Here is a 115,343-nt window from a genome sequence, read left to right on the forward strand (position 1 = left end):
TCCGGAACGAAATTCTGCCAATCAGCTCCCTCAGGTCGTCTATCAACGACACGCCGATCACGAAGGTTAATCTGTGTGAACCTACATAAGGCCGGAGAAAAAGTAATAATTAAATTTTAACAATAACATTCAAAAATACGATGAAACTAAAAATAGCCATACTTCCGGGAGACGGTATCGGTCCCGAAATTATAAAACAAGCTTTAAAGGTCATGGAAGCAATAGGAAACCGATTTGGACATACCTTCGATTATTCCTTTGGCCTTGTCGGAGCAGCAGCCATAACTACAAAAGGCGATCCGTATCCGGAAGAAACCCATCGGATGTGTATGGAAGCTGACGCCATACTTTTCGGTGCCATAGGAGATCCTCGCTTCGACAATGATCCGAAAGCCAAAATACGGCCGGAACAAGGACTTCTAAAAATGCGAAAAGAATTGGGCTTATACGCCAACATACGGCCTGTCGCAACTTTTCCGTCTCTTATCCACCGCTCCCCGCTACGACAGGAGTTAATAGAAGGCGTTGATTTTCTATGTATCCGGGAACTGACTGGCGGAATTTATTTCGGCCGTCCACAAGGTCGTTCGGAAGACGGACAAACGGCTTTCGACAGTTGCGTATATAACCGGGAAGAAATTCGAAGGATATGCAAACTGGGATTTGAATATGCCCATAAACGCCGTCAGCAACTGACGGTTGTCGATAAAGCGAATGTCCTGGCGACTTCCCGCTTGTGGCGGGAAACCGTACAGGAGATGTCGGTCGATTGGCCGGAAGTAAAAGTAGAATATATGTTTGTAGACAACGCCGCCATGCAACTCATACAACACCCCCCTCATTTCGACGTCATTGTTACCGAAAATATGTTTGGAGACATACTGACAGACGAAGCGAGCGTCATCACAGGCTCCTTAGGACTATTGCCTTCTGCCTCCATCGGAATACATACGTCTCTATTCGAACCGATCCACGGTTCTTATCCACAAGCTGCCGGAAAAAATATAGCAAACCCAGTAGCGACAATCTTATCGGCCGCCATGTTGTTTGAATATGCTTTCGGCTTACAGGCAGAAGGAACCGCTATCCGGGAAGCCGTCGCCCTTTCGCTTCAAAAAGGCATTATCACAGAAGACCTGACAGAACACAATCAAACCTACACTACAGAAGAAGTAGGAGATTACATCGCCCAAGTGATATACGCTTAAACAATTACAAAAACTTATGGATGAAAAGTTTTATTTTCCCGATCTCAAACTTATCAGGACGGCCGCCCCTATGCTAAACAAAATCCGGATTCCTACATCCCCTATGAAAAACCGTAATCTTTCGGACTGCCTGGAAGCTTATATATCTTTAAAGCGGTAAGGTTTGTAAATAGTAGATTTAATTTGCTTCCCCTTCTTCGGTTGTTTGCGTTTTTCAGTCGTGCTTCACTCGCTTTTCTGTAAGCTCAAGCTCCGTTAAAACACCAAAACTTCCTCCTTTTAGACAGGCTTTGCCTGCCTAAAGTCGGCGGACAAATGGTGTTTTTTACACTCCGCTTTCGCACAGAAAGACGCTCCTTCCCGCAATGACTGAAAAACACAAACAACCTCCGATACCCGCTAAACTCTCCCCTCGTCGCTTCTTTAAATGTTTTCTCAAAGTTCCTGTGTTTGAAGCCGGAGCCTTGTTTCGGGAAAGAGATATGACGGGAGAGAGCGTAATTTTGTCAGGAAGACGTACCGTTAAAAAACGCAGGGTTGTCCGCCGACGTTAGGCACACGAAGTGTGACTAAAAGGAGGAAGCATCTGCGTTTTAGGGGAGACTGACGATACAAAATAGCGAACGGAGTCTCCAGCTCTTTCCCGAAACAAGGCGGAGGAATACCTAAAAAAATGAACAAGCAAATTAAATCTACGTTTCTATCAAATCCAGGGTGCTTCCAATAAAATCAATACCCTAAATCGAATCCAAAAACTTTTCAGATAATTTCTGTATTTTTACAGCAGAAAAAATCAGCCTATGAAAATAAACAAGACCAATGCGGCCCGATTATTGGATAAAGCTAAAATTTCGTATGAACTGATCCCTTACGAAGTGGACGAAAATAACCTGGCAGCTACCCACGTCGCTGAACAACTGAGCGAAGATATTCAATGTGTCTTCAAGACGCTCGTATTAGAGGGGGATAAAACCGGATATTTTGTATGTGTCATTCCCGGAGATCGGGAAGTAGATTTGAAACGAGCTGCCAAAGCTTCTGCCAATAAAAAAGCCGATCTCATACCGATGAAAGAATTACTCTCTGTCACCGGCTACATCCGGGGAGGTTGTTCTCCCATTGGCATGAAGAAAAATTTTCCCACCTTCATTCACTCCAGTTGTTTGAAATTTCCCCACATCTATATCAGCGCCGGCATACGGGGCTTACAAATCAAGATCTCACCACAACACCTTATCCAATTCACTCGGGCAACTGTAACAGAACTAAGCTAAAGTTTTCTCTGCAAACAATAACAAATGAAAAATGTTAAATTAAAAATATAGGAGATCACAAGAGAATATAAATTATAAAAAATTTATCCCGTCCGAATACAGAAAAAGAAATACTCATCGAATTTAACCAAAAGGTTTCTCCCTTTTTTCGAGATACTTTTATTTATGGTATGAAATTTTTTTATTCAACAACAATTTATTTCCGGTCTTTTGCTTTTTACTTTTTTTCTCTACCTTTACGTTTTCCTTATAAGTAGGTTAACTTAATTTTACAATTACTATTTTAAGATCATGGAAAATAAATTGACGATATACAATACGATGTCGCGCCGGAAAGAGGAGTTTAAACCGCTAAATCCGCCTTTTGTAGGACTTTACGTCTGCGGACCGACTGTTTACGGAGATGCCCACCTGGGACATGCCCGCCCGGCCATTACCTTCGATGTCCTTTTCCGGTATTTGCAATACCTCGGCTATAAAGTCAGGTATATCCGGAATATTACAGATGTCGGTCACTTGACCAACGACAGTGATGACGGTGAAGATAAAATTGAAAAGAAAGCCAAACTGGATCAATTGGAACCGATGGAAATCGTCCAGTTTTACACCAACCGTTATCATAAAAACATGGAGCAGTTGAATACCTTACCGCCCAGTATAGAACCTCACGCTTCAGGACATATTTTGGAACAACAGGCACTGGTGAAAAAAATTTTGGAAAACGGATATGCTTACGAAAGCGATGGGAGTATTTATTTTGATGTAGAAGCTTACAACAAAAAATACCAATACGGAAAACTTTCCGGACGAAAAATAGAAGAACTTTTCGCCAATACCCGGCAATTGGACGGACAAAGCGAAAAACGGAATCCTTATGATTTTGCGCTGTGGAAAAAGGCTTCTCCGGAACACATTATGCGCTGGCCCTCGCCCTGGAGCGATGGTTTTCCGGGCTGGCATCTGGAATGTTCCTGTATGAGCCAAAAATACCTCGGAGATACCTTCGATATCCATGGAGGAGGACTGGATTTGCAGTTTCCCCATCACGAATGTGAGATCGCTCAAAGCACAGCTGCCTATGGGCATGAAGCCGTCCGCTACTGGATGCACAACAATATGATTACCATCAACGGACAAAAAATGGGAAAATCGCTGGGTAATTTTATCACCCTCGATCAATTATTTTCCGGACAAAATGATGTTCTGGAACAAGCTTATTCACCCATGACTGTCCGCTTTTTTATTCTGCAAGCCCACTACAGAAGCCCTCTGGATTTTTCGAATGAAGCCTTAAAAGCTGCAGAAAAAGGTTACGAACGTCTGATGTCCGCAATAGAAGTGCTCGACCGTCTGAAACCTTCAGACCACAACACAGTGTCTGTGGATGAATTGTATGTCAAATGCTTCGAAGCCATGGACGACGATCTGAATACTCCGATTCTTATCTCTCAGCTTTTCGAAGGAGTGCGCATGATCAATTCCATCGCCGCAGGAAAAGAGCAAATCGATACAGAACAGTTGGACAAACTGAAAAAATTGTATCACGACTTCGTATTTGATATTCTCGGATTAAAAACAGAAGGGGAAACCGTAGGAAAAGACCATGAAGTACTGGGTAAAGTACTCGACATGGTAATGTCTATCCGTACTGAAGCCAAACAGAAAAAAGACTGGGCGACTTCCGACAAAATACGGGATGAACTGAAAGCTGCCGGTGTGCAAGTAAAAGACACCAAAGAAGGTTACGAATGGAATATAGAATAAAAGAAAAGGATTTGTCAACAATGTACCTTCAGGAAAAGTACTTGGAAGCATTTCCTTTTTAATTCATTTTATTTTTTATATATGCCCTATTTATACCTAATCCTTATTCTCCTTTTCTGGTCGTGTAAAGGAGAAAAAAAAATAGAAAACAATATAGAGAAAAGTACCGCTACTTCTTCCAAAGAAGAAGTGAAATATGTCAACAGCATCCGTATTCTTTCTCCGGAAAAGAATGCTTTACTCTCTTATAACGATCTTATCGATATTGAATTCTCTGTCAAAGAAAAATTTTCGGTTGATTCTATCCAGATTTTTTGGGAAGGGAAAAAAATTGCCTCTCAAAAAGACTGTAAATCTTATTCCTTCCGGCTCCCTTCAGGAAAAACGGGAAAACAAACTCTTAAAGTCATCGCTTTCCATCCGGATAATAAAAAAGGAGTAGGCAGTGTAAGTATTGTGCTGAAGCCGGATTCCGCTCCTCAAAAATATAACTACGAAGTCGTAAAAACTTATTCTCACGATCCCAAAGCTTACACCCAAGGACTAGTATATCAAGACAACTTTATGTACGAAAGTACGGGACAATACGGCGAATCAGGCATCAGAAAATACGATATGAAAGATGGAAAAGTACTCTCTGTATTAAACATCGATAGTAAACTTTTCGGAGAAGGGATCACAATCTATAAAGACAAAATTTATCAGTTGACTTGGACTTCCGGACAAGGTTTTATATACGACTTAAAAACCTTCAGTCTGGAATCTACTTTTCGCTATAACACTCAGGGATGGGGAATTACAACCCAAGACGATCAGTTGATCATGAGCGACGGGAGTCATAAGTTATACCATATAGCTCCTTCTTCTTTCGGTATTATTCAAGAAACAGAAGTATATGATCACAACGGTCCCGTTAAAAATCTCAACGAATTGGAATATATTGATGGCTTGGTGTGGGCTAATGTCTGGATGAGCGACCGAATTGTCATGATAGACCCGGAAACAGGGGAAGTAAAAGGAGAAATCGACTTGACGAATTTACTACCTGCCTCCGATCAGCGGCAATTGGATGATAGCGATGATGTTTTAAATGGGATTGCCTGGAATCCGGAAAAAAGGACGGTTTATCTGACAGGAAAACGCTGGCCTAAACTCTTTGAAATAAAAATAAAATAATCGAATCGTTTTTTCCAAAACGACCGGAATTTTAAAATAGATGATTATGGCGGATGTAAAAATTGAAGAATCCTGGAAAGAATTATTGAAAGATGAGTTTGACAAACCGTATTTCGAACAACTCATTGCTTTCGTCAAAGATGAATACAAACATTTCCGGATTTACCCCCCGGGAAATTTGATATTCAATGCTTTTAACCATTGTCCCGTAGACAAAACGAAAGTAGTCATCTTAGGACAAGATCCTTATCACGGTCCCGGACAAGCCCACGGACTCTGTTTTTCTGTCCCGGAAGGGATCGAACAACCCCCTTCTCTACAAAATATCTTTAAAGAAATCCACGACGATTTAGGTACTCCCATTCCCAAATCCGGCAATCTGGAACGCTGGGCCGATCAAGGAGTATTATTACTCAACGCTACCCTTACAGTGAGGGCCCATTGTGCAGGCTCCCACCAAAACAAAGGCTGGGAAACATTTACTGATGCGGTCATACAGCGTCTGACAGAAAAGAAAAGTAATCTGGTATTTTTATTATGGGGAGCTTATGCCCAAAGGAAAGGAGCTTATATCGATACTCAAAAAAATCTGGTACTGAAAAGCGTACATCCCTCCCCCCTCTCTGCAAACCGGGGCGGTTGGTTCGGAAATCACCAATTCAGCAAAACAAACCAATATTTAAAAGAACAAGGAATGCAAGAGATCTCTTGGTAAAAAAGTATTAATAATTAACAACTTAACAATAGAAAAGTTCCTTTTAAGAGCATCTTTTTTATTTTTCTCTTTTTACTGTTATCTTTGATGCTCATTCTGTTAATCTTAAAATATATATTATGGTAAATTACAAAGATCTAGGGCTGGTAAACAGCCGTGAGATGTTCAAAAAAGCAATGGAAGGCAAATATGCAATTGCTGCATTCAATTTTAACAATATGGAGCAAATGCAAGCCATCATATCTGCTGCTGTTGAATGTAAATCACCGGTTATTCTTCAAGTATCCAGTGGTGCACGTAAATACGCCAACCAGACTATTCTTCGTTACATGGCCCAAGGAGCCGTGGAATATGCAAAAGAACTGGGACTAAATATTCCGATTGTACTTCATCTTGACCACGGAGACAGCTTTGAACTTTGCAAAAGTTGCATTGATATGGGCTTCTCTTCCGTTATGATTGACGGTTCGCATCTTTCTTACGATGAAAATGTAGCCTTAACTCGTAAAGTCGTGGACTATGCCCATCAATTTGACGTAACCGTAGAAGGCGAACTGGGAGTATTAGCTGGCGTAGAAGACGAAGTTTCCGCCGAACATCACACCTATACCCGCCCGGAAGAAGTAGAGGATTTCGTAAGCAAAACCGGAGTAGATTCTCTGGCTATTTCTATCGGAACTTCTCACGGAGCAAATAAATTTAAACCGGAACAGTGCACTCGCAATGCCGACGGGGTTTTAGTTCCTCCTCCCTTGCGTTTTGACATTCTGAAAGAAATTGAAAAACGGATTCCGGGTTTTCCGATCGTATTACACGGTTCTTCGTCCGTACCTCAGGACAAGGTAGCAATTATCAATAAATACGGAGGCGCTTTAAAAGACGCAATCGGTATTCCGGAAGACCAATTGCGCGAAGCAGCTAAATCTGCTGTATGTAAAATCAACATCGATTCAGACGGCCGTTTGGCTATGACAGCTGCCATTCGCGAAGTATTCGCTTTAAAACCGGCAGAATTCGATCCGAGAAAATACCTTGGCCCGGCCCGGGATTCTTTGAAAGAGCTATACAAACACAAGCTGGTTAATGTATTAGGCAGTGCCAATACCGTAAAATAAAACAAAAGACCGCCTCTTACCGGAAGCGGTCTTTTTTATCTTTACTTTTCCATAACACTTTCCCCCGTCTTCATTTTCCACTCCTCTTCAAGCAAAGGCCAATCCGGATTATACGTATGCGCTTCTTCCATCAGATTTTTGAGTTCTTTCACTTTTGACGGTTCTGAAGGGAATAGATTCTGCTGCTCCGCAGGGTCAACAGCCAGATTATACAACTCATATGTGGAAGCCCCTCCTTTAGAAGCATTCAGACGAATCAATTTCCAATCCCCTTTTCGTACCGCCTGTCGGCCCCCCAATTCCTGAAATTCAAAATAGAAATAATCGTGCTTTTTCTGTTCTCCTTTTCCCGTGAGTAAAGGCACTAAACTAATTCCATCCGTCGTTCCGGCTTCACTACCTGTCAAAGCTGCAAAAGTGGGCATCATATCCCAGAAAGAACACATAAAATCCGTTTCTCCCCCTTGCACAATTCCCGGCCATACAACAATAAACGGAACCCGAATTCCTCCTTCGTACACATCCCGTTTGTATCCCCGAAAACCTCCGTTACTATTAAAAAAATCCGGATCAGCTCCCCCTTCTTTATGCGGACCATTATCACTCGTGAAAACGAGAATCGTATTCTCATAAAGTCCCAATTCCTTTAACTTAGCTACCACTTGCCCAACATATACATCCAAACGATAAATCATAGCCGCAAAAGTAGCATGCGGTTCCGGCTGGGAACAATATCCACCCTTTCGGAACATTTTACACCCTGCATCACATCCCTTAAACGGTTTTTCCGGATAAAGTCCCCTGAACTTCTGTATGATACTATCTTCGGGCACAATTAATTCCGCATGAGGAATCACATAAGGCAAGAATAAAAAAAACGGCTTGTCTTTATTCTTTTCGATAAACTCTAATCCCTTTTTATGAATGGTATCTTGTGTATAGACGCCATATCCTCCGTTGTAATTCCCGGTCAACTCGATCCTCCGGTCGTTTTCCCACAAATGATCGGCATAATAATTATGAGCCAACAACTGACAATTATAGCCAAAAAAATCATCTATTCCCTGCTTATTCGGATCACCCTCCGAACCCGGAGAACCCAATCCCCATTTTCCAAATGCTCCTGTCACATAACCGGCATCCTTGAATACCTTGAAAATAGAAGCCATACCTTCCGGCAAAGCAGCTTGCCCCTCCGGCTCTACCTCCTTATTACCCCGGATGGGAGCATGTCCGGAATGTAAACCGGATATCAGACAAGCCCGCGAAGGAGCACTGACCGTCGTCCCGGAATAGCATTGGGTAAATCTCAAGCCCTCCTGTGCCAAACGATCGATATTAGGCGTATTAAACTTCTGCTGCCCATAACAACTGATATCCCCATACCCCAAATCATCAGCAATAATAAAAACGATATTAGGAGTCCGTTCGGAGGATGGTTCCGCAGCCGAAACCAAAGCCGAAACTCCGCAAACCCCGTAAGTCAAAGCAGGAAGAACAAAATTTTTATTCATAACTCAATTTTTATCCATAATATAAATGATCCTTAACAAGCGTCTTAACAGGCAAAAATCTACCTATTCTATGGTAACAATACTTCCAATCTGTCCAGTTGTTCTTTCATCCCGGAACGAATAGACATATCCCGCTCGGTGATATAAGCTGCCCGCAAATCTGGCAGAAAAATAATAGCGTCCAGATTTGCTATATACTTCGCAGCCCGTAAACGTACTAGTGGTGAAACATCATAGAGTAATCCCTGTACCCAACGTTTAGCATCCCAGGAATAATGAGACTCCAGCCAATCCAAAGCTGCAATTTTTTCATCGTCAGACCCGTATAATAAAACTTGAAAAAAAGCGGATTCCTGTTGTAAATCTTCAACACTCATTAACAATTCCTGCCGGTAGATTTCCGGTCGTACAACCTCCTTTTTATAAGCAACAAAAGGTTTATTTAACGTCCAACGCACCATACGAGGGATCATCCACATCATGCCTGGTGTAGCTTCAGGATGAGCAATCGAACTGAATACCCGCCCTTTTCCATATAAATTAGCGATAAAAAAAGGTTTGTTATTCGTCATATTCGCCGGAGCTCCCCCTTCTTCTTTGACATCACTCTGCATAAGGGCCAATACGGTATTTTGTAAGGTATCAAAAGGATTTTTCACAAAAACCGGTCCCTCATAATACATGACATAGCAAGTATCAAAGGAAGAAAGCTCCGGAAAAATGTCTTTTCCCTCCTCCAAAATCGTAAATTTAACCAAGCCGTGCCCCCGGTTGTCATGTTCTATATCGATTGCCTGTTCCCCGTTCAACCTCATACACGCATAAGCGGGAGTGTTAGAAAACAAATAAGCTCCGGCACAAATGCCAACAGCTCCTTTTCCCTCTGCCACAAATTTTTCGATCCGCAAGCGGTTTTCCGCTCCCAGATTTAAAAATTGCCGGCTTCCTCCTCCTCCGGGAATTACAATAGCCTCCAGAGAATCGAGTATGCCACAGGCAATATCGGACGAGGTAATTACCCGCACTTCCATCTGCGGATCGATCCGCAGCGCCGCAACAGTTTCCCAAATACACGTCTGAGCTCCTCCATGCCCCTCAAATACCCCTACCGCAATCTTTTCGGAAGCGGGAAAAACATTTTGACGATCAGCTGAAGGGGAACATCCCCAAATCCCCCAAAGACAGAAAAACAGTAAAAATTTGCGTTTCATGATCCTACACGGTTGTCATTCCAAAAATAGAAAACGTCCGCAAACCTAAACGCAAAGCGGAACGCCAATTTTAAATAATAAGATCCGTTAAGCTGATACGAAAATAGAAAACAGATCTATACTACTCTTTATTATGGAAGAATTGACAATAATTTAACCTTTTATGTAACAAATGTAATAAACTTTATGAAATCTTCCTATGTCTTAGTACTTTTAAGAATATAAATGAAAAGAGTAATATTATATTTCGTATGCCTATGAATTCTGCTAGAACAACAACATTTCTACCTCTTTCTCAAACCTTTGTGTGAATTAATTCCTCATTTACAAACTAAATTATTCTTTTTCTCCTGTTTTTATACTAACTTTGCGCCCTAATTTTATAATCACAAAATGCAGAATTTAAGGAACATTGCCATAATCGCACACGTCGACCACGGCAAAACAACCTTGGTGGACAAAATGATCCTTCAAGGTAAACTATTCAGAGAAAATGAAAAACAAGGAGGAGATCTTATCCTCGACAATAATGACCTCGAAAGGGAAAGAGGTATAACCATACTTTCTAAAAATGTATCCGTCCGGTATAAGGACTATAAGATAAATATCATAGATACCCCGGGTCACTCGGATTTTGGAGGAGAAGTAGAGCGCGTTTTAAATATGGCCGACGGAGTATTACTTTTAGTAGATGCCTTTGAAGGTACTATGCCCCAAACCCGTTTTGTATTACAAAAAGCATTGGGATTGGGCAAGAAAGCAATTGTCGTCATCAACAAAGTAGATAAACCGAATTGCCGTCCAGAGGAGGTACAGGAAGAAGTTTTTGACTTAATGTTTTCTTTGGGCGCCTCGGAAGAACAATTGGATTTCGTTACCATTTACGGAAGTGCTAAACAAGGCTGGATGTCGACAGACTGGAAAAAACCGACTACTGATATCACCGCTTTATTAGACGCAATTATTGCAAACATTCCGGCGCCTCAGGCTGCAACAGGAACTCCTCAGATGCTTATTACCTCGCTGGAATATTCTTCTTATGTCGGCCGTATTGCCATCGGAAAGTTAACACGCGGAACTTTAAAAGCAAGCCAGGCAGTCACACTCTGTAAAAGAGACGGCATAACACTCGAAAAAACGCGTATTAAGGACTTAATGCTCTTCGAAGGTTTGGAGAAAAAGAAGGTAGAAGAAGTAAATGCCGGTGAGATATGTGCCTTGGTAGGGATTGAAGGCTTTGAAATCGGAGACACCATAGCGGATTACGAGAATCCGGAAGCCCTTCCGCCCATCGCTATTGACGAACCGACCATGAGTATGCTCTTCACCATTAATAATTCTCCTTTTTTTGGGAAAGACGGGAAATATGTCACTTCCCGCCACATCAAAGAAAGACTGGATAAAGAACTGGAAAAAAATCTGGCATTAAAAGTACAACCGGGTCCCAGCGCCGATTCTTTCGTTGTATTTGGAAGAGGCGTACTGCATTTAAGCGTATTGATTGAAACCATGCGACGCGAAGGCTATGAGCTCCAGGTAGGGCAACCGAAAGTCATTATCAAAGAAATGGACGGTAAAAAATGTGAACCCGTAGAGCAACTTACCATCGATATTCCGGAAGAATTTTCCGGGAAAGCCATCGAAATGGTAACCAAACGTAAAGGAAGCCTCAATAATATGGAAACGCGGGGAGACCGGGTTCATCTGGATTTTGACATCCCTTCCAGAGGAATCATCGGCTTACGTAGTAACCTGCTTACCGCTTCGGCTGGTGAAGCAGTCATCGCCCATCGGTTAAAAGGATTTGAACCTTATAAAGGTGATATCGAAATGCGCATCAACGGTTCGTTGATCGCCATGGAAACAGGGGATACTTTTGCCTATGCCATAAACAAACTTCAGGACAGAGGTAAATTTTTCATTGAGCCCGGAGAAACGGTCTACGCCGGACAAGTAATCGGCGAAAGTACACGTCCGGATGATATCGTCATCAATGTGTGTAAATCGAAAAAACTGACCAATATGCGCGCCAGCGGATCGGATGACAAAGTAAATATTGCACCCCCCGTTAAATTCAGCCTGGAAGAAGCGCTCGAATACATACAGGAAGACGAATACGTAGAAGTAACTCCTCACTCTATGCGCCTCCGGAAAATATATTTGGACGAAACAGAACGGAAACGGCACGAGAAATCCAAATCAAATGACTAATATAAAAGAGAGGGTTGTCTGAAAAGGTAAAGCGACCCATAGCAGACACCCCTCCTCTTTATTTCTTTCCTACATTTTTGCTTTTTGAGTTTTCCTTTTTATCTTTGTTACATGTATTTGGTGTTCATCTCCGTAATTCCCGGATATGAATGAAAAGGGAACCGGGTGTAAATCCCGGACAGTACCCGCTGCTGTAAGCTTCCTCAAGGAAAAGCAAACTTAGCCACTGTTGAACCGACGGGAAGGCGCTTCACTCCGGAAGCAAGTCAGAAGACCTGCCAAATATCGATTTGCAGCTTTCGGGACAAAAGCATCAGGTCATATCAAGCCTGCACTTGTTATTTCCTAAATTTTCCCCCGAAAAAAATGCCCGGAGAAAGGATAAACTGTAACTGAATCTATCACTTTCCCGGGCTTTTTAATAAAGAACCCTATTTTCCCTTCCCTATCTTCCCTCTTTCCGGCTCAAAGAATCCCGTTGTAATTCCCCCGTATCCGTCCTTTCTTTTTTGTATTTCCGGATTAAAGCATGAATTTGTTCCACCTCTGCTTCTGTCAACTGACCCGCTTTAAAAAACTCTATCACACAATCTTTATTAATCCATAATACGACAAACTTATTGTTCACATTTCCTAACTTCCAGGCATGTTTTAAAGTATGATCGGGATCATTATAAACATAAGCCTGAGTTCCTGCAATTTCTTTCCGAATCATAAAACGAAGCAATGAATTAGCTAGTAAAGGAGCATCCTTTAAGTTAACAATCCCGTAAGATTCTATGTTTTCATCCGTAAAAGGATGTTTTTTAAAATAATTTCTAAATTCCCGGTTCTGGCTCGGATGATCCGGATCTACGTAAAAAATAAGCAAATGCTTCTCCCCTAAATAAGGCAACTGCAAAGGTTTATTATAGGCATCATAAATCGTTATGGGACAAACCTTCTGCCCTAACTGTGCCTTAACGGGCAAAGCAAAGAGAAGCAAAAATACAATTATGACAAATATATGCCCCATAAAAAATGATTTGAAAAAAATAAACATTGGCATCATTATTGCCGTAAAATTCTGCAAGCAATTTGCAACTGAATGCAAAATATATAGCAAAATGCGTGCTAAAAACATTAAATCAGATAAAAAGTATTTTTATGCTATCACGAATCCTTTATATAAATCTATTTTTATTCTTCTTTTCGATGAATAATTACGGACAGTATAAGGATGTAATCCGGGATACGCTCATCATTCAAAAACAGGATAGCATAAAAAAAAATAACATCTTTCGCCGTATTTATAAATATTTTCAGGAAGCAAATAAACCCAAAGAAGAAAAAAAATTCGATTTTAGTATTATCGGAGGTCCTCATTTTGCCAGTGATACCAAATTAGGACTAGGATTGGTCGCCTCCGGCTTATATCGGGTAGACCATACCGATAAATCCCTATCTCCTTCCAATGTCTCTTTTTACGGGGACGTGACCACTACTGGTTATTATCTGCTAGGGGTAAACGGCAATACTCTTTTCCCCAAGGAAAAATACCGATTGGATTTCGACCTCTATTTTTTCTCTTTTCCAAGTAAATATTGGGGGATAGGCTACAAAAACGGAAGCCAGGAAGCCCATTATACCACCTACGACCGGAAAGAAGTGCAATGGAAAATTAATTTCCTGACAAAAATTGCTCCCAACACTTTCGTCGGAATCACAGGATTATACCGACACGTAAACGGAAAACATTTTAAAGACATCGCCTTTTTAGAAGGAGAAAAAAGTAACATCTCTACTTTCGGAGGAGGAATTTTAATTTCTTACGACTCCAGGGATTTTATCCCAAACCCTTATACCGGCATTTATGCAAAAGTAGAACAGACTTTTTACCCTTCTTTTTTAGGGAATAAATATTCTTTCCGGAGGACAGATATCATATTAAGACATTATTCCCCCCTTTGGAAAGGGGCCATTCTGGCTTCCGATCTGGAAGGAATTTTAAACTACGGAGATACTCCCTGGAGTATGGTGGCCCAACTTGGAGGAGCTTATCAAATGAGAGGATATTATGAAGGTCAATACCGGGATGAAAATTTGATTCAAACCCAATTTGAGTTAAGGCAAAAAATATACAATCGTCATGGAATCGCTGTCTGGGTGGGAGCAGGAAATGTTTTTCCCAAATTCAGCCGGTTTAAATGGGACGAAACTCTACCCTCCTACGGCATAGGCTACCGATGGGAATTTAAAAAGAGAGTGAATATACGCCTGGATTACGGTTTTGGTAAAAAACAAAGTGCATTTTATTTCAATATAAACGAGGCCTTCTAAGAGGCCCCTCAAGACGAAAAGGTATTTTTCCAATTGTCTCTTATAAAAAGTGGAATTAGAGTAAATAAACACATCTATGTATAATAAATTAAAAGAAAAATTACATCATTTCCTGAATGCCCCACAGCAATTATTCTGGTTTTATATCGGCATGAATTTAATTCCTAGTATTTGTCTGACTTTTACAGAACCTTTCACTTTTATGGGAAAATTTTTATTGATTCTTTTCCCCTTAGGATTCTATTTTATACTGTTCTCTTCCATTAAAAATACAGGTCTCTTACAATTACTGCTGTTCCCCCTGTTATTTCTCCATGCCTTTCAACTGGTATTGTTTTATCTTTTCGGAGAAGCAGTCATCGCCGTAGATATGTTTCTGAATATTGCAACTACGAATGTAAGCGAAGCCTCTGAACTACTGGATAACATATGGCCAGCCGTCGTCCTAGTCTGTATTCTCTATATTCCTACCACCATTATTGCAGCAATCGCCTGCAAACACAAAGTACATACATCCCGAACTTTCCGGAGAAAAATGATTTTTGCCGGTATTCTACTCCTCTTGCTTACTTATGGACTAACTTTCTGTGCTCAAAATAAAAATACAGGCAAATTTACTTTTAAAGAAGACCTTTATCCCACGAATATATTTTATAATCTGGGATTTGCATTCAATAAATGGCATAAAAGTGAAAACTATCCCGAAACGTCAAAAGACTTTACTTTCGACGCACAAAAAGATATTCATCCGGGAAAAAGAGAAATTTATATTCTGGTAGTGGGGGAAGCCAGCCGGGCAGAAAACTGGAGCCTTAACGGTTATGAACGAACGACAACGCCTAAATTACAAAGTACCCAAGGTCTTATTTACTACCCGGATGCCATTACTCAATCGAATACGACTCACAAAAGCGTACCCCTTATCCTTTCTGCAGCTTCTGCCGAAAATTATGGAATCATCTACTCCCAAAAAAGTATACTGCAAGCGTTTAAGGAAGCCGGATTTACAACTTTATTTTTATCCAATCAGACGCCCAATCGCTCCTTTACGGATTTCTACGCCGCTCAAGCCAACATTCACCATAATCTCCGCACAGCAGACCATAGCGGATTGATCACAGCCAATAATTACGACGAAACACTCTTACCCCTGGTCCGGCAATATATAGATTCTTTACCGGGGGATTTGTTCTTCGTACTTCATACTTACGGTTCTCATTTTAATTATAAAGAACGCTATCCCAAAAGCTTCTCCCATTATACTCCGGATAATGCCACAGATGTAAAAGTCCAGAATAAATCCCAGCTGATAAATGCCTATGATAACAGTATTCTTTATACCGATATGTTTCTGAATAAATTAATCCAAACTTTAGCGGAACAAGATGCCTGTACGGCTTTATTTTATACTTCCGATCACGGAGAAGATTTATTGGATGACGACCGCAATCGCTTTTTACATTCTTCTCCTAATCCCACATTTTACCAACTCCATATCCCTATTTTCTTATGGCTTTCCGGTAATTACCAAACCGCTTATCCTCAGAAAACGGAAGCTGCTATCGAAAATCGCCTGAAACCGATAGCGACAAATTCAGCTTTCCACACCGTTCTGGATATGGCCGCTATCCGTACGAAATACTTACAGCCGGCTCTTTCTCTCGTAAACCCACAATTTGAGATTGCTCCCCGGATGTACCTTAACGACCACGACAAACCCATTCTTTTTTATAAAGCCGGTCTTAAAGAAGAGGATATGGAAATGATTAAAAAACGGAATTTATATATTTTTCAACAAGAGTAAAAAAATACGGAAAACCCACTTTTTCAGATCCGAAAGGAATTATTTTCCAACGAGAACAAAAGAACGCTCCGCTGACTAACGAACTTTTCTTTCGTGCATCACCGAAGCGTCAGATCGATATTCTCCAATACAAACTGCTATTCCCTCTGCAAAGGAATTTTCAGCCATCTGCATTCATTTCCGGTAACCAACCGGATTATTTAACAGAGGATACTGACTGTCTTTCAACTTCAACGATTTTCTCAATTCATTTTGGTCCATTGTCATGCGAGGAACGGTAGCCAATCCCATACCTGCACAAAAAAGAGCAATATTTTCAGAAACGATTCCGGCATCCAGCGCCCCTGTCAACATTTGATGCTGGGCATCCCCGCTGAATTTTGCAACATCCGAAACAAGAACCAAACAAAGAGGAGCTTCTTTCACCCAATCCTGACCCGCCGCCACAGCCGGTCTTAAATCTTTAGCGACCACTAACCGAAGCTGATGCTGATCGGCTTCATAAACATAAGCTCCTTCGGCCATACAAACATAAACATCTACGTCTTGACGATTCATGGCCGAGGGAGCCGTCCGCTTACCCGATTCCGGACGGTTAATTCCATTGGCAGCCCACAATAAATCCGATAAAGCCTGTAAATCCAATTTTTTTTCTGAAAATTCCCGGTCCGACTGCCTCTGCTCAAAAGCTTTCATTACAGACACACCCCCGTTTTTATCAGGAGCCTTCAATTTTATGGTTTCCGGCGTTTGAGCATAACCGCTCACGGAACACATACATCCTAAAAGAATACATAATCTCAAATGTTTCATAATCTTCTATTTTCAAATTTTACACCTATAAAATTACAAAAATTTTACTTCCCTTTTATCCTCTTTGTAAATCGGATTTTAAAAATAGGGGAAAATTATATAAGGAACCGTATTTGTCGAAAACCAAAACACATCTTTTTTTATACAAAATGTTTAAAATAAAACACCGTTTTTTCTATCTGAAAAATCTTCGTATTTCCTTTTCAACCCTCATGCTATTCATTAATTTTGTTTCCAGATAAATGAGTATAATAGCAGAGAAAAAATGAAAGTAGCAATAGTCGGTGTAAGCGGAGCTGTAGGACAAGAATTCTTACGAGTACTTGAGGAACGTAATTTTCCTTTAGATCAATTAATTTTATTTGGCTCTTCCCGAAGTGCCGGAAAAAAATATCTTTTTCGGGAAAGGGAGATAGAAGTAAAACTTTTACAACACAATGATGATTTTAAAGGAGTAGATATCGCCTTCACTTCTGCAGGAGGGGGAACAGCCGAGGAATATGCCGATACAATTACCCGTTATGGGACCCTTATGATTGATAACTCCAGCGCATTCCGTATGAAGGAAAATATTCCTTTGGTAGTTCCCGAAGTCAATGCCAAAGACGCAGAAAATCATCCGCTCAATATTATTGCTAATCCCAACTGCACGACCATTCAAATGGTAGTCGCCCTAAATGCTCTGGAACAAATCAGCCATATTCGTCGGGCATACGTTTCTACATATCAGGCTGCGAGCGGAGCGGGATCTGCTGCCATGGACGAACTATACAATCAATACAGGCAGACTTTAGCGAAAGAAAAAGTAAGTGTCGAAAAGTTTCCTTATCAATTGGCATTCAATCTTATTCCTCAAGTAGACGTATTTACAGAAAACGGTTACACCAAGGAGGAAATGAAAATGTATAACGAAACCCGAAAAATTATGCATTCAGATATCCAAGTAAGTGCCACTTGTGTACGGGTACCTGCTTTAAGAGCCCATTCCGAAAGCATTTGGATAGAAACAGAACGGCCCATATCTGTAGAGGAAGCCCGCGCAGCTTTTTCAAAAGCAAAAGGAATTGTCCTGCAAGATAACCCTGCACAAAAAGAATATCCGATGCCTCTCTTTGTTTCACAAAAAGACCCGGTTTATGTAGGCCGCATCCGGAAAGATCTGACAAATGAAAATGGACTGACATTCTGGGTGGTAGGAGATCAGATCAAAAAAGGAGCAGCTTTAAACGCTGTACAAATCGCAGAATATCTTCTGACAAAACGCTAGTAAAAATCTACACTAAACTAGAACGACCGAAAATCCTTTTTTACCGGATTTTCGGTCGTTCCAGCAAATGAAATTTCTATAAACGATACTGAAGTTCTGCCAAAGCGACTTTTCGTAACACAGGGATTTCTCGATTTCCGGAACAAATATAAGAAACATAAGAGGGATCAATTTTACACTCTGAAATCTTTACTTCTCTTTTTTCCATCCCTTGTCCTAACAATACAATGGCTTGTTCAAATTTTACCCTAAAAGCTGATAAGGAAGCTGATAAGCCCTCTCCCGTATATTTTAAAAAACTTTCTTTCACGCTCCATAACCGATAAAAAAGTTCCACCTGTTTTTCCTCCTCCCCGATATCCTCCAACTGCCGAATTTCTTCCGCATGAAAAAAACGACGGGCTACAGCTAATCGGAGTTTTCCTTTTTTTTCAATATCCACTCCTACAGGAGTGTCGGAAAAAGCACATAAAACATATTCTCCAGAATGTGATACATTGAAAAAGACATCTTTTCTCTCCTTTATATACGGTTTTCCATGAGCCCCCCGAATAAAAGTATAAGCTCCCGCATCTATTCCCCAATAAATCTTTAAGCCGTAATTTCTCAAAGCCTCTCCCCACAACCGAGCTGTACGGGATTTCAGATTTCGAATCGAACGAACTTCCTGAAAAGCATTCTCCCCTACCAAAGAAGCAAAATCGACTTCCTTGCATACCTCCTCCCCTCCTTCAGAGAGATTTATATATAAAACAGCCAACATTCTATTTTAATTTCAAAACCATTAGAAAACTTTTCAAACCTACAGTATACAAAATAACGAAGGAAATTATATCTTTGCAATAAAAGCAGGGAAAATATAAAAAGAGAAAATTAAGCCGATCTTCAGCCAGACGAGAGACAGCTGTTTAAACAATTAACACTTGAAAACATCTGATTTTAAGAATTTAACGTTTCATTTAAAAAAAACGTTTGAAATATTGGAAGTTTATATGAATTTCTTTACTTTTACCCGCTGTAAGTGAGATGTAATAAATACAAATTAAATTGATATCATGGAAGTAAAAAAGGCACCAAAAGCAGATCTTGAAGGCAAGAAAACGCTCTTTTTCGAGATCGGACTTGTGCTTGCTTTGGGAATCTTATTGTATGCTTTTACCTGGAAAACTGAAACAGCACAGACAAAGGAAATGGATACAAATACTCAAATGCAGGTAGAAGAAGAAGTTATCCCTATTACACAACAGAACACCCCTCCTCCTCCTCCTCCTCCTCCAGCTCCGAAATTGACGGACCTGATTGATATTGTAGAAAATGACCAGGATATCGATGATGAACTCGAAATTACTGATGCTGAGGACCAAACAGAGAATACAGTTGTTGACGTTACAGCATTCGAAGGTTACGGAGAAGAAGATACCGGTGAGCAGGAAATTTTCCAGGTGGTAGAAGAAATGCCCGCCTTTACAGCAGAAGGGGGAAATGTCAATAAATGGATCAGTAAGAATATAAAATATCCGATCCTGGCTCAAGAAAATGGTATTCAGGGAAAAGTTTATCTTCAGTTTGTGATTGAAAAAGACGGAAGTATCACGGACGTAAGAGTAGCGAGAGGAGTAGATGCATCTTTGGATAAAGAAGCCATCCGCGTTATTCAGAGTATGCCGAAGTGGAAACCGGGAAAACAGAGAGGTAAACCAGTAAGAGTTTCTTATACGTTGCCGATCAATTTCCAACTGAACTAACAGAAATAACCAATAGCAAAAGGGGGCTGTCATTTATGTCAGCCCCTTCTTGTCTCTATAAACTTTATCCCTTTTTATACGTTTATAAAACCGGATATATCATTAAAATTTATCGCAATACATCAAATTTATATGGGTGAATTCTATTATACAAAAAAAGAAGCAGAAAAAGCCATTTTAGTGGGAGTAGCTTTACAGGAAGAAGGAATAAATTATGAAAGAATGTGTGAATATTTGGACGAACTGGCATTTTTAGCAGAAACAGCAGGAGCAGAAACCATTAAAGTATTCACTCAAAATCTGGATAAACCCGTTAACAGCACGTTTATCGGCAAAGGGAAACTAGAAGAAATCCGCCAATATATTGAAGAAAACGAAACCGACTTGGTTATTTTTGACGATGAATTAAGTCCCACTCAACTTCGTAACATTGAAAACGAACTAAAAGGAGTAAAAGTCCTCGACCGCACCAATCTTATTCTCGATATCTTTGCAAACCGAGCCCGCACAGCCCACGCCAAAACACAGGTGGAACTGGCACAATACCAATATTTATTACCCCGTCTCGCTGGCATGTGGACTCACTTGGAAAGACAAAAAGGAGGGATCGGCCTAAGAGGTCCCGGAGAAACAGAAATAGAAACGGACCGACGCGTTATCCGGGATAAAATTACCCGCCTCAAAGAACAATTAACAAGGGTCGATAAACAAATGTCTACACAGCGTAAAAACAGGGGAAAACTTGTAAGAGTAGCTCTCGTAGGCTATACAAATGTCGGGAAATCCACCCTGATGAATTTGCTCAGTAAATCTGAAGTATTCGCCGAGAATAAACTATTCGCAACCCTCGATACAACCGTCCGGAAAATCACAATCAAAAATGTGCCTCTGCTTTTAGCAGATACAGTAGGATTTATCCGGAAATTACCCACACATCTGATCGAATCGTTCAAATCTACTTTAGACGAAGTAAGGGAAGCCGACGTAATTTTACATGTGGTAGATATTTCACATCCGCAATTCGAAGATCAGCTAAAGGTAGTCAATGAAACATTAGCTGAACTGATAAAAGAACCGAAACCCACGATCATCGTATTTAATAAAATCGACGCTTTTACTTATACACCTAAGGACGAAGACGATCTCACCCCTACAGAACGCTGCAATTACAGTCTGGAAGATTTAAAACAAATGTGGATGTCTAAACAAGGTTGCGAAACCGTATACATATCTGCTGCCAAAAAAGAAAATATCGAAGAACTGAAAGAAAAACTATATGCCATCGTAAAAGAAATCCATTCTGCCCGCTTTCCATACAACGATTTTCTTTACAATACGGAAGATGAACTGCCGGAGGAAATAAACTAATTTTCTTCCGGTTTACACCTTGCCTTTACTGGAAACCGAAAGCAATGACATTTATTATTCTTTATGCCTTTTATTGATCATCCAATAAAAAACCGAAATCGAAGATACGAAAAACAGGACGCTTTTCTCCGGAATAACGCTTGATATAAGGCAACATCAATATCATTTGAAAAGTACAAAAGAGCGGAATAACTTTTTCAGAAGGGATCATTATATTCTTGCGTTCACAATACTTTTGTAAAGCGTAAATAAAAATTTTATACTCGTACTTCTCTTCGTAAGAGTTCGCCAGATATTTATCTAAAGGAACAATTACATGCCAGCATTTTAATAACTCTTCTGGAACTTCATTCCAATATACATCGGGATTTTCATCTATAAACTGAAAACTGATCCGTAAAATATCTTCTTCGGTCATGACTTTGTCTTTTCGATTATCCAACCGTTCAGCTAAAGTCATATAAAAGGCGTGGACTTAACTTATTATCCAAGGAGGTTCTAGCATTACCTGGAAACTTAATAAGCAAGCCCACGCCATATTATTATTCCTATACAGCGCAGGCGTTGCACACTTCGTCTCTGTTTCCGTTAGTAACTGCTAGATTCCCTAGGAAAAGACTCTATGCGAACGTAAATTTATACATTTTCTTCACAAATCGGAACAAATGTAAAGAAAAAACATATACATCCCAAGAATTTATTTTACTATTATCAGATAATAATTCTTTTTTCCGCTTTGCGCTAAAATATATTTTTGGTCGATCAGGCAATTTTCATTAACAATCGTATCTTCTCCTACTTTTTCTTTATTAATGCTAATAGAATTCGCTTTCAGTGCTCGTCGAGCCTCTCCCTTAGAACTCATAATGCCCGTTTTCTCTGCCAAAAAATCTATAATCGGTATGCCTGCTGCCAATTCCTCTGCTTTCAATTCAAATTGAGGGACACCTTCAAATACAGATAAAAAAGTCGATTCATCGATTTTTCTCAATGTTTCCGAAGTAGCATTTCCGAACAATATTTGAGAAGCTTCCAAAGCTAAATGATAGGCTTCTTCCCCATGAATCAGACAAGTAATTTCTTTCGCCAATATTTTCTGAAGTTTACGAAGATGCGGCACTTGCCGATGTTCCTCGATCAAAGCATCAATCTCAGCAGGAGGCAAAAGCGTAAATATCTTGATATATTTTTCAGCGTCTTCATCTGCAGTATTCAACCAAAATTGATAAAACTGATAAGGAGAAGTCCGGGACGGATCCAACCATATATTACCGGATTCAGTTTTCCCAAATTTTTTACCATCGCTTTTTGTCATCAATGGCCAGGTTAGACCATAAGCTTCCAACCCTTCTTTTCGCCGGATCAATTCTCCTCCTGTAGTGATATTACCCCACTGGTCAGAACCGCCCATCTGTAACAGACAGTTGTAATTTCTACGCAAATATAAAAAATCATATCCCTGCACCAATTGATAGGTAAATTCTGTAAAAGACATCCCCTGAGCAGACTCACTACTCAGTCTTTTCTTGACAGAATCTTTGGCCATCATATAATTAACCGTAATATGTTTTCCAACCTCCCGGATAAAATCTAAAAAAGAAAAATCTTTCATCCAGTCGTAATTGTTCAACATAATGGCAGCATTAGAAGCTGAAGAATTAAAATCGATAAAACGCGAAAGTTGGGCTTTAATAGCCGTCATATTGCGATGAATCGTCTCTTCGTCCAACAAATTACGTTCCTGGGATTTCCCACTCGGATCCCCGATCATTCCCGTAGCTCCTCCAATAATAAAAATAGGTTTATGACCAGCCATTTGAAAATGCTTCATCATCATCACAGACACCAAATGCCCGATATGTAAGGAATCCGCTGTCGGATCAATACCTACATATGCCGTTGTTTCTCCTTTGGCTAACTGCTCTTCCGTACCGGGCATGATATCGTGAATCATACCCCTCCACTTTAATTCATCTACAAAATTCATCGTTATTTATTTTCTAGTTTATTTTATTCTCTTTATAAATCCGATATGCACCTCCTGGGTGCTCCTGTCAATAATACAACCTCCCCGTTGTTCTCCAGAATATTGCTTCCATTTTCTCTCAGAACTTGATCATATTATACATTCGCTGTGCAAAGGTAAGAAAAGCATTGTACAAAAGACTTTTCTCTTTCACTTCCTCATTTATAAAATGAAACTTCCCGTCTAAGGCTTCTATAATGAACAAAGCGATACAGAGAAAAACAAAATATTTAGCTATTCCTAATACTGTACCCAATAGCTTATTCACCATCCCTAAAGAAATAATATCGATAAGTTTCGTCAACATCTTTCCCAACAGAGAAATCGCAACAACCACAATCAGAAAAGTAACTCCTAAAGCAACATAAGAAAGAGATTCAGAAGAGAGATTCAAAAAATCCCGCAGAAAGTCCTCCGTATACCCTGAAAATTTGATAGCTATATACACACCCAAAAGAAGTCCCAACAAAGTGGCAACTTCAATGATCAACCCCCGGGAAAAACCCCTATAAGCTCCGTATAACAAAGGCAATAATAATATAATATCTATGTAATTCACCTTAACCTCTTTATTTCAGAAAACCAAAGATAAAGTGATTTATTTAAAGATAAAGAATTTTGTAAAAAAAACTTTCCTCCAATTTTTTATCCCCCCATGGGGACGGACCTTTTTGGAGGTTCTAAATATTGAAAAAACCGCTCTTTAATCTCAGGATTTATAGAAGATAATACCTCTTCAATTTAAAAACATTCAATTGTTTGATTATCAATAATATAAAACAACATTATCCCTTATTTACTTATATTCTCCCCTGAAGGCCTCTCCCAACAAGAACAAACTCCAAGTATTACTTTTTTCAACAGTAAAGAATTTACCCCACAGGGACGGACCTTTTTGGGGGGTTTTAAATATTAAAAACCACTCTCTTTGATCTCATTATTTATAGAGAATTATAATCCTCCACCTCAAAAACATGTATCAAACTGATTATCAAAACACAAAAACCAAATATTATTTATTTACTTGCATTGCCCCAGAGGGACGGACCTTTTGTGTTATTTTTTCCAATAGCGAACGTTATACCTACTTATTCCTGTCACTTTAGATAATTGACGTACACTAGCATGAGTTTTTTGTCGCAACTCCTGAATTAACAGGATACGATCTTCTTGGGATAATTCCATGATTCCTTTGTTACCTAATTTTTGGTTACAAATATCTTTAATTTCCTGATTATTCCATTTTTTCAATTGATCAATATCCATATATTGTCCCTCATCCACTATAGAAATGTAGTTTTCAAAATCCTTTTCTTTCTTAAAAAATGTATTCAAGAATTCAGTATAAATAAAAGAAGAGTAAGAAGAAAAATAATTACAATAACTACTCCAGGTATATAGAGAAGCTTTAGTACATATTCCGGCTTTTACCGGATTTTGTAAAATATAACGAAAACATTGTAGCAAATAAATTTCATCTTCAATAACCTCGCTTTTAAAACGATCCTGAAATAAATAACCACATCGCTTATACTTATGATTAAACCACATAGCATATCTGGTTGCAATACGATGCACCCCTCGGCTAAGTTCTTCGCTTTCCACAATAAGATGTATATGATTTGTCATAAGGCAATAACAATAGATTCTAAATTTTTCCGAAGCTTGTTGTTTCAATAAATGTAAAAAAAATTGCCAATCATCGTTTTCGCAAAAAATCATCATTCGATTTATACCACGCAATATAACATGGTATACATGGGTAACCGATCGTTGACGAGCATGTCTTGGCATAGGAATGAAATATAAAGACACCTTATCAAATTTACGAAAAAAATAGATGTTTCCCAAATAACCAAAAAGGTCCGTCCCCATGGAGGGAAAAAGGAGGAGAGAACACTTTTTTCGGTTTACAATTTTCAATTCCCTATTATTTTCGTATTTTCGCAAATTGGTAAAATGGGTATTATAGCTTTTAAGCTATTGAATAAACTGTTTTTTAGTAATATTATTCATTCAAAGCGATTCAATTGCCTTTATAAGGAAGTTTATAAAACGACAAAACGAATCAAAATTTAAATTCAGTCTAATGTATAGAACACACACATGCGGACAACTGAGAGTTGAAAATGTAAATGAAAGCGTTTGTTTAAGCGGATGGGTACAAAAAATCCGTAATCTCGGTGCTATGACGTTTATCGACCTCCGCGACAGATATGGAATTACTCAGCTAGTAATAGAAGAGTCTGCTTCAGAAGAAATAAAAAGACAAGTAGATAAACTGGGACGGGAGTTTGTTATTCAAGTAAAAGGTAAGGTGGTTGAAAGAGCCAGTAAAAACAGTAAAATACCTACAGGAGAAATTGAAATTCTTATTACAGATTTAACAATCCTCAGTCGTTCGGACATTCCTCCCTTTACAATCGAAGATAACACAGATGGTGGAGACGAAATCCGGATGAAATACCGTTATTTGGATTTACGCCGGAATATGGTGAGGAAGAATTTGGAATTACGTCACCGCATGGCTCATCTGGTACGTAATTATCTGGACGGGCAACATTTTATGGAAGTTGAAACGCCGGTATTAATTAAAAGTACACCTGAAGGAGCCCGCGACTTTGTGGTACCTTCCCGTATGAATCAAGGGCAATTTTATGCTCTTCCTCAGAGTCCTCAGACATTTAAGCAATTGCTTATGGTCGCTGGTTTCGACCGTTATTATCAAATCGTAAAATGTTTCCGGGATGAAGACTTACGTGCCGACCGACAGCCGGAATTTACCCAAATCGATTGCGAAATGTCGTTTGTAGAACGAAAGGATGTATTGGAAATTTTTGAAGGGATGATTCGCCATCTCTTTAAAGAAATCAAAGGAATAGATATTCCGGAACTCCCTCGTATGAGTTGGAACGACGCCATGGAATATTATGGCTGTGATAAACCGGACATCCGTTTTGGCATGCAATTTGTCAATTTGAGCGACATAGCAAAGAATAAAGATTTTGCCGTTTTCAATTCAGCAGAATACATCGGTGCTATCTGCGCTTCGGGATGTGCCTCTTATACCCGCAAACAGCTGGATGAATTAACAGAATTTGTAAAACGTCCCCAGATTGGAGCCAAAGGACTGGTATATGTCAAATACAATGAAGACGGAACACTAAAATCCTCTGTTGACAAGTTCTATAACGAAACAGATTTAAAACAATGGATCTCTGCTTGTAAAGCTGAACCAGGAGATTTGCTTCTCCTCCTTTGTGGTCCTAAAAACAAAACACTTCCCCAACTGTGTGAATTACGTCTGGAAATGGGAGAACGTCTCGGACTGCGGGATAAAAATGTATATAAACCGTTATGGGTAGTCGATTTTCCCTTATTGGAATGGGATGAAGAAACTCAACGTTTTTATGCTATGCATCACCCCTTCACTTCTCCTAATCTGGAAGACGTGGATATGATGGAAACCAATCCCGGTGCAGTTCGGGCTAATGCATACGATATGGTCATTAACGGTGTCGAAGTCGGCGGAGGTTCTATCCGAATTCACGATACCACCTTACAACAACGTATGTTTCATTGTTTAGGGTTCACGCCGGAACAAGCCAAAAAACAATTCGGCTTCCTATTGAACGCTTTCAAATACGGAGCACCTCCTCACGGAGGCATTGCTTTTGGTTTTGACCGACTGGTTTCTATGTTTGCCGGCCTTGACAGTATCCGGGACACGATTGCTTTTCCGAAAAACAATTCGGGTCGCGACGTGATGATCGATTCTCCATCAGAAATCAGCGAAGAGCAATTTAAAGAATTGGGAATCAAACTAAACTTATAATTAAAAATGATGATTTCGTAAACTCACGAAATCGTCATCTAAAACTTATAAAAGTGTTTAAAGACGTAATCGGACATAGCAATATTAAGCGGCAACTGATCACTACCCTTCAATCGGGACGTATCAGTCACGCCCAGCTTTTTGCCGGAAATACCGGTTACGGCTCTTTAGCTCTGGCCCTGGCTTTTGCACAATATGTCTTTTGCACGGGTAACAAAAAAGAAGATGCTTGCGGAGAATGTCCTTCCTGCAGGCAAATGCAGAAACTCATTCATCCGGATCTTCATTTTGTTTTTCCCGTTGTGCGCAAAACCAAAACACCCGTCAGCGACGAATATATCAGCGAATGGCGTAGTCTTTTATCCAAAACGGCTTACTTCCATCTCGAGGATTGGTATGCAGAAATGGGTATAGAAGACAATGCACAGGCAGCTATTTATACAGAAGAAAGTGGTAATATCCTCCGAAAGCTCCATTTAAAATCTTTCCAATCGGATTATAAAATCATGATCATCTGGCTGCCAGAAAAAATGAATTTGGAATGTTCCAATAAGCTTCTGAAAATCATTGAAGAACCTTATGATAAAACCCTCTTTCTCTTGGTTTCAGAACATCCGGAACAAATTATTAACACCATACAATCCCGCACGCAACGGATCAACATTCCACCTTTGACAAAAACAGAAATTAAACAGCAATTGATCCAAGATAAAGGTATACACGCAGAAAAAGCAGAAGAATATGCACATATCGCTGCCGGAAACTGGCACAGTGCCCTTTGTTTATTAAACGAATCAGAAGAGCAAATCTACAATCAGGAAAAATTTATTCAACTGATGCGTCTGTGTTGGGAACGGAAAATGTTACCTGTAAATACTTGGGTAAATGAAATGCACAGCTTAGGAAGAGAACGTCAAAAAAGCTTTTTAATACATAGCTTACGAATGCTACGGGAAAATTTCGTAAAAAATTTCAGAATAGGCGAATTAAATTATATGACAGAAAGAGAGTGCAATTTTTCCGTAAAATTTGCACCCTATATTCACGAAGGCAATATCATTCCTTTAACGGAAGAATTTGAGAAGGCTTATCACGACATCAGCCGCAACGGAAACGGAAAAATCATCTTCACCGATTTATGTATCAAGGTGATGCAAAATATACGACCATAAGAAGAAAAAAGATAAAAGAAAAATATATGAATAAAAATGATATAACCCCCAATTCACAAGAGAAGAAAGCAGAAAATTCTTCTTCTACTGAAGGGAAGCAGGATAAAGAGAATATTATTATAGAAGAAAAAGCTGAAATCGTCGAAATAAAAGAAACAATTGCTTCAGTAAACGATGTCGATTCAGCGGAACAGCCAGGAGAAGACGATGAACCGGAAATGCCTCAGGTAAAATGGGAAAAACAAGAAGATAAACCAGAAGAAGAACCGGAAAAACAAATCCGGAAACAATATAAACCTTCAATACCGATAATCGACCATCGGTTGCTAGCCGGGAAATTAGCTGTATACGACTGGTTAAGTGATGTCCCCAATAATAATTGTGCTCCTGAAATTGTAGAAGTACGTTTTAAAAACACCCGTAAAGGATTTTACAGCAATCCGGCTAAACTGGATCTAAAAGAAGGAGATATTGTGGCTGTTGAAGCCGCTTTGGGGCATGATATCGGCATTGTTTCTTTGTCTGGAGAACTTGTTAAGGAACAAATGCGTATGAAGAAAACGGATTTAAACCGAAATCCGTTAAAAAAAGTATATCGTAAAGCGAAACCCCACGATATTGAAAAATGGCAACAAGCTATTGCTTTAGAATACGAAACGATGATACAATCCCGTAAAATAGCTGCGGATTTAAATTTAAACATGAAAATCGGAGACGTTGAATATCAAGGAGATAAAACCAAAGCTATTTTTTATTACATTGCAGAAGACCGAGTAGATTTCAGAACTTTGATCAAAGTACTGGCAGAAACCTTCCGGATCCGGATTGAAATGAAGCAAATCGGAGCCCGCCAAGAAGCAGGGCGGATTGGTGGCATAGGACCTTGTGGATTGAAATTATGTTGTTCTACTTTTATTACAAATTTTGTTTCTGTATCTACATCGGCTGCCCGTTATCAGGACATTTCCCTGAATCCTCAAAAATTAGCCGGTCAATGCGGGAAATTGAAATGTTGTTTAAATTACGAAGTAGATGCCTATATCGACGCTCAGAAAAATTTTCCTTCTGCCAATGTAGCACTAAATACCGGAGAAGGGATGTTATATCATCAGAAAACTGATATTTTCGGAGGGGTAATGTATTATTCCTTTGATAAAGAAGGCAAAGGAAGTCTGATTAAGCTTCCGGTAAAAAGAATCAAAGAAATTATCACTTTAAACCGAAAAGGAATCATTCCGCCCAAAGCCAATAATATAACCGAAGAAGAACCAGAAAATATTAAATATACTGATGGAGTAGGAGAAGAAAGCTTGAATCGTTTTGATGAGAAAAAGCAGAAAAAACGTCGCTCTAAAAACAAAAACAACAATAACCGGAACAATAATAATCCGACCAACCGAAATAAAAACAACAATAAACCCGGAGGAAATAATACCCCTTCGAATAATGCGAAGCCCGTAGCCAAAGCAGGGGACAAAACTTCACAGGCCGGTTCTAAACCGGAACAATAAAATCGGAATAAAAACGGAAAACTTATGAACAATTATCGCCCGTACTCAGGAATAACACCGGCTGTAAAAATTTTGATTATTATCAATGTCATCATGTATCTATTAACCTTGATGTTTGATAAACGCACCGGTACTAACTTATCGAATACTCTCGGTTTACATTTGCCTCAGTCTGAATACTGGGCTCCCTATCAGTACATTACCCATATGTTCATGCATGGTAGTTTCACCCATCTTTTTTTCAACATGTTTGCTCTATTCATGTTCGGAAGGGTATTAGAGTCGGTATGGGGGACCAATCGTTTTTTAGTCTATTATTTTGTAACCGGCTTAGGAGCTGCTGCACTCAACAGTGCCGTAGGGTGGTGGGGATATCACAAAATGTATGAACAGTTTTTGGCTTTTCAGAATACACCGGAACCGGGACTGTTGGCAGAATTTATCCGCGCTCATATTTCCCATCCGGCTCCCTGGGTATGGGAACTTATCGATAACTGGACAAACAACCCGACTTCTATTCAATATACACAGGCGGGAGAAGAACTTTTCAGGAGAGTAATTACAGAAACCGTAAATATTCCTACCATCGGAGCTTCCGGAGCAATTTTCGGAATATTGCTTGCTTTTGGAATGCTCTTTCCTAATACAGAACTTTTTTTAATGTTTATTCCTATTCCCATAAAAGCCAAGTATTTCGTCATCGGTTACGGAGTTATTGAATTCTTTATGGGTATCCAAAATAGCGTAGGTGACAATGTAGCTCACTTCGCTCATTTAGGAGGAATGCTTTTCGGATTTATTTTATTGAAATTCTGGAGCAGAAACCGCCGGAAATTTTATTGACGACAGTAAACTTAAATTTAACATTCAGCGACAAACAAATATAAAAACATTTAGATTTCCGACGTTTTACTGGAACATTCTATTTTATTGCCGAAAAACGATTTAACCTGTCCGATTTGTATACATTCAGTCGGATCATTTTAAAACGAATATGTATTCTCAATACAAACAACCTTCCGCTACTATAGGCGACCGTTTAAAAAATTCCTTTATCAAAGGTAATGCCCTTACCCGGCTTATCTATATCAATATAGGAATCTTCTTACTAGTCAAAATAATCAACGTCCTTGTCATTCTTTCCGGACAAAAAGCCGGAGTTGGTAATTTTTTATTGGAAAATTTAGGGATTCCAGCCTATTTTGATTCCCTACTTACTCATCCTTGGACAGTATTTACTTACATGTTCACTCAATTCGATTTTTTCCATTTATTGTTCAACATGTTATGGCTGTATTGGTTCGGAAGTTTTTTTCTGAATCATTTTACTCAGAAAGAACTCACAGGCGTTTATCTTTTAGGAGGCTTATGCGGTGCATTTACGTACGTACTGGCTTATAATGTCCTTCCGGCTTTTGAGCTCTCCCGCTATTATTCCTGGGCTATCGGAGCCTCGGCCTCTGTAATGGCAGTTGTTTTTGCAGTTTGTCTTTACCTGCCTCAACAACGTATTTATATCTTTCTAATCGGTCCCGTAAAACTCATTTACTTGGCCCTCTTTACAGCAGCAATTGATATTCTGAGTATTCCCAGTTCTAATGCAGGAGGACATATCGCCCATCTGGGAGGAGCTTTTTTCGGTTATCTATTCGTTTTAAGTGTGAAGCACAACCGGAATATTGCCGGTGCGACGACCACATTTTTTGAAAAAATAGGTAAATTATTCATTGGCAGAAAAAAAATGCATGTCAGACAAAAAAAAAATGTAACAGAAATGAACGACCGGGAATACAATGCCTACAAAAAACAAAAAGATGACAGAATCAACAAAATCCTGGACAAAATTTCCCGGTCCGGTTATGAAAGTCTGACGAAAGAAGAAAAAGAAATCCTTTTCCGATCTGGAAAATAAATACAGATTATACGAAAAAGTATGTTCAAATTAGTGGATAAACTTATAGGAATAATCACGCTGGTAGCTATGCTCGGATTGGCAGGAAGTTATACAGCACGCTATATCGATCCCAATACCTTTATCTTTCCTTCTTTACTGGGTTTAGCCTATCCTTACCTTCTTATTGCAAATGTAATCCTCCTGCTCTATTGGATTGCCCGCTGGAAAAAAATGGCTTTTATAGAACTTCTTGTATTAGCAATAGGAATTCCTGTTTTCCGAACCTATTACGGCACTCATAAAGAAAAAAATGTCACGGAATCCTATGATTTACAAATACTATCCTACAATGTTCGTTATTTTGACAGATACGGCTGGAGTAAGCACAAAAATACATCAGAAAAACTGCTGGACTATCTGAATCACTTCCCGGGAGATATCATTTGCCTGCAAGAATTTCCAGAGAAGAGTGCCTCCATCAACCCGCAAGCTATTATTCGGGAATTATCATCCTACCCCTATCATCGAATAAAAAAAAACATGGCTATTTTTTCCCGTTCTCCCATTATTACCTGTAAAGAAATCACCTTTGACAAAAAATACACCAGCTCCTGCCTATATTGCGACATCGTAAAATCAGGAGACACGATCCGGATTTATAACATTCATTTAGAATCTTATAAGCTAGGACAAAAAGAACGCAAATTTGTAAAAGACATTTCAGAAGGGGTCGGAAACGATCTTTCCGAAGGCGTTAAAAATCTAACGTCGCGGATTACAGAAGCGAATAAAAGCCGGGCGAAACAAGCCCGGCAAATTAAAACAGTCCTGCAGCATTCCCCTTATCCGTTTATAGTCTGCGGGGATTTTAACGACACACCTCTTTCTTATACTTACCAAACGATAGAAAAAGGTTTACAGGACAGCTTTATCGAAAAAGGAAGAGGTTTAGGGAATACTTATATTGGGGAATTTCCTTCTTTCCGGATCGATTACATTTTACATTCCCCTCACTATCAAACAATAAGCTATTTCAGAGAAACGGTTACTCTGTCAGATCATTATCCGATACAAAGCAAATTGAAAAAAAGAAATAGAAAGAATTGAAAAATAGACAAAGGAAAGACAGGAAATGGAAATTTAAAAATTTGATTTTTCCAGTAAAAGGTCTATATTTGCAATCGTAAATTATTATTGGGGAATTAGCTCAGTTGGCTAGAGCGCTTGCATGGCATGCAAGAGGTCGTGGGTTCGACTCCCATATTCTCCACGAAACGGACAAGCGAAAACATTGTCCGTTTTCTTTTTTTTTGCTAACTTAGACCTCTGATTGAAATAAAAAATGCAATGGAAGGAGAACAGCAAATTCTAACCAAAAAAATCAGTCCGTATAAAATTATTTATCCGATTATAATAGGATTGGCTGTTGTATCGTACATGCTTTATAAAGAATTTGACATTAAAGCATTCGAAGAAATTACTTTTAGCTGGAACTCTGTAGCTTGGTTATTTGTAGCTATTTTATGTATGGGCATACGGGACCTGGGATATGTCATCCGCATCCGGGTTCTTTCCGGAGATCGTCTCAGCTGGTTGCAATCTTTACGTATTATCTTTCTGTGGGAATTCACGTCAGCTGTCACCCCATCCGCCATCGGTGGTACGAGTATAGCGATATTATTTGTCAACAAAGAAGGCATAAAAGTAGGCCGGAGTTCAGCCATCGTGATGGCTACTTCTTTTTTAGATGAACTGTACTTCATCCTGATGTTTCCCCTCATCCTTATTTTTGTCAATCACAACCAATTGTGGAATATTCCAGGGGCCAGTACGGCAGTTATCGACAGTCTTTTTTGGTTTGCTATAATAGGTTATTCCATTAAACTGCTCTATTTATTAATACTCAGTTACGGGCTTTTTAAAAACCCGCGCGGTTTAAAATACCTGATTATGAAATGTTTTAAGCTGCGTATATTAAGAAAATGGAGACAGAATGCCAATGAAGCAGGTTATGACATTATTCGCAACTCTCACGAATTAAAGCATATGCCATTTTCTTTTTGGCTGAAGACCTTTGGAGCGACCTTTTTTTCCTGGACAGCCCGTTATTGGGTGGTGAATGCGATTCTGATGGCCTTTTGGGCCGGCCGTTACGATTGGGCCCAACATTTCTTGATTTTTGCCCGGCAACTCGTGATGTGGATCATGATGTTGGTGAGTCCTACTCCAGGAGGAAGCGGCTTTGCGGAATATGTATTTTCCAAATACTTGGGTGAATTTTTACCCAGTGCAGGCGTTGCTGTAGCAATGGCTATCTTGTGGAGGCTCATCAGCTATTATCCCTATCTGTTCATAGGAGCTTTCCTGATTCCCAGATGGATAACAAAGCATTTTGGCGGAAGTATAAAAAAGGAGATAAAATAGCCCGATATTTGATCTTAAAAGACTATTTTTACTCAAAGAAAGCTCAGATCTGTCGGATCAATTAAAAAGATAAAAAGAACCATATAAAATAAATATATTATGTCCCGAATGTTTGAAAGACAGGACCGACGGACGTTTAATTTGAAACCCCGTTATTGGGATCCTGAAAAAGAAGAAAGAGAAGAACGTGAGAAAAGAATTAAAACAGAATTGGGCATTACCGAAGAAGATAAAGATACTTATATTCCCAATATAAGGGGACGCTTTACCGATATGTATGAAAAACGGAAAGCAAATCGCAGAGGGTATAATGGTAGATATGCAGTCCGTTTGTTTCTCATCTTGATTGCCGTATTCTTAATCATTCTTTATCTGGTTATGCGTTATTCTGAAGGAGGTTTGAAATTTTTAGGACTATAAATTCCGGATCGTTTTAACAGCTATTTCAAGATATGTCAGATATTATTCAGTTATTGCCTGATTCCGTAGCGAATCAGATTGCTGCCGGGGAAGTAGTACAACGACCGGCATCCGTGGTGAAAGAATTGATGGAAAATGCGATCGACGCAGGGGCTGATCACATACAAGTCGTACTGAAAAATGTAGGAAAAGCCTTTATCCAAGTCATCGATAACGGAAAAGGGATGTCGCCTCTCGATGCCCGTATGGCTTTCGAAAGACATGCGACTTCAAAAATAGCATCTGCACAGGATTTATTTAATATCCATACGTTGGGATTTCGGGGAGAAGCGCTTCCTTCCATCGCTTCTGTAGCAGAAATAGAATTGAAAACCCGTCGTTCGGAAGATGAACTGGGTAGTTATGTCCGCATAGCGGCTTCTGAATTAAAATCACAGGAATCTGTCAATACCCCTTTGGGCACCAATATTTGTGTAAAAAACCTTTTTTTCAATATACCAGCCCGCCGGAAATTTCTGAAATCTGACGCCACAGAATTACGCAATGTCATCAACGAATTTCTGAGATTAGCGCTGACTTATCCGGAGGTTACCCTTTCTTTGATAAATAACGGAAATGAAGTATATAACTTACCGGTCAGCGGACTCCGACAACGTATCGTCAACGTATTCGGAAAAAGTATTAATTCCCGCTTACTCAACATCAATTGCGATACAGAACTTATTTCGATAAAGGGATTTGTCTGTAGCCCGGAACATGCTAAAAAAACTTACGGAGAACAATACTTTTTTGTCAACAACCGTTTTATGAAGCACAACTTTTTTCACAAAGCGGTAATGGAAGCTTATTCCGGCCTGATCAGCGCAGATTGTATCCCTTCTTATTTTCTTTATTTTACCGTTCAACCCTCACAAATAGACGTCAATATTCATCCGACAAAAACCGAAATAAAATTCCAAAACGAATCTGATTTATTCCAGATATTATTGGCCGGTGTAAAAGAAGCCTTGGGAAAATTCAATGTCACTCCTCCTCTTGATTTTGACCGGGAAGGCGACATTGAATACAATCCTTCCACCCCTTCAACACCTCCTTATATTCCCAAAATCAACTATAAGCCCAATTACAATCCATTTAATTATAAATCGGGTATTAGTATAGAAGATTCGGATTTTGAAAAACCGGCTACTTTTTCTTCCGATACACATTCGAAAGAGAAAGTACCTACAAATTGGGAGGCTCTTTTTGAAAATCTGAAAGAGAAAGAAGAAAATCAGCAAATGACAATTACCGGTATGGAGATTCCGGAAGAAATAGCTCCTGCTCATCCTGCTTTCATCCAGATGAAAGGACGCTATATCGTAACGCCCGTCCATTCCGGCTTAATGTTTATCGATCAGAAACGGGCACACGAACGAATCCTTTTTGAACAGTACACACATCGTCTTTGTACAGAGAAAGTAGCCGGACAGAAAAACTTATTTCCCGAAACCTTAGAACTTTCAGCAGGGGACTTTGCCTTGATTCAGGAAATAAACGCTGATTTAGAATACCTGGGTTTTGAATTAAGCGAATTCGGAAAAAATTGTTATGCAATTTATGCGACACCGCCCGACCTTTCGTATTCCCGGGCAAAGGAAGTCCTGATCCAACTCATCGATTATTACAAAAATACAGAAGGAGAAATTAAACAAAAAATGAAAGAAAGAATCGCTTTAGCTCTAGCAAAAGCGACAGCCATTTCTTACAATACCCCTCTGACAACTTCCGAAATGAACGATATATTTGACAATTTATTTGCTTGCCAACATCATAATTATACAGCAGACGGAAAAAGTATTCTTCACATTCTTAATTTTGAGGAGGTAAACAGCTGGTTTAAATAGTTTTTGGAATACAATTTAAGAAGCAAATCTGATTTTTCTCCAAAAGTTCCAATAAAAGTAGGATATCGCCCAGAAAAGATATCCTATTCTTTTCTATTTTCATTTCACTCTTAATTTCATTCCGGCTCGGATTGTATCGAATTTCAAATCCAATAGGCTCCTCATTTCTCCGGCCATGCAGAAACCGCAACGGTCGCAAAGACCGGCTTCCTTCCCCTGACATTCTGCCAATTTTTGCCCCTCAGGTAAAATAAAATTGGAAACCCAACATTGTTTCCGAAAATGATTATGCCGCATCAACCGCAATCCCGACACAGAATTCATAATGGGATAACCGGCTTTTTTCAACCGGATGACCTCATCTATAATTTCCGCCCGAACGCCCCAATTTACCATTAAATTTTCTGTTCCCTCAAAAGGAGTATGAAAATTGACCGAGATCGACTGAATATGAGGATTACTCTTTACAAATTCTATCGTCTCCCTTACAGAAGGATGATTCAAGCGATTGACAACCATATTGACACTTAAAGCAGGATGCCCGCTTTCTTCAATATTTTTCATTAAACGGGCAAAAGTACCCTCCCCCCGGATCTGATCGTGATATTTCCCTAGTCCATCTAAACTGACCCATATTGAATCTGCTTCACATCCTTTAAAAGGAACCTGGGCATTGGTAGTGATTGTCACAGAAAAAAAACCGATTTGACGGGCCAACCTTACCAAATCATTGATATTCTTTTCCCCGTCTCTCCAAATCATAGGTTCCCCTCCCTCAAAATCTACAAACCGAGATCCCAAAGCAAAAGAATATTCCAATTCCTTCCGGACCTGCTCATAGGACTTAATATGTGGATGCTCTTTTCGATAAACACTACAATGCCGACAAGCCAAATTACACTGATCAGAAATAAATAAAACCGTCTGCAAAGGCCTTTTTACCTTTCCAAATTTAGCCCGGAAAAACCAGGAAAAAAGATACATCAATCGTCCCATACTCCTAAATCCTTTTTATTTAGCCGACAAAAGGCGACTAACCCTTCTTATAATCCGTTACCAGTGAAAACAAATCCGACTATAAATGTTTGCTGAAGCGCCTATACACTGTATATCACATTCAAAAGCAGAATAACCAAACAAAAGATAGAAAGCAAATTGCGGGCCAAATACCACCGAATCATGAACCATTCTATTCCCGTTCCTTTTATTTTTTCCCAATTATTCATCGGCCCCATCCAAAAATAGCGGTCAATTTCCTGCGTCGGATATTTTATATACTTTATCATAAAATAAAATAACCCCAAAGCCATAGGAAATACCCCCATTACCCACCAATAATAAGCCGGTAAACAAGCCGCCATAATTCCATAGCCAATCAATAAAAAAGGCAAAAATAAAAAAACTGTCAAAATCAGCAACATTGCTTTTTTATTATTCAATAATACAGCCAATGTCATTTTTCCGACCGACTTATCCGGCTCAAAATCCATTATGGAATGCGTATATAGGATATTTGCCACCAACAAGCCTACAGGTATAGACACTAAAATGACAGAAAGATCCAATTGTCCGCAAGCGGAATAATACACTCCGGCCATTAATAAAGGACCAAACATAAATCCCACTAGCAATTCTCCCAATCCTCTGTAACTCAATCGCAAAGGATTCCCAGAATAAGAAAGTCCCAAAAAACCGGTAATTAAACCGATATACAATATAAATATACCTCTGCTGAGAAATAGAATCAACCCTATTAACAACGCCAGCAAACAAAATACCAGACAAGCATTTCGTAATTGCCCGATTGTAGCTGCCCCGGAAGTAAGGTAACTGCATTTGGCAATACGGGCCCGAATGCCCGCCCGGGCCATTTTATCCCTATACGCCGTTTCTTTTCTCCGATAATCAAAATAATCATCCCATAAATTTAAACCCAGATGCCCTAAAACAACTCCCCCTATAGCTAAAATGGATAACGACATAGAAAAATCCGGCTGCCGAAAAGCCATAGCAACCGCCAAAAAAGCCGGTAATAAACTCTGCGGCAATGCATTAGAACGTGAATTCTGAATCCAAAAACGAACTGTATTCATTCTCTTTTTTTAAAGTTTACCTCTCCGTCTTCAACTGAATTTTAGGAATATTTTCTCCTCACTGTCCTTTCTAATTTTTCTGTAAAGGACGGCTTTTTTTAGCAATTAACAAAATTATTTCCCGAGGAGAAAACTTTCTTCCGGCGAAAGAAAATCTTACTACAATTTTCCCATAAGAAAATAAATTCAATCTGCCTTCGAATTATTTCTTTCCTGCTTCCACTTGTTCCAGCAAAGCAGTTGTAACGGGACCAGGCTTGCCCGCTTTTATAATTTTTCCTTCGGGATCAACTAAAACACAATAAGGCAGTTGATGGATTTGATAAAAATCGATTTGCTTTCTTATATCTTTTCCCCACAATTGAATCCCCGTCAATTCTTTGGAAGTAACAAATTTTTTCCAAGTTTTTTCCTCCTTATCGGTAGAAATACCGATAAAACAAATATTCTTATTTTTTCCTCTCCGTTCCATTTCTTTCAAAGCAAGCAGACTTTTAGCAGAAGAATGGCAAGCAGTATTCCAAAAACAGAGGTACACAAATTTTCCTTTGAAATCACTTAACCGAACAGAAGCAGAATCGATATTCACATAATTAAAATCCAAAGCAAGTGCTCCAGGAGCCTTATGCTGCCAGAGTTCACAGAGCTGCCTGAAACGATTTCTTTTCTCCTTGTTTTTTACTTTTGTTTCGTAATAAGGCAATATCCGCTCCAGGCTATCTATCCCATTAACATTAACATAATCCGTCACATAACGATCTGTTAGAAATTCTGCAAGAGAGGAAGGGGTGATATGACGGTCTATAAATTCCAGTTTTGCCAGAAGGACGCCCAAAGTTGTACTTTCAGAAAAATCTTGACGGCTACAAACCTCTACCCAACCCAACATCGCCTGCAGGTAGTCTTTATCTTTCAATCCTCCTTTTTCCTGTGTAATCAAAGCCTGAAGATAATTCGTATAAAATTCAGAAGGTTTATAGGCAGCTAAACGTAAAGTATCGGCATGTTTCCACGGATATTCTCCCAGATATCTAAAAATACTGTATTTTGATTTTTCTTTTACCCTTTCAGCAAAAAAGGAATCCAGATGCAAAGAATCGATTTTACGGTCGTATTTCTGTTTCACCGTTTCCAAAGAACGAATAAAAGCAATTTCATTCGATGTAAAATCAGGAATAAAATCTGCCTCCTGGAATTTACCGTTTAAAATCTCATTTTTCAAAGCTCCCTCCCCCCGGAATTCTGCTCCAAAAGAATCTGGGAAAAGATTGAGATAAATATCCAGATTTTTCTTCGGTTCCAAGTATAAAAGCAAACGGTATCTTCCATATTGCAACATTCCTTCTGCCGGTACAGAAAGCTGAGGGTAATTTATCTCAGCAAAGCCTGCCGAATCTATTAGAAAGGGATATGTATTTTCCCCTATTCGTAAAACCGGAGTAAGTTCTGCTTCTCCACCATCTATCTTTATCCGAAGGAAGGAAGAATCGGAAGAATGACAAGCATATAAAAAGAAAAAAATAAAAATACAGATCCCAAATTTAGACATACTTACTTTTTATAAAGACAAAACTATTATATTTCTTCTTTAAAACCATAAGGTTAACATTTATTTTGACGAAGAAATAAAAATTATTCTGATCAAATAGAGAAAAAATCCGTAAACATTTATAAACTTGTAAAATTATTTTGGATTGAAAAATGGACAAAAATGAAGCACTCCGGTACCATGCAGAGGGGCGTCCCGGAAAAATAGAAGTTATCCCCACCAAACCGCATAGTACCCAACACGATCTTTCTTTGGCTTATTCTCCGGGAGTAGCTGCACCCTGTCTGGAAATTCAAAAAAATCCGGCAGATGCATATCGCTATACAGCTAAAAGTAATCTGGTTGCAGTTATCTCCAACGGTACTGCGGTTTTAGGATTAGGGAACATCGGAGCGATTTCCGGAAAACCTGTCATGGAAGGAAAAGGCTTACTCTTTAAAATATTTGCAGACATCGACGTTTTTGATATCGAGCTGAATACTGAAGATGTCGACAAATTTATAGAAACGGTAAAACTCATATCCCCAACCTTCGGCGGGATTAATCTAGAAGATATCAAAGCCCCGGAATGTTTCGAAATTGAACGCCGATTGAAAGAAGAATTGCAAATTCCCGTTATGCACGACGACCAACATGGAACAGCCATCATTTCCGGAGCCGGTTTGTTGAATGCCCTGAAATTAAACGGAAAGGAAATAGACCGCATACGGGTAGTTGTCAATGGAGCCGGAGCTGCCGCCATTTCCTGCGCTCGTTTTTACTGTGCCCTAGGCGTTAAAAAAGAAAATATTATAATGTGTGACAGCAAAGGGGTCATCAATACCCGCCGAACGCATCTGAACAAGGAAAAGCAGGATTTCGTCGCAGATACGCCTTTCGATACGTTGGCCGAAGCTTTGACAAACGCAGATGTATTTTTAGGACTTTCGGTCGCCAATATACTAACTGAAGAAATGATCCGCACTATGGCTCCGGACCCGATTGTATTTGCCCTTGCCAATCCCGATCCGGAAATCACTTACGAAAAGGCAATGCATTCCCGTAAGGATATCATTTTTGCCACAGGCCGTTCTGATTACCCCAATCAAATCAATAATGTATTGGGATTTCCCTATATTTTCCGAGGAGCTTTAGATGTACAAGCCTGTGGAATCAATGAAGAGATGAAATTAGCTGCCGCATACGCCATAGCGGATTTGACCCAAGAAGCCGTACCCGAAAACGTAAAAATGGCCTATAATGAACCGACCTTAGCTTTTGGAAGAGATTATATTATCCCGAAACCTTTGGACAACCGTTTGATCAGCCGGGTAGCTCCGGCCGTAGCCAAAGCAGCCATACAATCAGGAATAGCCCGAAAGATCATCTACGACTGGGAAGCCTATGACAATGAACTTGAAAAACGGATGGGACACGACAATCGCTTGATGCGGATGATGATCAATAAAGCCCGTTCCAATCCGAAACGTATCGTATTCGCAGAAGGAGAGGATTTAAAAATTCTTTCGGCTATAGAAGAAATTACCGGAGAAGGGATTGCTCATCCCATTCTCATCGGAAACAAAGCTGTTATTCTCCGAAAAATAAAAGAAAATAAACTGAATATATCCACACCGGATATTTTTGATCCACAAGCGGAGCAAAATACATTGGAAAAATATACGGAACTTTATTATGCCCGCAGGCAAAGAGCCGGTATACTTCCGGATATTGCCCGCAAACATATGCAAAATCCTAACTACATCGGACTTATGATGGTAGAAAACGGAGATGCAGACGGGTTTATCAGTGGCACACAGACGCCTTACAGAACTCTACTGAAAATAGCAAAGGAAGTGGTCGGTTTACGGGCTTGTTGTCCCTATGCTGCAGGAATGCATATTGCAGTAACCAAAAAAGGAACTTTCTTCCTGGCCGACACTACTGTAAACAGTCATCCTTCGGCAGAAACTTTAGAATGTGTCACAGCTCTCACTTACGAATCCGTAAAACAATTTGATATAGAGCCTGTCATTGCCCTGACTTCTTATTCCGATTTCGGAGAATATAAATTGGGAAGTCCTGCCCAAATCCAAACAGCCATAGAGCAACTTCATCAGAAATATCCGGAAATGCTGGTAGATGGAGAAATGCATGCTTCGGTAGCTTTTAATAAAGAATTAAGACAGAATGCTTTCCCTTTTTCCACTTTAGGCGATAAAGAAGTCAATACGATTATCTTTCCCAACCTGAGTTCGGGAAGCATTGGACTAGGCATTCTGAAAGAATTAGGGAATCACGAAATCATCGGTCCGATACTCTTGGGCATGAAAAAACCGATCCATATTCTTCCTATGGATTGTCGTATCCGGGATATTGTATATCTTACAGCCGTAGCCGTATCGGATGCCCAAAAAAAGCAAGCAATTGATTTTTGTCCCATAGAAAACCGAAGATAATATAAAATTTAATTTCAGTTTCCGATAGCGATATAAATAAAAAGAGGGCGCCCAACAAGGGCACCCTCTTTTTTCCCGTATAAATGAAAATTTTAATGACAACGGAATTCGTTTATCCGCAATAGCCCTTTTTCAAGGGGATCTTTTCTATTCTCCGCTGATGTCGGCCTCCTTCAAATTCCGTAACTAAAAAGCGATCTACGATTTCCTGTGCTTCTTCATACGCTATAAAACGGGCCGGTAATCCACATACATTCGCATTATTATGCAAACGGGCCAACCAAGCGATTTCTATATTCCAGCATAGAGCACATCGAATTCCCTGGTGTTTATTGGCAGTCATAGAGGCCCCATTCCCACTTCCGCAAAGTACAATTCCTCTTTCGAATTCCCCGGCTTCTACTGCTTCCGCCAAAGGATGAACCGTATCGGGATAATCCATACTTTCCGGAGAATGAGTCCCGAAATCTTTGACTTCATGTCCGTTTTTCCGAAGATAATCTACCAGCTTTTCTTTGTATTCGAAACCGGCATGATCACAAGCTATTGCAATTTTCATAGTTTAAAACATATTATATGTCCGGTTACAACAGTAGCGACAGGAAACTGTGCACCCCACCCATACAGAATCGCCGGAACAGTCTTTGTTATACATTTCAATGATACAAAGTTAAAGGATTATCTTTTAGATAAGCAAAAAAAATAGGTATTCTTGCGAATACCTATCAAAATATTTATTACTATATCAAAGGATCAGCTTATACCCTTTTCCGTGTACATTGATAATTTCTACGGAAGGATCTTTTTTCAAATGTTTCCGCAATTTTGTAATATACACATCCATACTGCGGGCATTAAAATAATTATCATCCGCCCAAATGTTCTTTAAAGCATAATTTCTTTCCAATACTTTATTTACATTCAAGCACAATAATTTCAACAATTCCGATTCTTTCGTCGTCAGTTTCTGCTCTTCTTCTCCATCAAACAAAGTCTGCTTTTTAGAATTAAAGGTCAATTTCCCGATCTTGAAAACTTCTTGTTCATCTTCCGGCTTCAAACCGGTAGAACGCCGCAAAACAGCTTCGATTCTCAGTAATAACTCTTCCATGCTGAAAGGTTTACTCATGTAGTCGTCTGCACCAATTTTAAAACCTTCCAATACATCTTCCTTCATATTTTTCGCGGTAAGGAAAATAATAGGAATTTCACTATTTATCTGACGCACGTCTTTTGCTAAAGTAAAGCCATCTCTTTTTGGCATCATCACATCAAATATGCATAAATCAAAAGGCTGATTCAAAAAAGCCTCGTATGCAGCATCCCCATCTTCGCATAAAATTGTATCGAATCCTTTTGCTCTTAAATATTCCTTTAACAGCATCCCCAGATTCGTATCATCCTCGGCCAATAAAATTTTAATTTTCTCATCCATAACTATATAGTTTTAAATAATTTCTCTGAAAAATATACGTTTTTAAAAAAATAAAGTTCTCTTTACTTTTTGTTTTTTAGACGTCAAAGGTAAAATAATATCGAAACGACTTCCTTTGTCCAAAGCACTCTCTACCTCTATTCTTCCCCCATGGGCTTCTACAATTTTTTTGACATAGGAAAGCCCCAATCCAAATCCTTTTACATTGTGCAAATTACCCGTCGATACTCTGTAAAAGCGTTCAAAAATCAACTTCTGCTCTTTCGTAGCAATTCCTATGCCATTGTCTATCACACTGATAATTATTTCATCTCCCTTATTGCGAGTGTATACACTAATCTCCGGAGCTTTTACACAATATTTGATAGCATTGTCAAGCAAATTAGAAACTACATTCGTAATATGCACTTCATCCGCTAACACTTCATCCCGGTCTGCATCCAAATGACCGAATAATTGTCCGCCTTTGTCTTCTACTCTCAGGCTAAACTTCGTTAACAAGCCTTCCACCACTTCATTCAAGTTCACATTTTTCAATTTCAATTTCATCCGGGTTTCTGTAAATAAAGCCGTTTGTAATACTTTTTCAACCTGATAGGTCAACCGCTTACTTTCATCCCGGATAATGCCTGCAATGTGATCGATAGATTCAGGGGTTTGTTGCACAGCTCCGTCCTTCATCATCTGAGCCGCCAAAGAAATCGTCGCGATCGGCGTTTTAAACTCATGAGTCATATTGTTGATAAAATCATTTTTAATCGCGGACAATTTCTTTTGCCTGACAATCACGAAGATACAGAAACCGAAACAAAGCACTAACAAGATTGTAATAATCAAGCTAGGCAATAACAAAAATATTGATGACAACCGATCGTGTATCTGGTCAGGAAATATTAAATAAAGACTAGCCTGACTTTTATTCCCACCCAAAAATATCTGTTTACTATATGTATAATCAGAATAGCGGTTAAAAAAATGTTGTGACATCACAATAAATCGGTCTTTCTCCTTCACGGCAAACTCGAAATCGGATTTCACACCGTTATTCCGCAGCCTTTCTCCCAACACCGTCTGCAGATTTACACCTTTAATCCGTTCTTCTACGGTACGTTCGGGCTCACTAAATTTCTTTTTCAACACTAATTCATAATCAGTTCCCAAACGATCTTTTACAGCTTGTCTGTATTTTTGAAGAGAAGACAACAGACCCGTATTTTTCTGTCCTAAAAAATCGTTTACATTTTGAGTTTCTTCATCGCAATCGATCAGGTTCAAAGGTTGTCCCAAGCCCATCTCATTCTTTAAAGAAATATTTTCCCGTCCTTCTCTATATCTGTTTTCCGGTTCCTGTAATTTTTCCGTTCCTTTTTTTATTTCATTCAGCTTATCCCTTTCTTCCACATAAGCGATTGCCTCGTCCAGGGAACGATTGACCGCATAATCAAACTGTGCTTTTTTTAACTTAAAAGCCGTTTGAAAATATTTTGCCTGCATATAGATTAACCCTAACAGCGAGCAACCCAGCACCACACTCAAAACAATAATTTGTTTCTTTCTCATACACGCCTATTTATCAATTCAAAACCACATTTACTCTCCCCCACAATCCGGCTTTTCTTTTCTCAGAACAAAGTAGGTTGTTCGTCTATCCGTCTGTCATTTTTACCCAGATGTTTAAAAGCCAACTCTGTCACCTCTCTTCCCCGGGGGGTCCGCTTCAAAAAACCTTCTTTAATCAAAAAGGGTTCGTATACTTCCTCCAATGTCCCCGCATCTTCCCCTACTGCTGTAGCAATAGTAGTCAATCCTACCGGACCTCCCTTGAATTTCTCGATAATGGTCAATAAAATCTTATTATCCATTTCATCTAAACCGTACTTATCGATATTCAAAGCCTCCAGCGCATAACGGGTTATATCCCAATCAATTTCTCCCGTTCCCTTTACCATGGCAAAATCCCTGACCCTTCGTAACAAAGCATTGGCGATACGGGGAGTACCACGGCTCCGGGAAGCGATCTCGATGGCGGCCTGACTGGTTATTTTCACTTTTAAAATAGAAGCCGATCTCCAGATAATAGCCGATAACACATCCGTATCGTAATACTCTAAATGGAAATTAATACCGAAACGAGCCCGCAAAGGCGCGGTCAATAATCCACTCCGCGTAGTTGCTCCCACCAAAGTAAAAGGATTGAGCTGAATTTGTACCGACCGGGCTGCTGGTCCCTTATCGATCATTATATCAATCCGGTAATCCTCCATAGCAGAATACAAATACTCCTCTACAATCGGACTCAAACGGTGAATTTCATCTATAAAAAGAACGTCATTCTCTTCCAAATTTGTCAATAATCCAGCCAAATCTCCCGGTTTATCCAACACCGGTCCGGAAGTGATCTTTATGCCTACTCCCAACTCGTTGGCAATGATAGTAGAAAGCGTCGTTTTCCCCAAACCTGGCGGACCGTGTAAAATGACATGATCCAATGCCTCTCCCCGCATCTTTGCAGCACTGACAAATATCTTCAGATTCTCTACCACCTTCTTCTGTCCCTGAAAATCCTCAAAAGTCAAGGGACGTAATGCCCGCTCAAACTCCCTGTCCGTCTCTTTTACCCTATTGTCTCTTATATCAAAATCACCCATTGCCGTATATACATCTGACATCAAAAGTATAAAAACAATATATCAACTCAAAGTGTTAAAATCGAAAAGTGTTAATTTCAGGAAGAAATTAAAAGAAGATTAACATTTAGAATTAGTTTTTAATGATAAATACCTCCTAGACAATTCTCTAAGAATTTCTATGATCTACAGACATTGCTTTTTTCGTTCCTTGCCGGGGTACGGAATCTTCTGCTTTTCCCAGAAGTTCTCCAATATCCTCCTCCAATTTTTGAATAGCTGTATAGGCACCATAATGGATGTTTTGGCGAAGTTCTATATCCACACTGTTACGATCCCGATACAATGCTGCAATTGCCTCCCGGCTATGATGTCCGCGTCTGGCTTTTTTCAACAAGACCTTACATACTTCCTTACTGATACAGCTAATCATATCGTAAACATTATGGCCCCGGATAAACAAGTAAGTCGTATCCGGAGTCAACCCCAGAGCTTTGTATTTTTCCCGGATAAATTCCAAATCGGCCAGCGGATATGCCCGTCTGAAATAATCTGTTTTTTTCTCTATCTTATGCTTCAGTTCCCCCAAAGCCCTTCTGGCATTATCTGTAATATCCGGATTTTTGTGTTTACTCAGATTGATCAACTGATTGAATTCATATTTAGTGAACCGGGTAGGATCGGATCCGAGAAAATAAAGATGCCAGATAAAAAGATCGTATACAATAGAGGAATAGTCCGACAGAAACCTACTAAAATTAAATAACTGATTGGGGACATGAGTTACCCGACTGCACACATCGTCCAAACCTTCTGCAAAACAATGGTGGTTCTCAAAAGAATAGGTATAGGTTTGCAACACATAATGTTTCACATCTATCCCTTTTTCATGCAACAGATAACGATAATCGCTGTCTATGCAAATAAAAAAATCATGACTCAGGTAATCAAAATATTTCAGACACTGGGTCACTCCACTGGTTTCATGACCGAATTCATTCCGGGAGCCTGCTATAAAATGGAAACGGTCGTTCGGTCGGAAATGCTTCAGAATGGTACTCCAAAAGACGATATCATCTTTATTTTCTACATGAATGGCTGCCCGACAGCGAAACATCTTTGCATCCAAAGCAAAACGTCTTGCTGAATTGGCAAAAAATATACCCTTATTCTCTATACCCGCACCTATCCCAAACATATAAAAATTCAAATCTGTAAAGCAACCTATATCCTTTCACGCACTGACTTTCCGTTTTTCCCCGAAAACCGACAAAATAATTTTCTCTATTCCTTTTCCCTTCCCGTTCAAAGCTTTCTTTTTCTCTAGCTAATCACCCTTACCATATCCTCTATGTAAAACAACTTATCGCCCCAACCATCTCCAAAAAGACTAGGCGAATGAGTGGAAGTAATAATCTGACAATTGGGATTTAAATTCCGGATCTCTTCAAATAAACGATATTGCCATTCGATATGAAGGGAGATCTCGGGCTCATCCATCAATAAAATATAAGGTTGTTCTTCCATCAGAAAAACCCTCAATAAAATAATCAGCAACTGCTTTTCACCAGAAGAAAGTTTATATAAAGGGATCACCTCCCCCTGATCGATAAAAATCAAATGATTGGTATGAGGATCAATTTCAATGGTTTTCTCGGTCTTGGCAAAAAGACGGTTTACCGTATCGTAAAACGCATGAATCCGCTCATTGATTTTTGCAGCCTGATCCGGAAAGTTGGTAGCTTTCAAGCGATAATCCGAAAAAGAAGGACGATCCCCTCCGATATTGTAAACAATATCGTGCAATTCATTATACAGCTGGCTGTATTCTTTCCCGGCTTTAGGCCGATCTTTCATCGGTACGTCAAAAGTACTGATTTTCTGATAGCGAATTCCCGACAAAGCGTTTTTAAGCTCACTGACGGGGGTTTTAGGATTATAATTTACAATAAAATCATTTACTTCTACAGTGACAGATACTCCGTATAATTTCAAGCGTTTTACATCAGCGGTAAAAATAGCATCCAGTATATTAAAAAATGTCGTTTTACCACTTCCGTTTATTCCTATCAGAATATTGACATCCGCATTCAAATCTTTCCAGATCAAATCATATTTCCGCCATAAATTCCGGATCTCTATACAATGTATCAAGTTAGCTTCCATAGTAGACTCTTTCTACAAAGATATAAAACTAAAAATGAAAAAGAGAACGATAAAAAATATATTTTTGCAGGGTTTTTCAAAACCTTAGTGTAAAAAAAGGAATTCGTACTTTAAATTCAGTCTTATGCGCGGATTATCAACTATTGGTCTCCTTATTTTGTCTAACATATTTATGACATTCGCCTGGTACGGTCATTTAAAACTTCAGGAAGCTAAAATCATTACCCATTGGCCCCTCATTGGCGTTATCTTATTTTCCTGGAGTATTGCCCTGTTTGAATATTGCGCTCAGGTGCCAGCCAATCGTCTGGGATTTGCAGGGAATGGGGGACCGTTTACCTTGATGCAATTAAAAATTATCCAGGAAGTCATCACATTAGTCGTATTTATTATTTTTTCCCTTTTATGTTTTAAAGGAGAAGCCTTACATTGGAATCATATTGCAGCCTGTGTGTGCTTAGTTATGGCAGTCTATTTTGTATTTATGAAATAACAAGTTTTATAAAGAAATGTTTGTCTGAACTAAAACACTAAAAGATTACCGCTAACCGATAATTTTGTCTTAATTTTGTGAGAAAGCCGGTTTTTCCGGAATTTTTCATAAGCATTTATCGGTTAACAAATGACACCTCATACAGAACTGAAATATAAAATCCGGCAATACTATCAAAAGTTTCAGTCGTTTGTCAAACTATCAACCGACATTATTGCTTTCCTGACTTCTTTTATAACACTTTGCCTCCTCATTTATGAAATCGGTTTTCACGAAGATGGTAAAATTCATTTGTTTCTATTAGAAACTTATAAAGTAATTCTCCGGATTTTTCTATACACCGGCCTGGCAAGAGTTCTCTCAGACCCGCAAGGGGTGAAAAAAGAAAGAGGATTCTGGTTTGAAGTCGTACTTTTGATCGCCTTGGTATTCATCATTATTTTAGAAGCCTGGCCTGCTTTTAAGGACGCCTTAGTTTCCAAACACTTTATAGAGGTAGCTACTTATCTATTGCTCTCTACAATCAGTGTCATTGAATTTTCGAAACAAATTGTCACCACTCTCCAAAGATATGTAAAACCGGAAATGATGTTTGTCTACAGTTTTCTTTTCATTATTTTAGTCGGTACTTTTCTTTTACTGCTTCCCAACGCCCACACTTATCATCTGGATTTTATAGATGCCTTCTTTACCTCCACCAGTGCTGTCTGTATTACCGGACTTACTGTGGTAGACACCTCTACAGCCTTTACTTTTACAGGTTTGATTATTCTGGTTTCACTCATTCAGATCGGAGGTATCGGAGTCATGACTTTTACCAGTTTTTTCGCGATGTCTTTTTTCAGTCAGGTTTCTTTCCGGGACCAACTCAGCCTAAAGAATATCCTCAACGAAAACTCCTTAAGCAATATTTTCCGCACTCTCTTTTATATCATCCTCACTACTTTTCTTATCGAAGGTTTCGGAGCTTACGTCATTTACAATCAAATCCAGGATATTCCACAACACATCCTGCCGGATAAATTGTTTTTTTCTATTTTTCATGCTGTATCTTCATTTTGCAATGCCGGATTTTCTACCCTTCCCGGGAATTTATACAATCCTGCCGTACGAAATTTATACGGATTTCAGAGTTGGATAGCTTGTCTGGTTATTTTGGGAGGAATCGGATTTCCGATTTTATTCAATTTTGGGAAATTATTTATACATTATTTCCACAATGCTCTTTCCCGTCTGAAAGGGAATCCGATCGCCCATTACGGGCAGTTTCATATCATCAGTTTAACGACCCGGATTGTACTGCCAATTACCCTCATTTTAATTATAGGAGGAACTTTTGCTTTTTTATTCTTGGAAAATCACCATATCCTCCAAGATGTTCCCCTGTCCGGAAAAATAGCTCTCGCTTTTATGAATGCCGTCACCCCCCGCACTGCCGGATTCAATAATGTAGAGATGACTTCACTCCTTCCCTCCACTCTCTTTTTAATACTCCTCTTGATGTGGATCGGGGCCTCCCCCATGTCCACAGGAGGAGGCATTAAAACCACTACGTTTGTCGTCGCTTTTAAAAACATAGTGAGTATTATACGGGAGAAAAAAACAGTGGAAATTGCTCGGCGTACTATCTCCCCCACCAGTATCCGACGAGCAAACGCGATCATCCTCTTGTCGCTACTATGGATAGGAGGTGCTACTCTATTACTGCTGATCACCAATCCGCAGGCTCCCTTTCTTCAGGCATTGTTCGAAGTAGTGTCCGCCCTCAGTACTGTCGGATTGAGCCTGGGCCTAACTCCGGAATTAAATATCAGCGGGAAGATCATTATCAGTATTACAATGTTTGCAGGAAGAGTCGGCATACTGACTTTGTTGATCGGCATGATCCGGCAACAACCGACACAACCCTATCAATATCCGGAAGAAAATGTAATTTTATAAAGAAAGAGAAAAAATATGAATTGTATTATCATGGGCTTAAGTCATTTCGGAGTAGCACTCGCCCAAAGATTAACTGCGATGGGGCATGAAGTGCTCGGTATAGATATGGATCTCCATAAAATAAATGAATACAAAGATTCTATCAAAAATACCATTTGCCTAAATATTAACAACCAGCAAGCCATCCAAACCTTACCATTAAAAGATGCCGATATTATTTTTGTAACCATCCGTAAAGATATAGGAGCTTCCATACAGGCCGTCGCTCTTTTGAAGCAGTATAAAGCCCGGCGTATCATTGCCTGCTCCATATCCGATATTCATACCACCATATTAAAGGCAATGGGCATTACTGAAATTATCCGTCCGGAACTGGAATATGCAGATCTTTTCACTACCCGTATCGAATGGGCAAATTCTATTTTTACATATAAAATTAGCAGTAATTATTTTATACAGGAACTAAAACTCCCCGATTCTTTCATCGGTCGCCGCCTAAGCGATGTACAATTCGAAAAAGAATTTAATCTGCAGCTTATTGCAATTAAACACCCGGTGACGGAAGAAAAAACTTCCCGAGTAAAGATCAGCTTATTGGATCAACCGGAAGACAATTTTATCATCGGGGAAAATGATGTGTTTATTTTGGCAGGTAATCCCAAAGCCTTCCGGAAACTAACCTCTTAATTCCTCCTCGGTAGAAGTAGATCAGCCTCCCGGCTCAACACAATGCCGATTGGCATCTTCTTCCGCATCTGATTGACAGAACTTCGTTCGGAATACGACCTGAATATTGCCAGTCGACAGCAAATTTCGGTCGGACCGAAGGTTCGCTCCTCAGCACTGCAAATGCACTGATCAACGAAATACTCCTCAAAGAATGCTTATCGTTTTCTGAAAAAACCAGATAAGCGAGAAGAGTACCCGACTAAAAATGCAAACGACCGGAGGGGGAAAGAGTGTATATTAAATCTACTTTCAAAATGAATTTAGCCCGGCAATACCGGGCTAAACCTTCTATTTAAACTTCTTTATTCTTCCCGTATTGCTTCAATTCCCGGTAATTTCTTACCTTCTATATATTCTAAAAGAGCTCCGCCTCCCGTGGAAACATAGCTGACCTTATCGGCCAGGCCGAATTGATTGATTGCAGCTACAGAGTCACCGCCACCGATAAGGGAAAAAGCGCCTTTTTCTGTCGCTTTTACGATTGCTTCTGCAATTGCTTTAGTCCCCTCGGCAAATTTAGGCATTTCAAAAACGCCCACCGGACCATTCCAAAGAATCGTCTTGGAGTTCTCTATGACTTTAGCAAATTTTTCCCGGGTCTCCGGACCGATATCCAAACCTTCCCATCCATCCGGAATGTCCATCGGATTGGCCAGTTTCGTATTGGCATCATTACTGAAACTATCTGCGATAACGGCTTGGTCAGAAAGTACTAAATTCACCCCTGCCTCTTTAGCCTTTTGCATAATCTCACGAGCTAAATCCAACTTATCATCCTCGCAAATAGAAGCCCCTATATGTCCACCCAAAGCTTTTTTAAAAGTAAAAGTCATTCCGCCTCCTAAGATCAGATTATCGACTTTACCCAACAGATTCATAATGATATCGATCTTAGAAGAAACTTTAGATCCCCCCATAATCGCCGTAAAAGGACGTTCCGGATTTTTCATTACTTTATCCACACTGTCTAATTCTCCCTTCATTACATATCCGAACAACTTATCGTTGGGGAAAAATTTAGCGATAACAGCCGTAGAAGCATGGGCCCGATGTGCCGTTCCAAAAGCATCGTTGATCCAGACATCCCCTAACTTTGATAGCTGACGGGCAAATTCTTCGTCTCCCTTTTCTTCTTCTTTGTGAAAACGCAAATTTTCCAGTAAAAGTATTTCTCCCGGTTTCAAATCCGCAGCTGCTTTCTCTGCGACCTCGCCAACACAATCTTCGGCAAATTTTACAGGTACTCCCGTCAGTTCTTCCAAATGTTTTTGAATATGTTTCAGGGAAAATTTATCTTCTGGTCCATTCTTAGGACGTCCCAAATGCGACATCAAAATAACAGAACCGCCTCCTGCCAATACTTTTTTTATAGTCGGGATAGCAGCTCTCATACGGGTATCATCAGTAATTTCAAGTTTTTCATTCAAAGGCACATTAAAATCCACCCGAATCAATGCCTTTTTGCCTCTGAAATCATAAGTATCAATAGTCTGCATAACTGAAATTGTTTATAATTATTTAATTTAGAATAGCTTCTTCTCTGTATCCTCTTTTCTTTCTGCCGCTAAAATTAACAATAAATCAAATGCATCCCAAATATTTTCAGTTTATAACGCTAACAAAAAACTCAAACGATTGTATTTATTCTTTAATTTCAGAAGTCCTGAATTACCAGATTCATTTCTTTCTTCTTACTTTTGTTTTTTCTTTCTTTCATAAAAGAAACAGCCACTATGTCTCATGAACTATTTATGCGTAAAGCATTGGAAGAAGCCGCTTTTGCAGCAGAAGAAGGAGAAATACCCGTAGGCGTTCTGATCACATGCAAAGGTAAAATCATCGCACGTGCCCACAACCAAACAGAACGTTTACAGGATGTGACAGCGCATGCGGAAATGATTGCTATCACAATGGCAACAGCCGCTTTAGGAGGGAAATACCTGAATGAATGTACTTTATATGTTACATTAGAACCCTGTACAATGTGCGCGGGGGCAATAGCTTGGGCCCAGCTAGGAGAATTGGTCTATGGTGCTTCCGATCCACAGAGAGGCTATAAACGATTATCTCCTCCCGTCCTCCATCCCCGTACGAAAGTTACCGGAGGGATCCTGGAAACAGAATGCAGTCAACTGGTAAAAAAGTTCTTTCAGGAAAAAAGATAAAGGCAATCTTTTATATCCTTTCCAGCCGAACTATAACAAAATGGCAATTACCTGAATAAAGACAATCAGGAAAACCATAGCTATCGGATAAACCGTGGCATAGGCAACACTCGGTGCATCACTATCGGTCATCGAACCGGCAGCAGCCAATCCTGGCGTACTGGTCATCCCTCCCGTAATGGTTCCCATCAGATCAAACAAATTAATCTTAAAAACGAAATAACCGACTGCAACAGCTACAATCATGGGCACTAAAGTAATGGCTACTCCCGCCCCAAAAAGGGCCCATCCACTTTCCCGAAACGTCTCCACTAAATTCGCTCCGGCAGAAGTTCCCACTTCAGCTAAAAATAACAATAGCCCCAATTGCCGCAAAAGAAGATTGGCAGCTCCAGACATCGACCAAAGGATAGGACCCGTCTTCCCAACAGAACTTAAAACCAAAGCTGTTAACAATATACCTCCTGTCAAACCGGGAGAAAAACTAAAACTATCGGAAAAAGAAATATTGATCTTGCCTACTAATACGCCTAATACGATTCCCATCGCAATGGGGAAAAAATCAGTGTCAGAAAGACGCTTTTCATCGTTCCCTAACAGTTTAGCCAATTCCTTTAAACTATCCTGATGGCCGACAACCAAAAGCTTATCTCCGAACTTTAATGTCAATCCGGGCTCCGGCGAAAGGTCAATACCACTCCGCCGGATACGGGTCACCGTACAACCAAAATTCTGCTGCAGATTTAAACTCCCCAACGTCTTTCCAATTACTTCTTTTTTAGTCAATAACAGAGATTGCAATTCATAAGAAGTGGCTAAAGGCAAATCCTCCTGCAACCGCTCGCCTACCAATACGCCCAATTGAGCCAAGGCATATTCACTCCCCACAGCTTTTACCAGATCCCCCTGATATAACATCGTCTTAGCAGAAGGCACCTCTGTCTTGTCGCCATGCTTCACCCGGGATATCACAGCCCCTGTCATCGTACGGATTTGCAGTTGTATCAAACTCTTATTAAAAATATTTTCATTGGTCACCCGAAACGTTCCGGTATAAATTTCAGGATATTTGTCTCTCTGTTGCATCTCCAAACGTTTTTCCTCTTTCTTTATATCCAATCTCAATAAGCCGGGTAGCAATTTAATAAACAAAATGACCCCTATCACTCCAAAAGGATAAGCAATACCATAAGCGATGGAGGCAGCAGAAGATTGAGTGCTGTCTATGGCTGCCGCCAATCCGGGAGTACTTGTCAACGAGCCAGCTATTAAACCGACCGTTTCGGCCATATCTATATGCAATAAATACTTAAACAAAACCCCTGTCATACAAGCCGAACCGATAATTAATAAAGTAATCAAGATCAAGACCTTCCCTTTGGAACGGAAAGAATCAAAAAAACCAGGTCCCGCTTGTATCCCAATCGTAAAGATAAACAATACCAAACCGAAATTTCCCAACTCTTTCGGAATAATCACGCCAAAATGCCCGAATAATAAAGCAATAAAAATCACGGCTGATACGTCCAAAGAAATACCTTTAAAATTTATCCGTCCCAATACAAATCCGAGAGCGACAATTAAAAACAGAGCGAAATACGAAGATTGTAATAAACCGACCAACATATTGTTTTATTTAATTTTTTTATACCGATAACCGACTCTTATTTCACCTCCTCTATTTCCAACCCCAGCTTTTGCAGTTCCTTCCAATAATCCGCAAACGATTTACTGACTACTTCCTTATCAACGATAACCATCCCGGGATGTTTCAAAGCAGCTGGAGCAAATGCCATAGCCATCCGATGATCGTGATAAGTCTCTATACAAATATTTTTTTCGGGCAGCGCGAGCGTCCCCTCCCATTTCAACACCCCTTCCCCCTCTGTGCTCAGCTCATAGCCTAATTTCCTCAATTCCGTTATCAAAGCAGTAATCCGGTCCGTCTCTTTGATACGCAGGGTTTCTACTCCCGAGAAAGAAAAAGGGATTCCGTTCATACAGCAGGCAACGGCAAAAGATTGCACCAAATCCGGCATTTCGACAAAGTTAAATTCCAGAAAACGGATTTCCACTTCTTTTTTTCTCAACATTAATTTATCTCCCTGCCAAGAACTCTTTACGCCCAATTTTTCCCATACATACACCTGCCCGGCATCCCCCTGCAAACTTTCCTTTTCTAAACCGGTCAATGTTATTTCTCCTCCTTCAGCTATCGCCAGTAACTCATAAAAATAAGAAGCTGCACTCCAGTCCGATTCCACCCGAAAAGGCACCGGCGTATAGGGAAGAGGCGCTATTTTTATAAAATCGCCGTTCGTCTCAATTTCTGCTCCGAAAAAACGCATCAAAGCCACTGTCATATCGATGTATTTCCGGGAAACCACTTTACCAGTCAGGCGCAATCGCAAACCTTCGGCCATATAAGGGGCAATCATCATCAATGCCGAAATATACTGACTGCTCACCGAAGCAGGAATGGATATTTCACCTCCCCGCAAATAAGAACCATAAATCCGGAGTGGAGGAAAACCGACCTGTTCCCGATACTCAATGTGTGCGCCCAACCGATTTAAAGCATCCACTAAAACACCTATCGGTCGCTGTTTCATCCGCTCAGAACCCGTCAAGTCCCAAATACCGACAATCCTCGACAAAAAAGCTGTTAGGAAACGCATAGCTGTCCCCGCATGTCCTATATCAAAATAATTTACGTCCGACTGCAATACCTGCAACATACTTTTCGTATCATCACAATCGGAAAGGTTTTCGATTTCCAAAGGACTATCCGCCAATGCATTTAATATCAAAATCCGGTTGGATATGCTTTTAGAAGCAGGCAAACTAACTATTCCTTTTATTTTATCGTTAAAACAGACGGCTATATTCATTTCTTTAAGCGGATTTTAATCATTGAGAAGAAAGGACCTGTAAAGCTTTCATTATTTCCTCCCGACTACAATAATTATCGATTGAGAATTCCCCGGGCTGACGCAAAAGAGTGAAGTTCACTCCTTTCTGTTCATTTTTCTTATCGTGTAACATCAATTTATATAAATCTTCTTCAGGCACCAAAGGCATATAAGGAGGATAGATCTGCCGGATGTGCTGGCTGATTTTTTCATATAAGCCGGAATCAAAGCCCATTTTTTCTGTAGAAAGGTACAATTCGACCAACATGCCGTAAGCTACAGCATCGCCGTGATAAAGTTCCACTCCTTGCTCGATAGCTACGCTTTCAATAGCATGCCCTACGGTATGACCGAAATTAAGGGCTTTCCGGATACCGGTCTCCTGTGGATCCGCTTCCACAACGGCATATTTCACTTTCACCGATTCTTCAATCATGCCGATCCATCGACTCTCCTCTATTTGTTCCGGTACAATCGAAAACACCGCCTCAAAATGTTCTCCTCCTGCCAGTAAAGCGTGCTTCAGCATCTCAGCAAATCCGGACAAAATCTGGCGCGGAGATAAGGTTTTTAAAAATGAAACATCTATAATTACTTTTTCAGGCATAGAAAACGTCCCGATTTCATTCTTTAAACCATTAAAATTCATCCCGGTCTTTCCTCCCACAGAAGCGTCCACCTGAGAAAGCAAAGTTGTCGGGATATTGATACATTTTATTCCCCGCTTAAAACAAGAAGCGGCAAAACCTCCGATATCCGTTACCAAACCTCCTCCAATGTTTACCAAAACAGCATTTCGCTTCGCTCCTCTATCGGATAGAATTTTCCAAATATATAATACACTTTCTGGCGACTTATGCGTTTCCCCTTCTCCAATGACAATCTTATTTTCTACCTTTATTTTTTCCAGATTCACAAGAGGCAGGCAATATTTATTGCTACCGGTATCAGCTAAAATAAAAATATTTTCCGGTATAAAATTTTCCAATGCCTGCTCCAAAACGCCCTTTACATTCCGGGTAAAGATAATATTCTCCATCATCGTTTAAACAACCCTAATTTATTGCTATTTCCTCAAGGTTTTAAAATTAAAATGCTCCACAATCTCCTTTCCACAACCTTAAAACGCAACAAAGATAAACCAAAACTTAAAAACTTCCCACCGAAATCCGCTTTTCCCTTCTTTAAAAAACAAACCCGAACAAACCGCGTATAACTGAAATAGAGTATTTTTTATTTCGAAGCGAAATATTGTTGCAACATTGCAACACCTCCTTTGAATAACTGCAATATTTTATTAAATTTGCAAATTTACAATATCTATTTATCTATAGTGTAGGTTGTTTTATCCGGGAAGCATATTCCGGATTTCCGGAAATATGATTCGTCCGCCAGCCGGATAAATACAGCCTGCACTTTCCGATTTAAATTGGAAAGTGAGGCCTATTTTTATTTTCAGCTTTTTTTCGTAAATTTGTTTATATCCCTTATCTTATTTATCATGGAAACGAATAGTTGCCTGAAAATGCAGGTTGCATTGACATTGCTTCCTAAATTCAATACACAAAAATACCTGACATTTATAGAACGATGTGGAGGTATTGAAGGTTTTTTCCACGAAAAAACCCGTGCTTTTTCGACTCTTTTAAAAGAATATCAGCTTTCTTTTTCCGACGAAAGGAAATCTGCCCTTAAAAGTGCAGAAGAAGAATTAAAAAATCTCGACCTGTACGATATACGGCTTTGTTCTGTCGAACATTCTAATTATCCTTTTCTACTAAGGCAATGCGAAGACACTCCTTTAGTCTTTTACTACAAAGGACAATTGGTTACCGAGTCTCTGCCTTATCTAGCCATTGTAGGTACCCGTCACGCTTCTGAGCGTTGCAAAATACGGGTTCGGACGATACTGAAAGAATTAGCCGAAAGGGGGCACCGGCTCGTTATTGTAAGCGGCTTAGCTTACGGTATCGATATTACCGCTCATTTGTCGAGTCTTACTCAACATTTTCCCACCTATGCGGTACTGGGACACGGGTTGAATCTCATTTATCCGGCACCTCATAAAAATATTGCTGAAAATATCCTCCGTCAAGGAGGAGCTCTCCTCTCAGAATATCCCTGCTCTTCGCCCTTTATTCCCCAACACTTTCTGCAACGAAACAGGATCATTGCCGGTTTAAGTCAGGCAACTTTTGTTGCGGAATCAGCTTTAAAAGGGGGAGCAATGGCTACCGCCCACATAGCAGCTTCATACGGACGCGACGTTATGGCGCTTCCGGGTAGGCCGGAAGACATATTTTCCAAAGGTTGCAATGAGCTGATCAAACAAAACATTGCCGCATTGGTAGAAGACAGTTCTGATATCGCCTGCTTACTTCATTTAAAAGACAAAAAGAGTCCTCCTCAACAAACAAGCTTCAACTTTTTCGACACCGGCGATCAAGAGAAACAGGTTTTAAAAATACTGACTCAACAGGGATGTACTCCGATAGACGAATTAAGCAAAAATACCCATATTGCAATGAACGAACTCATCGCTCTTTTATTAAAATTAGAATTAGAAGGCAAAATAATATCCCTTCCCGGAAAAAATTACATCATTTCTTAAAATTCAGAGGAAAAAGAAGTATAAAATTTCATTTTTTATAAATAATAGCGGATTTTAATAACAATTTAAATGTCACCTTTAAATTCCAGTAATAAATTGTAATAAAAAAAGGTTTACTTATCAAATAAAAATACGCTTAAAAATTTTGGAATATTAAATAAATAGGTAATTTTGAATCCTGAAAACGTTTGAGAAAATCAAATGTTTAAAAAGTGTCATATACAATCAAATACATTTATTAAAATCCTCTTGGGATTTTAAACGACTTAAAAATTATACACATGAGAGCAGAAATTAAAGAATTCATGGATGCCTTAAAGGCAAAAACTGTCGGTGAAAACGAATTCCATCAGGCAGTGGAAGAAGTTATTGAAACGGTTTGGGATACCTATCAGGCAAACCCCAAATACAAAGCCAATAAGATTCTGGAAAAAATGGTTGAGCCCGAAAGAGTTATCATGTTCAGAGTTCCATGGATTGATGATAAAGGTGAAGTACAAATCAACCGCGGTTACCGGGTACAATTCAACAGTGCTATCGGACCGTACAAAGGAGGTTTGCGTTTTCATCCGTCCGTAACCTTAGGAGGTTTAAAATTCTTAGGTTTTGAACAAACTTTCAAAAATTCCTTGACAACCCTTCCGATGGGTGGTGGTAAAGGAGGTTCTGATTTCAATCCGAAAGGAAAATCAGACAATGAAGTAATGCGTTTCTGCCAAAGCTTTATGACAGAACTTTGCAAATATATTGGTGCTGATACAGACGTACCTGCTGGAGATATCGGTGTAGGAGCTCGGGAAATTGGTTATCTGTTTGGACAATATAAGAGAATCCGCAATGAATTCGTAGGTGTATTGACAGGTAAACCGCGTGAATTTGGAGGTTCAAGAGTTCGTCCGGAAGCTACCGGTTACGGTACGGTTTATTTTGCTCAACATATGTTGAAAGAAAAAGGCCAGGATATTAAAGGTAAAACCGTTGCTATTTCCGGTTTCGGTAACGTAGCATGGGGTGCCGCTCAGAAATTAGTTCAATTAGGAGCTAAATTAGTTACCATTTCTGGTCCTGACGGATATATCTATGACGAAAAAGGTATTACTCAGGAAGGTGTAGACTATATGTTGGAACTTCGTGCCAGCAACAACGATGTAGTTGAACCGTATGCAGCTAAATTCGGCGCTAAATTCTTCGCTAAGAAAAAACCGTGGGAAGTTAAATGCGATATTGCATTCCCGTGTGCTATTCAAAATGAATTGAACGAAGAAGATGCAAAACAATTGGTTGCCAACGGCTGTCAAATGGTTGTTGAAACATCTAATATGGGTTGTACAGCTGAAGCCGTTAAATTCTTGAACGCTAATATTACATTTGCTCCGGGTAAGGCCGCTAATGCTGGTGGTGTAGCTGTTTCAGGTTTGGAAATGAGCCAGAACTCTATGCGTTACAGCTGGACTGCAGAAGAAGTAGATCAAAAATTATCTCAGATCATGAAAGATATTCACGATACTTGCGTGAAATTCGGTAAAGAAGGAGATAAGATTGACTACGTAAAAGGTGCAAATGTCGGTGGCTTTATCAAAGTTGCTGAAGCAATGTGTGCTCAAGGACATGTATAAAAAGAAAAAATAATTTCTTTTTTCAATAAAAAGAAGCCGGCTGGAAATTAATTTCAGCCGGCTTTTTGCTTCTCTTTCTGTAAAAGTATTGCACTTGTAGTAGTTATTATACATTTCAGAAAAGATTAAATAAACCCATTGTACCCTTCAACGCTATCGCATATAACCACTAGTAAGAAACGACATATAGTTTAACATATTCTTTTCTACAATTTTTTTGTATTTCCGATTAATCATTACCTTTACTCTACCAAATACAGATACCTATGTATATTGATACACATTCTCATTTATATGGAGAAGAATTTGCCGCAGACCGGGAGGAAGTGATTCAAAGAGCTAAGGAAGCCCGGGTAGAAAAAATTATTTTACCCGATATCGATAGCCAAACCCGTTCGCAAATGCTGGAACTTTGCGACATTTATCCGGATTTATTATTTCCTTTAATCGGTCTACACCCGACATCTGTCCAGGCGGAATATAAAACAGAACTTCGGAAGCTAGAAGCTCAGCTCGGAGCAAGAAAATATTACGGAATAGGAGAATGCGGCATAGACCTTTACTGGGACAAAACTTATCTGAAAGAACAGGTAAAAGTTTTCGAGTATCAATTGGGAATTGCCCGGGAACTCAATCTACCTGTCATTATACATGCCCGGGAATCTTTAGAGGTAATTTTTACCTCTTTGAAAAAGTATCCTTATCTCAAAGGTATATTTCATTGTTTTTCGGGAGACATCAACCAGGCAGAGCAGGCAATTGACAGGGGATTTTTGCTCGGTATCGGAGGTGTAGTAACGTTTAAAAACACCCAGCTGGATAAAGTCCTTTTAAAAACCGGACTTTTCTCCCTCGTTTTAGAAACAGATTCCCCCTATCTGGCCCCCGTACCTTATCGGGGAAAAAGAAATGAAAGCAGTTACATTCCCCTCATTGCCCAAAAAATTGCGGATATCTTACAGGAAGATATAAAAAAAATAGAAAAAATTACGACGCAAAATGCAATGAATTTATTTACTTTGCACCCAGAAAACGCATCAAACCGTCAATATGAATAAATCCGTTTTAATCATCTATACCGGAGGTACCATCGGGATGATTAACAATCCTGAAACGGGAGCACTGTGTCCGTTCAATTTCGAACAAATTGTAAACGAAGTGCCTGAAATAAAAGAATTCGGATTTGATATTGACAGCTATACTTTGCCAGAACTAATTGACTCTTCCGATGTAAAACCCCAGGTATGGGCTCAATTGTGTCAGATTATTCTGGACAATTACGAGAAATACTGCGGTTTTGTGGTTTTACACGGTACGGATACGATGGCTTATTCTGCTTCTGCGCTGAGTTTTATGTTATCGAATCTCACGAAACCGGTTGTATTCACAGGTTCCCAGCTTCCTATCGGTACCATTCGTACAGATGGACGGGAGAACCTGATCGCTGCCCTGGAAATCGCTGCAGCTTATATAGAAGATAAAGCAATTGTACCGGAAGTATGCATTTTATTCGGAGCAAAACTATTCCGGGGGAATCGGACGACAAAAATTAATGCTGAAAGTTTCGATGCCTTTCAGTCCTTTAATTATCCGCCTTTAGCAGAAATCGGGATTCACATTCATTATAACTATGGAGCAATCGATTATTCTCCCCGTACCGAGAAAGTTTCCGCTTCTACTGAAATGAATACTCATATTGCCATATTAAAAATATTTCCGGGTATTCGTCCCGAGTTACTGGAATCCGTCATCCAAACGCCAGGCTTAAAAGGATTGATTCTGGAAACCTATGGTTCGGGAAATGCTCCTACAGATGCTATTTTCCTAAATAAAATCCAGCAAGCTTGTGAAAAAGGAATCATTATTTACAATGTCACCCAATGTCAGGGCGGAACAGTGGAAATGGGACGCTATGAAACCAGCACAGCACTTATAAATGCTGGAGTTACAAGTGGATATGATATTACAACTGAAGCTGCAGTATGCAAGATGATGTATGTATTGGGACAACAGAAAGACGCTAACGAAACAAAAAAAAGTTTAAATTCGGCCTTAAAAGGAGAAATAACTGTAAATCGTATTGGATTTTAACATTTTTTTTGTACCTTGGCCCGTCGTTTGGAGTGCAGTTGTAGGATACAAAGGTTTGCAATAAATATAGAAATATATAGAGTTAAATTTTAATTATTTATAAACTAAAAATCAGTTAAAGAGATCATGAGAAAATTATTTGCACTAATAGCAGTTTTAGGAATGCTTACTATTGGAGCATCAACAATGCTAATGGCTCAGGAATCAACAGAACCTGAAACACAAACAGAAGAAACAACCACTACTCCTCAGACCACAACATTGGATGAAGACGTTGTAGAAAGTACGTCAATGCATGCCGCTATCAAACAGAAATTCATCGAAGGTGGTGCTGGATTTATGGCTGCTGTTGTACTTTGTTTAATTTTCGGTTTGGCAGTTGCTATTGAGAGAGTTATTTATTTGAATCTTTCTGATACGAATACCAAGAAATTGGTGAACGGAGTAGAAGAAGCTTTGAATAACGGAGGTGTTGAAGCAGCTAAAGAATATTGCCGCAACGCTCGTGGACCGGTTGCCAGCATTTTCTATCAAGGATTGATGCGTTATGACCAGGGAGTAGACATGGTTGAAAAATCAGTTGTATCTTATGGATCTGTACAAATGGGTCTTTTGGAAAAAGGTCTTACATGGATTTCATTATTTATCGCTATCGCCCCGATGTTAGGGTTCTTGGGAACAGTAATCGGTATGATCGAGGCCTTCGATAACATTCAGGCAGCAGGGGACATGAGTCCGGCTCTGGTTGCAGGAGGTATTAAAGTGGCTTTGATTACGACCGTTGGTGGTTTGATCGTAGCTATGATCCTCCAGGTATTCTTCAACTACTGTAACTCAAAAATCGAAGGCATTGTAAACAACATGGAAGATGCTTCAGTTAGTTTGTTGGATATCTTAGTAAAATACAATCAAAAAAATAAATAATCAACCATGACCGAGAAGATATTAAAAATTATCACTATTGTAATGTTCGCCATTACCCTTGTGATATTGGGTATGTTTATGTTCGGGGGAGAAGTACCCGATCAGCTCTACTCAACACCAATACATACGGGAGCATTACTTAACTGGGCCTATATACTGTTTATTATTGCAATAATAGCAGCAATTATATTCCCTATCGTAAGGTTATTCACCAGACCGAAACAAGCGATGAAGAGCTTTATAGGTTTGGTAGCCCTTGCAGTAGTTATACTCTTTGCTTATTTGCTGGCTGATGGTACTCCGATGCAAATCGTAGGATACTCAGGCCCGGACAATGTTCCGTCACGTCTGATTTTCTCAGATACCATCATCTATACAATGTATTTCTTGTTCGCAGGAGCTATAATTGCTATTTTAGCAACTGAACTTCTGAGAAAATTCAGATAATCATTTCCCCATAGGGAATTAGATAAAAACGAAAAATATGGCAAAAAAAACACCAGAAATTAATGCTACTTCAACTGCCGATATTGCATTCTTGTTGCTTGTATTCTTCTTGGCTACAACGACGATGAATGTGGATTCCGGTATGTTCCGGAGATTACCGCCATATCAGCCTGACAATACCGAAGCACCTAAAATTGCAAAAAGAAACATCTTGCAAATATTGGTAAACCGGAACAATCAGCTGGCTATCAACGGTGAATTAGCTGATGTTTCTACGCTAAAAGAGAGAACGGTTGAATTCATACTGAACCCGACAAACGACGAAAATTTACCGGAAAAAATAGTAAAAGATGTCGATTTGTTAGGAAATGTAGAAGTATCCAAAGGGATCGTTTCTCTGCAAAGTGATAAAGGAACATCCTATGAAATGTATATTGCTGTCCAAGATCAATTAGCAGCAGCATACAATGACGTAAGAGACCGGAAAGCCGTGAGCAAATGGGGTAAAAAATATTCAGCTTTGACATCTGAACAACAGGATGCCATCAAAAACTGGGTGCCCATGTCAATATCAGAAGCAGAACCTAAAAACATAGGAGGTAAAAAATAATGGCAAAATTTAAAAAAGACGGCAAAAAAGAAACGCCGGCAATTTCAACAGCGTCATTACCTGATATTGTGTTCATGTTGTTGTTCTTCTTTATGGTTAGTACGACCATGCGTGAAGTAACACTTATGATTCAGAATAATCTGCCTCAGGCAACACAAATTGCTAAACTGGAAAAGAAATCGTTGGTAAGTAATATTTATGTAGGAAAACCGACATTACAATACCAGAAAGCATACGGTACGGAACCCCGTATCCAACTGAATGATAAATTCGCAACACTGGAAGACGTAGGCGCCTTCGTAGCTGCTGAACGGGAAGCCCGGAAAGAGGAAGACCGGAACAGCATTACCAATAACCTAAAAATCCAGTCTGAGACCACGATGGGTATTGTCACTGATATCAAACAAGAATTACGTAAAGCTAATTCTTTGAGAATCAACTATGGTGCTAGACAAAAGGTCACCAAGCACTAATAACTAAAAAAAAGGGGATCTAAAATCCCCTTTTTTCTTGCAAAATTATTATTTTTGCAAACGCAATTGGTTCCGTAGTTCAATGGATAGAATGAAGGATTCCGGTTCCTTTGATTGGGGTTCGAGTCCCCACGGGATCACAGAGCCAAAAACCCAAAACGCTTAAATCAGTGTTTTGGGTTTTCTTTTTATGTTTTGTAATTCCTGCGACTTTGTCGCAGGAATTGATAAGACGGTTGAGGATAATTGTAGATTGAATTCGTCCGACAGTGTCGGACGAATTGTATTTAACTGATTTACAATCATATCCTTTATTTGCGGATAGATTATATAAAATTGACGGGATAATTTAAAAAGAGTTTCGGTAAGCCCGCGGGTGTTTACTTGTTTTTCGAGTGTTTTCAGGAGATTGGTCCCGTATTGGGCACGGTCTTCCCCTCGCTGCTCAAATTCGATGATGTAGAAACCTATGAGCCAGTTGCGAAGAGTGAGGTTTCGGTTGATAGCTTTGAGTGCACTGGACTGCAATGCAATGTGGGTCTGACAAATAGCGGAGGAAAGGTCAGGTAATTTCATGATGTAGTGAATTTTGTTACAAATATACGCTTTTTATAAGTCACCTGACAATTTTATATACTCCACAGGATCACAGAACCCAAACAGAAAGTCTGTATTGGAGTTTATTTTTACACATTAGGGACGTGCCCTAATGTGTAATTTTTATACTATATTCGCAGAAAGAAAAGAAAAAGATGAAAAAACCGTCCCGTCATACGAAACTAAAAGTAGTGAGTGGTTACATTTTACTTTTTATTCTGACAATTGCAGCCATTACTTTTATATACAAACAGATATCCCGTTTTACGGACAACGATCAGCTGGTCAGTACAGCCAATCAAAAACTGTTTATCATCGGCAATACCATTACGGGTCTTTACGAAGCAGAATCCTTAAGTAGTTCCTTTATACAAACCGGTTCTCCCAGTTCCTTCCGGAAATACATTCAGATTATAAAACAAGTAGAGCTAAACATCGATTCTTTAAAAAACATGACCGACCAACCGGAACAAATTGCCCGTATCGACACTATACATACCTTGCTCAATAGTAAAATTAAAAACCTCAAAGAACTGATCCGGGCTAAAAAGTCTCAAAACCCGGAAGATTATTACAATCAGGCCATAGCTTTAATCGAATCGAACCGGGATACCTCACCAGATATTCCTCAAATTCAGAAACGGGTCATCACCACAAGAGACAGTTCCTATATCAAAAGCACAAAAAAGAAAAAAGGTTTTTTAGGTATCTTTTCTTCCCGCCAGCCAGATTCCTCTTTACAAATTACGGTTACAAACCAAGAAGTATGGGATACACTCTATCAGCCAACCCCTGCAACAAACGCTGACAGTATCATGAATATATTGAAATCGGCCTGGGAAAACTTTCAAGCAGAAACCGAAAACCTAAACCGGCAAATTACCCAGAAAGAATACAATATCGTGCTCCAAAGCGTCAGGATCACGGAACAACTAAAAAAAGTTTTATACGACTATGAAAACGAGGAAATCAACACCTCCATCAGTCGTATGAAACAGCGGGAAGAAGTCATGAATTCTGCGGCTGCCATGATTGCCAAAATTGCCATTATCGCCGTTTTATTCATAGCCTTTTTCTGTACACTCATTTTAAAAGATATCACACGTAATCAACGCTACCGACAAGAATTAGAAAAAGCGAAAACTTATACGGATCAATTACTAAAAAGTCGGGAACAACTCATGCTATCGGTAACTCACGATATTAAATCCCCTCTGAGTTCTGTTCTAGGTTATATCGAACTATTGAATACAACCCATACCGATGAACGGCAACGCTATTTTTTGAAAAACATGCAAAGTTCTTCCGAGCACATACAAAAACTGGTAATGAACCTACTGGATTTTTCAAAATTAGAAAACAACAAAGTAAAACCGGAAAATGTCAGTTTTAATCCAGCCCGTCTATTTCAGGAAATAAATGACAGTTTTATCCCTTTGGCGAAAACCAAAAACCTGGTACTTAATTTCCATATCGATGATAAACTAGATAAAGAATATACAGGAGATGCCCTCCGAATACGTCAGATCATTGTCAATCTGATGTCCAATGCAATCAAATATACAGAAAAAGGAAGTGTAGCCCTCATTGTCACGACAAATATACCTGGTGATAAACTGATTATCCAAGTAAAAGACACCGGTCCGGGGCTCTCGAAAGAAGAACAAACCTTGATTTTTCAGGAATTTACCCGTTTAACTTCTTCTGTACCTGCAGAAGGAACGGGACTAGGATTAACAATTACTCAAAAACTCGTCCACCTATTAAAGGGACAGATTTTGTTGGACAGCAAACCTGGCAAAGGAAGTTGTTTCACCATCGAATTACCGTTAAAAAAGTCTGCAGCCCATCCTTCTACCTCAGAAGCAGATACTCCTTCTCCTTCAGTCCCAGCGAAAACAGCCGACCTCTCCCGGTTAAAGATATTATTGGTAGACGACGATCCGCTTCAGTTGGAAATGGCAGCTGGCTTATTGAAAAATCAAGGAATCCAGTCTTTCATTACGACCCATCCTCAAGAAATCATAAATAAGCTACAGACCGAACATTATGACCTGGTATTTTCAGATATACAAATGCCGGAAATGAATGGATTCGAGCTTGTAAAACAAATCCGGAAGCAATATCCATCCTTGCCGGTGGTAGCCTTATCTGCTGATTCCGATAAAAAAGAAGAAGACTACTTGCAAGCCGGTTTTACAACCTATCTGAGTAAACCTTTCAGTTCCCGTCAACTCATGCAATTGATTCTCCGTCTAACCGGCCAGGAATCATCTACTTTAAACCTTTCCTCTTCTCCGGAAGAAAAAAATCTTCTCGACGAAGAAAACCGGGGCTATACGCTGAAAAATATTCTCCAATTCACAGACAATGATCCGAAAGCCTTACAAAAAATATTAATATCATTCACGAGCAGTACCCAAGAACATATCGAATTACTAAAAAAATACTTACAAGAAAAACAATGGAAAGCAATTGGGCTTCTAGCTCATAAAATGTTGCCATTATTTCGCCAACTGGAAGTAAAAGAAGTCATCACCTCTTTACAACAATTAGAGCATTCCGATAAAAATCCGTTATCAGAAAAACAGAGCGAAGAGAGGGTCCGCCAAGTTATTGATCTCTCAGAGAAATTAATACGAACCTTGCAGAATCAAATGGACAACAACCTATAGGCTAAAAGTTCACAAGACATAAGCGTCCTCTCCCTTTTTCGGATAAAAATTGTAAAGGCTAAGTAATTAAAATTTTTGATACTTGTCTTAAACCAGAGACAAAGGTTTACCACATAGCGAGTGGGAAGAGAAATCTGAAACAAACAAGAAATACTTTTCGATCTTTACAGTCGGACTGTTCTTTACTTTTAAGCCTTGAACATTTGCATACTCAAACATTTCTGAATTTCCGGATTTTTTCTATTTTTGTATAACTCAAACAGATAGAGAAATGAAATATATTCTGATCATTTTTTGGTGTAGTATTGTGTGTCAGAGTTGGGGGCGAGAGGTTATTTCCCTGAATCGTTCCTGGAAATTCACTCCAGGCTATGAAACGGCTAAAAATACTTATACGGAAGTAAACCTTCCGCACACCTGGAATCAGGACGCTTTAGCGGCCAAAGTCAATTATGAACGGGGACTTGGAAATTATGAAAAGGACATCGATATACCAGCCGCCTGGCAAGGGAAGCGCCTTTATTTACGTTTCAAAGGAGCCAATACAATAACAAATGTATTTATAAACAGCAAACATGCAGGAGAACACCGGGGAGGTTATACAGCTTTCGCAATGGATATAACGCCTTATATTCATTGGGGAACAAAGAACAACATTTGGGTAAGGGTCAATAATTCTCCTCAGCTAGATATTATGCCACTGCTAGGAGATTTTAATATGTATGGGGGTATCTATCGCGATGTAGAACTCATTATTACCGATCCCTTTCATATCAGTCTTTCTGATTACGGTTCTTATGGCCTATATTTTACACAGACGGATGTCTCCCGGGAAAAAGCCAGAATATTGGCAAAAATTCTAGTAAAGGGTGAAACAGGCTGTTCCTCAGTGATCCGTGTAAAAATAGAAGATCCACAAGGCAAAAACATCGTCAGTGCAGAACAAGAAATCACTTTTGATGAACAGGGAGAAGCCGTAGGAGAACTTATATTAAATATCTCCAAACCGCATCTTTGGAACGGGCGTAAAGACCCTTTTCTATACAAAACAATTACCGAGCTCCTTCGCAAAGGACAAATTACGGACCGGGTAGAGGAAAAAATCGGCATCCGGTATTTCCGGGTAGATCCCGATAAAGGTTTCTTTCTAAACGATGAACCTTTACAACTCAGAGGAGTATGCCGTCATCAGGACCGGGCAGAAATCGGAAACGCCCTTTTCCCCTCCCATCATCGGGAAGATATGGAAATCATGAAAGAAATGGGGGTAAATGCTATCAGATTAGCCCACTATCCTCAAGACCGTTATGTATACGACCTCTGTGATGAATACGGATTCATTGTATGGGCAGAAATTCCCTTCGTAGGTCCAGGAGGCTATCGGGACAAAGGTTTTGTCGACCAGCTGTCTTTTCGGGAAAATGGTAAAATCCAGCTGAAAGAACTGATTCGCCAGAATTACAATCATCCTTCCATTTGCTTCTGGGGATTATTCAATGAACTAAAACAAAGCGGAGACGATCCGCTGAATTATGTGGAAGAACTAAATACTTTAGCTCATGAGGAAGACCCCTACCGCCTCACAACGGCAGCCAGTAATCAAAACGGAGCCTTGAACGAAGTGACCGACCTGATTGCCTGGAATCAATATTATGGTTGGTATGGCGGAGAACCTGCAGGAATAGGTAAATGGGCTGATGCAGTACATAAAAAATATCCGGAAAAACCTGTTGGGATCAGCGAATACGGAGCCGGAGCCAGTATCCTCCACCAACAGGAAGAACTAAAAAAACCGGTAGCAAACAGCTACTGGCACCCGGAAAACTGGCAGGCTTTCTTCCACGAAGAGCACTGGAAAGCAATAGACCAACGGCCTTATTTATGGGGTACCTTTGTATGGAATATGTTTGATTTTGGCGCGGCTCATCGCCAAGAAGGTGAAATGGCCGGAAAAAATGATAAAGGTTTAGTAACTTTCGACCGGAAAATAAAAAAAGATGCTTTTTATTTTTATAAAGCCAACTGGAATTTAGAGGAACCTTTCGTATACATAACAGGAAAGCGATTTGAAAAAAGATCCGAAATGTCCCAGCAAATAAAAATCTATTCCAACCAGCCGGAAGTAGAATTAATATTAAACGGGAAATCTCTAGGGGTCAAAAAAGGAGTTTACGGCATTTTCACCTGGACGGAAATCCAATGGAAAAAAGGAGAAAATATCCTGACAGCCCGTTCGAAAAACGGTATAACAGATGAGGTAAAAATTCTTTTTTAGAAATATAATCCTCACTTATCATCCGCACTTACGAACAATTTTTTAAATTTATAGCAAAAGAGGAGATATGACAAAAATATTATTAGTAGACGATGATACGACATTTTGTTTAATGTTAAAGACTTGGTTATCAAAACGAAATTTTGAAGTCGATGAGGTATTCTCCTGCGAAGCCGCTTTAAAATCACTGACGGCACATCAATACGATGTTGTCCTGACAGATTTACGTTTACCGGATAAAGACGGAATTTTTCTTTTAAAAAATATAAAAGCGACTCATCCGGCCACCCAGGTGATTTTAATGACGGGATATGCAGACATACAAACAGCAGTAGAGTCCATAAAAGCAGGGGCTTTCGATTATGTTTCCAAGCCCGTCATTCCCGAAGAAATCCTCAAAAAGATAGAAGATGCTGTAGCGAAAAAAAATCCGGCTATACAGCAAAAGACGGAGACAAAAGAAGACATTTCTTATATAAAAGGAACCAGTGAGCAGGCCGATAAACTCTACGAATACATCCAATTGGTTGCTCCTACCCAGATGACCGTACTGATTACAGGCGAAAGCGGATCGGGTAAAGAATACATTGCCCGTTTAATCCATGAGCGCAGTAAACGAAAAAACGGACCTTTTGTTGCCGTAGATTGCGGTGCTATACCGAAAGAATTAGCGGCCAGTGAATTCTTCGGACATATAAAAGGGGCCTTTACAGGAGCGGTCAGCGACAAAACAGGTTATTTTGTATCAGCCTCCGGAGGAACGATTTTCCTGGATGAAATCGGGAATCTGAGTTACGAAATTCAAGTACAGCTATTGAGAGCTTTAGAAGAGAGAAAAGTAAAACCCGTAGGAAGTAACAAAGAAATTGATTTTGACGTCCGGATTATTTCGGCTACAAATGAAAACCTGACAAAAGCTGTAGCAGAAGGAAAATTCAGGGAAGATTTATATCATCGCCTGAATGAATTCTCGCTAAAAGCATTGAGTTTACGGGAGCGCCCTGAAGATATTATTGTATTTGCCAATCACTTCCTCTCTAAATCAAATGAAGAATTAGATAAAAACGTAATCGGCTTTGAAGATAAAGTTATCCGTATTTTTAAAAAATACGCCTGGCCCGGCAATTTGCGGGAAATGAGAAACGTGGTAAAAAGGGCGACTTTATTATGCAAAACTGCTTTTATCACAGAAAACGATATCCCTGCAGAATTGCTAGCTACCTCTGAAAATACCGCGGATGATTTTTCTTCCCGGAGAGAAAAAAATGAATTAGAACTCATTAAAGAAGCGCTGGCGAAATGCAATAATAATAAAAGTGAAGCTGCCCGTCTTTTGAAAATAGACCGGAAAACACTTTACAATCGTTTAAAACATTATTCACTGGAATAAAAATTAGCCGCAAAAACCCTACAACTGCTATCAGCATTCCCGGCATACGAAAAAGCTGCCTCCGAAAAGGCAGCTCTCTTTCGCATTAAATAATAAAACATCAAATACCCTGTATGAAAACACAGGTTTCTTTCCGCAGGAATTCCCCATTCCCACTATAATAAACCGTTAATTTAGTCCCTCTTTTCTTTAATACCAATTTATAAAAACTGTTTCCATCAGCAAAGGCTTCATCGATCACATAAGCAGAATACCGGGCTGCAATGGCAGATTTTACCACAGAAGGTACATCACCGACAGTTACTTGCTGAAAATCTATCCCTTCTGCCGGTAGTTTAGCAGAATAAGTTATTTCTTCCTTTAGAGTCTCTTCTTCATATACATCAGGATTCGGAGAATCACAAGCTGAAACAGACAAAAAAACTCCGCATCCCAACAATATTCCGGTAATTCCTGCTAAACGTTTCATAGTTTTTTCCTTTAGATCGTAAGCTTTTCTATTTATTATATAGAAAAAGACATGCCAAAAAAGAAAAACAACTTTGAATACGGATACAAAAACATCTGTATCAACACATTACACATCGGCAACAACTTCCCCAAAAATCTTAAACTGAGGAAAATGGGGAAAAAGGAAAAAAAGTGTAGGGGAAAATTTCCCCAACTTCCCTTAAAATTCAGGATTGCATCAACGTCTTCTCGGCCTTCAATACGGAAGAATAATCCCAGAGATGACGCGCAAATTTAGTCCGGATTTGTTCCAGGCAAAGATTCCCGATACTTCCTTCGTGTGTATGATGAAGCGGACGCTGTGTATTACTATCGTACTCTCCGGCCTGCACTTTCAGTCCAACCAGGCGATAGGCTTCCCGAAAAGGCATTCCGGCACTGACCATATCGTTGACGTCTTCCACCGTAAACAAATAATTATAACGTTTATCTTCCAGAATATTTTTATTCAGCTGCATTTCCTTCAAAACAGTTCCGGCCATACACAAGCAATCATTCAATTCCTCAAAAGCCGGAAAAAAGATCTCTTTCGTCAGTTGCATATCCCGGAAATAGCCAGAATTTAGATTCGCGCATAATAAAGCCATTTGAGACGGTAAAGATTGTAGCCGGTTGCATTTAGCCCGGATTAATTCGAATATATCGGGATTTTTCTTATGCGGCATAATACTGGAACCGGTTGTAAACTTATCCGGTAATTTGATAAATCCGAAATTTCCGCAGGAAAACAGGCAAATATCCGCCGCCATTTTCCCTAAAGTTGTTGCCACAGCAGACAAAGCAAACAATACATTTTTCTCCATTTTTCCCCTTTGCATTTGGGCATAGACAGAATTATAAGCCAGATCGTCAAATCCCAACAAGGTAGTCGTCAAGGTACGGTTAAGCGGTACGGAAGAACCATAGCCGGCGCCTGATCCGAGGGGATTCGTATTGACCATGTCGTAAGCAGCTTTTAAAAACAGCAAATCATCGGCCAGAGACTCAGCATAAGCACTAAACCACATCCCGAAAGAAGAAGGCATTGCTATTTGCAAATGAGTATAACCCGGCAATAAAACTTCCTTATTTTCTTCGGCTTTCGCCATCAAAATTTCAAAAAATTCCCGGACCTGTACCAGGACATCGATTAAAGCCGAACGGGTAAATAACTTAATATCTGTCAGCACCTGATCATTGCGGGAACGACCTGTATGAATCTTCTTCCCGGCTTCCCCACATTTTTGAGTTAATAAATACTCAATCTGAGAATGTATATCTTCTATCCCCTCTTCTATTCTAAATTCTCCCCGATCAATCTCCTGTCCGATTTCTTTTAAAGCTCTCTCCAAATCCGTTAATTCGCTATCATTCACCAATCCGATGGAATACAACATTTTCAAATGAGCCATATTTCCCAGCACGTCAGCTTTTGCTAACATGACATCCAGTTCTCTGTCTTTCCCAACGGTAAATTTTTCTGTAAAACCATCGATATCGTATCCTTTATCCCAAAGCTTCATTGTCTTTATGTTTAAATGTGCAAATATATGAGGGTGCAAATGTTTAAATGTTTAATTGAAAATTATCCAACAGCCGGACAAACAATTCGATTCCTTCTTCTATCTCCTTCAGGTATATATATTCATCTGCAGTATGACTGCGGGCACTATCGCCCGGACCGATTTTCAAAGAAGTCCAGGGGATGACAGCCTGATCGGAAGTAGTAGGGGAACCATAAGTAGCTAGTCCCAAGCTCTTACAACGCTCCACGATAGGATGATTTTCAGAAATAGAAGAAGAATTCAGCGAAAAAGAACGGGGTTTTATTTCACTTTTTATCTGCGACCGGATAGTTTCATAAATTTCAGTATTCGAATAATATTCATTCACCCGTATATCGACCATAAAGCGACACTCTGCGGGAACCACATTGTGCAGACTACCGGCTTGTATTCCGGTTACGGTCATTTTCACTTCTCCTAGCAAATCCGATACTTTTCCGAAGCGGTAATTCCGGAACCATTCGATGTCAGGCAAAGCTTCATAAATTGCATTGACTCCCTCTTCCCGGGCAGCGTGTCCCGCTTTTCCTTTGGCTATACAATCCAATACCATCAATCCTTTTTCAGCAACAGCAGCTTGCATTCCGGTCGGTTCTCCGATAAAAGCCAAGGCAATTCCGTCCAATTCCTTCACCACACTTTGTATCCCTTTCTTTCCGGTATTTTCTTCTTCTGCGGCATTCAGGTAAATCAAATTATAAGGCTGAGCTTTCCGATCCAATTGTAAAAAAGCAGCCCACATAGAGACAATACTTCCCCCCGTATCATTACTCCCTAACCCAAATAACTTTCCTTCCCGGATTTCGGGACAGAAAGGATCAAACGTCCAGGCAGCATTCGGTTTCACGGTATCAATATGCGCTTCCAGCAATACTGTCGGCTTCGCAGGATCGAAATAATGAGATCGAACCCATACGTTATTTCCTTTCCGGTAAGCCTGATAACCGAGTTTCGCCCATGTCATTTCCATCAGGTCCGCCACACGATCTTCTTCTCCACTGAAAGAAGGAATAGAAATAATTTTCATCAACAAATCAATTGCTTCCGAAGCCTGCATATTTCAATATTTATAAATTTAATCTATAAGTCCGCAATATTTACAAATATAAGCATCCTAAAATCCTTTATCAGAGGAATATTCTCCTCAGAAAACAAAGTAACAAAACCGGAATTCAGGACTATAAACCCTTTATCTACACGAAGGTCTTCCTTCCGCAAAAAGTTGAACAGGTAGAAAACAAATGCAAAGTTCCCTGAATCATCCTTCACCTTTGAGTATCCGAATAATTGAATCTACTCTCCGACAATGACAGTGCCCCCCTCTAAATCCGAAGGACTGGTCAGCCTCACTCTTTTTACCCCTGCATCCAGGGTTTTAAAAGCATTTTCCAATTTAGGCAACATCCCTGCATGTATACTTTTTTCTTCCAGTAACTCCTTATATTTCTCCCGGTCGATAAGGGGAATTACTGAATTTTCGTCCTGAATATTTTCCAGTACTCCCGGCTTATCAAAACAAAATACCAACTCCGTATCATACCTCTTACTTAAAGCAATTGCTGTAGCAGCAGCCACACTATCGGCATTGGTATTCAGCAACTGTCCGGTTTCGGAACAGGTAATAGGAGAGAGCACAGGCATGATCTCTTTCTCCAACAAAAAGGCCAGAACCTCCTCCTTTACCTGATCAATATCTCCGACATATCCCCAATCGATATCTGTAACAGTTCGTTTATGAGCAACAATCACCCCCATATCACAACCCGATAAACCGCAAGCATTTACTCGTTTGGACTGCAAACAGGCAACAATCTTCTTATTTGCTAAACCAGCATAAGCCATGACGGTGACGTCCAAAGTAGAAGCATCTGTAATCCGCCGGCCTTCATGCATCCGAGTTTCTATCCCTAAACGGGCTGACAATTGCCCGGCCATACTTCCCCCTCCGTGTACTAATACACAGTAAGGATAATAAGCCGACAATTTATTACAAAGATCTTGCAGCACCTGTTCATTTTCGATCAGCTTACCGCCAACTTTTATCACTTTTATCATACATTTACCTGTTGAAAATATTCTCCCTTACCCTTTCAAGCTTCCATCACTTCCCGGAAAGCTCTCAAAAATTCATCTGCTTCCTTACGGGTAATTGTCAAGGCTGGTAACAAACGAAGTGTATACTGTCCACTGTACCCGGTGAGGATATGATATTCTTTCAACAATCGGGCCCTTACATCCTTTTGTGGACTCTCCGTATCGACTCCTATCATCAATCCTCTGCCCCTCACTTCCGTGACACCTTTTATTCTCTTCAACTCCCGCATCAGGTATTTTCCCAAGCCAGCAGCATTATTGACGGCATATTCCTTTTCGATCACTTCCAATACTGCCAGGGCAGCAGCACAAGCCAGATGACTGCCGCCAAAAGTAGTTCCCAGCATTCCTTTTTTGGCCTGAATTCCTCCGGCAATCAACAGACCTGCAATCGGAAAGCCGTTCCCCATCCCTTTTGCCATCGTAATAATATCCGGTTTTACGCCTGCATACTGATGAGAAAAAAACATTCCACTCCTACCGTAACCACATTGGATTTCATCTACAATCATCAATGTTCCGGTTTGATCGCAACACTTCCGCATCCGGCATAAAAATTCATCCTCTGCCACACGAATCCCGCCGACCCCCTGTATTCCCTCCACTATCACAGCCGCATATTTTCCGCTCGACAGTTCCCCTTCCAAAGCCTGGACATCATTCAAGGGAATAAACGTCACTTTGTGATGCCGATTCACCGGAGCCTGAATGGCCGGATTGTCGGTGATGGACACAGCAGCGCTTGTCCGTCCATGAAAAGCACCTTTAAAAGCCAATATCTGATCTCTTCCATTGGTAAAAGAAGCTAATTTTAAAGCATTCTCATTAGCCTCCGCACCACTGTTACAGAGGAAAAGCTTATAATCCTCCTCCCCGGCAAGCTGACACAATTTTATCGCCAATTCTTCCTGTAAAGAATTTACTACAGCATTCGAATAAAATCCGATCTTCTGCAACTGACGGGTTACTTTTTCCACATAAACAGGGTGACAATGCCCAATAGAAATAACAGCATGTCCTCCATAAAAATCCAGATATTTTCCTCCTTGCTTATCCCATAAATAAGCGCCCTTGGCCTCTACTGGCTCTATATCAAGTAAATCATAAACCTCAAACAATCCCATAACTGAAAATTTATACAGACCGGAAATGAAAAACGGCTTTTCAAATCCGGAAATAACTCAAAAATAATTCGCCTTTAACTGAAGTCCCATGGTTTCCGGTAATCCAGAAATCAGATTCATATTCTGTACGGCCTGACCGGAAGCTCCCTTCAATAAATTATCAATCACAGAAGTAATCAGGATCTTCCGATCTTGCTGAGTGATGTGAATAAAACAATAATTCGTATTGACCACCTGCTTTAAATAAAGAGGTTCATCGCTTATACATACAAAAGGATGAGACTGATAATAACTTTTATATAAATCTACCCATTTAGCTTTTGAGTCATTGCTACGGAGGACAGTGTTAATTATAATCCCTCGGGTGTGACATCCCCTTACCGGAACAAAAGCCAGATCAAAAGGATTCTTAGCACCTGCTCTTTGTAAAGTTTCCTTAATTTCGGCCAAATGTTGATGAGTAAATACCTTATAATTCGATAAATTATTGCAACGGTTGCTGAAATGTGTATCGGTTGTCGGTTTTTGTCCAGCTCCCGTAGAACCGGTGACCCCAAAAACGGTAATCTCTGCGGGTAATCTATCGGAAGCTGCCAGAGGCAACAACCCCAGCTCGATTGCCGTAGCAAAACAACCCGGATTAGCAATATACTGGCTTTGTACAATTACGTCCCGGGCCAATTCGGGTAAACCGTATACAAAACCGTTGGCATCGGCGGCCAAGCGAAAATCATTTCCCAAATCGATGATTTTTACCCGTTGCGGAACAGCATATTTTCCTAAAAATTCAGCAGACACTCCATGTCCCATACACATAAACAAAACATCAATTGCCGAAAAATCAATTGCTGAAAAAGTCAACGGAAGATATAACAGATCCCCATGAACCTTAGAAACCAGTTCTCCGGCATGCGATTCACTTTGAATATATTTTATTTCCGCTTGGGGATGATTCACCAGAATCCGGATTAATTCTCCTGCCGTATAACCGGCTCCGCCGGCAATTCCTATTTTTATCATACTACTACAATAATCCATAACTTATAGTCCTCTCTTACAAATCGTGATTGACCGCGTTGTAAATCTTCAACGGCATGGCAATCATTTTGGTAAACCCTTTTACATCATCCGATGTCCAGGCATTATTCATCTCCCCATACTCGGCAAATCCGGAATTCATCAAATCGTGAACCGATTCAATGCCAATCAGATCAAAATGATAAGGCCGCAATTGTATTTTCACCTTTCCGCTGACATTCCGCTGACTATTTTCCAGAAACCGTTCGATATCCCGCATGACCGGTTCGGAATACATGGCTTCGTGCAAAAACATCCCATACCAGTTTCCCAACTGTTCTTTCCAATATTGCTGCCACTTTGTCAATGTATGTTTCTCCAACAATTCATGCGCTTTAATAATTAAAAGCGGAGCTGCGGCTTCAAAACCGACCCGGCCTTTAATACCGACAATTGTATCGCCTACATGGGTATCGCGGCCAATCGCCCAAGGGGAGGCAATTGCTTCTATCGCACGGATTGCTTCTATTCTCTTTCCTTGCTGTCCATTGACGGCTACCACCTCTCCCTGCTCAAATTCGATCTCCAGCATTTCTTTTCCGGCTTTCTGTAAGGGAGAAGGATAGGCTTCTTCCGGTAAATTTGTATTTGCCTGCAAGGTTTCTTTTCCCCCGATCGACGTTCCCCAAACCCCTTTATTAATGGAATATTCCATCTTCTTCCAATCATAGCTTACACCATGAGCTTTCAGATAAGCAATCTCCTCTTCCCGGGATAACTTCAAATCCCGGGTAGGAGTAATGATTTTTTTATCCGGAGCGAAAACATTAAAGCAAAGATCAAAACGAATCTGGTCGTTCCCGGCTCCTGTACTCCCGTGAGCAATATACTGTGCTCCAATTTCGTTCGCATAATTTACAATGGCTAAAGCTTGAAAAGTACGTTCAGAACTGACAGAAATTGGATAAGTATGATTCCGCAATACATTTCCGAAAACCATATATTTAATACATTTTTCATAATAATCGGTTGTTACATCCAGATTTACATGCTTTTTAGCCCCCAAAGCATACGCTTTTTCCTCCACCACTTTCAATTCCTCCGTACTAAACCCTCCGGTATTGGCTAAAGCAGTATATACTTCTAACCCTAACTCTTCACTCAAATATTTCACACAATAAGAGGTATCTAAACCTCCGCTATATGCTAAAACGACTTTTTCCATTTCTATTTGTAATTACAAAAGTTATACTCTACATTCTTGTAAACGAGCAAATGTAAACGTTTCCTCGTATCCCGACCGGGCAACTTCCTAGCCGATTAAAAACCCTTGGGCAACCCTCCGCCCCCGTTCAAAAAATTTCCAGCCTGTAATCGGAGGCAGAATCTTCCTCCCCAAGCTGAACATTCAAACATTTTTATATTTGAACGTTTAGGCATTTAAAACTTGTCCCTGTCGCAGCCAACAAGCAGTCCGGCTAAAAACAGGCAAATTTTTTCAATAAACGAATAATGCCCGAACGTTTCCGACCTACTTTTTTCAACTCCGCCTCCCGTTTCGCAATCGCTTCCGGATCATACACCATACCGGTACATAGACATTTCGTCATATTCGTACGCTGAAGGATATCGTAATTTACACAGGACTGACAGCCGGCCCAGAATTGTTCATCATCGGTCAGTTTAGCAAAAGTAACAGGCACATATCCCAATTCTGTGTTGATTCGCATCACTTGTTCCCCGGTAGTCAATCCAAACAACTTAGCTTGCGGAAATTTCTTACGGGATAACTCGAAAGCTGCCCTCTTAATCTTCTTTGCTACCCCCATTCCCCGGTAAGCGGGTTTTACAATCAATCCGGAATTGGCAACGAATTTTTCATGCCCCCACGATTCAATATAACAAAAACCCACAAATTCCTCCCGGTTTAAAGCGATAATCGCTTTTCCCTGTTTAATCTTACCGGTTATATATTCGTCTGTTCTCCGGGCAATACCTGTACCACGAGCTTTCGCTGCTTCGTCAATAGTGTCGTTAATAGTTGTAACATACTTTAAATGCTTCTCAGAAGCGACCATCACATCTATTTTCATCTCCTTCTAATTTAAGTGCGTTTTAAATATTTATATTCTGACCTTTTGATTCTTTCTTCTTTTGAATTCGATGCAAAGATATGCATAAATATCTATTTAAAACAAATATTTATGCAAATATATTTTTCTTATAAAGTCTTTATTCCATTCAGAACATAGCTTCTACAAGGAAAGCAAACGTATGCATAAATATTCAATCTTTAAAAATGAGGAAACGGCAGGACAAGATAAAACACTATTTTTTCTTTCAATTGCAGTGAAATTATTTCAAATCATCAGTAAATAAATTTATTTTTATTACAAATTGACAGTAAACGATAGCCTTTTATAATAATATATTAGAAAAATTTTTAATTCGGGATATTTTTTCTAGTTTTGTTTCCGCAAACGTTAACAACAAAGATCATGGAGCAGAATTTTACATTGAATCCTAATCCTTTAGTTCAGTTTTTACAAAAAGAACAAAAAGAATTTACAAAAGCCGATATTATAAAATACGTTACCGAAAATCAGATTGAGATGATCAATTTCCGATATGTCGGAGCGGACGGCAGATTAAAAACCCTGAATTTTATCATTAGCAGTCTGGAGCATTTAGACAGCATATTAACGTATGGAGAACGGGTAGACGGTTCCAGTCTTTTTCCTTATATCGAAGCAGGATCCAGCGATTTATACGTTATTCCCCGTTACCGGACAGCTTTCTTGAATCCTTTCAGTGAAATCCCGGCTTTGGATATTTTGTGCAGTTATTATACAAAAGACGGTAAGCCCTTGGAAAGTGCACCGGAATATACCCTCAGGAAAGCTCACGAAGAATTTAAAAAAGTGACGGGCATGGAGTTTCAGGCCATGGGGGAATTGGAATATTACGTTATCAGTGAAAAAGAAGAATTATTTGAAACCGCTGACCAGAGAGGTTATCATGAATCCACTCCTTTCTGTAAATGGGCGGATTTCCGCTGTGAATGTATGCGGGCCATTGCTCAGACCGGAGGAAAAATCAAATACGGTCACTCGGAAGTAGGTAATTTCACCTTGGGCAACATCCAATACGAACAAAACGAAATAGAATTTTTACCGGTTAACATTGAAGAAGCTGCCGATCAACTGGTAATTGCCAAGTGGATCATGCGCACCTTGGCTCTTCAGTATGGTATTAACCTGACTTTTGCTCCTAAGATCACGGCCGGAAAAGCCGGAAGCGGATTACATATCCATACCCGCTTGATGAAAGACGGAAAGAATATGTATATTGAAAACGGCCAGCTGACAGACAATGCTCTGAAAGCCATTGCCGGAATCCTGAACATCGCCTCTTCCCTGACGGCTTTTGGAAATACGAATCCAACTTCTTATTTCCGTCTGGTTCCTCACCAGGAAGCTCCTACCAATATTTGCTGGGGAGACCGCAACCGGTCGGTACTGGTACGGGTTCCATTAGGCTGGACGGAAGGTGCCGATAAAATGATCACAGACGCTAATCCGTTAGAAAAACCGGCACACAGTTTAGATCCGGGTATTAAACAAACCGTAGAATTCCGTTGTCCGGATGGTTCCGCCGACCTTTATCTCTTATTAGCGGGATTAGCTGTCGCTGCCCGTCATGGTTTTGAAATGCAAGACAGTATCCAATACGCAAAAGACCGCTATGTCAGTGTCAACATTTTCGACGATGCCCACAAAGCTACTGCCGAAAGACTAAGTCATTTGCCGGCTTCCTGTGCTGAATCGGCCGAATGCCTGGAACAACAACGCAGCATTTATGAAGCATACGGAGTTTTCAGTAAAAATCTGCTGGACGGACTCATTAAAAAACTAAAATCTTATGACGACCGTACATTGCGTACCGATATCGGAAACGATATGATGAAAATTACCGAATTAGTAAAAACCTATATCAACGTCGGATAATTTCCTCCAATATTTAACTCTTAAAAAAACCGCCTGATCATAATAAAATCAGGCGGTTTTTTATCAAGATTCATTAACCTAAAATAAACGAAACAAAAGGAAAACTCCTAATCCTTCCTCTACTTCCTCAATATCCCTTAAAAAACAGCTCCCATAAAGAAAAAAGATTGATTTTCGCTTTTATTCTCAAAGGTATAAGTCTGGAGAAATAGTCCGTCCCCATTTGTTCAAAAACAGATCACGGCTTCCAATACCAGTCCTCTCTCTGCTTTACGAGGCTCTTCATCTAATTTTCCGACAAATATCCCTGGCTCCTTCATTCGCCAAACGTGTCAAAAAGAGGAAACTTTTACAATGGGTTCCCCAGTTCCCTATCTAAATCATCTGTGGTTCGAAAAAGTGCATCCGCTTTTTCCGCAAAAGGCATATTCCCGGCTTTTTCCTTATAATTATAGTAAAATTCTGCACGAACATGTGCCTAGAAGTCAACGTCATCTTTAACGATTTCTTCCAAATTCATTACTGCATCTATCGGATAAGGTGTCTTAAATACCCGGATCTCCTCACTATTTAATTACTTATAAACTAATCCACTATATTGGAAACATCTCCAAATTTTCCCTTAATGTTGGCGCAAAATATATTACTCACGGGAATTGTGACTCGTTTTATTATTTATTAACGTCTATTTTTGCTATACTCAATTCTTCTCCCTTAAGAACTTAAAAACGTCAGTCCTTCTTAAATTATTACTTTACAAAATACATCAAAGAAATACCTATTTTTAGATTCCGTCTTTACCTGTAGTAATGTAAAGATTAACAATATTTCCAGACTCTTAAAGAGCAAGGATAAAAAAGATGACAAAAAATTGTCCATTTCCCATTTTAAGAAAAATATTTTCTCATTTTTATTTACCACTATTACTTAATTATTATATTTGTATAAAAAGTAAAAAAGAATATAACTATTAACTATAATATCATGAAAAAGATTATTTTCAAAATTATAATAGTCTCATTACTAACTCTTATTATCGGATGTAACAACGATGAAGACAAAAAAACAAGAAAACCAGAGGAAAAAATTTATGTTATAGATATTACCAAGGAAAATGCACCTTTCACTCATATTTTTGCATATAATAGAGGGTATGTAATTTATGCAAATATTAACAAAGATGGAATCCCTAAGAATGCTATTGTAAAATCTGGGAAAGTATTCTTTGTTTTAGTATTCAGAGAAAATGGTAAACCCTATCAATCATTTTATAATAATACAATTTATATATTTGACAATATTTGTAATAATGAAATAGACATTGCTACGATAAAAGATTATATGCTCGATTATTCTGGCTACACATTTGATAATCAATATTCTAATTTCGAAACAACAGAATCATTGGATATATTAGGGCCTAACATATCTAATGAAATTGAAAAGAAAATTGCAAAAATCAGAATAAATTATGGTGCTAAATTTATTGGAAATACTATTGGTATTATTAATGACACTTTATACTTTCCTGAATTAATATATTTGCTCGGACTCGCATATACCTTAATTGAATATAATGGAGATTATGAAGATGCAATAGGTATTGGATATGAAAGTAAGGCTGCTCACCATATCCTCTCTATTATTCAATATACAAATCCTGAAGAAGAACCTACAACACTTGCGAATTATGTGGTATCAAATTTTTCTTTATTAACAAGCACACTTCAACTTGCAGATAAAAGACAAAAACAAATAAAAATAGCAGAAGAAATGCTTAAAGAAAAAAATAATAATTCTATTCAAAATATCACAAAATAAACCTATTTTTAAAATATTAAATAGGACTAATAAGCAGTAATTCATATAATCCAGGAAATTTTACTGAAGAAAATTTATACATTTTTTATTATCAGTACTATTGACATAAAAAAATAACAACAATATTATTATGATAATTCTTTACCCACTATAATAAAGGAAGCAATAGAATACAGAGTAAAAAACTAATAGAAAAACTTAATTACTGAGATTCAGTCGATAAAGCTTTGCTTTTTAAGGGAAAGAAGAAAATAAAGAACGAGACTCATGCTAAATCTCGTTCTTTTTATTTAAAAGTCATCTTCAAATAGATAGACTCCTTTTATAGAATCTTAAACAATTCCTCTATACATTAACGATAGAGCCAAAAAGCATCCCGCCAGCCAAAACCTTTAAACTTTTTTCTTGTTTCCCTATCGTAAATTCTCAACCCCCGCTTAGAAGTATATAAAATATACCGGCCATCCGGAGAATACCAAAAGGGAGTATAAATCTTATTCCGAACTATTTTTCTCTGTTTTCCTGTATTCACATCTATCTCCACCAAATAACAGGTAAAATAAGTGGCATAACGTAACAACAGCGTTTGTCCGTCAGGCGTAATTACCGGATTTTGATAGCCTAATCCTAAAGTACCTATACTAAACGTATTTATATTTGGATGCTTTTGCCACAATAAACTATCTTTTTGATAGCATTCGATCCAACCTTGAGCGTTTATCTTAACTTTAATATTTCTGAATCGATATTCTGCATTTGGATTTTTTTGTCTGGAATTATATAGCGTTTTTAAATTAGAAACTTTTAAAATTGGTAAAATTGGTACCGATTTTATTGAATCCAACACAATTATTTTTTGAGCCACTTTACCTTTAGTTTCCAAAAACAAAACTAGAGAATCTCCTTTCCAATTATAACCTGCAAATCTTGACCCATAAATATCTCCTAAATCCAATACAATATTATCATAATAATCAAAATTACCTTTTAGATCCATATGAAAATTACATAATCTCAAATTTACTTTATTATCTATCAACAAATAAGATTGAGCTCTTACTACAAACATTCCACTCCACAAAAATAAAATCAAAAAGACATATTTCATAATTTCAAATTTTTAAGTGAATAACTTATATACACATAATCTCTTATCCGCATTTGCATATCTAATAATAACGGTATCCTTAAAACAGGAAGATTAAAAACACCACCATTTAAAAGGGCTCGGGAAGCTGCTATTGCACAATGCATGTTTTTTATAGGGAAAAGTAAACCCATTCTATACATCTGTCCTGCTTTTGGCACACTATTAATGTAACTATTATAACCTTCTAAATTAATTTTATTAATCCGTACGCTTCGCTCAAAAGGACCTACTTTGGAATTTGTATAATTTGTAGTAGGTTTATGTTCTTTAAAGAAATTAGGTATCGTATGTTCAATATAATCTCCATTCTCGGCATAAGCTCCCCAAGAAAATGTTTTCCCATCTTCTGGATTATAAATCTGAGAATGTCCATCGGTTTGTAATTCTACATGACTCGTTGAATTATAAGAACCTTTATATATAGACCAAAGATCTGAAAGATTACCAAAGGCAGCCACTCCATACGAAAGGTCTTCATACCATTTATTTCCTTTTTTTCCTAAATAATTCCATTCCCCTGATCCTAAATCCACAGAGGCAAGGCCGAAATTTATATTAGGGGACACTCGTCCGCCTGACATAGCCGCCATCCCTATGGAACTATAAAAAGAACCAGCTATCGTTCCCATTAAATTCGGCATCATCGAAGAAATACTGGTGATACCTGCGGCTCCATAAGCCGACAATCCTCCAATAGCTGCGCCTCCTGCCATGTATTTCCAAGTTTTTCCCGATTGCCAATCCCATTTGACAGGATTTAATTGTCCATCATTAGCTAATGTCCCTCCGGACCAAGCCCCTAGCACCGCTCCAATTGCAAGAGGTATCCAAAAAAATTCCCCATCAGGATCAATATAGCGAATCGGATTATTTCCACAATATCCATAGGGACTAACTAATTGTAAGGCCGGATCTATATTCAACCAACGCCCCAATTCCGGATCATAATAACGCGAACCAAAATCATACAGAGAAAGCATACGGCCATTAAAGACTTTGTCCTGCAATTCTTTACCGCTAAAAAGATATTTATTACGATGCAACTCATTATTCTCAAAAGTCACTCCAAAGGGATAATAATCTGTATGTTGTATAGCAACCAAATTATCATTGAAAGCTTCCAACAAAACCCGGGTATTTCCTAAATAATCTTTTAAAAGATAATGATAAGCATATCCTCTATCATTCTTACGAACAAAACCTTCTGGATGCAGTAAATAAGAAATATTGGACCCTTCGTAAATCATCACTCCTCGATAATACGTCAAAGAACTTCCTACCTTCTGTGCCAGTTTTTCACCCGAAGCACTGTAAAAATAAGAAATATTATCAGAACTTTTCGTTATACATTCAGGTAAATTTAGTAAATTGTAAGAAATATTAATACCACGTCTTCCATCGGAAGTCATATTGCCCAATTCATCGTACTCATAAATTGCAGAAGTATTGCCCTGATCTGTAATACAGGTAACTGCATTTTTATTACCAGAGAAAGTGTAAGAATATACGAGATCGTTAAGTACTGCACCATTATTCGCTTGTCGTTTTAGACTCAGTAAATTGCTGTTCATATCATAAGTTAAGCCGGTTACATTATAAGCACCAGAATGATTTATCCAAGTAGAAGCGTTTTTTTCTCGGAAAGAAGCAGAAGCAAGCCGATTTAAAGGATCATAATAATATAGATAAGCTTTTGAAGGTTCATCTCCACGTTTCCAACGGATGGCATTGATATTGCCGTCATAGCGGGCAATAGCTTCGGGAATCACTTTCTGTTCATAATCTAATGCATAAGAAAAATGCGGATTCGTGACCGTAGATAACATGCCCGCCAAATGATAGGAATAGTCGATCGACTCTTTATCGTTATGTAAATTCATTTTTTGCGTACGTCCTAAATCATCATATACATAAGAAGCTACCACTACTTCATTATTTACTGTATCACCGGTAATTTTTTGTCGAACTTGCAACAAACGTTCCTGATTGTCGTAATCAAAATATTTATTGTATTCCGTCACCAATCCGCAGACAATTTGCTTGACTTTGACCTGTTTAACATCCCCTCCGAAATTGTGTTTGTTGGAAACAATTTCTGTACCTGATGGGTAAAGCTGACTTACTACTTGAATCGGTAAATATTTAGCACTGTAATAATTAGCTTTTAATAACCATTGGTCTATAGTATCTCCCAATACTTTCGTCTTTGTTCCTGTCACTTCTCCTAGTACTCTGTCGGACCTCATTTCTGACAAAGCGTCAGCATCAGACCAAGCCACCTTTTCCTGATCAGGCCATAAATAATCATCATAATAGATAATCACGAAACAATCCTCCGGAGAAATACGAGTAGGACAAGCCTGGTTGGTATATCCGTGCATAGCCATTCCTCTCCTTTCATTCCGATCTTTCTGTGTCGCCAACATTTCCTGTAATTCTACTTCAGTACCTGTACAAAGACCTGTTATGACAGGACGGTCAAAAACATCGTACTTGGTAAAATTCCATTTTCCTTCTTCCCGTAAGCGAGCATCCTGAGAAAAAGCCAATCGGCCCCGAGCATCATACAAATTCAAAGTATATCCGCCTCCGGGGACATGCTGTTTATAAACCCGTCCGTGAGAATCATATTCAATATAATAACAATCCGACTGTAATTCAGAAAAATATCGCGTACCTTGATGAAATACGGCAGAACGAGAGGGCGGAAGAATATACCTTTTTCGCTTAAAATCATCGTATACAGTATAAGTAAAAAGACTCTCTCCCCCCTCATCTCTCACCTCTTTAGCTATCAAAAGCCCTTCAGTATTTCGATATTCCAATAACACATGACTTTCTGGATCAATTATTTCCGTAACACTCAACTCTCCCTCTTGATAATATCCTCCACAAGTAAGCCCATTATCTTCTAAAACATACCGTCTTATCCCGTCCTGTACTCTGTTTTTCCGATACACTGTATGGGTTGTATGCTCCCCTTCTATCTGCCAGGCCTGACCTGGGATATTACTGCGAACCACCTGACCGGCTCCGTTAAAACGGGATTCACTATAGGCATAAGGTGACGCACCGTATAGAGAAGTATAATAAGCCTCCTGAGCTTCAAATGCATTTGCGTGATACTTTCCCTGACCCACTGTTACATAAGGTAAGTAAGTACGGGAATTCCGACCATATATATCATAATAAACAGGCAAAACGACATCTTTTCCACTCGGAGTGCTTCCTATATTTATTTTCTGTATCGTACGTCCCATTCCATCGCAATAAGTAATCGCTCTGTGGAATCCAGTATTCTCTGCATTTCTGGTTTTTTCCAGTATATGATGCCGCCTTGTCAGGCGATAAATAATAGGAAGTTCTTTATCAAAAGCCAACGTATCGAACCCAGAAACAACTTGAACATGATAGGTAACAAACAGATTACTTTTGATTTCTTCATATCCATCCTGTTCTCTCAAGATAATTTTGCAATATTTACCAGCAGGATCTGCAGTAAAACCTAGGATACAACCTCCCCAGTCTCTATATTCCTTTAAGGTATAAATAAACTCTATGGCCTTTTCAGGAGGACCAATGGGAGTTTCAGGTTCTGCAGGTTCTGCATTGCGTCTTGCCCTCCAAGGAAGAATGTCCGAGGAAAACAAGATAGTATGCCATTGCACAACCGTATCACTATCAGCAGTGGAAGAAGAACTCCCTAACGTCTTTGTCCATTGATAAATTCCGGAAAAATGATCTGCAACAAATTTTTCCGCTATGGGATCCGGCTGCAATTCAAAAACATAACTGCTTTTTTCTGTAGAAAAAATAAGGGAATTATTATCTCCTACTTTTAAACATTGAGGAGGTTCGACGGGAGAGGGAGGAATCACAATTTGGTCTGGAACCCCCATGGCCTGACAACGGTCCGAATAAACAATTATCCCAACAAAGATAAAACAGAGGATAAAGAGGATACTATTTTTCATTGTTTTTTTTATTAATATTAGACACCTAAACATGTACTTACCAATAACAAACGACTCGTTCTTTAGCTCAGGGAGCAATGTAATAGTCGTATTCATTTAAGACATTTCCTTCATTATCCAGCAGACGAATCAGACGTCCAAGCTCATCATACTGATAATAAGATGTTTTCCCATTTTGATCGGTTTCTGACGTCTTACCAATACCGGGGAGATAATCAGCTGTCGTTATAAAAGAATTTTGAGGAATAATTCGAACTTCTTTTATTAAATTTCCCACAAATCCGACGGTAATATAGCAAGACGATTCAGGTACCGTTTGAGAAGAAGAACTTTCTCCAGATACACTTCCTTCCGAAGAAGTATCATCTGACATAAAAGCTATACCCTCCATGGAATCTGCAGGATACAGTATCGCTCCAGAAGCAGATACAAAAACCGACTGACTTCTCCAACTCCAACTCTGACCATTATCAGTCGAAATCCAAGAATTTACTTGATACGTCCCCGAAGGAAAATTTTCCATGCTAATCCGGACAGGCCCATTGACAACTTTCTCTTTCCCATTTATTCCTTCTATTTCCATAGCTTGAGGATCCTCCGCAAAATTGGAGTAATAAACCTGGTTAAAATTAGCGTTTTCCACTGAAGCCACCGGAAGCGTCTCATTATACCCGTAAATGATAGTATTATAATTCCCCTCTTTTACATGAGAGGTAACAAGTTTTCCATATTTATTATATTGATCGTAGAACACCTCCGTCTCATAATTCGAATCGAAAACCGATAAACCTTCAGAAAAATGATACGCTACATAGTTTGTTCGGGACGTATTCAATAATAAATTTTTCTTTTCTGCCAACCGTATACTATATTTTCCGGAAAGCTGATCTATCACCTTATATTCATAAATTTGTCCTCCTACTACTTTATTATTTTTTAAATACACGATTTCCACCGGCAAATTCCGAACTTGTTTCACTAACATTCTGTTCAGCGCATAAGCGACCGGGTAGTCAGAGGAAGCAGATTTTACCTCTTCTTTGTAATCCTCTGGATAATGATAAACGACGCAAGTTTCTTCCCCGGAGATTTTATTCTTGGTTTTAATTTCCAGAGGAAGCAAATCATCTTCGGAATAAATATAAGTCACTTCCTGTTCAGGTTGATTTTGTCCCCAGCTATATGTACTTTTGAGTAGAATAGCTTCTGAAACCCATTCATATTTCCATAAAAATCCTATAAGGCCGTTATAGCCAATCATAAGACCCGGAACATACCCCGCTACACGACCTCCTTTTTTTGGCTTATAATCATAATGATTATATATATAACTAAGCGTATCGTTGTTAGAGTCGTACATAATTTCCTGCCAGAGTAACCCACGCCTCCAAAAACGGGAACTATTCGGCATTCCAGTGAACGTATTTTCTATAGGTGGAAGATGCAGGGCCGGCATTTCATAAACCAGAGAAGGTTCATCCTTTTTCTCATTCCCAGTATAATAATACACATGACGCGATCCATTCGGATGATGTACAGTGACTACATCATAATGAACAGGTGCTCCATCATAATCAAAAATATCCCCTAAAGAACGAGATGCCCCAATTACAGGCAAAACCAGTTCATTATAAGCCATAGCACCTCCTCCTGCTTGCTGATAGGTCCAACCTTTTCCGTAATAATACAAAAATTTACTATTCACGGTTCCACTTGTCTTTTCTTTACCGGGAAGAGTATAAGAAAAGGTGGTTTCGATAGGCACCGAATTATTATCCGTATACTGCCGGATTGCTTTTATTCTCAATCCGCCCCCTTCTATAGTCTTTTCCAGACCTTTATCCTCATATACTCCTTTATTTAATTCATACTCGTAATCAATATATCCGCCAGTAGCCGTATAAACCCGAGTTAACACTCCAGAACTTGCATAAGTCAGATTAGCCTCCCGACTGGCTCCTGGAAACTGGACACCCTCAAATATCTCTTTGACAAAATCCGATTTATTGTTAGCTTTATTATAATATCCCCAATGATCGAAATCTCGAGTATCTCGATTCGGTATATACCAAGGCGCATATTCAAAACAACCCAACAGCAATGTTTTAGCATTAGCATATTCATAAACTTTATCCAACTTAAGCCTTTTAGAAGTTGTTCCGAAATAAGAATAATCTAAACGGATAGATTTTAAATAATCTCCCATTGTATTATATATTTTTATCTCAGATAAGCGTCTTGTATTTATCTCATTTTCCGGATCTTCCTCAGATTCGAAAAAAATACAATCTCCGCTATCCGCCACGATATATCTTAAATACTTCGGCTGAATGACAGTAGTACTGTATTGAATTGTAGAATCTCTTTCTTTTAAAACATATATACCATTATCATTTTTAACCAGTATACTAGCTCGGGAATCCCGGTCTTGCACAATCATCTGGTTCCCCGATATATAATCAAACCGAATCTGATTATTACAAGCGTCCGAGACTGCGGTCAAGTTCCAAGTAGAAGTATAAGAAAACGTTTTTTTTGTCGCATCTTTATTTGTATAAGTTGTTACTTCAGATGTCTCCATACCACCTAATCCAAAAGTATAAGTATATCCCCGCTCATCAGAAATAACAAAATATTGGTCGTTTACTCTACGAATATCCAAAGGCTGATAAGGAATGGTCCAAGCTTTTCCTGTTACATCACGTACAAACATTCCGGAACGATCGGGTAATTCATAATAATACACATCTGGTTCCCCGTCAAAATCCCCGTCATGCCAATCCAAGAAATTATTGTACCAATTTTGCAAAGAAGCTGCTTTAATGCCATCTTTTTCCGATTGAGCCAATTCCCGATTATATCCATTTTCATCCGGACGTTTTCGTACCATACGAGTAATTTTACCTCCAGTTGATAAATTCCAGCCCAAACCTGTCCAACCGGAAGCATCTCGGACTTTAATACCGGAAGCTTGGTAAGAAAGGGATATCGGAATATGAATATCTCCACATGAAAATGTGTGTAAAGGAATTTGAATCCCGACTACTCCAGTAGCATAATTAACCGGATTGGTAATATCCCTGATTAAAGTACTGCTCCCAGGAGCAGGAGGAATAACCTGCGCCCGACTGTTATACGAACTGAAAATCAATAGAAAAAGCACAAAAGAATATAATGCATAATAAGGAACTTTATTCCTAGGAAAAAGATTTTTTAGCTTAAAAACCTGTATCTCATCTTTCAATCTAGCTTTACAAACATTTTCTATTTTAAAAGCTTGTACTTCTTCCTTTCTCTTTACTTTTGGAAAGTTTACTATTCCAGTCTTTTTATGTTTCATATTTTTAACATTTTTAAATTTTACACGAGTTGTAATCGTCAAGTGAAGAGCATAAAAATCCCCGGACGGTAAAAACCGCCTTTTGCGATATCCGACATAGAATGACAATCAGCACATACAGACTACAACTATTTCTGTTTTTTCATCCGTACTTACCAAATTCCCGGGTGGGTAAGAAGATTTCTCTATTAAAGTTAAAGGGTATTTTTACAAAATGCAAAAAAAGCATTTGAACAAGCCATTTTTAATTAACTGATTACTAATAGGCATTAAAAAAAATATTTGAACAAGACCATTTTAGTCCTTTTATGACCACTTTTGAGCGTCAGATTTTTTCTAAAAATGACATACGAATTGTTTTTAATTATACTTCTTGTATTTCGGATTTCTTTTTGGAAAATGAGAAACTACTATGAAAAGTATACACATACTTTTTGCCTATAAGTACAGAATTTACAAATATATGATGAAATAAAAAACATTCTTTTCTTGTAAAAAATTCTGAAAAATGTCTATTTTTTTGACACTGTTATGGATATATCCGGCAGGATTTATAGCTTTGAATGATAAATTCAGAAAGGACATGGCAAAAAAAGGAATAATATTAGTAGTAGATGATAATAAATCTGTACTGACAGCAGTGGGATTATTATTGGGAAGTTATTTCGAAAAAGTAATTACGTTATCAACTCCCGAACGCATACCTACGGTATTATCGGCTGAGCGGGTAGATGTCGTTTTATTGGACATGAATTTTTCTGCTGCCATCAATACCGGTAACGAAGGTCTGTTTTGGCTTTCCAAAATCAAAGAACAGGTTCCGGACCTTCCGGTGGTTTTATTTACCGCATACGCAGATATTGAACTAGCGGTAAAAGCGGTAAAAGAAGGAGCGACGGATTTTGTGGTCAAACCTTGGGATAATGCAAAACTGGTAGCGACCTTGCTTTCAGCCTATCGGTTGAGAGAATCCCAGAACGAAGTAAAACAGCTGAAGGAAGAAAAAAACGCTTTGAAAAATCAGTTGAATAGCGAACCTTCTATGCTGTGGGGAAGTTCCCCGGAAATCATGCAGGTCTATAATCTGGTGTGTAAAGTCGCTAAAACAGATGCCAATATTTTGCTTACCGGTGAAAACGGTACCGGTAAAGAGATGATCGCCCGGGAAATCCATCGTCTGTCGAATCGTTCACATGAAGTGATGATATCCGTAGATATGGGAGCAGTTACGGAAACACTTTTCGAAAGCGAATTGTTCGGGCATGCAAAAGGGGCTTTCACAGATGCCCGGGAAGACAGAGCCGGAAAATTCGAAGCGGCTAATAAAGGTACTTTGTTCCTGGACGAGATCGGCAATTTATCTTATGCCCTACAGGCAAAGTTACTGACAGCTCTTCAAAATCGTAAAATCACCCGGGTCGGTTCCAATAAACCCATAGATACCGATATCCGTCTGATATGTGCTACCAACCGGAATATCCAGGAAATGGTTCAGCAAAACCATTTTCGGGAAGATTTACTCTACCGGATCAACACTATTCATATTGAAATTCCCCCGCTTCGGGAAAGAAGAGAAGATATTGTACCACTAGCCGAATATTTCCTGAAAAAATATTCTTCGAAATACGGAAAAAATTGCAACATGCTACCGGCAACTCAAGAGAAATTACAGGAATATAAATGGCCGGGAAATATACGGGAATTACAACATGCAATCGAAAAAGCGGTGATTATGTGCGAAGGGAATACGATCAAACCTTCGGACTTTTTCTTCAAAACGGTCACCACAACTTTTATCGATAAAAACGAGACGTTGGAAGATATGGAAAAACAAATGATTCAACACGCTCTGGACCGGAGTAACGGAAATTTATCGGCCGTAGCCACCCAGTTGGGTATCACCCGACAGACACTTTATAACAAAATGAAAAAATACAATTTATAACATCTGCAATTTATTCTTCGAAATCAGTACAAAACGATTCCGCAAAAAGTAAATATTAAAATATGTTCCGGAGAATCTCACTACATCTCTTATTGTTCATCCTGATTATCGTCGGTTGTTCTGTAGCTTCAGCAGCCTTTTTCTATTTTTCTTATAAAGGCTGGGGATTGCTATGCGCCCTGGGAGCCATCATTTATATTTCCAAGACGCTGACCCTTTATAATTCAGTAAACCGCAAACTGGCCTACTTTTTCGAATCCATAGAAAACGACGATTATTCCATCAATTTTATTGAAAAAAAAGGAACCAGTTCTGAAATGTTTCTGAGTTATATCCTGAATAAAATGAAAAGTGTTCTCCAAAAAATCCGGATCGAAGCCCAGCAGAAAGAAAAATTCTACGAAATGATTCTGGGCAGTATCCATTCTGGCATCGTCATTTTAAATTCAAAAGGGTTTGTATTGCAATCCAATACAGCCGCTCTAAAACTTCTGGGGTTGGATGTTTTTACACACATCCGGCAATTGGAAAGGGTAGACCCGGCTTTGACGGTTTTGTTCGACACGATCCGGCCCGGAGATAATAAGACTTTCCCCCTGACGATGGAAAGGGGAAGTGTACAATTGAGCATTAAGGCTTCAGGCATGACGCTGGAGAACGAATTTGTACGCCTGATCGTTATCCATGATATCAACAACGAAATGGATGAAAAGGAAATCGAATCCTGGATTAAGCTGATCCGCGTATTATCGCACGAGATTATGAACTCCATTGCACCCATTACCTCCCTCAGTGACACACTGCTCACCCTCTATGAAGATAAAGACGTTCCGGACAGCGATATCCGCTCGAATGCCATCAGCGGACTTCATGTCATCAGCGAAACCAGCAAAGGATTGGTATCCTTTGTGGAATCCTACCGTAAATTTACCCGTATTCCTACCCCTACCCGGGAATTATTCAATGTAAGTGAATTTATTCAGCGCATCGTCATTCTTTGCAGTGCTGAAGACAATTTCAACGCCGTCAAAATCGATATGTCGGAAGTTCCGGAAGACTTAAAATTATATGCCGACTCTAACCTGTTAGGACAGGTGTTGATCAATATTGTAAAAAATGCCATTCAGGCTTTATCAGGCCGGAAGGATGCATGTATTATAATTAAAGCCTGGAAAACAGAAAACGACCGGACTATTTTTACGATTAAAGACAATGGTCCAGGTATCCCGGAAGAACTAATCAAACAGATTTTTGTACCCTTTTTTACCACGAAAGAACAAGGTTCTGGGATAGGATTGAGTATTGCCCGACAGATTATGCGGGCACACGGGGGATCTATCCGCGTACATTCCGTTCCCAATAAGGAAACCCGATTCACGATTGAACTATAAATCCGGGCAGAGGCTCTCCCGATACCTCCAGGAGAAATAAAACTGTAATCCGAGGAAATGTCTGAATTTGGGGACACTTAAAAATTTCCACATCCGGAATAAAAATACCTTATCCCGTACGGATACTACAGAGAGAAAGAGAAAAATGCAAAAATAGATGACAAAAGAACTGTTTTCCCTATCACCTAACGGATAACGGATTTGATATTCTCGATCAAAAGGGAAAGAGCGACGGAATTAAATCCCCCTTCCGGAATGATGACATCCGCATATTTCTTGGAAGGTTCTACAAATTCTTCATGCATTGGTTTCACTGTAGAAATGTATTGGTTGATGACAGAAGTCATACTCCTGCCTCTTTCCTGTACATCCCTCAAAATTCGGCGGGCCAAACGTATGTCTGCATCTGTATCTACATATACTTTAATATCCATCAGGTCCCGAAGGGCTTTGTTTTCAAAAATCAGAATCCCCTCTACAATCAAAACTTTGGCCGGCACTACTTTTACCGTTTCCCGCAAACGATTATGCTCGACAAAGGAATATACAGGCCGCTGAATCGGTACACCGTCTTTCAGGGTACGCACATGTTCAATCATCATTTCCGTATCGAAAGATTGAGGATGGTCGTAATTCAGTTTTCTTCTTTCTTCGATACCAATATCATTGTTGGCCTTATAATAATAATCGTGGCTCAAGGTAATCACTTCCTCTTCCGCGAAAGCTTCCCTTAATTTTCGTACCAATGTACTCTTACCGGAACCGGTTCCTCCGGCTACTCCTATGACAGTTGTATTCATATGCTGCAACTTACGGGTTATAATCTACAACAGGCAACGTCTTCCCTCCCTGAAGAAAGCCGTTCATCTCCTGCCCCCTCGGGTCTATCCTCCTTCTACAGCACAAATATAACAAAAGTATTTACCGACTGCAAAAGCAAAAGAATTTTGAAATTTACATTCTTTTGTCTTACCAGAAAGATTCCAAATTCTTCCCTCTCGTTTAATTCTAAAATCTTTTCCATCTTTTCTACCCTATTTACTGTCAAATAATTTCACACCGTTGTCTATTTTTTTGACAACCGTCGGAAATGACGCCTCAACAATACATTGATTATAAACGATCTGTGATTTTGGCACGTTTTTAGTAGAATTTCCAGCAAATGCAGAAAAATAGAAATCATAAAAAACAAAATAAAATGGTAAAAATCGGTATCACTTTACTCACGGTCTTGATTGCTTTTCAAAGTTACGGCCAAGAGAAAAAATGGACGTTACAGGAATGCATTGATTATGGTGTGGCACAAAGCTTGACCATGGAACGTCAATTACTCAACAATAAAATAGACAATGCCTATTTAAGAGACGCCCGTCTGGATTTACTACCTAACATAAGTGGTTCTTCAAGTTTGGAATATAGTTTCGGTCGTTCTATCGGAGCCGACAACACCTATGTAGATTCCCGTATACTTGCTAACAACTACCGGGTAGGGGCCAACCTTAATCTATTTTCCGGTTTTACGGCTATCAACACGCTACGTTACCGGAAAGTATCCAAATTAAGAGGATTACAAGATTCTGAAAAAACGGCTAACGATATTGCGGTAAATATCATGCAGGCATTTTACGATCTGGCTTATGCGGAAGGATTAATTGAAATTTCACAGGAACAATTGGAGAATGCACGTTTACAATTAAAAAGAATGGAGCGTCAACACGAGCTGGGTATCAAACCTAAAAGTGATTTATTTGACATACAGGCTCAGTTGGCCGAAAGTGAATACAACCTGATTGCCAACCAGAACAAAAAAGCAACAGCTTTAGTGACACTTAAACAAGCGATGAATTACAATCCCGATGAAGAACTGGATATTGAAGTCTCTTCTCTCAGCAGCAATATTCCTGAAACACACGATTTAAGTATCGCAGAAATATACGGAAAAGCCAAAGAAGACCTGCCCGAAGTAAGTGCAGCCGAATATGCTTTCCGGGCGGCCCGACTGAATTGGTACATCACCAAAGGTCAGTTGTTCCCCAGTTTCGGAGCTTCCGGTACATTGAACACCTATTATTACGATTCTCAGGAAAATTCCTTCCATTCTCAAATAAAAAACAATCTGGGAAAAAGTTTCGGATTCAGCGTAAGTATTCCCATATTCGGGGGACTTTCCCGGCATTCTACGGTATCCCGCAGCAAATACCAGATGCAGGATGCAGAATTCGCTTATCAAGAAACATTACAATCTGTATATAAGGAAATTGAATTAGCCGTACTGGATTTAAAGGCCGCTGCACAGGAATACGACATGGCGATAAAAAAGCAAAATTTCAGCCAGTTATCTTATGAGGCGAACCAAAAAAAATACGAACAAGGACTCGTGACCATTATCGATTTAAATACCAGTGACAATAATTTGAGGCAAGCAAAACTCGACGTATTAAAAGCGAAACTAACGTATGGAATCAAAAAAAGAATGGTCGATTTCTACAGAGGAGCTCCTTTACAAGCAAAAATCAAATATTAAAACAGGAAAAAACCTATTGAATAACAATTAAAATATATAATCATGGATAAGATTATTGAACAGAAAAAAGGATTGAAGAAAAAACATATCCCTTATCTTTTGGGAGGAGCTTTTGTACTCCTTTTCATCGGATGGCTGATTTTTGGAAATCACAGTTCCACTTTAAGGGTAGAAAAAGATAAAATTACCATTGAAGGGATTAAAAAAGGAACCTTCAACGATTACATCCGGATCATGGGAAATGTAGAACCGATCACATTCATTCAGTTAAGTGCCATGGAAGGAGGACGCGTCATTGAAAAAGTAGTGGAAGAAGGGGCGATGGTAAGAGCTGGAGACATCATCGTCAAACTTGAAAATCCCAATTTATCGATGGAAATTCTGAAAAGCGAAGCCGATCTGGCTTATCAGGAAAATGAATTGAGAAATACACTGCTTTCTATGGAAAAAGAAAAAATAAGTATCCGTCAGGATCGTTTACAAAGTGAGTTGAACGTCACCCGTAACAAACGAAAATTCGAACAAAATAAAAAATTGTATGAAGAAGACTTGATTGCAAAAGAAGACTATCTGATGGCAAAAGAGGATTATGAAACTTCTGTACAAAACAATGAAATGTTAATCGAACGCCAGAAACAGGATTCCATGTACCGCGAAATTCAGATTGAGAATATGGAAGAAAGTTTAAAGAGTATGCAGAGAAACTTGAAACTCGTCCGGGAAAGATACGAAAACCTGAATGTAAAAGCACCGATCAGCGGGCAGTTGGGAACACTTTCGGTAGAAATTGGTCAATCTGTAAGTAGTGGTATGGAACTGGGTAAAATCAATGTATTAGACAACTATAAAGTAACCGCACAAATCGACGAACATTATATTGACCGGGTACGCAAAGATTTGGCAGCCTCATTGGAACGTCAAGGTACAAATTTCAACATGAAAGTTATGAAAGTCTATCCGGATGTAAAAGGGGGACAATTTAAAACGGACCTTTGTTTTGTAGGGGATATGCCGGAAAATATACGTACGGGACAGACTTACCATATTAACCTTCAATTGGGACAGTCCGACGAGTCCGTATTGATCCCGAGAGGAGCCTTCTATCAAAGTACCGGAGGACAATGGATATTTGTTCTTTCTCCCGATGGCAGCGAAGCATACCGACGTACCATCAAGATTGGAAAACAAAATCCGCAATACTATCAGGTAATAGAAGGTTTGGAACCCGGAGAAAAAGTCATTACTTCCGGTTATGAAATGTACGGCGACAATGAGCGGCTGGTCTTAAAATAGGCAACAGCTGTAAAACCAAATAAAAATTGAAAATCAACTCCAACCTTTTTCAATAAATTATCCAGAAAGCCTGTTTATAAGAGACCAACAATCTCTTATAATACAGACTTACATCTGAAAATCATTATAAAAAACGTTCATAAATCTAGATACAACAGGGATCAATTATTTTTCTTAAAAAAGTGTAACAAAAACCATAAATTTCCGTCATACAATAAAGACGAAAACCTTTATACAGGAAAATGGTTTATAGAAATTATACCTAAAATTTTAAATATATTATTATGAAAACATTACATCTTATTTTACTGAGCTGCCTTATGCTGACGCTTTGTTCCTGGGGTACCCGGGAAAAAGGATCTGGAAATGTAATAAAAGAACAACGGGAAGTTGGACATTTCACAGCACTAAATACCTCATCCGGAATTCATGTTTTTTTAACTCAGGGACAAGCAGAGCCGATACGTATAGAAGCCGAAGACAATATAATAAAGTATGTAGAAACGGAAGTAGAAAAAAACCGTCTCGTTATTGCCGTTAATCGGGATAGAAAACAAAAAAATTTAGAAATCACAAAACCGATAAACGTATATGTAAGTATACCGAATCTGGAAAAAATTGAAGCTTCTTCGGCCTCTCAGATCAAAGTGACAAACGCTTGGAAAGCTACAAATATGGAAATAGAAGTAAATTCTGCGGCTCAATTAATTATGAACCTGGATGTTACTCATTTGGATTTGGAAGTTTCCTCTGCTGCAAAAGTTCAGCTGAACGGTAAAGGAGATATCTTAGATGCCGAAGTGAGTTCTGCGGCTAATTTAGATGCTGAAAAATTCATTGTACGCAAAGCAGATATAGAGGTAAGTTCTAACGCCAAAGCAACGATTTATGTGACCGACGAATTGGAATACGATACAAACAGTAGGGGTAAATTAGATTATTACGGAGAACCCCGTATTCTCAAAGCCGAATCGGACTATGCCAAGCCTAGAGGCAAAGGTGTAAAATAACAAAATCTTCAAAAACACTTTCTGGATATTAACAGAATAAGGGATTTTACGTCTGTCCCATAAAAATTACAATTCTATGAAATTATTTATTTTACTTCCTGTCCTCCTTTTTTCTCTATGTTCCTGGAGTGGCAAAGAGCAAAAAACGGTTAAAGCATCCGGTCGCATTGTCACCGAACAACGATCAGTAAAAGTTTTTACTGCTATCGCGGTTTCGCAAGAAATAAATCTTTATCTGACACCCGGAGAAGATCACAGTATAAGCGTGAAAACCGATGATAATATTTTACCGTATTTAAAAACCGAAGTACAAGGAAATACGTTAAAAATATATTTTTCGGAAGATATTCAAATAAAATCTCCCCGTTCTTCAGAAGTATATGTAACTTTGCCGCAACTTGAAAAATTAACGGTATCGACAGGAGCCATGATAAAAAGTACCCAGTTAATACAGGCAAAGAGCATCGATTTGAAAGCCTCTACTTCGGGTATTATGACCTTAGACTTAGAAGCTGTAGTTGTGAAAGTTTCGGCCACTACTTCCGGGAACATTTATTTAAAAGGGAAAGCTGACAAATTAGATGCAAAGTTGAGTACGAGCGGAGATTTAAATGCTGCGGATTTTCCGGTAAAATTTGCAAATATAAAAGGGACAACCAGTAGTAAAGCCACCATAGAGGTATCGGAACAATTAGAATTCTATATGTCTACAGGTGCCGACTTGATTTACAAGGGAAATCCCAAAATCATAAATCATAAGCTTAGCTCGGGAGGACGAGCAAAACAAAAATGATAAGATAAAGTTAGACGTATCTTATTAGGCGGGCACCTGCTTTCCACAGTGGAAGGTAGGTGCTTTTTTCTCCCACCTCAGAAAAAAATCACCTTATTTTAAAGAGATTAATCAAAACATTGCTATATTATCAAAGTTAGTTATTTTTGTATCAAATATCGGTGTGTGATGAATAGATACTGCTTTTTGATCTTAATAACATTAGGGGTATTCGCCTGCGATACTCAACTTACCCCTTATATGGAGCAATTAACCCAATGGGATAAAGCATTGGAAAATAATCCCGAAACCATAGGGGATAGCTTGGCAACACTAAATGTTGCAAAATTAAACAAAGCTGAAAAAGCTTATTATTACCTGCTGGAAGCTGCAGTCGCGGACAAAAATTTAAAACAATTGAAAAACGATTCCACGTTACTGATTTCCGAAAGATATTATAATAGTAAAAAAGATTATTACGCTCTCGCCCGAACCCAATATTATTTATCTAAATACCAAGAAGATCCTCAAAAAATATATGAACTATTAAAAACTGCCGAAATTAATTTTGAGAAAAGCCCAAAGGATGATTACCATATTCTCGGATTAATTTATTATTGGTTAGGCCAAATTCAATATAAACAGATTAATTTATCTGAAGCTGAATTATATTATAAAAAATCTAATCAAATATACTCTAAACTTAAAGATTCCCTTTATATGGTATATTCTCTCAGACAATTGAATCGGATTTATAATAAACAAAAGAAATATGATTTAGCAAAAGAGAATACGAATCAAATGTTAGAAATCATTACCTACATTGATAATAAAAATGATTCTCAAATATCTGAATTATATGCCAGTATTCTAAACAACCAAAGTTTCTTATTTATAAATACGGGAAATACGGATAGTGCTCTTATGGCTAGCAGAAAGTGTATATCACTACTTGACAACCGAGATATATCAATAAAATCACCATATTATCTTGGAATTATTAATGTATTCCGTAAAAAAGCAGAAATAGATAGTTGCAAATTTTATGGAATGAAAATGAAAAAAGCAGCAGAACAAGAAAATAATTTATTTAATCTAGCTAACTGTTACAAAAATCTTTCACAAATATCAATAGAACAAAAAGACTATAAACAAGCTTGTGTATATAATTCCTTATTTAACAAATTAAAAGATCAAATAAATTCGAACCATGAAAAGGAAGTTTTAAAAGAGTTAGAACAAAAATATGCTTTAGCGGAAAAAGAAAAAGAGAATCTAAGAGATCGTAATAGAAGTCTTTGGTATTTTACAATTTCTTTGACTATTGCACTAACTGCTAGTATTGTCGCGTTATATTTTAGCTGGATACATCGAAAATTAAAAGTTAAGAATGCTCATTTATCAGAAGAAATAGCAAAAACTCAATGGGGATTTGCTTTATCAAAAGAATTAATTGCAGATAATAGCAGCGCTTATGAAAAACTAGAACTTCTTTTGACTAAAAATATAAAACTCATTCCAGATAAGGTCTACTATGAATTTGAAAACTCATTAAAAGCTCAAAAAGAAGAATACTCCCAACGTCTTTTTTCTGCACTGACAAATATCGATAATAATTTTATCGAGAAACTTCAATATAAATTCCCGGATCTAAATATAGATGAAGTAATGCTTGCTTATATGCTTCGTCATGAATGGGACATCAATGATATTGCACAAGTATTCCGAATCACTTTTGAAGCTTTCAAGAAAAGAAAGTACAGACTCAAAATAAAAATTCTAGGAGCTGATAACAACAAAATCAGTTTAGAAGATTATTTAAATAAGATGTAATACTTAAAATTGTCTATAATTTTAATTCAAAAAAGTAACTTTTTTATAAGTGTCACCACTTCATTATATTTAAACATCTAATTACTAAATTATTGAATTTTCATCTGTCCCCTATCTTGTCCCATAAAATGATTTGGAAGTAGGACCAAATTTGCTTTAAATTTGCCAAAAAGTTTTAGAGAACAAAAACAAGTGTGTATGAAAACAAAGTTTTTTGGTGTATTAATAGTATTAATAAGTTTAGTAGTTGTTCCGGTTTTTTCATCTACTTATTATACAGATGAAGATATTGAATTTATCGGAGGAGACGACGGAGATCTTGTATATCCAACAGATACAGCTCCCGTATATTTAGACGGAACTTTATCCCAAAACAAAATGACAATAGACTGTAATTTCTATTATGATTTAGGGCAAGTAACTTTTAAAATAGAATCACAGCAAGCAAAATCGATTGTTTTAACAGAAAATACAATAGCTTATAAGGGTGGTACTTATACATTAGACATAAGAAACTTAGAAGCAGGAAGTTACAAAATTTCTTGTTATAGTGAAGAGTTGGCAACGCAAGTGGCAAAATTTGAAATAAAGAAATAAAGATATCCCAAGTTGATAATAAGTCAATTTTGTGTTTGCTGTGCCCTTTCCCAAGTGGGGCATGGCAAACTTTTTAAAGAAAATGTCAAGCACTATTTAAATACTCCGGGATAGACCCAAATATCCCTTATTCATCACCACTGGAGTGCCTGCACAACGATTGAATTTTACTCGAATATTTGACCAAGCGATAATCGACAATGTAAATTCAATTTGTTTGTGCAGGTTTTTTATTATTTTTTCCCTATTCTGATACTTTCTTAAAGTATTTTTTGTAAGTTCGTCCATAAGAAAAGTACCATACTCTATGGGGGTTCAACTGTGCGGATCTATCCAAAATAAAATCATAAATTTAAAATGTCTGTTATGAAAAAATGTTTCATCCTTGTCTTTTTAATGGCATTTGTATTCGGCACCTACGGAGAAGAAGCCAGATTATTGAGATTCCCGCACATTCAGGGAAATAAAATCGTATTTTCCTATGCAGGAGACCTGTATACGGTAGACGCTACAGGAGGCACAGCCCGGAAACTAACTTCCGATATCGGTTACGAAATGTTTCCCAGATTTTCTCCCGACGGAAAGTACATAGCCTTTACCGGTCAATACGACGGGAATACGGAAGTATTCGTCATGCCGGCAGAAGGAGGACAACCCAAACGTCTCACTTATACCGCTACTCTTGGAAGAGATGATTTAGGTGATCGGATGGGCCCCAACAACATCGTGATCGGCTGGACGCCAGACAGTAAAAATATATTGTTCCGTTCCCGGCAGTATACCTTTAACGATTTCACGGGACAACTCTTTACTATTCCTGTAGAAGGCGGAGAAGCGACCGAAATTCCGTTGAAAAACGGAGGTTTTGCCTCCTATTCTCCAGATGGGAAGAAATTGGCATACAATTATGTCTTCCGGGAATTCAGAACTTGGAAAAGATACCAAGGAGGAATGGCTGACGATATCCGGATTTTTGATTTCGATACTAAAAAATCAGAAAAAATTACGGACCATATCCGCCAGGATATTATCCCGATGTGGTCGGCCGATGGCAACGAAATTTATTATATTTCCGACCGCGATAATGTGATGAATCTCTACGTTTATAATGTACAGGACAAAAGCACCAAACAACTGACGTTTTCAAAAGATTACGATATCAAATTTCCGGCTATCGGAAAAGATCAGATTGTTTACGAACAAGGAGGATATATTTATAAGTTTGACACTCAAAGTAAACAAATAACCAAAGTTCCTGTAGAAATCGACAACGACCAATTGTATTCCCGCCCTTTGCTAAAAGATGTAAGCGGTCAGATTCGCAATATCGATATTTCTCCCAACGGGGAACGGATATTGCTAACAGCGCGCGGGGATTTATTTTCTGTACCGGCCAAAAAAGGGATTACCTATAACCTGACCAATTCTTCCGATGCCAATGACTTTGCCGGCACCTGGTCGCCCGACGGACAAAAAATAGCTTATATTTCCGATAAAAACGGAGAATTCAATATCTGGATCCGGGATGTATTCACAGGCAAAGAACAAGACCTGACCCAAAATCTGAAAACCTATATTTTCAATATTCTCTGGTCACCCGACAGTAAAAAAATAGCCTGGAACGACAAACAAAATAATTTAAACATTACAGACGTCGCTACAGGTAAAACAGAAACCGTAGAAACATCCGGTATCGGTACCTTCTATAGCTATAACTGGTCGCCCGACAGCAAATACCTGACTTATGTACGTCCGGAGAAAAATACAAATAATCTTATCCTTTATAACCTCGATACCAAAGAGAAACACCAAATTACCGACGGCTGGTACGAAATCAATTCTCCCAACTTCAGTTCCGACGGGAAATACCTGGTATTCTCTTCGGCCCGGACATTCAATCCTACTTATAGCCAAACGGAATGGAACCATGTTTATACCAATATGAATAAAATATATATATTACCTTTAACAGAGGAGGCTCCCATTCCATTTGCTCCGGAAAACGATAACTTAAAACCGGCTCCCCTAGAAAAAGCAGTAAAACCGGAAAATACAAGCAAAAAATCCAAAACGAAACAAATAACCTCTACCGAAAAAGCAGTAGTATATAATTTCGAAAATCTGAACAACCGGGTGATTGAATTGCCTGTACCCGCTTCTTATTACTACAACATAAACATGATCGGACAAAAAGTATATTACAACCGGGGAAGAGAAACACATGTTTATGATTTGGATGCTCAGAAGGAAACAAACTTAAAAGCTTTTATCAGTTTTGGACCGGGTTATAAAAAAGCAATTGCCATGGAAGGCAAAAATATGCAGGTCATCGATATTCCAAATGGTCCGGTCAGTATATCCGAGCCCATTTCTTTGAAAGATGTAAAAAAATACATCGATTTCCATCAGGAATGGATGCAGATTTACAATGAAAGCTGGCGGCAAATGCGTGATTTCTTCTATGCCAGGAATATGCATGGAGTAGATTGGGAAGGGGTACAGGAAAAATACAAAGTATTAGTCCCCTATGTAAATCATAGAACCGACCTGACCTATATTATCGGTGAAATGATCGCAGAATTAAGCGTAGGCCATGCTTATTCTGAAAACGGAGAGCATCCGGAACCGGCCCGTATTTCAATGGGACTATTAGGTGCTAAATTTGAAAAAGATGCTTCCGGCTACTTCCGGGTGAAGAAAATCATTGAAGGAGCCAACTGGGACAAAGCGACCCGTTCGCCACTTACAATGCCAGGGGTCAATGTGAAAGAAGGGGATTATATTATCTCCATTAACGGACAGTCGCTGAAAGATACCGACAATCTTTTTAAATACTTGGTGGATAAGGCCGATAAAACCGTAGAAATGGAAGTAAATACGGTAGCAGATGCCAAAGGGGCCCGGAAGGTACTGGTTGTTCCCTTGGCTGACGAATCGCAACTTTATTACTACAACTGGGTACAAAACAACATCCGGAAAGTCAGCGAAGCCACCCATGGAGAAGTAGGGTATATCCACATTCCGGATATGGGCGTTGCCGGTTTGAATGAATTTGTAAAACACTATTATCCCCAACTCGGCAAAAAGGCTTTGATTATTGACGATCGGGGAAACGGAGGCGGGAATGTATCTCCGATGATTACGGAACGGCTATTGCGTGTACCCACTTTCTACACCATGCACACCAATCAGAAAGAAGGATCTGTGAATCCGGTGGGGACATTCGTAGGGCCGAAAGTATTATTAGTCAATGAATATTCTGCTTCCGACGGAGATTTATTTCCTTATCGTTTTAAATACAATAAATTAGGAACAATCATCGGACACCGTACCTGGGGTGGCGTAGTCGGTTACAGTGGTATGGTACCGGTTGTAGACGGCGGGGCTATCGTAACGCCTTCTTATGCGCCTTTTGCAGTTGACGGAAGCGGTTTTATCATTGAAGGGAGCGGAGTTACTCCTCACCTCGAAATCGACAACGACCCTTATAAAGAATACATGGGAGAAGATGAACAATTAAACAAAGCCATCGAAATTATTCTGGAAAAACTGAAAACAGAAATGCCTCATGAACCGGCCATTCCACCTTTCCCTGACAAATCAGGAAAATAAAACCAAACATTTCGGAAATGTATGAAAAAGATACTTCTTTTTATTGCCTGTAGCCTCCTAATGGGAGGCTTACAGGCACAATCCCTTTTAGAAGTAAAAACATTTACTCTTGACAACGGATTTACAGTCTGGCTGAACGAAGACCATACACAAACCTCCGTTTTTGGAGGAATAGTAGTAAAAGCGGGAGCCAAAGACAGTCCCGGCACCGGTATTCCTCATTATTTCGAACATATCCTGTTCAAGGGAACCGATAAAATCGGTACGACTGATTATGTTTCAGAAAAATTATACCTCGATTCCATTGCTCAGCAATACGACACACTAGCTATAACGGAAAACAAAGCAAAACGCAAAAAGATTCAAAAAGAAATCAACCGTTTGAGTATTGCAGCAGCCGAATATGCCATCCCCAATGAATTCAACACTTTGATCTCTCAATTTGGAGGAAGCGGGCTTAACGCGGTAACCTCTTATGATTATACATTCTATTACAATAGTTTCAACCCTCAATATATTCATCAGTGGCTGGAATTATACAGTGAAAGGTTAATCCATCCGGTATTCCGTTTGTTTCAAAGCGAACTGGAAACCGTTTATGAAGAAAAAAACATGTATGAGGATTCTGACTATACATTAGCTCTTCAAGAAGCGACAAAGCGCTTTTTCACTCCTCATCCTTATCAATATCCCATCATCGGAACCACAGAACACTTGAAAAATCCGCAATTATCGGAGATGCAGGAGTACTATGAAAAATACTATGTAAGTGAGAACATGGCTCTGATTTTAAGCGGAGATTTCAATGCCGAAGAAGTCATCCCTTTAATCCGGGAAAAATTTTCCCGCATAAAGGCCGGTAAAGCGCCTAAAACTGAATTTACAGCCCTTCCTGCTTTTCAAGGGAAAGAAACGGCTGAAATCCGGATTCCCATTCCCATCGTAAAAATGGGAGCCATTGCCTGGAGAGGGATTCCCAATAATTCTCCCGATTATTACGCCCTGAAAATTGCCCTTCAGTTACTGAGCAATAAACATACTACCGGTTATCTGGACCAATTGAGTATAGACAATAAATTGATGGGTGCCGGTATCGATCAACTCAATTTGAACGAAGCTGGAGCAATAGTGCTAATGTTCGTTCCGAAACTTCTCTTTCAGTCCTTCCATAAAGCGCAACAAATTGTCCTCCGGGAAATTGACCGCATTAAAAATGGAGATTTTACGGAAAAAGAACTGGCCAATCTCAAACTAAATCTGAAAATGGAATTTGAAAAAGCACAGGAAATACCCTCCACCAGAGTGACACAAATGGCAGAGTTCTTTACACAAGGTAATAATTGGAACGACTATTTGAAAACCCCGGAAATTATAGAATCCCTTACAAAAGAAGATATTACAAAAGTAGCCAACCAATATTTCACTTCCAACTACTTACTTTTTCGGAAAAAAAATGGTCGTTACCAAAGAGAACGGGTTAGTAAACCGGATTTCGAACCTATAATTCCTCCTCACCGGACAGAAAGCTCGGCCTATGCTCAGAAACTAAAAGAAGAATCAGCTTCTATAGCTGCCGTTCCACCCCGTATATTGGATTTTGAAAAAGACGTGACAACCTTTTCGCTTTCTCCTTTAGTAACCTTATATGCAAAAGAAAATCCAGTCAACAATATTTTTGAATTGACGTTAGCTTATAAAAAAGGAAGTAATATCGACCCCACTCTGTTACTTTTACCCAGTTATCTAAATCTCTTAGGAACAGAAAATCTCTCTTTCAAAGATTTCCGGAACGAACTTCAAAAGATAGGTAGCAATATTGTTTTTGACGGAGACGAAAAATTCTTCTATATTCAAATTTCGGGAATAGATGAAAATTTCGATCAAACTCTCCTGCTGACCAATCAATTATTGGAATACATCAAACCAAACAAGAAACTATTTAAACAAATTCTAAGAGAAGAAAAAATAAGTCGGCTCAGCATAGAAAAAGAGCCGGAAATTACAGGAAGAGCTCTTTATCAATATGTAGTATGGGGAGAGCATTCTCCTCAATTAAAAAATTTATCTCTGCAACAAATTAAAGCCCAAGGAGCAGAGAAATTTGTCGATTTATTTAAAGAACTATTGAAAACAGAATGTGACGTATATTATACTGGGAAATCCTCTGTTCAGGAAGTAGCAAATGCCACAAAGAAATACCTCCTGACAGACGAGGTAACAGAAAAAGGCTATGGTCCTATTTATCATCCGATTAAAACATACGACCGGCCGACTGTATTTTTTATAAATACTTTTTTTACGAACCAAACCATCATATACAGTTACACTCCTTCCAAAACAAATATGAGCGAAGCTTTTCGGGATTCCTGTTTCTTTTTCGACTGCTATTTCGGAATGGGAATGTCGTCTTTGATTTTTCAGGAGCTTCGGGAATTTCGGTCTTTCGCTTATGCTGCTACAGGTTATCACCAAAGCCCCAGTCCTGTCAATTGGGATAAAGGCAATTTCCTAAGCTGCAGGCTCTCTACACAAGCAGACAAGACAATAAATGCTTTAAGTGTTTTGGATTCTTTATTGAAAAATATGCCCGAGAAGCCGGAATTTACGCCTTACGTAAGACAATCGGCACAAAATTATATTCATGACACCTATCCCTATTTTCGTCACCTACCCAGTACAGTTGCTCTAGGGAAGTTTTACGGCTATTCCTCAAATCCCAATCAGGAACTTATTCAAAAAATAAGTGAAATGGATATGACTACGATCCGGCAATTCTATAACAACAACATCAAAAACCAAACAACTTGCTATATTATCGCCGGAGATCCTTCAAGAATTAATATGGAAGCTCTGAAACGCTTTGGAGAATTAAAGATTATAGATAAAAGAGATGTATTTGGTAAGTCTATTAAATAAAAAACAAATTAGTGCTTCCTGACAGAGCAGCGCTTCCCTGATTAACGGAACTAAAATTTTTGATTCCATACAATCCTGAAACAGAGGTCCGTTAATCGGGGAAGCAAAAAAGGAGCATCTTTTGAAAAAGAATGCAATTTTTTCTTATTCTCCTAACCGGCCGATGGCTTTCAGGTATTCGGTTTCACTTAATTGAAGGATAGCCTTGGCATCTACCCATTGGCTCCAGGCATCCTGCCACTGGGCTTGGGCTTCAAGTAAATTGGAAAGGCTTTCCGTCCCTATTTCATATTCTGCCTGACTGATCCGCAAGTTTTCTTTAGCCTGCGCCAACGCATCCCGGCACATTTCAATACGCTTCTGGGCATCTTTGATATTAAAGCGGGTAGAAGCGACTTCCAGCTCCATCAATTGGGCCGATTTTTCCAAATTTAATTGGGTCATTTCCTGTTCTGTCTGGGCTGCCCGAACCTTATTCCTCCCTTCTCCCCAATAAAATACAGGAATTTGTACAGAAGCCATTGCATTTAAAGAAGCGTTAGCATCCGATTTCCCATTCAATTCCAATCCTCCTCCATACCCATATCCTACCGACACTCCGATCTGCGGAAGAAATTCGGAACGGGTAAGTTGAATCTGCTGTTGTTTCAATTCCACCTCTTTTTTTAGCAGATGATAATCAGGACGCTCTGTAATATCCTCTCCTTCCCCTAAAATACCAGGAGTAATGGTTTCCGGCAAAGTATCCCGAATCACTATTTCGGTATGCAGGTCTAAACCGATCAGCCGGCACAAATTCATTCGGGAAAGAACCAAACCGTTCTCTGCTTTTTGCAACATCAACTCGGCCTCATTATATCTGACCTTTACTTTCAATACTTCATTACTCGAAGTCATCCCCACTTCTTCAGCATCCCCAATATTCTGTACCAATTCTCCTACCACCTTCCGGTAGGCCTTAGCAGCCCTGATTTGTTCCTGCACCCGCATCAGTTGCCAATAAGCTTTATCGGTCTCCAGCAATACCTCAGAACGGTTTAAACGCAAATTCTCATCGGCCATCCATTCCCCTGTTTTAGCCATGAGGTGAGCTGTCCGGATTTTACCCCCCATATATACCGGTTGTAAAAGTTGTACTCCTGCCATATAAACTCCTCTTAATCCAACTTTTATGCCGATATCCGGCAAAAAAGCATATTCTTTAAAAACAGGCCGGCCATCTGCTCCCATTACCGGCTGACCCGTTTCAGGGTTTAATAAGACATTCGGCTGTAATTGACCCTGTTCATCCGGTACAAACGTAGGTAAATACCCTCCTTTCAATTTATAAGAATACTTCTCCTGATTGTAAAATCCGAAACCAGAAACAGAAATCTTCGGAAAAAAATCTGCCCTTACCGATTTCGTAGTATAAATGGCTTTCTCTTTATCTTTCCCGGCAATTGCCATCTGTTTACTATTTTCCAATGCCATCTCCCGGCATTGCTGACGGGTAAGTTGCACCTGAGCCATCAGCCGGCCACAGTAACCCCAACTACTGAGCCAAAGAAATAATATAATAATTTTCATCTTCATAACATTACATTCTCTACTCCTCTTGTTTTTTTCTGTCGGATACGATAAAATACGGCATATAATACGGGCAGAATCACCAAAGTGATGATCGTCCCGATAAACAATCCGCCCATAATCGTTACCGCCAGCGCTCCGAACATATCGTCGTTTACCAATGGAATCATCCCCAATATTGTTGTCATGGCTGCCAGTAACACAGGACGCAGACGGGAAGAAGAAGCATCCAATACAGCTAAAAACGGCTCTTTGCCGCCCTGAATCTGAATATTTACCTCGTCCACCAAAACCACTCCGTTTTTAATCATCATACCGACCAATCCCAAGGCTCCGACAATAGCCACAAAACCGAACTCCTTCCCTGCCAACAACATTCCGGCAACAATTCCAATTATCGCCAAAGGCAGACACAACAAAATCATCAAAGGTTTCCTGAAATCTCCGAATAAAGCAATGAGAATCACCAAAACCAAAACAATAGCGATGGGAACATTCTTAAACAAATATTGCTTCGATTGGGTACTGGCCAGATATTCTCCCTGCCATTCCGAATGATATCCCGGAGGCAATTGGATAGAATCGATCTTAGGTAAAAGACTATTCCGGGCTTCAGTAGTCGTAAACCCCGGAGCATTATTACACTGGACGGCTATAGAACGCTGTCCGTTATAACGCCGTACCAAAGGGACTTCCCAAGCCATATCCACTCCGTTTGTGGTCTGATTCAACGGTTTGGAACCGATCAACCCGCTTAAAATTTCATCTTCGGAGATCATACCGAGCATTAATTCCCGAATGGTTTCCATATTCAAACCATTGAGGGAAGGCGTCAAACTCCAAACCGGTATATTATCAATCCGTTCCGGGCGTTCTCCCCTATCGTTCACGCTCTTGATATAAATCGGCAAATCGTGTTCTCCCTCATAATAAGAGCCTATGGGCAGTCCTTCGGTTGCCGCCAGTAAAGCCAAGCTGACATCCTGGCGAGAAAGTCCGGCTTCCCGGGCAATCTGCTGGTGATATCTCACATCCAATACAGGAGTTTCCGGTCCCCAGTTATTGGTAACCAGTATAACGGTCGAATCCCGCCGCATAATATCCTCTACCTGCTTACATAAATTTTTTAAGACGGCAGGATCCGGCCCGGTAATCATAAATTGCACCGGGAAATTCATATACATCAGGTTGTACTGCTTCATCCGGACATAGCCTTGGGGATAATGTTCCGAAAGATACTTCTGCAAATCGTTTATATTTTCCTTTAAAGTAGCGGGAGAAGTAAAATCCACGATCAGCTCTCCATAACTCAAAGCCGGCTCCGCCACCGTCCGAACCAGATTATAACGGGAAGGGGTTCCTCCGAGACTGGTTGTCACGGCTGTAATTTCTGGCCGGCTTATCAGGTAACGTTCCATCGAAGCCAAATCTGCTTTAACCTTTTCCGGATTCGTCCCATAAGGCATCTGATATTCCATATACAGTTGATTATAACTCAGATCCGGAAAAAATCCCTGACGTATAAAACGGAATGCCCAAACGCTGACCAGCAATAAAACAGCCAATATCAAAATGACAATCCAACGGTAGTGTAAAGAAAATTGTAAGATATTCCGGTAAAAACGATATACTTTTCTTTTATACATCACCTCTTCACTCACCGGTTTCCCTTTTACTTTCAGAACCCGGTCCGCCTGTATAGGGACATACGCTAAAGCCAATATCCAACTCAGCCAAAGAGATACCGCCAACACAATAAACAGATCCCGTACATATTCTCCCGTGGTATCCGGAGAAAGAAAAATAGGCAAGAACGTCAGAATTCCGATAGTAGTAGCTCCTAATAAGGGCCAAGCGGTTTTCTTCGTGATATTCACCAGCGCTGCCGGCTTTTTTACTCCTTTCTGCAAATCGAACATAATACCGTCTACAATCACAATGGCATTGTCCACCAGCATTCCCATAGCGATGATAAAAGAAGCCAGGGAAACCCGTTGTAAAGTGCCATGCATCATATGCAGTACAACAAAAGAGCCCAGTACGACAATGACCAGTCCCGCTCCAATAATATAACCGCTCCTGAACCCCATCGACAGCATTACGATAAAAATAACGATCAATACTGATTCTATCAGGTTGACCATAAACACATTTATTGCCTCCTTCACCCGGGTAGGCTGGAAAAACACTTTTTGAAACTCAATCCCGGCCGGGATAATATTTTCTTTCAATTCCGCCAGTTTCTGATCGACTTTCGTACCGAGCTGAATGATATTCCCACCCTTTTGCATGGCGATAGAAATAGCAATAGCAGGGAGAGTATCGTACAGCACTCCTTCCCGGGCCGGTTCGACATATCCTTTGGCGATGT

General features: G+C 39.2%; 86 protein-coding genes, 2 tRNA genes and 1 riboswitch (1 of these 89 running past the window's edge). Of the genes, 51 read left to right on the forward strand and 37 right to left on the reverse strand.

Going from position 1 to position 115,343, the window contains the following annotated elements; all coding sequences use genetic code 11:
- The first annotated feature begins 140 nt into the window (after positions 1-140).
- From leuB to HMPREF9449_RS11115, 6 genes are all read left to right on the forward strand, one after another.
- Complete coding sequence (gene leuB, locus HMPREF9449_RS11085; protein ID WP_009137357.1) at positions 141-1,208, forward strand: 3-isopropylmalate dehydrogenase; 1,068 nt, start codon at positions 141-143, stop codon at positions 1,206-1,208.
- A gap of 800 nt (positions 1,209-2,008) precedes the next feature.
- Entirely contained in the window at positions 2,009-2,482 is a 474-nt protein-coding gene (gene ybaK, locus HMPREF9449_RS11095) for a Cys-tRNA(Pro) deacylase (RefSeq protein WP_009137358.1), read from the forward strand.
- A gap of 291 nt (positions 2,483-2,773) precedes the next feature.
- The gene (gene cysS, locus HMPREF9449_RS11100) at positions 2,774-4,246 is read left to right on the forward strand and encodes a cysteine--tRNA ligase (RefSeq protein WP_009137359.1); all 1,473 of its coding nucleotides are present in this window, start codon (positions 2,774-2,776) and stop codon (positions 4,244-4,246) included.
- Positions 4,247-4,327: 81 nt separating this feature from the next.
- Positions 4,328-5,422: a glutaminyl-peptide cyclotransferase gene (locus tag HMPREF9449_RS11105; protein WP_009137360.1), complete on the forward strand. Its 1,095-nt coding sequence runs from the start codon at positions 4,328-4,330 to the stop codon at positions 5,420-5,422.
- Positions 5,423-5,468: 46 nt separating this feature from the next.
- Positions 5,469-6,137 (forward strand): uracil-DNA glycosylase, encoded by a 669-nt coding sequence (ung, locus tag HMPREF9449_RS11110; protein ID WP_009137361.1) that lies wholly within the window; start codon positions 5,469-5,471, stop codon positions 6,135-6,137.
- A gap of 119 nt (positions 6,138-6,256) precedes the next feature.
- Complete coding sequence (locus tag HMPREF9449_RS11115; protein WP_009137362.1) at positions 6,257-7,252, forward strand: class II fructose-bisphosphate aldolase; 996 nt, start codon at positions 6,257-6,259, stop codon at positions 7,250-7,252.
- A 41-nt stretch (positions 7,253-7,293) separates the two neighbouring features.
- Here the strand turns inward: HMPREF9449_RS11115 and HMPREF9449_RS11120 are convergent, their stop codons facing one another.
- Complete coding sequence (locus HMPREF9449_RS11120; protein ID WP_009137363.1) at positions 7,294-8,766, reverse strand: arylsulfatase; 1,473 nt, start codon at positions 8,764-8,766, stop codon at positions 7,294-7,296.
- 68 nt (positions 8,767-8,834) lie between these two features.
- Entirely contained in the window at positions 8,835-9,977 is a 1,143-nt protein-coding gene (locus tag HMPREF9449_RS11125; RefSeq protein ID WP_009137364.1) for a BPL-N domain-containing protein, read from the reverse strand.
- 393 nt (positions 9,978-10,370) lie between these two features.
- On the opposite strand from HMPREF9449_RS11125, the gene typA reads away from it, so the two are divergent.
- Positions 10,371-12,188: a translational GTPase TypA gene (gene typA / locus HMPREF9449_RS11130; RefSeq protein WP_009137365.1), complete on the forward strand. Its 1,818-nt coding sequence runs from the start codon at positions 10,371-10,373 to the stop codon at positions 12,186-12,188.
- Positions 12,189-12,289: 101 nt separating this feature from the next.
- Positions 12,290-12,485: riboswitch (cobalamin riboswitch) on the forward strand.
- Between the two features lie 148 nt (positions 12,486-12,633).
- On the opposite strand, the gene HMPREF9449_RS11135 is transcribed toward typA, so the two are convergent.
- Positions 12,634-13,203, reverse strand: coding sequence for a YtfJ family protein (locus HMPREF9449_RS11135; protein ID WP_009137366.1), 570 nt, complete (start codon positions 13,201-13,203; stop codon positions 12,634-12,636).
- Between the two features lie 131 nt (positions 13,204-13,334).
- Between HMPREF9449_RS11135 and HMPREF9449_RS11140 the strand changes: the two genes are divergently transcribed.
- Together HMPREF9449_RS11140 and HMPREF9449_RS11145 are read left to right on the forward strand one after the other, a co-directional pair.
- Positions 13,335-14,507: a BamA/TamA family outer membrane protein gene (locus HMPREF9449_RS11140; RefSeq protein WP_009137367.1), complete on the forward strand. Its 1,173-nt coding sequence runs from the start codon at positions 13,335-13,337 to the stop codon at positions 14,505-14,507.
- A 76-nt stretch (positions 14,508-14,583) separates the two neighbouring features.
- Entirely contained in the window at positions 14,584-16,311 is a 1,728-nt protein-coding gene (locus tag HMPREF9449_RS11145; protein WP_009137368.1) for a phosphoethanolamine transferase, read from the forward strand.
- A 174-nt stretch (positions 16,312-16,485) separates the two neighbouring features.
- Here HMPREF9449_RS11145 and HMPREF9449_RS11150 read toward each other — a convergent pair whose 3' ends face one another.
- Positions 16,486-17,124 carry a SagB/ThcOx family dehydrogenase gene (locus HMPREF9449_RS11150; protein WP_009137369.1) on the reverse strand — a complete coding sequence of 213 codons (639 nt, stop codon included), beginning with the start codon at positions 17,122-17,124 and terminating at the stop codon, positions 16,486-16,488.
- Positions 17,125-17,389: 265 nt separating this feature from the next.
- On the opposite strand from HMPREF9449_RS11150, the gene HMPREF9449_RS11155 reads away from it, so the two are divergent.
- Positions 17,390-18,391: an aspartate-semialdehyde dehydrogenase gene (locus HMPREF9449_RS11155; RefSeq protein ID WP_009137370.1), complete on the forward strand. Its 1,002-nt coding sequence runs from the start codon at positions 17,390-17,392 to the stop codon at positions 18,389-18,391.
- A gap of 76 nt (positions 18,392-18,467) precedes the next feature.
- Here HMPREF9449_RS11155 and HMPREF9449_RS15945 read toward each other — a convergent pair whose 3' ends face one another.
- Positions 18,468-19,154 carry a 4'-phosphopantetheinyl transferase family protein gene (locus HMPREF9449_RS15945; protein WP_009137371.1) on the reverse strand — a complete coding sequence of 229 codons (687 nt, stop codon included), beginning with the start codon at positions 19,152-19,154 and terminating at the stop codon, positions 18,468-18,470.
- A gap of 292 nt (positions 19,155-19,446) precedes the next feature.
- On the opposite strand from HMPREF9449_RS15945, the gene HMPREF9449_RS11165 reads away from it, so the two are divergent.
- On the forward strand, positions 19,447-20,136 hold the full coding sequence (locus tag HMPREF9449_RS11165) for an energy transducer TonB (protein WP_009137372.1): 690 nt from the start codon (positions 19,447-19,449) through the stop codon (positions 20,134-20,136).
- A gap of 132 nt (positions 20,137-20,268) precedes the next feature.
- Positions 20,269-21,504 carry a GTPase HflX gene (hflX, locus tag HMPREF9449_RS11170; RefSeq protein WP_009137373.1) on the forward strand — a complete coding sequence of 412 codons (1,236 nt, stop codon included), beginning with the start codon at positions 20,269-20,271 and terminating at the stop codon, positions 21,502-21,504.
- Positions 21,505-21,574: 70 nt separating this feature from the next.
- On the opposite strand, the gene HMPREF9449_RS11175 is transcribed toward hflX, so the two are convergent.
- From HMPREF9449_RS11175 to HMPREF9449_RS11190, 4 genes are all read right to left on the reverse strand, one after another.
- Positions 21,575-21,964 (reverse strand): hypothetical protein, encoded by a 390-nt coding sequence (locus HMPREF9449_RS11175; protein ID WP_009137374.1) that lies wholly within the window; start codon positions 21,962-21,964, stop codon positions 21,575-21,577.
- Between the two features lie 237 nt (positions 21,965-22,201).
- Positions 22,202-23,491, reverse strand: coding sequence for a tyrosine--tRNA ligase (gene tyrS / locus HMPREF9449_RS11180; RefSeq protein ID WP_009137375.1), 1,290 nt, complete (start codon positions 23,489-23,491; stop codon positions 22,202-22,204).
- 118 nt (positions 23,492-23,609) lie between these two features.
- On the reverse strand, positions 23,610-24,089 hold the full coding sequence (locus HMPREF9449_RS11185) for a CvpA family protein (RefSeq protein WP_009137376.1): 480 nt from the start codon (positions 24,087-24,089) through the stop codon (positions 23,610-23,612).
- Positions 24,090-24,586: 497 nt separating this feature from the next.
- A complete protein-coding gene (locus HMPREF9449_RS11190) occupies positions 24,587-25,324 on the reverse strand; it encodes a transposase (protein WP_040611832.1) in 738 nt (245 codons plus the stop codon).
- 295 nt (positions 25,325-25,619) lie between these two features.
- On the opposite strand from HMPREF9449_RS11190, the gene aspS reads away from it, so the two are divergent.
- From aspS to mutL, 10 genes are all read left to right on the forward strand, one after another.
- Positions 25,620-27,365, forward strand: coding sequence for an aspartate--tRNA ligase (aspS, locus tag HMPREF9449_RS11195; RefSeq protein ID WP_009137378.1), 1,746 nt, complete (start codon positions 25,620-25,622; stop codon positions 27,363-27,365).
- 53 nt (positions 27,366-27,418) lie between these two features.
- A complete protein-coding gene (locus tag HMPREF9449_RS11200; protein ID WP_009137379.1) occupies positions 27,419-28,537 on the forward strand; it encodes a DNA polymerase III subunit in 1,119 nt (372 codons plus the stop codon).
- A gap of 26 nt (positions 28,538-28,563) precedes the next feature.
- Complete coding sequence (locus tag HMPREF9449_RS11205) at positions 28,564-30,048, forward strand: PSP1 domain-containing protein (RefSeq protein WP_009137380.1); 1,485 nt, start codon at positions 28,564-28,566, stop codon at positions 30,046-30,048.
- A gap of 24 nt (positions 30,049-30,072) precedes the next feature.
- Positions 30,073-30,891 (forward strand): rhomboid family intramembrane serine protease, encoded by an 819-nt coding sequence (locus tag HMPREF9449_RS11210; RefSeq protein ID WP_009137381.1) that lies wholly within the window; start codon positions 30,073-30,075, stop codon positions 30,889-30,891.
- Between the two features lie 151 nt (positions 30,892-31,042).
- Positions 31,043-31,960, forward strand: coding sequence for a rhomboid family protein (locus HMPREF9449_RS11215; RefSeq protein WP_009137382.1), 918 nt, complete (start codon positions 31,043-31,045; stop codon positions 31,958-31,960).
- 21 nt (positions 31,961-31,981) lie between these two features.
- A complete protein-coding gene (locus tag HMPREF9449_RS11220) occupies positions 31,982-33,049 on the forward strand; it encodes an endonuclease/exonuclease/phosphatase family protein (RefSeq protein ID WP_009137383.1) in 1,068 nt (355 codons plus the stop codon).
- A gap of 89 nt (positions 33,050-33,138) precedes the next feature.
- Positions 33,139-33,212: transfer RNA gene (locus HMPREF9449_RS11225), tRNA-Ala, on the forward strand.
- A gap of 77 nt (positions 33,213-33,289) precedes the next feature.
- Positions 33,290-34,366, forward strand: coding sequence for a lysylphosphatidylglycerol synthase transmembrane domain-containing protein (locus HMPREF9449_RS11230; RefSeq protein WP_009137384.1), 1,077 nt, complete (start codon positions 33,290-33,292; stop codon positions 34,364-34,366).
- A gap of 99 nt (positions 34,367-34,465) precedes the next feature.
- Positions 34,466-34,786 (forward strand): hypothetical protein, encoded by a 321-nt coding sequence (locus HMPREF9449_RS11235; RefSeq protein WP_009137385.1) that lies wholly within the window; start codon positions 34,466-34,468, stop codon positions 34,784-34,786.
- 32 nt (positions 34,787-34,818) lie between these two features.
- Positions 34,819-36,672 (forward strand): DNA mismatch repair endonuclease MutL, encoded by a 1,854-nt coding sequence (gene mutL / locus HMPREF9449_RS11240; RefSeq protein WP_009137386.1) that lies wholly within the window; start codon positions 34,819-34,821, stop codon positions 36,670-36,672.
- A gap of 99 nt (positions 36,673-36,771) precedes the next feature.
- Here mutL and HMPREF9449_RS11245 read toward each other — a convergent pair whose 3' ends face one another.
- From HMPREF9449_RS11245 to HMPREF9449_RS11255, 3 genes are all read right to left on the reverse strand, one after another.
- On the reverse strand, positions 36,772-37,668 hold the full coding sequence (locus HMPREF9449_RS11245) for a radical SAM protein (RefSeq protein WP_009137387.1): 897 nt from the start codon (positions 37,666-37,668) through the stop codon (positions 36,772-36,774).
- Positions 37,669-37,769: 101 nt separating this feature from the next.
- Positions 37,770-38,765 (reverse strand): prenyltransferase, encoded by a 996-nt coding sequence (locus HMPREF9449_RS11250; RefSeq protein ID WP_009137388.1) that lies wholly within the window; start codon positions 38,763-38,765, stop codon positions 37,770-37,772.
- A 202-nt stretch (positions 38,766-38,967) separates the two neighbouring features.
- Positions 38,968-40,314, reverse strand: coding sequence for a TlpA family protein disulfide reductase (locus tag HMPREF9449_RS11255; RefSeq protein WP_009137389.1), 1,347 nt, complete (start codon positions 40,312-40,314; stop codon positions 38,968-38,970).
- Between the two features lie 152 nt (positions 40,315-40,466).
- On the opposite strand from HMPREF9449_RS11255, the gene HMPREF9449_RS11260 reads away from it, so the two are divergent.
- Positions 40,467-42,752 carry an NADP-dependent malic enzyme gene (locus HMPREF9449_RS11260; protein WP_009137390.1) on the forward strand — a complete coding sequence of 762 codons (2,286 nt, stop codon included), beginning with the start codon at positions 40,467-40,469 and terminating at the stop codon, positions 42,750-42,752.
- 112 nt (positions 42,753-42,864) lie between these two features.
- Here HMPREF9449_RS11260 and rpiB read toward each other — a convergent pair whose 3' ends face one another.
- The 6 genes from rpiB to HMPREF9449_RS11290 form a co-directional block, all read right to left on the reverse strand.
- Complete coding sequence (gene rpiB, locus HMPREF9449_RS11265) at positions 42,865-43,311, reverse strand: ribose 5-phosphate isomerase B (protein WP_009137391.1); 447 nt, start codon at positions 43,309-43,311, stop codon at positions 42,865-42,867.
- A gap of 186 nt (positions 43,312-43,497) precedes the next feature.
- Positions 43,498-44,187: a response regulator transcription factor RprY gene (gene rprY / locus HMPREF9449_RS11270; RefSeq protein WP_009137392.1), complete on the reverse strand. Its 690-nt coding sequence runs from the start codon at positions 44,185-44,187 to the stop codon at positions 43,498-43,500.
- Between the two features lie 42 nt (positions 44,188-44,229).
- Complete coding sequence (locus tag HMPREF9449_RS11275) at positions 44,230-45,747, reverse strand: sensor histidine kinase (protein WP_009137393.1); 1,518 nt, start codon at positions 45,745-45,747, stop codon at positions 44,230-44,232.
- Positions 45,748-45,809: 62 nt separating this feature from the next.
- A complete protein-coding gene (gene ruvB, locus HMPREF9449_RS11280) occupies positions 45,810-46,835 on the reverse strand; it encodes a Holliday junction branch migration DNA helicase RuvB (protein WP_040611836.1) in 1,026 nt (341 codons plus the stop codon).
- Between the two features lie 148 nt (positions 46,836-46,983).
- Positions 46,984-48,012, reverse strand: coding sequence for a DUF4435 domain-containing protein (locus tag HMPREF9449_RS11285; protein WP_009137395.1), 1,029 nt, complete (start codon positions 48,010-48,012; stop codon positions 46,984-46,986).
- A 125-nt stretch (positions 48,013-48,137) separates the two neighbouring features.
- Complete coding sequence (locus HMPREF9449_RS11290) at positions 48,138-48,980, reverse strand: AAA family ATPase (protein ID WP_009137396.1); 843 nt, start codon at positions 48,978-48,980, stop codon at positions 48,138-48,140.
- Positions 48,981-49,104: 124 nt separating this feature from the next.
- Between HMPREF9449_RS11290 and HMPREF9449_RS11295 the strand changes: the two genes are divergently transcribed.
- The 3 genes from HMPREF9449_RS11295 (at position 49,105) to HMPREF9449_RS11305 (ending at position 52,101) form a co-directional block, all read left to right on the forward strand.
- The gene (locus HMPREF9449_RS11295) at positions 49,105-49,473 is read left to right on the forward strand and encodes a DMT family protein (RefSeq protein WP_009137397.1); all 369 of its coding nucleotides are present in this window, start codon (positions 49,105-49,107) and stop codon (positions 49,471-49,473) included.
- 129 nt (positions 49,474-49,602) lie between these two features.
- Positions 49,603-51,414, forward strand: coding sequence for a TrkH family potassium uptake protein (locus HMPREF9449_RS11300; RefSeq protein WP_009137398.1), 1,812 nt, complete (start codon positions 49,603-49,605; stop codon positions 51,412-51,414).
- Between the two features lie 15 nt (positions 51,415-51,429).
- Positions 51,430-52,101: a potassium channel family protein gene (locus HMPREF9449_RS11305; RefSeq protein ID WP_009137399.1), complete on the forward strand. Its 672-nt coding sequence runs from the start codon at positions 51,430-51,432 to the stop codon at positions 52,099-52,101.
- 344 nt (positions 52,102-52,445) lie between these two features.
- Here the strand turns inward: HMPREF9449_RS11305 and HMPREF9449_RS11310 are convergent, their stop codons facing one another.
- Positions 52,446-53,639 carry a phosphoglycerate kinase gene (locus tag HMPREF9449_RS11310; RefSeq protein ID WP_009137400.1) on the reverse strand — a complete coding sequence of 398 codons (1,194 nt, stop codon included), beginning with the start codon at positions 53,637-53,639 and terminating at the stop codon, positions 52,446-52,448.
- Positions 53,640-53,876: 237 nt separating this feature from the next.
- Between HMPREF9449_RS11310 and HMPREF9449_RS11315 the strand changes: the two genes are divergently transcribed.
- Positions 53,877-54,308 carry a nucleoside deaminase gene (locus HMPREF9449_RS11315; protein ID WP_009137401.1) on the forward strand — a complete coding sequence of 144 codons (432 nt, stop codon included), beginning with the start codon at positions 53,877-53,879 and terminating at the stop codon, positions 54,306-54,308.
- Positions 54,309-54,338: 30 nt separating this feature from the next.
- Here the strand turns inward: HMPREF9449_RS11315 and HMPREF9449_RS11320 are convergent, their stop codons facing one another.
- The 3 genes from HMPREF9449_RS11320 to aroB are packed head-to-tail and all read right to left on the reverse strand — an operon-like array spanning position 54,339 to position 58,262.
- Complete coding sequence (locus HMPREF9449_RS11320; RefSeq protein ID WP_009137402.1) at positions 54,339-55,934, reverse strand: aspartate:alanine exchanger family transporter; 1,596 nt, start codon at positions 55,932-55,934, stop codon at positions 54,339-54,341.
- 38 nt (positions 55,935-55,972) lie between these two features.
- Positions 55,973-57,199 carry a 3-phosphoshikimate 1-carboxyvinyltransferase gene (locus tag HMPREF9449_RS11325; protein WP_009137403.1) on the reverse strand — a complete coding sequence of 409 codons (1,227 nt, stop codon included), beginning with the start codon at positions 57,197-57,199 and terminating at the stop codon, positions 55,973-55,975.
- 19 nt (positions 57,200-57,218) lie between these two features.
- A complete protein-coding gene (aroB, locus tag HMPREF9449_RS11330) occupies positions 57,219-58,262 on the reverse strand; it encodes a 3-dehydroquinate synthase (protein WP_232211418.1) in 1,044 nt (347 codons plus the stop codon).
- A gap of 459 nt (positions 58,263-58,721) precedes the next feature.
- Here aroB and dprA point away from each other — a divergent pair, with 459 nt between their 5' ends.
- The 9 genes from dprA to HMPREF9449_RS11375 all read left to right on the forward strand — a co-directional run bounded on the left by dprA (position 58,722) and on the right by HMPREF9449_RS11375 (position 66,132).
- The gene (gene dprA, locus HMPREF9449_RS11335; protein WP_009137405.1) at positions 58,722-59,831 is read left to right on the forward strand and encodes a DNA-processing protein DprA; all 1,110 of its coding nucleotides are present in this window, start codon (positions 58,722-58,724) and stop codon (positions 59,829-59,831) included.
- Positions 59,832-60,112: 281 nt separating this feature from the next.
- On the forward strand, positions 60,113-61,447 hold the full coding sequence (gdhA, locus tag HMPREF9449_RS11340; RefSeq protein ID WP_009137406.1) for an NADP-specific glutamate dehydrogenase: 1,335 nt from the start codon (positions 60,113-60,115) through the stop codon (positions 61,445-61,447).
- A gap of 266 nt (positions 61,448-61,713) precedes the next feature.
- Positions 61,714-62,505, forward strand: a complete 792-nt coding sequence (locus HMPREF9449_RS11345) for a TatD family hydrolase (RefSeq protein ID WP_009137407.1) — start codon at positions 61,714-61,716, stop codon at positions 62,503-62,505.
- Positions 62,498-63,538, forward strand: a complete 1,041-nt coding sequence (locus tag HMPREF9449_RS11350) for an asparaginase (protein ID WP_009137408.1) — start codon at positions 62,498-62,500, stop codon at positions 63,536-63,538. The genes HMPREF9449_RS11345 and HMPREF9449_RS11350 overlap by 8 nt, the downstream gene beginning before the upstream one ends.
- A 126-nt stretch (positions 63,539-63,664) precedes the next feature.
- Positions 63,665-64,462, forward strand: a complete 798-nt coding sequence (locus HMPREF9449_RS11355; RefSeq protein WP_009137409.1) for a MotA/TolQ/ExbB proton channel family protein — start codon at positions 63,665-63,667, stop codon at positions 64,460-64,462.
- A 6-nt stretch (positions 64,463-64,468) separates the two neighbouring features.
- Positions 64,469-64,909, forward strand: a complete 441-nt coding sequence (locus HMPREF9449_RS11360; protein WP_009137410.1) for a hypothetical protein — start codon at positions 64,469-64,471, stop codon at positions 64,907-64,909.
- Positions 64,910-64,946: 37 nt separating this feature from the next.
- Positions 64,947-65,519 (forward strand): ExbD/TolR family protein, encoded by a 573-nt coding sequence (locus tag HMPREF9449_RS11365; RefSeq protein WP_009137411.1) that lies wholly within the window; start codon positions 64,947-64,949, stop codon positions 65,517-65,519.
- Positions 65,519-65,992 (forward strand): ExbD/TolR family protein, encoded by a 474-nt coding sequence (locus tag HMPREF9449_RS11370; RefSeq protein ID WP_009137412.1) that lies wholly within the window; start codon positions 65,519-65,521, stop codon positions 65,990-65,992. The genes HMPREF9449_RS11365 and HMPREF9449_RS11370 overlap by 1 nt, the downstream gene beginning before the upstream one ends.
- A gap of 68 nt (positions 65,993-66,060) precedes the next feature.
- Positions 66,061-66,132, forward strand: a tRNA-Arg gene (locus HMPREF9449_RS11375).
- 22 nt (positions 66,133-66,154) lie between these two features.
- Here the strand turns inward: HMPREF9449_RS11375 and HMPREF9449_RS11380 are convergent.
- Positions 66,155-66,568, reverse strand: coding sequence for a DUF1016 N-terminal domain-containing protein (locus HMPREF9449_RS11380; protein ID WP_009137413.1), 414 nt, complete (start codon positions 66,566-66,568; stop codon positions 66,155-66,157).
- A gap of 176 nt (positions 66,569-66,744) precedes the next feature.
- On the opposite strand from HMPREF9449_RS11380, the gene HMPREF9449_RS11385 reads away from it, so the two are divergent.
- From HMPREF9449_RS11385 to HMPREF9449_RS11395, 3 genes are all read left to right on the forward strand, one after another.
- Positions 66,745-69,264, forward strand: a complete 2,520-nt coding sequence (locus HMPREF9449_RS11385; protein WP_009137414.1) for an ATP-binding protein — start codon at positions 66,745-66,747, stop codon at positions 69,262-69,264.
- 271 nt (positions 69,265-69,535) lie between these two features.
- The gene (lacZ4, locus tag HMPREF9449_RS11390; RefSeq protein ID WP_009137415.1) at positions 69,536-71,539 is read left to right on the forward strand and encodes a beta-glucuronidase LacZ4; all 2,004 of its coding nucleotides are present in this window, start codon (positions 69,536-69,538) and stop codon (positions 71,537-71,539) included.
- A gap of 67 nt (positions 71,540-71,606) precedes the next feature.
- Positions 71,607-72,929 carry a sigma-54-dependent transcriptional regulator gene (locus HMPREF9449_RS11395; RefSeq protein WP_009137416.1) on the forward strand — a complete coding sequence of 441 codons (1,323 nt, stop codon included), beginning with the start codon at positions 71,607-71,609 and terminating at the stop codon, positions 72,927-72,929.
- Positions 72,930-73,029: 100 nt separating this feature from the next.
- Here HMPREF9449_RS11395 and HMPREF9449_RS11400 read toward each other — a convergent pair whose 3' ends face one another.
- The 8 genes from HMPREF9449_RS11400 to HMPREF9449_RS11440 all read right to left on the reverse strand — a co-directional run bounded on the left by HMPREF9449_RS11400 (position 73,030) and on the right by HMPREF9449_RS11440 (position 81,311).
- Entirely contained in the window at positions 73,030-73,398 is a 369-nt protein-coding gene (locus HMPREF9449_RS11400) for a hypothetical protein (protein ID WP_009137417.1), read from the reverse strand.
- A 208-nt stretch (positions 73,399-73,606) separates the two neighbouring features.
- Positions 73,607-74,941, reverse strand: a complete 1,335-nt coding sequence (argH, locus tag HMPREF9449_RS11405; RefSeq protein WP_009137418.1) for an argininosuccinate lyase — start codon at positions 74,939-74,941, stop codon at positions 73,607-73,609.
- Positions 74,942-74,984: 43 nt separating this feature from the next.
- Positions 74,985-76,040, reverse strand: coding sequence for a M20 family metallo-hydrolase (locus tag HMPREF9449_RS11410; protein WP_009137419.1), 1,056 nt, complete (start codon positions 76,038-76,040; stop codon positions 74,985-74,987).
- 236 nt (positions 76,041-76,276) lie between these two features.
- Positions 76,277-77,038, reverse strand: a complete 762-nt coding sequence (gene argB, locus HMPREF9449_RS11420) for an acetylglutamate kinase (protein WP_009137420.1) — start codon at positions 77,036-77,038, stop codon at positions 76,277-76,279.
- Between the two features lie 35 nt (positions 77,039-77,073).
- The gene (locus HMPREF9449_RS11425; protein WP_009137421.1) at positions 77,074-78,201 is read right to left on the reverse strand and encodes an aspartate aminotransferase family protein; all 1,128 of its coding nucleotides are present in this window, start codon (positions 78,199-78,201) and stop codon (positions 77,074-77,076) included.
- Between the two features lie 57 nt (positions 78,202-78,258).
- A complete protein-coding gene (gene argC / locus HMPREF9449_RS11430) occupies positions 78,259-79,221 on the reverse strand; it encodes an N-acetyl-gamma-glutamyl-phosphate reductase (protein WP_040611385.1) in 963 nt (320 codons plus the stop codon).
- A gap of 34 nt (positions 79,222-79,255) precedes the next feature.
- The gene (locus tag HMPREF9449_RS11435; protein ID WP_009137423.1) at positions 79,256-80,443 is read right to left on the reverse strand and encodes an argininosuccinate synthase; all 1,188 of its coding nucleotides are present in this window, start codon (positions 80,441-80,443) and stop codon (positions 79,256-79,258) included.
- Between the two features lie 253 nt (positions 80,444-80,696).
- The gene (locus HMPREF9449_RS11440; RefSeq protein WP_009137424.1) at positions 80,697-81,311 is read right to left on the reverse strand and encodes a GNAT family N-acetyltransferase; all 615 of its coding nucleotides are present in this window, start codon (positions 81,309-81,311) and stop codon (positions 80,697-80,699) included.
- A 405-nt stretch (positions 81,312-81,716) separates the two neighbouring features.
- On the opposite strand from HMPREF9449_RS11440, the gene HMPREF9449_RS11445 reads away from it, so the two are divergent.
- Together HMPREF9449_RS11445 and HMPREF9449_RS11450 are read left to right on the forward strand one after the other, a co-directional pair.
- On the forward strand, positions 81,717-83,225 hold the full coding sequence (locus HMPREF9449_RS11445; protein ID WP_009137425.1) for a glutamine synthetase family protein: 1,509 nt from the start codon (positions 81,717-81,719) through the stop codon (positions 83,223-83,225).
- Positions 83,226-84,209: 984 nt separating this feature from the next.
- Positions 84,210-85,046 carry a hypothetical protein gene (locus HMPREF9449_RS11450; protein WP_009137426.1) on the forward strand — a complete coding sequence of 279 codons (837 nt, stop codon included), beginning with the start codon at positions 84,210-84,212 and terminating at the stop codon, positions 85,044-85,046.
- A gap of 352 nt (positions 85,047-85,398) precedes the next feature.
- Here the strand turns inward: HMPREF9449_RS11450 and HMPREF9449_RS11455 are convergent, their stop codons facing one another.
- The 3 genes from HMPREF9449_RS11455 to HMPREF9449_RS11465 form a co-directional block, all read right to left on the reverse strand.
- Positions 85,399-86,154: a TolB family protein gene (locus HMPREF9449_RS11455; RefSeq protein ID WP_009137427.1), complete on the reverse strand. Its 756-nt coding sequence runs from the start codon at positions 86,152-86,154 to the stop codon at positions 85,399-85,401.
- Complete coding sequence (locus tag HMPREF9449_RS11460; protein ID WP_009137428.1) at positions 86,151-90,170, reverse strand: RHS repeat domain-containing protein; 4,020 nt, start codon at positions 90,168-90,170, stop codon at positions 86,151-86,153. Before HMPREF9449_RS11460 ends, HMPREF9449_RS11455 begins: the two co-directional genes overlap by 4 nt.
- A 67-nt stretch (positions 90,171-90,237) precedes the next feature.
- Entirely contained in the window at positions 90,238-93,510 is a 3,273-nt protein-coding gene (locus HMPREF9449_RS11465; RefSeq protein WP_009137429.1) for an RHS repeat domain-containing protein, read from the reverse strand.
- A gap of 583 nt (positions 93,511-94,093) precedes the next feature.
- Between HMPREF9449_RS11465 and HMPREF9449_RS11470 the strand changes: the two genes are divergently transcribed.
- Both HMPREF9449_RS11470 and HMPREF9449_RS11475 read left to right on the forward strand, forming a co-directional pair.
- Positions 94,094-95,455: a sigma-54-dependent transcriptional regulator gene (locus HMPREF9449_RS11470; protein WP_040611850.1), complete on the forward strand. Its 1,362-nt coding sequence runs from the start codon at positions 94,094-94,096 to the stop codon at positions 95,453-95,455.
- A 62-nt stretch (positions 95,456-95,517) separates the two neighbouring features.
- Positions 95,518-96,846: a sensor histidine kinase gene (locus HMPREF9449_RS11475; RefSeq protein ID WP_009137431.1), complete on the forward strand. Its 1,329-nt coding sequence runs from the start codon at positions 95,518-95,520 to the stop codon at positions 96,844-96,846.
- Between the two features lie 185 nt (positions 96,847-97,031).
- On the opposite strand, the gene udk is transcribed toward HMPREF9449_RS11475, so the two are convergent.
- Positions 97,032-97,646, reverse strand: a complete 615-nt coding sequence (udk, locus tag HMPREF9449_RS11480) for a uridine kinase (RefSeq protein ID WP_009137432.1) — start codon at positions 97,644-97,646, stop codon at positions 97,032-97,034.
- Between the two features lie 398 nt (positions 97,647-98,044).
- Here udk and HMPREF9449_RS11485 point away from each other — a divergent pair, with 398 nt between their 5' ends.
- From HMPREF9449_RS11485 to HMPREF9449_RS11520, 8 genes are all read left to right on the forward strand, one after another.
- Positions 98,045-99,370 (forward strand): TolC family protein, encoded by a 1,326-nt coding sequence (locus HMPREF9449_RS11485; RefSeq protein ID WP_009137434.1) that lies wholly within the window; start codon positions 98,045-98,047, stop codon positions 99,368-99,370.
- A 42-nt stretch (positions 99,371-99,412) separates the two neighbouring features.
- On the forward strand, positions 99,413-100,663 hold the full coding sequence (locus HMPREF9449_RS11490; protein ID WP_009137435.1) for an efflux RND transporter periplasmic adaptor subunit: 1,251 nt from the start codon (positions 99,413-99,415) through the stop codon (positions 100,661-100,663).
- Positions 100,664-100,947: 284 nt separating this feature from the next.
- Positions 100,948-101,673: a head GIN domain-containing protein gene (locus HMPREF9449_RS11495; protein ID WP_009137436.1), complete on the forward strand. Its 726-nt coding sequence runs from the start codon at positions 100,948-100,950 to the stop codon at positions 101,671-101,673.
- 76 nt (positions 101,674-101,749) lie between these two features.
- Positions 101,750-102,466, forward strand: coding sequence for a head GIN domain-containing protein (locus HMPREF9449_RS11500; protein ID WP_009137437.1), 717 nt, complete (start codon positions 101,750-101,752; stop codon positions 102,464-102,466).
- Between the two features lie 240 nt (positions 102,467-102,706).
- The gene (locus HMPREF9449_RS11505; RefSeq protein WP_040611390.1) at positions 102,707-104,278 is read left to right on the forward strand and encodes a hypothetical protein; all 1,572 of its coding nucleotides are present in this window, start codon (positions 102,707-102,709) and stop codon (positions 104,276-104,278) included.
- A 198-nt stretch (positions 104,279-104,476) separates the two neighbouring features.
- On the forward strand, positions 104,477-104,875 hold the full coding sequence (locus HMPREF9449_RS11510) for a DUF3244 domain-containing protein (RefSeq protein WP_009137439.1): 399 nt from the start codon (positions 104,477-104,479) through the stop codon (positions 104,873-104,875).
- Positions 104,876-105,241: 366 nt separating this feature from the next.
- Entirely contained in the window at positions 105,242-108,487 is a 3,246-nt protein-coding gene (locus HMPREF9449_RS11515) for a S41 family peptidase (protein ID WP_009137440.1), read from the forward strand.
- 21 nt (positions 108,488-108,508) lie between these two features.
- Positions 108,509-111,403, forward strand: a complete 2,895-nt coding sequence (locus HMPREF9449_RS11520) for a M16 family metallopeptidase (protein WP_009137441.1) — start codon at positions 108,509-108,511, stop codon at positions 111,401-111,403.
- A gap of 144 nt (positions 111,404-111,547) precedes the next feature.
- Here HMPREF9449_RS11520 and HMPREF9449_RS11525 read toward each other — a convergent pair whose 3' ends face one another.
- A complete protein-coding gene (locus HMPREF9449_RS11525) occupies positions 111,548-112,972 on the reverse strand; it encodes a TolC family protein (protein WP_009137442.1) in 1,425 nt (474 codons plus the stop codon).
- Positions 112,973-112,974: 2 nt separating this feature from the next.
- Positions 112,975-115,343, reverse strand: the 3' portion of a protein-coding gene (locus HMPREF9449_RS11530) for an efflux RND transporter permease subunit (protein WP_009137443.1). It continues 781 nt past the right edge of the window; 2,369 of the gene's 3,150 nt are visible here — the last part of the coding sequence; its start codon lies off the right edge, out of view; the stop codon is at positions 112,975-112,977.

Source organism: Odoribacter laneus YIT 12061 (assembly GCF_000243215.1).
Classification (GTDB): Bacteria; Bacteroidota; Bacteroidia; order Bacteroidales; family Marinifilaceae; genus Culturomica; species Culturomica lanea.

What these genes read in the sequence shown, in the direction of transcription:
- leuB (WP_009137357.1), top strand. Translation starts at nt 141, where the DNA reads ATGAAACTAAAAATAGCCATACTTCCGGGAGACGGTATCGGTCCCGAA.
- ybaK (WP_009137358.1), top strand. Translation starts at nt 2,009, where the DNA reads ATGAAAATAAACAAGACCAATGCGGCCCGATTATTGGATAAAGCTAAA.
- cysS (WP_009137359.1), top strand. Translation starts at nt 2,774, where the DNA reads ATGGAAAATAAATTGACGATATACAATACGATGTCGCGCCGGAAAGAG.
- HMPREF9449_RS11105 (WP_009137360.1), top strand. Translation starts at nt 4,328, where the DNA reads ATGCCCTATTTATACCTAATCCTTATTCTCCTTTTCTGGTCGTGTAAA.
- ung (WP_009137361.1), top strand. Translation starts at nt 5,469, where the DNA reads ATGGCGGATGTAAAAATTGAAGAATCCTGGAAAGAATTATTGAAAGAT.
- HMPREF9449_RS11115 (WP_009137362.1), top strand. Translation starts at nt 6,257, where the DNA reads ATGGTAAATTACAAAGATCTAGGGCTGGTAAACAGCCGTGAGATGTTC.
- HMPREF9449_RS11120 (WP_009137363.1), bottom strand. Translation starts at nt 8,766, where the DNA reads ATGAATAAAAATTTTGTTCTTCCTGCTTTGACTTACGGGGTTTGCGGA.
- HMPREF9449_RS11125 (WP_009137364.1), bottom strand. Translation starts at nt 9,977, where the DNA reads ATGAAACGCAAATTTTTACTGTTTTTCTGTCTTTGGGGGATTTGGGGA.
- typA (WP_009137365.1), top strand. Translation starts at nt 10,371, where the DNA reads ATGCAGAATTTAAGGAACATTGCCATAATCGCACACGTCGACCACGGC.
- HMPREF9449_RS11135 (WP_009137366.1), bottom strand. Translation starts at nt 13,203, where the DNA reads ATGGGGCATATATTTGTCATAATTGTATTTTTGCTTCTCTTTGCTTTG.
- HMPREF9449_RS11140 (WP_009137367.1), top strand. Translation starts at nt 13,335, where the DNA reads ATGCTATCACGAATCCTTTATATAAATCTATTTTTATTCTTCTTTTCG.
- HMPREF9449_RS11145 (WP_009137368.1), top strand. Translation starts at nt 14,584, where the DNA reads ATGTATAATAAATTAAAAGAAAAATTACATCATTTCCTGAATGCCCCA.
- HMPREF9449_RS11150 (WP_009137369.1), bottom strand. Translation starts at nt 17,124, where the DNA reads ATGAAACATTTGAGATTATGTATTCTTTTAGGATGTATGTGTTCCGTG.
- HMPREF9449_RS11155 (WP_009137370.1), top strand. Translation starts at nt 17,390, where the DNA reads ATGAAAGTAGCAATAGTCGGTGTAAGCGGAGCTGTAGGACAAGAATTC.
- HMPREF9449_RS15945 (WP_009137371.1), bottom strand. Translation starts at nt 19,154, where the DNA reads ATGTTGGCTGTTTTATATATAAATCTCTCTGAAGGAGGGGAGGAGGTA.
- HMPREF9449_RS11165 (WP_009137372.1), top strand. Translation starts at nt 19,447, where the DNA reads ATGGAAGTAAAAAAGGCACCAAAAGCAGATCTTGAAGGCAAGAAAACG.
- hflX (WP_009137373.1), top strand. Translation starts at nt 20,269, where the DNA reads ATGGGTGAATTCTATTATACAAAAAAAGAAGCAGAAAAAGCCATTTTA.
- HMPREF9449_RS11175 (WP_009137374.1), bottom strand. Translation starts at nt 21,964, where the DNA reads ATGACTTTAGCTGAACGGTTGGATAATCGAAAAGACAAAGTCATGACC.
- tyrS (WP_009137375.1), bottom strand. Translation starts at nt 23,491, where the DNA reads ATGAATTTTGTAGATGAATTAAAGTGGAGGGGTATGATTCACGATATC.
- HMPREF9449_RS11190 (WP_040611832.1), bottom strand. Translation starts at nt 25,324, where the DNA reads ATGCCAAGACATGCTCGTCAACGATCGGTTACCCATGTATACCATGTT.
- aspS (WP_009137378.1), top strand. Translation starts at nt 25,620, where the DNA reads ATGTATAGAACACACACATGCGGACAACTGAGAGTTGAAAATGTAAAT.
- HMPREF9449_RS11205 (WP_009137380.1), top strand. Translation starts at nt 28,564, where the DNA reads ATGAATAAAAATGATATAACCCCCAATTCACAAGAGAAGAAAGCAGAA.
- HMPREF9449_RS11210 (WP_009137381.1), top strand. Translation starts at nt 30,073, where the DNA reads ATGAACAATTATCGCCCGTACTCAGGAATAACACCGGCTGTAAAAATT.
- HMPREF9449_RS11215 (WP_009137382.1), top strand. Translation starts at nt 31,043, where the DNA reads ATGTATTCTCAATACAAACAACCTTCCGCTACTATAGGCGACCGTTTA.
- HMPREF9449_RS11220 (WP_009137383.1), top strand. Translation starts at nt 31,982, where the DNA reads ATGTTCAAATTAGTGGATAAACTTATAGGAATAATCACGCTGGTAGCT.
- HMPREF9449_RS11230 (WP_009137384.1), top strand. Translation starts at nt 33,290, where the DNA reads ATGGAAGGAGAACAGCAAATTCTAACCAAAAAAATCAGTCCGTATAAA.
- HMPREF9449_RS11235 (WP_009137385.1), top strand. Translation starts at nt 34,466, where the DNA reads ATGTCCCGAATGTTTGAAAGACAGGACCGACGGACGTTTAATTTGAAA.
- mutL (WP_009137386.1), top strand. Translation starts at nt 34,819, where the DNA reads ATGTCAGATATTATTCAGTTATTGCCTGATTCCGTAGCGAATCAGATT.
- HMPREF9449_RS11245 (WP_009137387.1), bottom strand. Translation starts at nt 37,668, where the DNA reads ATGGGACGATTGATGTATCTTTTTTCCTGGTTTTTCCGGGCTAAATTT.
- HMPREF9449_RS11250 (WP_009137388.1), bottom strand. Translation starts at nt 38,765, where the DNA reads ATGAATACAGTTCGTTTTTGGATTCAGAATTCACGTTCTAATGCATTG.
- HMPREF9449_RS11255 (WP_009137389.1), bottom strand. Translation starts at nt 40,314, where the DNA reads ATGTCTAAATTTGGGATCTGTATTTTTATTTTTTTCTTTTTATATGCT.
- HMPREF9449_RS11260 (WP_009137390.1), top strand. Translation starts at nt 40,467, where the DNA reads ATGGACAAAAATGAAGCACTCCGGTACCATGCAGAGGGGCGTCCCGGA.
- rpiB (WP_009137391.1), bottom strand. Translation starts at nt 43,311, where the DNA reads ATGAAAATTGCAATAGCTTGTGATCATGCCGGTTTCGAATACAAAGAA.
- rprY (WP_009137392.1), bottom strand. Translation starts at nt 44,187, where the DNA reads ATGGATGAGAAAATTAAAATTTTATTGGCCGAGGATGATACGAATCTG.
- HMPREF9449_RS11275 (WP_009137393.1), bottom strand. Translation starts at nt 45,747, where the DNA reads ATGAGAAAGAAACAAATTATTGTTTTGAGTGTGGTGCTGGGTTGCTCG.
- ruvB (WP_040611836.1), bottom strand. Translation starts at nt 46,835, where the DNA reads ATGGGTGATTTTGATATAAGAGACAATAGGGTAAAAGAGACGGACAGG.
- HMPREF9449_RS11285 (WP_009137395.1), bottom strand. Translation starts at nt 48,012, where the DNA reads ATGTTTGGGATAGGTGCGGGTATAGAGAATAAGGGTATATTTTTTGCC.
- HMPREF9449_RS11290 (WP_009137396.1), bottom strand. Translation starts at nt 48,980, where the DNA reads ATGGAAGCTAACTTGATACATTGTATAGAGATCCGGAATTTATGGCGG.
- HMPREF9449_RS11295 (WP_009137397.1), top strand. Translation starts at nt 49,105, where the DNA reads ATGCGCGGATTATCAACTATTGGTCTCCTTATTTTGTCTAACATATTT.
- HMPREF9449_RS11300 (WP_009137398.1), top strand. Translation starts at nt 49,603, where the DNA reads ATGACACCTCATACAGAACTGAAATATAAAATCCGGCAATACTATCAA.
- HMPREF9449_RS11305 (WP_009137399.1), top strand. Translation starts at nt 51,430, where the DNA reads ATGAATTGTATTATCATGGGCTTAAGTCATTTCGGAGTAGCACTCGCC.
- HMPREF9449_RS11310 (WP_009137400.1), bottom strand. Translation starts at nt 53,639, where the DNA reads ATGCAGACTATTGATACTTATGATTTCAGAGGCAAAAAGGCATTGATT.
- HMPREF9449_RS11315 (WP_009137401.1), top strand. Translation starts at nt 53,877, where the DNA reads ATGTCTCATGAACTATTTATGCGTAAAGCATTGGAAGAAGCCGCTTTT.
- HMPREF9449_RS11320 (WP_009137402.1), bottom strand. Translation starts at nt 55,934, where the DNA reads ATGTTGGTCGGTTTATTACAATCTTCGTATTTCGCTCTGTTTTTAATT.
- HMPREF9449_RS11325 (WP_009137403.1), bottom strand. Translation starts at nt 57,199, where the DNA reads ATGAATATAGCCGTCTGTTTTAACGATAAAATAAAAGGAATAGTTAGT.
- aroB (WP_232211418.1), bottom strand. Translation starts at nt 58,262, where the DNA reads ATGATGGAGAATATTATCTTTACCCGGAATGTAAAGGGCGTTTTGGAG.
- dprA (WP_009137405.1), top strand. Translation starts at nt 58,722, where the DNA reads ATGGAAACGAATAGTTGCCTGAAAATGCAGGTTGCATTGACATTGCTT.
- gdhA (WP_009137406.1), top strand. Translation starts at nt 60,113, where the DNA reads ATGAGAGCAGAAATTAAAGAATTCATGGATGCCTTAAAGGCAAAAACT.
- HMPREF9449_RS11345 (WP_009137407.1), top strand. Translation starts at nt 61,714, where the DNA reads ATGTATATTGATACACATTCTCATTTATATGGAGAAGAATTTGCCGCA.
- HMPREF9449_RS11350 (WP_009137408.1), top strand. Translation starts at nt 62,498, where the DNA reads ATGAATAAATCCGTTTTAATCATCTATACCGGAGGTACCATCGGGATG.
- HMPREF9449_RS11355 (WP_009137409.1), top strand. Translation starts at nt 63,665, where the DNA reads ATGAGAAAATTATTTGCACTAATAGCAGTTTTAGGAATGCTTACTATT.
- HMPREF9449_RS11360 (WP_009137410.1), top strand. Translation starts at nt 64,469, where the DNA reads ATGACCGAGAAGATATTAAAAATTATCACTATTGTAATGTTCGCCATT.
- HMPREF9449_RS11365 (WP_009137411.1), top strand. Translation starts at nt 64,947, where the DNA reads ATGGCAAAAAAAACACCAGAAATTAATGCTACTTCAACTGCCGATATT.
- HMPREF9449_RS11370 (WP_009137412.1), top strand. Translation starts at nt 65,519, where the DNA reads ATGGCAAAATTTAAAAAAGACGGCAAAAAAGAAACGCCGGCAATTTCA.
- HMPREF9449_RS11380 (WP_009137413.1), bottom strand. Translation starts at nt 66,568, where the DNA reads ATGAAATTACCTGACCTTTCCTCCGCTATTTGTCAGACCCACATTGCA.
- HMPREF9449_RS11385 (WP_009137414.1), top strand. Translation starts at nt 66,745, where the DNA reads ATGAAAAAACCGTCCCGTCATACGAAACTAAAAGTAGTGAGTGGTTAC.
- lacZ4 (WP_009137415.1), top strand. Translation starts at nt 69,536, where the DNA reads ATGAAATATATTCTGATCATTTTTTGGTGTAGTATTGTGTGTCAGAGT.
- HMPREF9449_RS11395 (WP_009137416.1), top strand. Translation starts at nt 71,607, where the DNA reads ATGACAAAAATATTATTAGTAGACGATGATACGACATTTTGTTTAATG.
- HMPREF9449_RS11400 (WP_009137417.1), bottom strand. Translation starts at nt 73,398, where the DNA reads ATGAAACGTTTAGCAGGAATTACCGGAATATTGTTGGGATGCGGAGTT.
- argH (WP_009137418.1), bottom strand. Translation starts at nt 74,941, where the DNA reads ATGAAGCTTTGGGATAAAGGATACGATATCGATGGTTTTACAGAAAAA.
- HMPREF9449_RS11410 (WP_009137419.1), bottom strand. Translation starts at nt 76,040, where the DNA reads ATGCAGGCTTCGGAAGCAATTGATTTGTTGATGAAAATTATTTCTATT.
- argB (WP_009137420.1), bottom strand. Translation starts at nt 77,038, where the DNA reads ATGATAAAAGTGATAAAAGTTGGCGGTAAGCTGATCGAAAATGAACAG.
- HMPREF9449_RS11425 (WP_009137421.1), bottom strand. Translation starts at nt 78,201, where the DNA reads ATGGGATTGTTTGAGGTTTATGATTTACTTGATATAGAGCCAGTAGAG.
- argC (WP_040611385.1), bottom strand. Translation starts at nt 79,221, where the DNA reads ATGATAAAAATAGGAATTGCCGGCGGAGCCGGTTATACGGCAGGAGAA.
- HMPREF9449_RS11435 (WP_009137423.1), bottom strand. Translation starts at nt 80,443, where the DNA reads ATGGAAAAAGTCGTTTTAGCATATAGCGGAGGTTTAGATACCTCTTAT.
- HMPREF9449_RS11440 (WP_009137424.1), bottom strand. Translation starts at nt 81,311, where the DNA reads ATGAAAATAGATGTGATGGTCGCTTCTGAGAAGCATTTAAAGTATGTT.
- HMPREF9449_RS11445 (WP_009137425.1), top strand. Translation starts at nt 81,717, where the DNA reads ATGGAGCAGAATTTTACATTGAATCCTAATCCTTTAGTTCAGTTTTTA.
- HMPREF9449_RS11450 (WP_009137426.1), top strand. Translation starts at nt 84,210, where the DNA reads ATGAAAAAGATTATTTTCAAAATTATAATAGTCTCATTACTAACTCTT.
- HMPREF9449_RS11455 (WP_009137427.1), bottom strand. Translation starts at nt 86,154, where the DNA reads ATGAAATATGTCTTTTTGATTTTATTTTTGTGGAGTGGAATGTTTGTA.
- HMPREF9449_RS11460 (WP_009137428.1), bottom strand. Translation starts at nt 90,170, where the DNA reads ATGAAAAATAGTATCCTCTTTATCCTCTGTTTTATCTTTGTTGGGATA.
- HMPREF9449_RS11465 (WP_009137429.1), bottom strand. Translation starts at nt 93,510, where the DNA reads ATGAAACATAAAAAGACTGGAATAGTAAACTTTCCAAAAGTAAAGAGA.
- HMPREF9449_RS11470 (WP_040611850.1), top strand. Translation starts at nt 94,094, where the DNA reads ATGGCAAAAAAAGGAATAATATTAGTAGTAGATGATAATAAATCTGTA.
- HMPREF9449_RS11475 (WP_009137431.1), top strand. Translation starts at nt 95,518, where the DNA reads ATGTTCCGGAGAATCTCACTACATCTCTTATTGTTCATCCTGATTATC.
- udk (WP_009137432.1), bottom strand. Translation starts at nt 97,646, where the DNA reads ATGAATACAACTGTCATAGGAGTAGCCGGAGGAACCGGTTCCGGTAAG.
- HMPREF9449_RS11485 (WP_009137434.1), top strand. Translation starts at nt 98,045, where the DNA reads ATGGTAAAAATCGGTATCACTTTACTCACGGTCTTGATTGCTTTTCAA.
- HMPREF9449_RS11490 (WP_009137435.1), top strand. Translation starts at nt 99,413, where the DNA reads ATGGATAAGATTATTGAACAGAAAAAAGGATTGAAGAAAAAACATATC.
- HMPREF9449_RS11495 (WP_009137436.1), top strand. Translation starts at nt 100,948, where the DNA reads ATGAAAACATTACATCTTATTTTACTGAGCTGCCTTATGCTGACGCTT.
- HMPREF9449_RS11500 (WP_009137437.1), top strand. Translation starts at nt 101,750, where the DNA reads ATGAAATTATTTATTTTACTTCCTGTCCTCCTTTTTTCTCTATGTTCC.
- HMPREF9449_RS11505 (WP_040611390.1), top strand. Translation starts at nt 102,707, where the DNA reads ATGGAGCAATTAACCCAATGGGATAAAGCATTGGAAAATAATCCCGAA.
- HMPREF9449_RS11510 (WP_009137439.1), top strand. Translation starts at nt 104,477, where the DNA reads ATGAAAACAAAGTTTTTTGGTGTATTAATAGTATTAATAAGTTTAGTA.
- HMPREF9449_RS11515 (WP_009137440.1), top strand. Translation starts at nt 105,242, where the DNA reads ATGAAAAAATGTTTCATCCTTGTCTTTTTAATGGCATTTGTATTCGGC.
- HMPREF9449_RS11520 (WP_009137441.1), top strand. Translation starts at nt 108,509, where the DNA reads ATGAAAAAGATACTTCTTTTTATTGCCTGTAGCCTCCTAATGGGAGGC.
- HMPREF9449_RS11525 (WP_009137442.1), bottom strand. Translation starts at nt 112,972, where the DNA reads ATGAAAATTATTATATTATTTCTTTGGCTCAGTAGTTGGGGTTACTGT.